The organism is Enterobacteriaceae bacterium ESL0689 (assembly GCA_029433525.1).
Taxonomy (GTDB): domain Bacteria; phylum Pseudomonadota; class Gammaproteobacteria; order Enterobacterales; family Enterobacteriaceae; genus JAQTIF01.
Genome location: JAQTIF010000002.1, coordinates 172,779 through 288,121, shown reverse-complemented (window position 1 = coordinate 288,121; position 115,343 = coordinate 172,779). Strand labels below are relative to the sequence as shown.

Here is a 115,343-nt window from a genome sequence, read left to right as displayed (position 1 = left end):
AATCGTAATATTATCGCGGTGGCAGACAGCCTGACCAGCCAGCTCCTGATCGCCTTAAAACCGTTGATTGAACAGGGCGGACTGACCCGGGTTGGCGTGACCTGCCTGATCTCCGCCTCGGTTCACGGTAAAAAAGCGGTGGATGCTCTGGCAAGGCAGAGCGCCCAGCTGCTGAATGGTATCCCGATCGATGACGACGACTTTTTTGGTCAGCAACTGGCATTTAATATGTTGCCATTACTGCCGGACAGCGAGGGATGTGTACGGGAAGAACGGCTTGTTGTCGATGAAGTGCGTAAAATCCTCGGCGATGACCAGCTGATGATTTCGGTCACCGTCCTGCAGTCGCCGGTATTCTATGGTCATGGTCAGATGGTGAGCTTTGAAGCGATGCGCCCGCTGGCAGCGGAAGAGGCGCGTGATGCGTTTGCCGCTGATCCCGATATCGAGCTGGCCGAAATGGATACCTTTCCGACTCAGGTGGGCGATGCCTCCGGCAGCGCGCAATTGTCGGTCGGTTGTGTGCGTAATGATTACGGCATCCCGGAACAGATCCAGTTCTGGTCAGTGGCCGATAACGTGCGTTTTGGTGGTGCGCTGATGGCGGTGAAAATTGCTGAAAAACTGGTGCAGGAGTATCTGTACTGATGTCTGATGTTGCACCACAGCCTGAATATAAAATCGCGCTCGGTATTGAGTATGATGGCAGCCAGTATTATGGCTGGCAGCGGCAAAACGAAGTCTGTAGCATCCAGGAGAAACTGGAGCAGGCGCTGGCACAGGTGGCCAATGAACCGGTGCAGGTTTTCTGCGCCGGGCGCACCGACGCCGGTGTGCATGGCACCGGCCAGGTGGTACATTTTACCACTCATGCGCAACGTCAAACGGTGGCCTGGACGCTGGGTGTCAACGCCCATTTACCCTGTGATATTGCGGTACGCTGGGCAAAACCGGTGGCTGATGATTTTCACGCCCGCTTCAGTGCCACGGCACGTCGTTACCGCTACATTATCTACAATCATCGCCTGCGCCCGGCGATATTAAGCCGGGGCGTCACCCATTATCACCTGCCGCTTGATTGCGACAAGATGCAACGTGCCGCCCGCTGCCTGATCGGCGAACATGATTTTAGCTCATTTCGTGCCGTACAGTGCCAGTCGCGCACGCCGTGGCGTCATGTCAGCCATATTGATATCACCCGTCATGGTCGGTATGTGGTTGTCGATATTAAAGCCAACGCCTTTGTCCATCATATGGTCAGGAATATTGTTGGCAGTCTGCTCGAAGTAGGCAACGGCAATCAGGCGGAGAGCTGGCTGGCGGAACTGCTGGCCGCGAAAGACCGAACCCTGGCCGCCGCGACGGCAAAAGCGGCAGGGCTATATCTGGTCGCGGTAGACTATCCGGAACATTACGCTATTCCGGTTATGCCGATGGGCCCGCTGTTTCTCACCGACGAGTAAAAATGGAGTGATAAAAAATGAGTCTGGTGATGCTGTTAATTGATTTTATTCTGCATATTGATGCCCATCTGGCACAACTGGTGGCTGATTATGGTATCTGGGTTTATGCGATTTTATTTTTGATCTTATTCTGTGAGACTGGCCTGGTGGTCACCCCTTTTCTGCCAGGAGACTCACTGCTTTTTGTCGCTGGCGCGTTGTCAGCACTGCCGGGCAATGATCTCAATGTGCATCTGATGGTTCTCCTGATGGTCAGCGCCGCGATAATCGGCGATACACTGAATTACAGCATCGGGCGACGGTTGGGTGACAAACTGTTTCGCCATCCGCAGTCAAAAATTTTCCGCCAAAGCTATCTGGATAAAACCCATGCTTTTTATGAGCGTCATGGCGGTAAAACGATTATTCTGGCGCGATTTGTGCCGATAATCCGAACTTTTGCGCCCTTTGTCGCTGGCATGGGGCATATGACCTGGCGCTATTTTGCGGCATATAATGTAGCGGGCGCGCTATTGTGGGTGGTATTGTTTACCTACGCGGGTTATTTATTTGGTGATTTAGCGGTGGTACAGGAAAACCTGAAGCTGCTGATTGTCGCTATTATTGTGTTGTCCGTACTGCCTGCAGGGGTTGAGATTGTGCGCCATAAGTACGCGGCGGGTCGGCGATAATATCGTGATTATTTGCCGGATAGTCTCGTCTGAAAGCGCAAATATGAGCAGATGTATCACTTTTTTATCCCATATTACGGGATGTTATGATTTAATGTGCAACAATCATGGTCTGTAGGGAGCAAAATAACGTGATATCGCTCCCGACGACAAAGCTGGTATCGACCAGGTTCAGGCAGAAAGGTTATCAATGAGCTGGATTGAACGAATTAAAAGCAATATTACTCCCACCCGTAAGGTCAGTATTCCTGAGGGGGTATGGACTAAGTGCGATAGCTGTGGTCAGGTCTTGTATCGTGCCGAGCTGGAGCGCAACCTGGAGGTTTGCCCGAAGTGCGATCATCATATGCGGATGACCGCGCGTAACCGCCTGCATAGTCTGCTGGATGAGGGTTCTCTGGCAGAGCTGGGCGGTGATCTTGAGCCAAAAGATGTTCTCAAATTCCGTGACTTAAAAAAGTATAAGGAACGTCTGGCAGCGGCACAAAAAGGGACCGGCGAAAAAGATGCGCTGGTGGTGATGAAAGGGACATTATATGAAATACCGGTCATTGCTGCGGCGTTCGAATTCTCTTTTATGGGCGGCTCAATGGGCTCGGTTGTCGGTGCGCGTTTTGTTCGTGCCGTAGAGCAGGCACTGGAAGATAACTGTCCTCTGATCTGCTTTTCTGCATCCGGTGGCGCGCGAATGCAGGAAGCATTGATGTCATTAATGCAGATGGCCAAAACCTCCGCCGCGCTGGCGAAAATGCAGCAACGTGGCTTGCCCTATATCTCGGTATTGACTGATCCGACAATGGGCGGTGTCTCTGCCAGTTTTGCGATGCTGGGTGATCTCAATATCGCGGAACCCAAAGCGCTCATTGGCTTTGCCGGGCCGCGTGTTATTGAGCAGACGGTGCGCGAAAAACTGCCTGCCGGGTTTCAGCGTAGTGAGTTTCTGCTGGAGAAAGGTGCGATTGATATGATCGTCCGTCGCCCGGAAATGCGTCTGAAACTGGCGACGATTCTGGCAAAACTAATGAATCTTCCGACCCCTGATCCCAATACGGTACATGATGACGAAGCGACAGCGATCATACCGGATCAGGAGCCAGGAGCCTGATAATCTGAAAGGGCGCGCTGAAGGTGTTGCCCTTTTTTATCGCATCATTACGGTTAATTTTCGCAGATATCATGGAAAAAGAACTGATACCTCAGGCCACGTCGCCACTGGCTGCGTGGCTTTGCTATCTTGAGCATCTGCATAATAAGACCATTGACCTCGGGCTGACCCGAGTCAGTGAAGTCGCCCGGCGGATGGCAATCAAGCAACCTGCTCCCTTTGTCTTTACCGTGGCCGGTACCAACGGTAAAGGGACTACCTGTCATATGCTGGAATCGATCCTGATGGCGGCCGGTTATCAGACGGGGGTTTACAGTTCACCACATCTGTTACGCTATACAGAACGCATCCGGGTGCAAAACAGCGAATTACCAGAGGCGGCACATACTGCCGCTTTTGCTGAAATTGAAGCCGCGCGTGGTGAGATCTCCCTGAGCTATTTTGAGTTCAGCACCCTGGCGGCCTTGTGGCTGTTTCAACAGACACAACGGGATGTGGTGATTCTGGAGGTCGGTCTCGGGGGGCGCCTGGACGCCACCAATATTGTCGATTCTGATGTGGCGGTCATCACCAGTATTGCGCTCGATCATACGCAGTGGCTGGGCACGGATCGTGATAGTATCGGACGCGAGAAGGCCGGTATTTTTCGTGCCGCTAAACCGGCGATCGTCGGTGAACCGGATATGCCATCTTCTATTGCTGAGGTGGCGCAACACACCGGTGCCCTGTTACAGCGGTGCGGGGTTGACTGGCATTATGACACGGGGGCGACCAGCTGGTCATTCTGTGATAAACAGGGCATGCTGACCGATTTGCCGTTGCCACAAATCCCGCTGCCGAACGCCGCTACCGCCCTGGCAGCCCTGCGAGCCAGTTCGCTGAAGGTCAGTGAGCAGGCGATCCGTGATGGTATTCGACAAGCCATGCTGCCGGGACGTTTTCAAATCATCAGTCAGGCACCGCGTGTGATCCTTGATGTAGCACACAACCCTCATGCAGCGGCTTACCTCGCTGGGAAAGTTAAAAAACTGCCCAAAACGGGGCGGGTGCTGGCGGTTATTGGTATGCTAAAGGATAAAGACATTGCCGCTACACTGGCAAATCTGATGAGCGAGGTGGATTGCTGGTATTGCGCATCGCTGGCAGAAGAGCGCGGCGCAACAGCGCAACAGTTGCTGGCGCATTTACCGGCAGGAAAGGCCTATGCCGATGTCGCTCAGGCGTGGTCTGCGGCGCTGGCTGAGGCCAGGGCGGAAGATACGGTGCTGGTGTGTGGATCATTCCATACAGTGGCACAGGTAATGGAAGAAATAGAGTCGGGGAAAATACGTGGCCAGTAAATTTCAGAACCGTTTAATGGGTACAATAGTACTGGTAGCCCTGGGCGTCATTATTTTGCCGGGGCTACTTGATGGTCAGAAAAAACATTATCAGGATGATTTTGCTGCTATTCCACTCGTACCTAAACCGGATGATCGCGATGAGCCTGATATGTTACCTGCGGCAACCCAGGCTTTACCGGCCCAACCCCCGGAAGGGGCGGCGGAAGAAGTCCGGGCTGGCAATGAAGCTGTCCCTTCACTGGACCCTTCGCAACTACCCGGTAACCAAAGAGATTTAGATAATATCCAGACCCAGGCGGCAGTGGTGCCACCAAAGCCGAAACCAGCGGCGGTTGATAATAAACCCGCGCCCGCGAAATCGCCTGCGCCTGATAAAACATCATCATCTGCTACTGCTACTGCTACTGCTACTGCTACTGCTACTGCTACTGCTACTGCTGCTTCGTCAGTCAATAAACCCGCGCCTCAGCCGAAGTCACTGGATAAAGTGGCACCGCCGCCACCGGTGACCGTGCCGCCATCACCGCCGAAACCACCGGTAACAGTACCGCCGAAACCAGCGGTGATCCCACAACCGACTGGCAGGGCGTGGGTTGTGCAGCTGGGGGCGCTGAAGAACGCCGATAAAGTGAATGAGATTGTCAGCCGCTTACGCGCCTCGGGATTTAAAGCTTACACTGTTCCGTCAACACCGGTGCAGGGACAGATCACCCGGATTATCATCGGGCCTGATGTGTCGAAAGATAAGCTGAAAGAACGACTCGGCGAGCTACATCAGCTTAGTGGATTAAATGGGGTGATTATGAGTTATAGCCCGAATTAATGTTATGTGGGGCGGCGGATGAGCCGATTAATCGCTCATTTAGCCGCCTGCAGGGAAGGGGATACCTGCCCTTATCAGCTTGTTTTTTCAACGTAATTTTTATTATCTGAAATAAATAAATCTCTGCGCAAACGTTTTCGTTTTCTGTTAGAATGCGTCCGAACCTGACGGTCGGGCGTCAATCATAGGATGATTATGGTCTGGATTGATTACGCCATTATTGCGGTAATAGCTTTTTCCTGTCTGGTAAGCCTGATCCGTGGTTTTGTCCGTGAGGCGTTATCGCTGGTGAGCTGGGGCTGTGCTTTTTTTATTGCCAGCCATTATTACAGTTATCTGGCGGTCTGGTTGACGGGCTTTGAAAATCAACTGGTGCGCAATGGCCTGGCTATCGCGATACTTTTTGTCATTACCCTGATTGTCGGTGCTGTCGTCAGTTATGTGATTGGCACATTGGTCAATAAAACCGGTCTTTCGGGTACAGACAGGGTATTAGGGATCTGTTTTGGTGCGCTACGCGGGGTGCTGATTGTCGCTGCCATTTTGTTCTTTCTCGATAGCTTTACCGGGATGGCCAAAAGTGAAGCGTGGCAAAAGTCGGTGCTTATCCCGGAATTCGGTTTCGTTATCCGATGGCTTTTTGACTATCTGCAAAGTTCGTCAGCTTTTCTACCCAAAGCATAAGTTGCGGGATGTCGCTTAACGAGGAAATTTCCTATGTGCGGTATTGTCGGTATTGTCGGTGTCATGCCGGTAAACCAGTCGATTTATGATGCGTTGACGGTGCTTCAGCATCGTGGTCAGGATGCAGCAGGTATTATCACTATTGATGACAGTAACTGTTTTCGTTTGCGTAAGGCCAACGGGCTGGTCAGCGATGTTTTTTCTGCACGCCATATGCGACGTTTACAGGGTAATATGGGCATTGGTCATGTCCGCTATCCGACGGCGGGCAGTGCCGGGCCATCGGAGGCGCAGCCTTTCTATGTTAACTCGCCCTATGGTATTACGCTGGCGCATAATGGCAACCTGACCAACGCCCATCCATTACGCAAAAAACTGTTTGAAGAAAAACGCCGTCATATCAATACTACCTCTGATTCTGAAGTGCTGCTGAATGTCTTTGCCAGCGAGCTGGATAATTACCATCACTATCCCCTGACGGCCGATAATATTTTTGCTGCGATCGCGGCCACTAATCGCCAGGTTCGTGGCGCTTATGCGTGTGTCGCCATGATTATCGGTCATGGTATGGTGGCTTTTCGTGATCCCCACGGTATTCGCCCGCTGGTGTTAGGTCAGCGTGAGACCGATGATGGCCGCCGTGAGTATATGGTCGCTTCTGAAAGCGTGGCGCTGGATACCCTCGATTTTAATTTTTTGCGTGACGTTGCGCCAGGTGAGGCGATATATATTAACGAATCAGGCCAGCTATTTAGCCGCCAGTGCGCGCAAAACCCGGTCAATAATCCCTGCCTGTTTGAATATGTCTATCTTGCACGCCCGGACTCGTTTATTGATAAGGTCTCGGTATATAGCGCGCGCGTCAATATGGGAACGCGACTGGGCGAGAAAATTGCCCGCGAATGGGAAGAGTATGACATCGACGTGGTGATCCCGATCCCGGAAACCTCCTGTGATATTGCGCTGGAAATTGCCCGTATCCTCAACAAGCCTTACCGCCAGGGACTGGTAAAAAATCGTTATGTCGGCCGCACATTTATCATGCCAGGTCAGCAACTGCGCCGCAAATCTGTGCGCCGTAAGCTGAATGCTAACCGGGCGGAATTCCGGGATAAAAATGTCCTGCTGGTGGATGATTCTGTCGTGCGCGGGAATACATCCGAACAGATTATCGATATTGCCCGTGAGGCGGGGGCGAAGAAAGTCTATCTGGCTTCCGCCGCCCCCGAAGTGCGTTTTCCCAATGTGTATGGCATCGATATGCCAAGCGCCAGTGAGCTGATTGCGCATGGTCGTGAAGTGGATGAAATCTGCCGGATTATTGGTGCGGATGGTTTGATTTTTCAGGATCTTGATGATCTCATCGCTGCAGTGAAGGCAGAAAATCCGGATATTCTGCAATTTGAGTGTTCGGTGTTTAATGGTGTCTATGTAACGCAGGATGTCGATCAGCAATATCTCGATTATCTCGATTCACTGCGCAAGGATGAAGCCAGAAGCGCGCAATGGCAAAATGAAGCGGAAAACCCTGAAATGTATAACGAAAGATAGTAGTCTCTGACTATCGCCTCCCCGCCCACTGCCTGATACAGTGGGCTTTTGTCTTTTTGCGCTATCGCGCTGATGGGCTTGCGTCAGTGATGATATTCCGGCAAAGTCTGCGCCATAAAACAGGAGGCTCAGGGTGAAACGACTGATCATTGGTATTTCTGGCGCCAGCGGCGCGATTTATGGCGTGCGATTGCTTGCGGTTTTGCGCGATATCACTGATGTGGAAACGCATCTGGTTATCAGCCAGGCGGCACGACAAACACTGGCGCTGGAAACGGATTATACTTTGCGCGAGGTGCAGGCGCTGGCCGATGTTGTCCATGATCCACGCGATATTGCCGCCACGATTTCATCCGGTTCGTTTAAAACTGCGGGGATGGTGATCGCGCCCTGCTCAATAAAAACGCTTTCCGGCATTGTCCATAGCTATACCGATGGGTTGCTGACGCGCGCAGCGGATGTGACACTGAAAGAGCGTCGCCCGCTGGTACTTTGCGTCAGGGAAACCCCCTTTCATCCCGGTCACTTGCGTCTGCTGTTGCAGGCAGCGGAGATGGGGGCGGTTATCATGCCGCCTGTGCCCGCTTTTTACCAGCGCCCACGCACGCTTGATGACATCATCAACCAGACCGTCAATCGGTTGATTGATCAGTTTGATATCACGCTGCCCCAGGATCTGTTCCTCCGCTGGCAGGGCGCCGTAGAGCGATCAGCATTTTGATTGCGCAAAAAACGGTTGTCAGAGAGAATGTCCGACCGCACGGGTGGAAATCATGGCACGATAGCCGGTTGTTAACAGAGCAAAAGTCATGCAGGTCGTGTCATAACGGCGTGTGATGAATCAACAGACAGATGGTCACCCGAGAATGAATCACGGAAAAGAGGTCATTTTGATAACGATCAGGCAACAAAAGGGAAAAACTGGGGCAAAATATGATGTTTTTTCTTCTAAAACCAACAGGATGAATTGCTCTTCCCTTTATTTTATACGTACACTGACGTTCGGTCATCGCAATTGATGGTAGATAAGGCAAACGGGATGCTGTACGGCTATTCACAAGTTATTTTTCATGGTGCATTGATTACGCTGGTGTTAGCGCTGAGTTCAGTGGTACTGGCAGTCCTTATTGGACTGATCGGTGCGGCGGCCAAACTCTCCGCTTATCGCCCGCTGACACTGATTTTCGAAGGATACACCACCTTAATTCGTGGTGTACCTGATCTGGTGCTGATGCTACTGATCTTCTATGGCTTGCAGGTCGCCCTCAACATGCTGACCGATGCGCTGGGGATCGCACAATGTGATATCGACCCGATGAGCGCCGGGATCATCACGCTCGGTTTTATCTATGGCGCTTACTTTACGGAAACGTTCCGTGGGGCTTTTCTTTCCGTGCCGAAAGGGCATATTGAAGCGGCAACGGCATTTGGTCTCAGTCACGGGCAGACTTTTCGCCGGATCCTCTTTCCGGCGATGATGCGCTATGCATTACCGGGTATTGGCAATAACTGGCTGGTGATCCTCAAGGCGACGGCGCTGGTTTCACTGCTGGGGCTGGATGATGTTGTTAAGACCACGCAACTGGCTGGCAAAAGCACCTGGCATTCGTTCTACTTTGCGGTGGTTTGTGGCGGGATTTATCTTATCTTTACTACGCTTTCCAATGGGGTCTTACTGTTACTGGAACGCCGTTACTCGGTGGGTGTCAGGAGAGCTGAATTGTGATTGAGATTATTCGCGAGTACTGGCAACCCCTGTTATGGAGTGACGGGTATCGTTTTACCGGTCTCGCGGTCACCTTATGGCTACTGATTTCTTCGGTGGTGATGGGGGGCGTGCTGGCCATATTCCTCGCTATCGGGCGGGTTTGTGACAATAAATATATTCGGTTTCCGATCTGGCTTTTTACTTATGTTTTCCGTGGTACACCGCTGTATGTACAACTGCTGATCTTTTATTCCGGCATGTATACGCTGGAAATAGTCAAAGGGAACGAGTTACTGAATGCCTTTTTTCGCAGTGGCCTCAACTGTACGATCCTGGCATTAACCCTGAACACCTGTGCCTATACGACCGAAATTTTTGCCGGTGCGATTCGTTCCGTTTCGCCTGGAGAAATAGAAGCCGCACGGGCGTATGGTTTCCCGGTTATCAAGCTGTATCGTTGTATTATTATGCCTGCGGCGCTGCGTATCGCATTACCGGCATACAGTAACGAAGTGATCCTGATGCTGCACTCCACGGCGCTGGCGTTTACCGCCACCGTGCCGGACTTACTGAAAATTGCCAGAGATATTAATTCAGAAACATTTCAGCCATTTACCGCTTTTGGGATCGCCGCAGTACTCTACTTAATGATTTCGTATGTGCTGATTAGCCTGTTTCGTAAAGCGGAAAAGCGCTGGTTACAGCATGTAAAACCTTCTTCGACACATTGAGAATGCTATGTCTGACAATAAACTAAATGTTATTGATCTCCATAAACGTTATGGTGAGCATGAAGTGTTAAAAGGGGTCTCGTTACGCGCACAGGCGGGTGACGTTATCAGCATCATTGGTTCATCCGGTTCCGGTAAAAGTACCTTATTACGCTGTATTAATTTTCTGGAAAAACCCAGTGCCGGAACACTGGCGGTCAATGGCCAGAATATCGAACTGGTGCGCGATGGTGATGGTCAGCTAAAAGTAGCGGATAAGAAACAGTTACAGTTACTGCGTACCCGACTGTCGATGGTATTCCAGCATTTCAACCTGTGGAGCCACATGACTGCGCTGGAAAATGTGATGGAAGCGCCGATACAGGTGCTGGGGCTCAAAAAACAGGTGGCCCGTGAGCGGGCAATAAAATATTTGCAAAAAGTCGGCATTGATGCGCAACAATACAATCAATATCCGGTACACCTCTCAGGTGGTCAGCAGCAGCGTGTTTCTATTGCCCGCGCCCTGGCGATGGAGCCGGATGTGCTGTTATTTGATGAGCCGACCTCAGCACTCGACCCTGAACGGGTGGGCGAAGTTCTGCGTATCATGCAGCAACTGGCAGAAGAGGGCAAAACGATGGTGGTGGTGACCCATGAAATGGAGTTTGCTCGCCATGTCTCAACACATGTCATCTTTTTGCACCAGGGCAAGATCGAAGAAGAGGGGCATCCGGATGTTCTTTTCAACCAGCCGAAAAGCCCACGTTTACAACAGTTCCTGAAAGGGGCGCTGAAGTGAAAGGACTCCCCTTATCTGCCAGAGCGCAACGGAAACGATCGAGATAGCCTGAGGAGGGGGAGATCGTTCGCCGGATAGCGCCTGACGAAGCGCTTAGCGCAAGAGATCCCGTAATGCCTCCTCGGGATTGCACCAGCGGAAAGCAAATCCGTCAGCGATCAGTCGCTCGGGTAATGCCTGTTGTCCCCCGAGCAACAGTATCGCCGACTCCCCCATCAGCATGCGCATGACGATAGCGGGAACACGCAGAAAGGCAGGGCGATTCAGCACATGGCCGAGCGCATTGATGAACTGCTGATGACGTACCGGATGTGACGAGACCAGATTAAAAGGGCCCTCTGAATGATGATTCAGCAGCCATAACAGGCCACTGACCATATCATCAATATGGATCCACGGCAGATATTGTCTGCCATCCCCCAGCGCAGCGCCAAAACCGAATCTGAAGAGCGGTGCCAGTTTAGTCACCATGCCGCCATCCGGTGCCAGCACAATGCCGGTACGCAGCAGACAGACGCGCGTGTGCTGACTCTGTGCTTCAAGTGCGAGCTGTTCCCAGCGTGCGCATAGCCTGTGAGGCAATGAATCATCTACCGGTGGCGTCGCTTCCGTCACCACCTTATCGCCGCTATCGCCATAGTAGCCGATAGCGGAGCCGCTAATCAGTATCGCGGGGGGCTGGGTGCTGGCCTGGAATAGCGCCACCAGCTGTTGTGTGATGTCCCAGCGACTATGACAAAGCCGCTGTTTTTGTTTTGTGGTCCAGCGTTTATCAACAATCGGTTCACCGGCGAGATTGATAACCGCATCGATGCCATTCAGATGAGACTGACCTTCGAACGCTCGCCACAACATCACCCGGTTATCGATGCGGCCACGTGCAATTTCGGGATCGCGTGTCGATACAGTGACCTGATGGCCGGAGGCCAGCAAACGGGGGATCAGATGCCGACCGATAAGCCCGGTCCCCCCTGTTATCAGTATTTTCATCGTTCCCTCCTGAGTGCGGATTTTATCGGCTATCTGCTTATGATAGCGCCAGAAGGCGATTCAGACGCGAAGATAACGCCACTATTTTATGATCGCGCCATTGTACCGCACCAGGGTTGCTGTTACCGTTTATTATCAATGCTTCCGAGCCAGAAAGATGGAGAAGAAAGAAAAGATGAAACTGATGTTTGCATCGGATATTCATGGTTCCCTGCCCGCAACGGAACGTATCCTTGAACGATTCGCGCAAAATGACGCGCAGTGGCTGGTTATTCTGGGCGATGTGCTTAATCATGGGCCACGTAATGCGCTGCCTGCCGGTTATGCTCCCGCTGATGTTGCCGACAGGCTCAACAGTCTGGCATCACGGATTATTGCGGTACGCGGTAATTGTGACAGCGAAGTTGACCAGATGCTGCTCCATTTTCCCATCACCGCTCCCTGGCAGCAGGTATTAAGTGAACACTATCGCCTGTTTCTGACTCACGGGCATCTGTATCATCCGCAAAAACTGCCGCCGCTGGCTGCCGGAGATGTGCTGATTTATGGCCATACGCATATTCCACAAGCCAGTAAAAAAGAAGATGTTTTTTTCTTTAATCCCGGCTCGGTCAGCATTCCTAAAGGCGGTTTTCCGGCCAGTTATGGTGTTCTGGAACGTGACCACCTGCAAGTTTTAGCACTGGATAGTAATCAACTTATTGCAGAGGTGACGATTAACTCGTAATTTAGAACCCGACAGACCAGAGCTATTTTACGGATTATTTTGATCAGACAGCGTCGGCACCCGATAGAGGAGCCCGCAACAGCGGATAAAGCAGACACAGATTGATATTCGTTAAATACCATCATAATAACACTCAGCGTCGATCCTGTCAGGCTATTGTACTTGCCATTCTGGCCCAGGACAGTGCCCGAAAACCTCACGTACTCCCGGTACGCTGGGGTTTGTCCGTACTGTCGCTATCCAGGCTGGCTGTACCGGAAGGACGCTAAGAACAGGGATCCCGGTTAATGGAACAGCAGGCTTTGCCAGATATTGAATGGATAGATATTGTTAATCAAGAGAATGAGGTGATTGCCCAGTGTAGCCGCAGGCAAATGCGTGCTCAGTGCCTGATCCATCGTGCCACCTATATCGTCGTGCATGATGGAATGGGGAAAATTCTTGTCCAGCGTCGCACGGAAACAAAAGATTATTTGCCGGGTATGCTGGATGCGACGGCAGGGGGGGTGGTATGGACAGCGGAATCACGACTGGATGCAGCGCGTCGGGAAGCAGAAGAAGAGCTGGGGATCGCCGATGTCCCCTTTGCCGATCATGGTCAGTTTTACTATGAAGATGCCCACTGCCGGGTCTGGGGAAGCCTGTTTAGTTGTGTTTCACATGGGCCGTTTGCTTTGCAGGAGGATGAAATCAGTGACGTATGCTGGCTGAGTGCGGAAGAGATCAACGCGCGTGGCGATGAATTTACCCCTGACTCTTTAAAAGCACTGAGTCTGTGGATGACCCGTAATGCCAGCAATGAAATACCAAAGGCAGATAACGTCAGTCCGGTAGAATAAAATTTCCCTCTGCCAGTTCCCGTTCCGCTGCGGCTGTAAACAGTATGGGTCATCGATTGACTGTTCACAGCCTGCTGCTTTTTGCCGAATACCCGCACAGTCATTTATTTATAGCGTTTTTCAGGCTTGATCAAGCGCGGATCAATAGCGCCATAACCGGTTTGAACTATTATCTTATGGTCGCGTTATCTTTGTGACTTTTATCGCAGTTAATCATCAGTACCTTGCCTAAAGTTTTTTCACTGATCGTAGGTGAAGAGGCGATAAGATGCTGGAAAAATGGATTTCTGATACCACTATTACGCTGCGGGATAGTGTTGACGACTGGCAACAGGCGCTGGCGATTTGTGCCCGACCGTTGTTACAGGCGGGACTGATTAAGCCTGAATATATGACGGCTATTATTCAGCAACATAAAAAGCTGGGGCCGTGGTATGTTCTGGCTCCAGGACTGGCAATGCCCCATGCACGGCCTGAAGAGGGGGTTAACGCTCCCAGGCTTTCTTTGCTCAAGCTACAACAAGGCGTCGCTTTTGGTAGTGAGGAGTGTGACCCTGTGGACGTTATTATCATGCTATGTGCTGTCGATAAGCATAGTCATATTACGATGCTGACTGCGCTCGCAGAACTTTTTTCCAGTGATCAAGCGCTGGAGAAACTCCACCAGGCTTCCACGCGGGAAGAAATAATAAACATAATCGCACAGTTCTGATTTATTTTATCTGTCTCTGTTGTCTGTCCATATAAGCTATTTAGTGACAGGCACTGACAATATTCGCGTATCCCGATGTCAATCAGGTAGCGGCAATGTACTGTCTGTGAATGAGGTACAGATGCCGGTAACTCAACAAGGTGATAATAATGAAAATTATGGCAATTTGTGGTTCGGGTCTGGGCAGTAGTTTTTTAATTGAAATGAATATTAAGAAAGTACTGAAAAAGCTCAATATTATAGCCGAAGTAGAACACGCCGATCTCTCATCCGCAACCCCCGAGGCGGCGGATCTGTTCGTCATGGCCAAAGATATTGCGGCCAGCGCTGGCGTGCCGGAAAAACAGCTTATCGTGATTAAGAATCTTATTGATATTAATGAACTTGAAGCACAATTACAGGCATGGTTCGATAAACAATAATATTAGCGCCTGGTGGACCAGGCGCTTAGCGATAGGTGAGGTGACTATGTTTATCCTGCAAGCGTTGAATTTTGTTGTTGATATTCTTAAGGTTCCTTCAATTCTGGTCGGTGTTATTGCCTTAACGGGGCTGCTGGCACAGAAAAAATCGTTTTCTGATGTGGTAAAAGGCACGATTAAAACTATTCTTGGATTTATTGTATTAGGCGGTGGGGCAACGGTACTGATCGGTGCATTAAATCCACTGGGCGATATGTTTGAACATGCGTTTAATATTCAGGGGATCATTCCTAATAATGAAGCGATTGTTTCGATTGCGCTGGAAAAATATGGATCGGCGACAGCATTGATTATGGCACTGGGTATGATGGTTAATCTCATCGTCGCGCGTTTTACCTGTCTGAAATATGTTTTTCTCACCGGACACCACACATTTTATATGGCTTGTATGATCAGTGTGATCCTGACGGTTGCCGGTTTTGATGGCATAGGACAGATATTCATCGGTGCGCTGATTCTGGGCATGATCATGGCTTTCTTTCCGGCGCTGGCTCAGCATTATATGAAACGTATCACCGGCAGTGATGATATTGCCTTAGGGCATTTCGGTACGCTCGGTTATATCCTCTCCGGCTGGCTGGGGAGCCTCTGCGGGAAAGGTTCTCGCTCTACGGAAGAACTCAACCTGCCGAAAAATTTAAGTTTTTTGCGTGACAGCGCGATTTCCATCTCGCTGACCATGATGATTATCTATCTGATTATGGTGATCAGTGCCGGGCGTGAATATGTCGAAACCCACTTTAGCCAGGGACAAAATTATCTGGTGTACGCCATTATTATGGCGATTACTTTTGCTGCCGGGGTGTTCATTATTTTACAAGGGGTGCGTTTAATCCTCGCAGAAATTGTTCCTGCATTTACCGGTTTTTCTGAAAAACTGGTGCCGAATGCCCGTCCGGCGCTGGACTGCCCGATCGTCTATCCCTATGCCGCCAATGCGGTATTGATCGGTTTTCTCTCCAGTTTCCTCGGTGGGCTGGCCGGATTGTTCGTGCTCGGAAAAATGCACGCGGTGCTGATTCTGCCTGGGGTCGTGCCACACTTTTTTACCGGTGCGACCGCTGGCGTATTTGGTAATGCGACAGGGGGACGACGTGGTGCCATTATCGGTGCATTCGCCAATGGTTTGCTGATAACTTTCCTGCCGGTTTTACTGTTACCGGTATTAGGTGCTATAGGTTTTAACAATACTACTTTTTCCGATGCCGATTTTGGCGCGGTGGGGATTGTGCTGGGTCATCTGGCGCACTACCTCTCGCCACTGGCGATTAGCGGGCTGGTGATCGCGATATTCGCCTTGCTGGTGGTCGGTAATCTGCTGGCTAAAAAACGCATCACCGAGTGAAACGTACAGGCAAACCATGATGACCGTGAAAAAAGTGACGCAACTGGCGCGTGATATTCGTGTGACAACACTCAAAATGTTAACCGAACGTGGTTCGGGTCACTATGGCGGTTGTATGTCGATCGTCGAAATACTCGCGGTACTCTACGGTGCTGTGATGGAAATCAACCCGGCACAACCGGACTGGCCGGAACGGGATTATTTTGTCCTGTCGAAAGGCCATGCCGGTCCAGCGCTCTACAGTACCCTGGCGCTCAAAGGCTACTTTCCGCTGACGGAACTCCGTACGCTAAATCGTGACGGAACAAATTTACCCGCTTATCCGGATCGTCTTAAAACCCGTGGTGTCGATGTCACCACCGGGTTACCGGGGCAGGGCATCTCAATTGCGGGTGGTATCGCCTTATCACATAAGCTGGCGCAACGGATCAATCGCGTGTTCTGTATTGTCGGTGATGGTGAGTTGAATGAAGGGCAGTGCTGGGAAGCCTTCCAGTTTATTGCCCATCATCGGTTAAATAATCTGATGATCTTCATTGACTGGAATAAACGGCAATGCAGTGGTGAACTGGAAGAAATTATCTACCCTTTTGATCTGGAGGGAAAGTTTCGGGCCTTTGGCTTTGATGTGATGACCGTCAAAGGTGACGATATCGTCGGGTTACTGGAAATTACCGCTCCGCCAGTGATTGCGGATGGTCGGCCACGGGTCGTTATCCTTGATACGATCCTCGGGCAGGGGGTGCCTTGTCTGGAACAATCTGCTAATGCCCACCATCTGTATCTGACGCGCGAAATGACACAAGCACTGAATGACGCCATCCGGCAACTGGAACTGGAGAATGAGGGATCATGATTAAGGTTGTAGCAGCAGGACAGAAAGACAGCATGGCAATGTACCAGGTCTATACCCATTTTATTTCGCAACAGATAGGGCCGGGATCGGCTGTTATCGCACTCGAAGCGGATCAGATGAGTGCGATGGAGATGAAAGATATCGCGCAGCAATATCCCCACCATATTATTAATTGCGGGATCATGGAGGCTAATATCATTGGCACCGCGGCCGGATTGTCGCTGACAGGCCGTAAGCCGTTCGTCCATCTCTTCACCGCATTCGCCAGTCGTCACTGTATCGACCAGCTGTTTATGTCGCTCGACTATCAACACAGCAACGTGAAAGTTATTGCTTCGGATGCCGGAGTGACAGCGGGTTATCATGGTGGTGCGCACATGTCGTTTGAAGATATGGGCATTGTCCGTGGGCTGGCTCACTCGGTGGTGCTGGAAGTGACCGATGCAGTCATGTTCGCTGATATCCTCTGCCAGCTGATTGCGCTGGATGGCTTCTATTGGGTCCGTACTATCCGCCAGCTCGCGTCATGCGTTTACGCTCCCGGTTCGACTTTTACGATTGGTGAAGGCAACGTACTACGGGATGGCGACGATATTACGTTGATTGCGAATGGTATTATGGTTGCAGAGGCGCGAGAAGCGGCTGAGCTGCTTGAGCAGGAAGGGGTGAGCGCCGCGGTTATCGATATGTTCACCCTGAAACCGATCGACCAGCTGCTGATACAACACTACGCGGAAAAAACCGGACGGATAGTGACTTGTGAAAATCACAGCATTCATAACGGACTGGGATCAGCGGTGGCAGAAGTGCTGGTGGAAAACTGTCCGGTGATCATGCGCCGGGTAGGCGTCAAAGGGCGTTATGGGCAGGTGGGAACACAAGACTTTTTGCAAAAAGAGTATGGGCTGACAGCGCATGACATTGTCTCTGCGGCTCATGAACTGTTGTTATGCTGATGGGTTTCGATAAAAACAGTGGCGGTAGATACGGTCATCCGCCACTGTTTTGATTGCCGTTATCGGGTCACGACCCGATAACAGACTTAGTGCTGCTGAGAAGCCTGGATTGCTGTCAATGCAATAGTATAGACGATATCATCAACCAGCGCGCCACGCGATAAATCATTCACCGGTTTACGCATCCCCTGCAACATCGGGCCGATAGAAATCAGATCGGCAGAACGCTGTACCGCTTTATAAGTCGTATTACCGGTATTCAGATCCGGGAAAATAAAGACGGTAGCGCGGCCAGCCACCGGTGAATTCGGTGCTTTGGACTTCGCGACATCTGCCATTACAGCGGCATCGTATTGCAGTGGGCCATCGATCATCAAATCGGGGCGTTTTTCCTGCGCCAGACGGGTGGCCTCACGCACTTTCTCGACATCACTGCCCGCACCCGAGTTACCGGTTGAGTAAGAGAGCATCGCAACACGCGGTTCGATACCGAACGCAATCGCGGACTCAGCAGACTGAATCGCAATTTCAGCCAGTTGTTCTGCGGTCGGATCAGGATTGATGGCGCAGTCACCATAAACGTAAACCTGCTCAGGCAACAGCATGAAGAACACAGAGGAAACCAGAGAGCTGCCGGGCGCGGTTTTAATCAGCTGTAACGGCGGACGAATGGTATTGGCGGTGGTGTGTACTGCACCAGACACCAGACCATCGACTTCGTTTTGCTCCAGCATCAGTGTACCGAGCACTACATTATCTTCCAGCTGCTCACGGGCTACGGTTTCGGTCATGCCTTTGTTCTTGCGTAGTTCGACCAGACGGCCAACATATTTCTCACGCTCCACCGCTGGATCGATAATTTCGATACCGCTGCCTAGCTCAATCCCCTGTGCCGCTGCGACACGCTGAATTTCATCGGGGTTGCCGAGCAATATACAGGTAGCAATCCCACGCTCGGCACAGATAGCGGCCGCTTTAACGGTACGGGGCTCGTCGCCTTCCGGCAAGACCACCCGTTTACCAGCTTTACGTGCCAGCTCGGTCAGCTGATAGCGGAAGGCCGGTGGTGAGAGACGGCGGCTACGTTCAGAGGTAGCCGTGAGCGACTCGATCCAGTCAGCATTAATGTAACCGGCGACGAACTCCTGAATTTTCTCAATACGTTCATGATCGTCCGACGGCACTTCCAGATTAACACGTTGCAGATTCAGTGAGGTTTGCCAGGTATTGGTTTTGACCATAAAGACCGGCAGACCGGTGGCGAATGCCCGCTCGCAGAGTTTGCTGATCCGTGGGTCCATTTCATAGCCGCCGGTCAGCAATACGCCGCCAATTTCAACGCCATTCATCGCTGCAAGACAAATGGCGACCAGCACATCAGGACGATCAGCCGAAGTGACCAGCAACGAACCGGCACGGAAGTGTTCCAGCATGTGCGGGATACTGCGTGCGCAGAAGGAGACGGATTTCAGGCGGCGAGTATCAATATCCCCTTGATTGATGATGGTGGCATCCAGGTGATGCGCCATATCAATCGCCCGGGTGGCGATCAAATCGATGTTCCACGGTATCGCGCCAAGAACAGGCAGCGTGCCATCAAGACCCAACTGATTCGGGTCGAGATGTACCGCATTGCTCTGGGAAGCTTCATCGAAGATTTCAGACAGATCCGGGCGCGGGCAGCCTTGCGGATCAACCGGGGCATTCAGGCGGTTAATAATAACCCCGATGATATTGCTGTTTCTGACACCACCGAAGCTATTACGGGTCAATGCGATACGTTCTTTCAGTTGCTCAGGAGTTTCAGAATCCTGTGACATAACAAAGACAATTTCTGCGTTCAGCGTTTTGGCAATATCATAATTTAACGCCTGGGCAAACTGATGATTCCGGGTGGGAACCAACCCCTCTACCAGCACCACTTCGGCATTCTGTGCCGTTTCATGGTAATTAGCCACGATCTCTTCCATCAGCACATCTTTCTGATTGCTGGAGAGCAGCGACTCAACATGGCTTATTTTCAGAGGCTCAGCCGCAGGAAGGTCGGAAGTGGCGCGGATAATGGTGGTGGTATGATCAGGCGCATCATCGCCAGCACGGGACTGTGCGATCGGTTTAAAAACGCTTAAACGAACACCTTTACGTTCCATAGCGCGGATAACACCGAGACTGACACTGGTCAGGCCAACGTTGGTTCCGGTTGGAATCAGCATAATGATACGGGACACGATATCTCCTTGTTGATAACCGCCAGCATTCGGCGGGAGATAAAACAGCACCGCCAGCTTACAGGCTGGCGGTGTGGGATCACGCGGTCAGACGATAAGCGTCTTGTGCGATAACCAGCTCTTCATTAGTCGGAATCACCAGCGCCGGGCGGGTGCCTTCTTTATTGATAAAGCCGGATTTGCCAAAACGTGCATCCAGGTTGCGCTGATGGTCGATTTCAAAACCCAGCAGCTTCAGTTTATTCAGTGACAACTCACGCACCATAGCGGCGTTTTCACCGATCCCACCGGTAAAGATAACCGCATCCAGACGGCCATCCATCAGGGAGGTATACGCGCCGATATATTTTGCCAGACGGTGGCAATAAACATTCATGGCCCGTTTGGCGTCATCTTTTTGCTGATAGTTGTCTTCAACATAGCGGCAATCACTGGTCACTTCAGTCAGCCCCAGCAGCCCCGACTCTTTAGTAAGCATTTTGTTGATATCATCAACGCTCATGCCCAGCGCATCATGCAGATAGAAGACGATCGCCGGATCGATATCACCGCAACGTGTCCCCATCACCAGGCCTTCCAGTGGAGTCAGCCCCATTGAGGTATCAACACATTCGCCATTACGGATAGCGGCGACAGAGCCACCGTTGCCGAGATGGCAGGTGATGATATTGAGATCCTCAACCGGTTTGTTAAGGGCCTTAGCCGCTTGCTGAGTGACGTAATAGTGGCTGGTGCCATGTGCGCCATAGCGGCGAACACTGTGATCCTTATAGAGTTTATAAGGTAAAGCGTACAGATAGGACTCTTCCGGCATCGTCTGGTGGAATGCGGTATCAAACACCACCACGTTTTTATCTTTCAGCCGTGGGAAGGATTTTAATGCTTCGGCGATACCGATCAGATGGGCGGGATTATGTAAAGGCGCGAAACAAGAGGCATCTTTTATTCCCTGAACCACCGTATCGTCAACCACGACCGAGTGGGTGTATTTTTCGCCGCCGTGAACAATACGATGACCGATGGCCACCAGCTGTTCAGACAGTTCAGGTTTTTGTACCAGAATCGTGTTAACGATAAAGTTAAGTGCTTCGCTATGAGCGGCACCCGCACCTAACGGAGCTTCATGTTTGCCACCCTCTATCTTCCATTTAATCCGTGCTTCAGGAAGGTGGAAGCATTCGGCCAGACCTGACAAATATTCATCGCCGGTCAGGGCATCGATAATCGCGAATTTCAGTGAGGAGCTACCGCAGTTTAGAACCAGTACTAACTTACTCGACATGGCAGTACCTTATTTATGGTATATGGCTAAAAAAGTCAAAGAGCCGCCTATGATAATACAGTAAGGCAACAACATTTTATGATGCGTATCATGCCTTATTCTGCTTCTGGGCACGATGAAAAGACGCCTCTCATTTTCCGTCATTCCGGGTGATGTTAAAACGATGGTAAACTGTGCGATAATAACGGAATCTGAGTGCGCTTTCAGGTGCTAACAGGATACCTGATCGCGATTATGGCTGACAAATATTTTTGATATTGTTATCTGTCGTGATAATTTTTGTGTGAATAGTTTAATTTTTGTATTTAAAGTTGAGAGGTAATCATGTCAGGCTTTGATAATCACGCCACGGGTTTTTTTAGCCTGTTTCGCCGTGGTCAGCACTATGCAAAGAGCTGGCCGCTGGATAAACGCCTTGCTCCGGTATTTGCTGAAAATCGAATTATTCGTGCTACCGTTTATGCCACTCGCTTCATGCCACCGCTGGCGGTTTTTACATTATGCTGGCAAATCGCCCTCGGTGGGTCGCTCGCCCTGGCGGTAACCACCGCACTGTTTGCGCTCAGTCTCCCCTTGCAGGGGCTATGGTGGCTGGGTAAACGGTCAGTAACACCATTACCCCCCTCGCTGCTGAACTGGTTTTATCAGGTACGTGATAAATTACAGCTGGCAGGCCAGGCGCTGGCACCGGTAGAGAGAACCCCCGATTACCAGGCATTAGCAGACACCCTGAAACGCGCCTGCGGACAACTGGATAAAACCTTTCTTGATGAGCTGTAATCCACAGAAAGGTGCCACGATAACTGTAAAACATGTTCATCACGCTGTTTCAGCAGAGCCCTGTCTTCACCACGATGCCGTTCTGCTGGCGTGACATAGCGTATTCCACTGTGACGGTGCTCTTCGTTATACCACCGGGTAAATTTCTCCACCCAGGTACGGGCATCCTCCAGCGTCCTGAACCCCGATGATGGCCACTGCGGCACATACTTCAGCGTCCTGAACCCCGATGATGGCCACTGCGGCACATACTTCAGCGTCCGGAACCCCGATGATGGCCACTGCGGCACATACTTCAGCGTCCGGAACAGCGATTCCACATACGCATTATCATTACTCACCCGTGGCCGGCTGTGGGATGGTGTGATATTCAGCTCATGCAGTTTCACCTGCAGCGTCTGCGATTTCATCGCCGGACCGTTATCGGCGTGCAGGACCAGTGGCTGTCGCCAGCAGCCTTCCCGCATCACACTGCGCTGCATCAGGGCGGCTGCCTGTTCACCGCTTTCTGTCTCATGCACTTCGTAACCCGTGATTTTCCGGCTGTACAGGTCGGTTATCAGATACAGATAATACCAGCGGCCACTCACCACAGAGGGCAGCCAGGTGATGTTCCATGTCCACACCTGGCAGGGCCCTGTCGCCGTAAAGGTCGTCGGGGCGGCCACCTTCTGCCGCCGGGCCTGACGTCCCCGCCGGTGAACCTCGCCGGAACGACGCAGTATGCGGTAAAAGGTCGATTCACTCGCCAGATAAATGCCTTTGTCTGCCAGACGCGGCACGATTTGCGACGGCGGCAGACTGGCATATTCAGGCTGATGACATATCTCCCGTATCTGCTGCTCTTCCTCAGCGCTCAGGCGGTTAACCGGTACCGGTCTGACGGCCATCTTCCGGACTTTTTTGCCATCTTCTCCATGTCCGCAGACTCAGACTGACCTCCCGGCAGGCAACCCTGCGCCGGACTCCTGCGGCGACAGCCTCATTAATCCACCGGATGAACAGCTGACGCTCATGTGCAGGTGTCAGTCGTCCCCGTCCGTTTCCCCGTAGTAATCCCTGAGCTTTTTTCGCAGTACCAGTATCGCTGCCGCCTCCGCCAGAGAAGAGTCTTTGCTTCCCGTCGAAGCGGTAAGCCATTTGCCAGTATTTGGAACCCCTCGGGGTAACGCGAAGGAACATACCAAAGCCATCAGTAAGTTTGTATTCCTTCTCAAGGGGTTTGGCATTTTTTGCTTTAATATCAGTCAGTGACATGAAAACATCCCCTCGATTGTTGGTAAAAGGCTAATCGAACCAGCATTACCAGCATTTTTACCATCAAAATGATATGGCTTCGAGTGGTTTTTAGTGAACGAGGGTGAACGACTGAAGGGGGATAACCAATTGATAGAAATGCAGAAAGCAGACGTCAGTGAACGTCTGCTTTCCTTAAATTGGCTCCTCTGACTGGACTCGAACCAGTGACATACGGATTAACAGTCCGCCGTTCTACCGACTGAACTACAGAGGAATCGTTTGAACGAGGCGCATAGTAACGGGGGGGAGCACGCTTGTCAAAGGTAGAATTAACTCATTGCGTCTGACTGCTGACAATTTCAGCGTCGACCCCCTGTTTTGCTTTTTTTCTTCTGATACGTCATAAATAGTACGTCTAAGTTGCTGAGGTATCTGACAGCAAGGAAGGGAAGACGACCTCATGTATTTCCGCAGGATAGGGGATTTAATGGTGAACGGTCATCATAATGAAGCAATGATACGCCTGGCAACATCCTGTTTCTATGGTGCCTGGTTGCAGAATGATGTTGATTTCTCGTGATTAATAAGCCATTTCTTAGTTTCTGTTCCGCCGGTGTACCCAGTCAGTTTCCCGTTGCTACTTATTATGCGATGACATGGCACGATAATCGATATTCTGTTTTGTGAACAGGCATGACCAACAGCGCGTGATTTCTTTTCTGAACCCAGTGCGATGGCAATTTCTTTATATGTTTTAGTCGAGCCATACTCGGTGCGGATTAACTCGTTATAGACTGACGATGCGAACAGAGAGCCCTGTGATATGATCGGTAAACAAAATGAGGTTAATTGTTTAAAGAAATATTGCATTAATTGCTCTTTGCATTGCTGGGTCAGCTCGTTAGGGTTGCATTGCTGTGCTGTATCAGAAAACATGACTTCAATAATATGGCTATGACTGGCAATGATATTGACAAATCGCCACGGGAAAGAAGCAGGGCATATTAACTGATCATGATACATGGCAAATGACTCCATAAGTGAATTGTTTTATAACTTTTGCGGCTGGTGCGGCATCAATGGCTGAAACGTTTTTTTCGGCCCTGCACACGATTCTGTGTCAATGCCTTTTCTCAGAAGTGACCGTCCGGACGGTGACCGAACTCGATAATAAAGCGACTCATCGCCATACGCCAGTCCCTCAGCGACACTGTCCATGCCCGGATTGCCAGCCATACGACCTCAGGAGTATTTCCTGGAAATTTTCCCCACCTTTTTAAATATCAGAAAATAGCATTATTTTCCTCTCATTCCCCTACGAAGCCTGTCCTGGTAGGACAATCAATTGATCATGATTTAAATCAATTTAATTTCATCTACGAAATATTTAGCTATCCGTTTATTTCATTATAGTTAAAAGTTCTGGTTAAACATTAATAATTAGATTAATCGCACTATCAATGGCATGTTTTTCGTTAAAATTTAGGTGATTATTATAATAATTTCTAATGAAAAATTATGATTTATCAATTTGATCTCAATAATAGTTTTGCTCTATCATGCTTTTGTAAACAAGTGCGGTGAGATCTGTCATAATCGTTAAGCATTAAAGGAATGAAATGGCTGAATCGACCTTCCAAAGCGAGATACCGAAGGCTCGCGTTAACACCATTAATAAATTAAATTTTGATAAACTACTTTCTGAGTGGAAGCCTGAAATCAGCTACTCAGTTCTTAACATGCTAACAGGTGACGGTTCAGAAGAAAATATACGCCTCATTTTCTTTGGAATTAAAGACGGCGAACCTGAAGCGATAGCGAAACAGATCCCACCATTACGCGCCATGCTGGCAATGAGAAATCTGCTGCGTGATTTAAAATCCCATCTGATGGACAACACCGGGTTTCGAAAATTGTTTGAGTCCGTTTTAAAAGCCCCTGCCCTGAGAAAAGGGTTAAAAGCAGCACTGAATGCCCTTGTTTCTGCGGAGTGAAACAGAGCGCTTATTTTAGTGGATTAACAGAGAGAATGCCGATGTCTGTAAATAATGAAACACAATCAGCGCATGGGACTGCGACGGTACTTAAAACGGCGCCTTCGGATGGCGTTTATGCGTCATTGTTTGAAAAGATCAATTTAACGCCGGTGACGAAACTGGGTGCTATCACTCAATTCCAGGATAATAACGCACTGGCTGATGTCTCCGCCGATGAACGCATCACAGCGGCAATGCAGGTTTTCATGCAGGTGATGACGAAATCAGGTCAGAAAGTTGAAAGGCTTGATAAGAACCTTTTAGATCAGCAGATTGCCGGGCTTGATCACCAGATTAGCCGTCAACTTGATGAAGTTATGCATCATCCGGAATTTCAGCAGGTCGAGTCACTGTGGCGCGGACTGCGTCATACGGTTGACCGCACTGATTTCCGTCAGAAGGTAAAAATCGAGTTGCTGGATGTTTCCAGAATTCCAGGTCGAGGGTATGGACATCAATCTGTCACTGGTATCTCAGATGCCAAAAGCCAAAGTCTAAGGCAGGAGCTGGAATGAAAATTTATCGTCCACTGTGGAACGAAGGGGCTTTACTCTCCCCTCAGCAGTTTCAGCAGCAGGCTGAATGGGAGTCTTTTCGCTGTGCCGGTGCATCAGCACTGGCGTCCCCGTTCCCCTGGGGGGTGGAAAAAGTTGAGTTTAATGACAGCCTTCTTTCGTCTGGTGTGATCCAGATTACGCAGTTACGCCTCTGGCTGGAAGATGGCTCGCTGATAGATGCGCAAAGGAGTGATCTGCCACCGGCACCACGTGAGTTAGTTGCCAGCCAGCTGACCGGTCTCGATGCCGTAACCGTTGTTATTGCTCTGCCTCACATGCAGCCGGGTGTGATCAACGTAGAGCAGGAAGGTGTCATCGCAGACCGGCCGCTTCGTTATCGTGAAGAGTGGGTGACGGTGCAGGATGCCTTCGGATCTGAAGAAGAGTCCATTGCCGTTGCCCGGTATAATTTCACCATCCGGTTTGCCCATGAAAGCAATGATTCCTGGAAAGTTTGCCCGGTGGCCAGACTGATCCGTGATGGACAAAATGCATGGCGACTGGACCCGTCCTTTATTCCGCCTGTTGCGTCATTTGCGGCAAGCCCGGTGCTTTGCGAACGTCTGGTGCTGCTCAACCGCCAGTTACGCTCCCGGCGTCAGCATCTGATGACCATGCGCCGTGAAAGCAATGAAAGACTGGCTGATTTCGCCGTTGCCGATGTTTCCCTTTTCTGGCTGCTGAATGCGCTCAATTCCCACGCCAGGGTGCTGACGGAATTTGAACGCTTTCCGTCCCGTCCGCCTGAACAGGTATGGGCTGAGCTGGCACGTCTGGCCGGGAGCATGCTGACCTTTTCCCTTGACCATGATCTTGACGCCATACCGGATTATGACCACGAGGAACCGGCCAATGCCTTTCCTCCGCTGTTTGACCTGATAACTAGTTTACTGGAAGCCAGTCTGCCATCCCGGGTCATCGCGCTGGAAATGTCCCGCCCTGACGGGCAGACCTGGAAGGCTAACCTGCACGATATTCGTCTGCGTGAAGAGGCCGACCTCTGGCTCTCCGTGCGTTCAGATATCCCTGCCTGGCAGCTTGCCGATAAATTCCCTGCACTCTGTCAGGCGGGTTCGCCTGATGACGTCAATGAGATCTATGGTGCTGCCCTTAAGGGCATTCCTTTGATCCCGGTGAGCCGGGTGCCGGCAGCGTTGCCTGTACGCATGGAAAACCAGTACTTCGCGCTTGATATGGAAAGCCCCGCGGCACATGAAATGCAGGAGCAGGGCGTGTGTCTGTTCTATGTACCGGAGTTGCTTGGTGCGCTTGAACTTGAACTGTTTGCGGTGTTGCGCTCATGAGACAGGATATCGATATCGACCAGCTGATGACGGAGACCTGGCTCACGGTCACCATGCTGAAGAAAGGTGCTGTCACCCATAATGGTAGTGCGCTTTACGACCAGTGCGTTAAACAGGTTGAAAACGTGCGGGAAGCACTGGCGCGTGCGGGTTATGACGAGGCCAGTATCGAACATATTTCCTATGCACAATGTGCTTTGCTGGATGAGACGGTGATGAGCCGTAAGCCTGAAAAAAGTGAGGAAGGAGAGGAGCCGAAAATTGATGCGGGTCAGCTCGCCTGGCGTAAAGCGCCGCTCCAGGCGCGATTTTTTGGCTCACTGCGCGCAGGGGAGGCACTGTGGGACCGCATTGCCGAGGCCTTGCGTCAGCCCTCACCGAATATGGCTGTTCTGACGTGCTATCACCGGGTGATCGCCCTCGGTTTCCAGGGACTGTACAGCCTGAAAACGGTCAGCCAGTCGCAGCGGGATGAGGTGGTCAAAGCTCTGTCTGAACGGGTATCTCCGCCTGATGCAGGCCTCTCTCTGGTTGTTCACCGGATGGGGAAACCACGCTGGAGTCTGATGCGCTCAGTCTGGTTCTGGATAGCGCTCGCCATCATCCTGACCGGCGTCATCTGGTGGGGGGGCCATCTGTGGCTCCAGGCACTGTTGGCAGCACAGATACCGGAACTGCGTGGCTAATGCGTAGATCAGCCATTATTTCGCTTGCCCTGCACGCCGTTGTCGCCGTTGCTACGTTGCTGTGGCTGCTCTGGTATTTCATCCCGACAGGAAACGTATTTAAAGGGCTGACCACGCTGCTGATCCTGCTGCTGGCAGGCTGGATAGTCTTTAAAAACGGTCGGCGTGACGAGCCCGCATCCCCTGCCACCGTCACCGCCGATGCGCTGCCACTACTCGACACAGAAGGTCCCGTTGTGCTGGTGTGTGGTGATATGCTGGATACCCTGTTCCCGGAAAGCCCCTGGCGTAAAACAGCCCAGGGAGGGTGGCTTCGGGCCGATGATGTCAGCCGCTTAACTGACGTTGTCCGCAGCATACAGAAACAGTTCCCACGCCAGGTAGGTCAGCTTTCAGTAATGTACCGCTGCCTGCCAGATCAACACCAGGATGAAGCGGTTCTGCGTGCCACACTGAAAACCCTCCGCCAGCAGAGTAAACAGATCAAATCCCTGACCGGTTTTACCCTGCCGGTGATGGTGAGTGGTGAATTTTCCGGTCCTGAAACGCCGTGGATCATCGTTCGTGGTGACAAGCCGATTGTCTGTCCGGTTAATGATTCGCCTCAGGCATTCATTGACTGGCAACAGGCGGATGACAATATCATGGCGCTGCCCGCCGTCGAACAGGCCTTTTCCTTCATCCGCAATACCCTGACCGATGAGCTGGATAAACCGGATCGACTCACGCCGCCTGTGCATCTGTTTTCCGTGGCGATGCGCCTCGGCGTGGTCAATCCAGAGGCTCAGTCATTCTGGTCTGCCTGGCTCTGTTCGCGCACCTGTTTGCAGTTTACCCGCAAGCCTGATGCGTCAGTCCCGACAAACCGGTTCCCGGATGCTGTTTTGCCACTTCTTGCCCCCTTTGCCTCTATTGTACAGGGGGGCCAGTGTACCCGCCGACTGGTGCTATTGATGTGGTTGTGTGCCCTGACCGCACTGGGTATTTCTGCACTCAACAATCGTGATCTTATCCGTCATATCAGTGCCGATTTACAGCGCTGGAACGCGATCCCGATGAATCACTACCGCCCTAAAGCAGAAGCACTGGCCGCTCTGAAACAGGATGCGCTCCTGCTGGAACGCTGGCAGCGGCAGGGAGAGCCTTTACGTTACAGCCTCGGCTATTACCCGGGACAACGCCTGTGGCTGGCCTTACAGCAGGCTATCGATACCTGGACGCCGCCCCCCGCCCCTGAACCGAAACCGGTGCCGAAAATTGTCCGTCTCAACAGCATGTCGCTGTTCGATTCCGGCAAATCGACGCTCAAAGTGGGCTCAACCAAAATACTCGTCAATGCACTGGTGGGGATCAAAGCCAAACCCGGCTGGCTGATTGTGGTCAGCGGCCACACCGATAACACCGGCAGCGTACAGCTCAATCAGACTCTGTCTTTGCAACGCGCGGAGTCGGTCCGTAACTGGATGCGTGATACCGGGGACGTACCGGAGAGTTGTTTTGCCGTGCAGGGCTACGGCGACAGCCGACCGATTGCATCAAACGACACGCCTGATGGTCGTGCGCTTAACCGGCGTGTCGAGATCAGTCTGGTGCCGCAGGCGGATGTCTGTCGTCTGCCAGGCGCAAAACTTGTATCCCAGGATGTGGATGACGTTTCAACTCAGGAAAGGGAGCAGTAACCATGGCAATTCCGGTTTATCTGTGGCTGAAAGACGATGGCGGCGCTGACATCAGGCAGGCCGCCTGCGGGAAGCATCACCATCTTGAGCAGATCGCGCGGTGTTACGAAAAAATCACCCGGGTCGACAAAGAGTACAACATTATGCATTTCGATTGCTGGAACCAACGCACCAGCGACCAACGCACCAGCGCGTAAACCCCTGGCGAACAGAAGCGCGCTGTTCGCTTGTTTACTTCTGTTCTGCACAGCGCCTGTCAGGCGGACGCTGTGCAGAACAGCCTCACAATTTATTGGCATCAATCTTATGGGCATTGGTTAACGGCCATGGGCGGTAGCGTGCCTGAACAAGAGAGAACGACATGGAACATCATTCAGCAGTCCTGCTAAGACGACTTAATCATTACTGCGCCAGAGCGCTGGAAGGTGCAGCTTCGTTATGCCAGACTCGTGCGCATGCAGAAATCACGCCGGAGCATTGGCTGTTAAAATTGCTGGAGCAGGGGGAAGGTGACCTGACCGTACTTGCCCGTCGCTATGAATGGGATATGGACGCCATCTGGCAGTCACTCCTGAGCTGGCTGGATGCACAGCCACGTTTAGTACGCAGCCGACCGGAGCTCTCGGCTGCTCTCCAGACTCTGCTGAAACAGGCCTGGTTTGCTGCCACGCTTGCCGGAGATGAGCAGATCCGCAGCATACATTTGCTCACGGCCATGATTGATACCCCAGGGCTGACGCGCTGTGAGGGCCTCTGGCCTTTAATGACGCTGACCACCAGCCAGCTGGAGAGATTGCGCCCCTTGCTGGAAACCCAGTCAGATGAGCGGCGTGACGCAGTCCTCAGCGAATCAGCAGGCAATCGCACCATGATGAGCAGCCCAGCGCCATTGACGCAGGAAGGGCAAAACCCGCCTGACAGCGAAAGCGCACTTCCCGCCGTTTCACAGCAAGAGGCTGTGCTCAATCGCTTTACGGTCGATGTAACCGCCCGTGCCCGGGAAGGAAAAATTGACCCGGTCTTTGGGCGTGATAACGAAATCCGTCAGATGGTGGACATTCTCTCCAGACGCCGTAAAAACAACCCGATTCTGGTCGGCGAACCCGGCGTGGGTAAAACGGCCCTTGTTGAAGGACTGGCGCTGCGCATCGCGGAAGGCAATGTGCCCGAAAGTCTCAAGCCGGTCATCGTCAGAACACTGGACCTGGGGTTACTTCAGGCCGGTGCGGGTGTCAAGGGCGAATTTGAACAGCGCCTGAAGAATATCATCGACGCCGTCCAGCACTCCCCAGTGCCGGTGCTACTTTTTATCGATGAAGCCCACACCATCATCGGAGCCGGTAATCAGGCGGGCGGAGCCGATGCCGCCAATCTGCTGAAACCAGCACTGGCGCGCGGTGAACTGCGAACCATTGCGGCCACGACCTGGAGCGAATATAAACAATATTTTGAGCGTGATGCAGCCCTGGAGCGCCGCTTCCAGATGGTCAAGGTTGATGAGCCCGATGATGACACCGCCTGTCTGATGCTGCGTGGGCTGAAATCCCGCTATGCCGAACACCACGGTGTGCATATCACTGACGATGCGGTTACAGCCGCGGTGACGCTTTCCCGCCGCTACCTGACGGGTCGCCAGCTGCCGGACAAAGCCGTAGACCTGCTCGACACGGCATCCGCCCGCGTGCGCATGAACCTCGACACCGTGCCGGAAGCGCTGACACAGTACCGCGCGACACTCAGCGCCCTGGATATTGAAAAACAGGCGCTGCTGGAAGATATTGCGCTGGGCAATCAGTCGCACGGCGAACGCCTGGCAGCGATTGAACAACAGCATAATGACCTGATGGCCGAACTCGACGCGCTGGAAGCGCAGTACAGTCGCGAGCTGAGTCTGACGGAACAACTGCTGGAAGTGCGCCAGGATATCAGCCGTCAGAGCGATATTGCCGCGCTGCAACAGGCGCTTTCTGCCGCGCAGAGCAGCACGCCGCTGCTGTCACTGGATGTGGACACTCGCACCGTCGCGACCGTGGTCGCTGACTGGACCGGCGTCCCCCTCTCCTCACTGATGAAAGATGAACAAACCGAACTCCTGACCCTGGAAGAACAGCTGGCCACCCGTGTTGTTGGCCAGAACCCCGCCCTGAATGCCATTGCCCAACGCCTGAGGGCGTCCAAAACCGGCCTGACGCCAGAAAACGGGTCCCAGGGAGTCTTCCTGCTGGTTGGCCCGAGTGGCGTGGGTAAAACCGAAACCGCGCTGGCGCTGGCTGACGTTATGTATGGCGGTGAAAAGTCGCTTATCACGATTAACCTGTCGGAATACCAGGAGCCTCACACGGTCTCGCAGCTGAAGGGTTCCCCTCCGGGCTACGTCGGCTACGGTCAGGGCGGTATTCTCACCGAGGCCGTGCGTAAACGTCCCTACAGCGTGGTGCTGCTGGATGAAGTGGAGAAAGCGCACCGGGATGTGATGAACCTGTTTTATCAGGTCTTTGACCGGGGCTTTATGCGCGACGGGGAAGGGCGTGAAATTGATTTCCGCAACACGGTCATTCTGATGACCTCGAACCTCGGCAGTGACCCATTGATGCAGTTGCTGGAAGAGCAACCAGAAGCCACCGATGGCGATCTGCATGAACTGCTGCGCCCGATCCTGCGCGATCACTTCCAGCCTGCGCTGCTGGCCCGTTTCCAGACGGTGATATACCGCCCGCTGGCAACGGATGCTATGCGTACCATCGTCGGCATGAAGCTGGCACAGGTGAGCAGGCGCCTGCAGCGTCACTACGGCATTGCCACGCACATCGGCGCAAGCCTCACCGACATGCTGGCAGGCGCCTGTCTGCTGCCGGATACCGGGGCCCGTAACGTGGACAGTCTGCTTAACCAGCAGATCCTGCCGGTTCTGAGCCAGCAGTTATTAAGCTATATGGCGGCAAAACAGAAGCCGTCCTCGCTACAGCTGAGCTGGGATGATGATGAAGGCATAGTGCTGGCGTTTGATGAACCGGCAGAGGGAGAGGCGTCATGAGCGATGCCCTGATAAGTGAAGTAACCCGCGTGGTGCAGCCGCTGTCAGGTCAGTCACGCTACCGGGTAGAGGTGCATGAATGCCGCGAGTTTCTGGACGTGCTGCACTACAGCGCGGAGGAATCCCTCAGTCAGCCCTGGCGCTATGAGGTGACGGTCACCAGCGCCTCAGCGGATATTGCCTGCGACACATTACTGCTGAAACCGGCATCATTCACTTTCCAGACCCCGGTGTATGACGGCACACCGGCGCTGTCGGTGCGGACGGTATTCGGTGTGATTGAGTCATTTCGCCGGATATCCAGCTCGAAAGATGAAACCTGTTACGCGCTGAGGATTGTGCCGCGCATCGCTCTTCTGAACTATACGAAAGGCAGCGAAATCTACCTTAATCAGTCGGTGACTGAAGTGGCCGAACAGGTGCTGCGTAAACACGGTCTGGAAGGACCGGATTTTGAGTTCCGGCTTTCGCGGGAATATCCCTGCCGGGAGCTGATTACCCAGTGGCGTGAAACTGACCTTGAGTTTATTCAGCGCCTGCTGGCAGAAGTGGGGATTTACTGGCGCTATGAAATGGACAGCCGTCGTGAGCAGGAGGTGGTGATATTTCAGGACAGTCAGCAGCAGTATCAGTATGGGGTCACTCTGCCATTACGCAGCCAGGCGGGGATGAGTGACAGTGGTCAGGAGAGTATCTGGAATATCCAGACGGCCAGCCATGTGGTGAGCGGGAGCGTGTCCACCCGTGACTACAACTACCGTGAGGCGCTGAACCCCCAGGACAGCACTGAAAGCATTTTCAGCCGGGAAGGGATAACCAGCGGGGAAATCTATCATTATGCGGAACCCTTCCTGACGGAAGGTGATACAGAAACCCCGGAGACGGGGGCATTCTTTGCCCGGCTGCGTCATGAACGTATCCTGAAAGCGCAGTATCGGGTCAGCGGGCACGCCTCCAGCCCGCATCTGGTGCCGGGTCAGGTGCTGGAAACGGACGGCCAGTTACCTGATGTTGTCCGGGAAGGTATTGTCATCACCACGGTACGCACCCGAGGTTCACGCCAGAGCTGCTTTACGCTGGCGTTTGAGGGTATCCCTTACCGTGAAACGGTCTGCTACCGTCCGCCCCTGCGCCGTCGTCCGGTGATATCCGGTTCACTGCCGGCGCGGGTGGAAAGCGCACAGAAAGACGACATTTATGCCTGGCTCGATGCAGACGGGCGCTACCGGGTGAAACTGGACTTCGACCGCAACGACTGCGAGCGGGGTTATGCGTATCTGTGGCTGCGGCTGGCAAAACCCTTTGCCGGAGATACTTACGGATTTCACGCACCGCTTATTGACGGTACGGAAGTGGCGGTGGTCTTTGACGGCGGAGACCCGGACAGGCCGTATATCGCGTATGCCCTGCATGACTCAGAACATCCGGACCCTGTGACGCGAGACAATCATACGCGGAATGTGTGGCGCACACCGGCGAACAATAAGCTGCGGATGGAGGATAAGCGTCAGGAAGAGCATATCAAGCTCGCGACGGAATACGGCAAAACGCAGCTGAACATGGGGCATCTGGTTGACAGTCAGCGGGAAAAACGCGGAGCGGGTTTTGAACTGCGGACGGATGAGCATGGTGCCGTCCGTGCGGCCCGGGGGCTGTTCCTGACGGCGGATGCGCAGGCGAAAGCGCAGGGCGCGGTGCTGGAAATGACGCCTGCCATTAAGCGGATAAATCAGGCTAACAGCCAGATGCAGGCGCTGAACAATGCCGCAGACGCGGCCGGTGCGCTGTTATCCGATATTAACACCCAGCTCAGCCTTGTGACCGACAGACTCCAGGACCTTCAGTCTGCGGTACTGCTGTGCAGTGCGCCCCGGGGTGTGGCGTTGACTTCAGGTGAACATCTCCAGCTGTGCAGCAGCGGTAATATGATGATTAATGCCGGGCAGCATCTTGATATTGGTGCGACGGGAAATCTGTCGGTGGCGGTGGAAAAAGCGCTGGGGATGTTTGTCCATAAAGGTGGGGCAAAGCTTGTTGCCAGCCAGGGAGACATCGAAATCCAGGCGCAGCACAACACGATAGCGCTGTTTGCAGAACAGCAGCTGACGGTGAGCAGCGGTGAGGATGAAATCATTATCAGCACGCCGGAAACGCTGACGCTGAATGGTGGCGGGTCATATCTGCGGCTGAGCAGGAACGGGATAGAGCACGGCTCCGCGGGTGATTTCATCATGAAGACATCCGGCTATCTGGTGCCGGGTGCGGGTGCCAGTCAGCAGATGGAAACACCGGACTTTAAAACGACGAACGAGACGGTCACAGGAAAAAACGCTGCCAGATGGAGCAGTGAATAAAAGGGAGGGTCCATTATGACTGCCAGGATACCCGGAATCAGCTTTCCCGTCCCCGCGAATAAAAACGGCCATCCCTTTTCCTCAGCGGAAGAGCTGCTGGCGGTACTCGCCGGGGAAAGCTCAGGCCTGTATCTGGTGGGCTGTCAGGGGATGTGGCACGGGGGTATTCACATCACCAATGCGACGGTGCCCTGGTGTGCCCTGAGCACGGACAGCGAAGAGGAGCGTAAATACTGCCGTGAGCTTTATAAGGGCGAGCAGTTTATTCGCTGTATGGCGGATGGTGAGATTGTTGCCTGGCGGATATGTGAGAGCTATGAACGTGCCGGGATTGACTGGCGTAATGAAAAACTGCTGCTTTCAGACTCCTTTGTGCTGATAAAACACTATCTCCAGCCGGGAGAGAGTACAGCAAGCGGGCTGACGTTTTACACGCTGTATATGCACCTGGCACCGTACAGTGCTTATAAACAGCCGGGCGGCAGTTCAGACAGAAAGGTGGCGGGAGTCCAGCGTTATTACCTCAGTGCGGATGATGTGCAGGCAAAGCGGGTGGCGGGAAAACTGGAACAGGATACCCCTGTCACGCTGGGTGACAATACAGTGAGCCGCAGCAGGGACCAGCGCCAGTTTAGCGAAGTGACGCTGAAAGCCGCGGTGAGAAATGCAGAAGGAGAGGAACTCCCGGCGGGAACCAGAGTCTGGACGGTGTCAGACCGGGGAAGTCTGAAAGCAATGGATTCTGTTCCTGTTCCGTCATGGTGGGCAAAATGCGCACCTGCCTGTACCGCTCAGCCGGAAGGTGTGGTGAACTGTACCTCACGGACGGACTGGGCATACTATCTGAGCCGTGATGATGTACTGCAGAATAACAAAGCGGGCAAACTGGCGGCAGGTTTTCCGCTCTCTTACGAACCTGGCAATACTGCACAGCAGGTTACCCGTCCGGGAAAAACAGCGAATGAAATGGCGCGGACATTCAGTCTGGTGACTCTCGGTCGCGATAAGGACAAACTGAAAAAGGGCGACCGGGTGTGGGTGGTATCAGACGGCGACAGCCTGACCCCGGTTGTGCCAGCGGCATCGGGTGGTGAACAGGGATTTAATACCGTGTGTGTACCACCGCAACCTGTCCCGGTCAGTGCCGGAGACGGTCTCGGGCATATGGGCTTTTATCAGCTTCCGGAAGAAAACGGCAAACTTTCGCGCTACCAGGTGCATATCGAGTGCCTGAGCATGGATGATATGGAAAAGTTCCTCACTAACCCCGGCGGAGTGGGGGTGGATACGCCGGTGTATCTGACCTGGCAAAGAGAAGCGCCGCTGTATGAAAAGGGCGAGCAGGGAATGGCTGCGGGCAGCCGGAAAACCCGGACATCGGGCGTGGTGACTCTGACAAAAGTGCCGGGTGCGGATGTGCAGGGAAAGATACTGCCGGATAACCATGATGCGGCTTATTTTCAGATACGTCAGGAAGGGGGCTGGTTAGCGGCGGCCAGTGTACAGAAAGTGGCGCAGTATGCGCCGGGCGAACTGGGATTTGTGACGCTGGATCAGGTGCCGGAGAACTTTGACCTGATTGATGGCTTCAGGCAGCCGGATAATATGGTAAGGGGGATACTGGAGCATTTATATAAAGCGGCACAGGAGGAAACGCGCATCACACACATCCTGAACAAGTACAACTACCAGTGGCTGCTGGAAAGGATTGACAGTAACCGTGACGGTTATTATTCGGAGCAGGAGTACCTTCAGGCGATACATAATATTTCCTACCGCGACCATCTGTACCGTATCATCGTCAGGCATGCCAGTGAATGGTATTACGACAAGGGTGATGCGCTGCGGAAAAATTATCTGGATACCTTAACCCGGGACGCCCCGTTGTGGAAAAAATATCTGGAAACGTTTCTGGGCAGGATGACGTGGATGAAAGCGGTAATCAGAAAGGGAGTGGCCCTGGGGCCGGAAGTCTGGCATATGCATCCGGTGGTGTTTCTGGAGGCGCTTAATATTAAAATTAAAGTGTTAAAAGGAAAATTGACATATAATGCAGAGGGAAATGATATTCCATCATCGATTTACTATAGCAGGATTATTCACTGGCCTGGAAATGAGCTATCAGGTGTAACAATTGGTCGTGGTTATGATATGGGTGATCGTACTGAAAGTGAAGTATACAATGACCTGATTGCATCAGGTGTCTCTAATGATCAGGCTATTAAAATATCTAAAGGTGCAAAATTGAAAGGTAACATGGCTCGTGATTTTGTAGCCTTAAATAAAGAGAATATAGGCGAAATAACATTACAGCAGCAAGAGTCTCTTTTTGCAATTACTTATCCTAAGTATGTTGATAAAGCTATTCTTAACTATAATAAATGAACCAAAGATGTCTCTGGGGTAAAATCGTGGGATTCATTAGATGTTGTTATTCAAGAAGTACTCGTGGATTTCGTTTACCAGGGATTCACTAAAGGGCCTAAACCTATGCTCTCAGGTTCAAAAAATAATAAACAAGAGTTGATTGATTATATAAAAAATACACCGGCGATTTTTCAGTATGAACCCGGTAGGCATAGGGCTGAATATTTAGAAGGTGCTAAATAATGAAATATATTTTTTTATTTTTTTATTTTCCTCCTTTTTTTTTACATGGAGAGGATATTTGCCATGATGTTGAAAGCTCAGATCAGGTTTTTTTATGCTCTGAAAAGAAGAAGGCCATTGCCGATAAATATTTAAATGAGCAGTATTTATCTCTGCTATCAAAAGTAAATGCTGAGTATGCAAATGACAGGGTTTTAAAAGAAAGTTTTTTGAATAATATAAAAGTAGCGCAACGAGATTGGATAAAGTTTAGAGATTCTAATTGTAAGCTATATTCTTTTCAGATCGATAGTAAAAGCCAGGCTTACCAGATAACTTTTAATGAATGTGTGGTGAAAATGTCAGTATCCAGAGGTAAAGAGTTGGAGGGTATTTCTAATGACATGTAGTATATCACTAATATCTTGAAAGAACTGGGATATTTATCTGAGCCTGTAATTTAAATTGTGTATCTGCCTGTTTTTGATATCTTCACTGCAACAACAGAGGCAGGTAAATTATGGACGAAAAAAAACTCAGGGCACTGGCAACTGAACTGGCCAAAAACCTGAAAACTAAAGCTGACTTCAGTCAGTTTACCCGGATGCTAACGAAGCTGACCGTCGAAACAGCGCTCAATGCAATGCGGAGTTAACTGAGCACCCCGGGTATGATAAAAACACCAGAAAATCAGGCACAAATACCCGCAATGGCTACTCGTCTAAAACCCTGCTTTGCGACGATGGCCAGATTGAAATCAGTACGCCACGTGACCGCGAAAATACCTTTGAACCTCAGCTTATTAAGAAGAACCAGACCCGTATCACACAGATGGACAGCCAGATTTTGTCCCTGTATGCCAGAGGCATGACCACACGTGAAATCGTTGATACATTTAAGGAAATGTATGATGCGGATGTGTCACCCACTCTGATATCTAAAGTCACTGATGCGGTGAAAGAACAGGTTATCGAATGGCAAAACCGCCCGCTGGATGCCCTGTATCCCATTGTTTACCTTGACTGTATTTTCATAAAAGTCCGTCATAATGGCTGCGTGATTAACAAAGCCGTGTTCCTCGCGCTGGATATTAATACCTCAGGTCATAAGGAACTGCCGGGTATGTGGCTGGCCGAAAACGAAAGGGCAAAATTCTGGCTCAGTGTCCTGACAGAGTTGAAAAACCGGGGACTTCAGGATATCCTGATTGCCTGTGTGGACGGCCTGAAGGGCTTTCCGGATGCCATCAACAGTGTTTACCCGCAGACCCATGTCCAGTTGTGCATCATTCACATGGTACGCAACAGTCTGAAATACGTATCGTGGAAGGACTACAAAGCCGTTACCGGTGGCCTGAAAGCGGTGTATCAGGCCGCACAGAGGAAGCGGCACTGATGGCACTGGATAAGTTTGCCAGCGAATGGGATGAGAAATACCCACAAATCAGTAAGAGCTGGCGTGCGCACTGGGAAAATCTCAATACGTTCTTCGGTTATCCGCCCGATATCCGCAAAGTCATCTACACGACCAATGCCATTGAATCGCTGAACAGTGTGATCCGTCAGGCGATAAAGAAACGAAAGATGTTCCCGACAGACGACTCGGTACGGAAAGTGATTTACCTGGCAATCCAGTCAGCCTCAAAAAAATGGAGTATGCCGATCCAGAACTGGCGACTGGCAATGAGTCGTTTTATTATTGAGTTTGGTGATCGCCTGAGCGGGCACCTTTAATACGGTAATATGGTGGCAGTTACACAGAATGATTTACAGGGTCGCAAATTCATCTCTTCGGCGGCCAGTGTACAGAAAGTGGCGCAGTATGCGCCGGGAGAACTGGGATTTGTGACGCTGGATCAGGCGCCGGAGAACTTTGACCTGATTGATGGCTTCAGGCGGCCGGATAATATGGTAAGGAGGATACTGGAGCATTTATATCAGGCAGCACAGGAGGAAACCCGCATCACACACATCCTGAACAAGTACAACTACCGGCGGCTGCTGGAGATGACTGACAGTAACCGGGATGGCTATTATTCGGAGCAGGAGTACCTTCAGGCGATACATAATATTTCCTACCGCGACCATCTGTACCGTATCATCGTCAGGCATGCCAGTGAATGGTATTACGACAAGGGTGACGCGCTGCGGAAAAATTATCTGGATACGTTAACCCGGGACGCCCCGTTGTGGAAAAAATATCTGGAAACGTTTCTGGACAGGATGATGTGGATGAAGGCTTTGTCTGGCAAGGGAGTGAGCCTGGGGCCGGAAGTCTGGCATATGCATCCGGTGGTGTTTTTAAATGCCATAAGGAAAGGGAAATCAAAAATTACGCGAGAAATGCTCAGAAAGATTTGGAATAATCCAGGTAAGGTTTCTGACTCTGTTCTTGATATTGTTGCTGAAGAATTTTCGAATAAGTTTGAAATATGTAATATTAATACAAAAAATAGACTTTATCATTTTTTTGCGCAAATATTTCAAGAGGTGGGGGCTGAGTTTAATTTAAATGAAAATCTTAGCTATAGACCAAGTGTGCTTGTAGATAAATTTTCATACTATACTATTCATCCTCAGGAAGCGCAAACGGATGGTTATATCCCGGAAAGGCAAACTGCGAATAAACAAAATATTGCTAACAAGGCCTATGGTGGACGAGAGGGAAATAATGATATTGCAAGTGGAGATGGATGGAGATATCGTGGTAGAGGAATGAAACAGTTGACATTCAGAAATAACTACAGATCTTTTACAGACTATCATGAAAGGGTTTGGGGAGAACGTATTGATTTTGAATCGAATCCAGACCTTTTACTTGATACGGTTTATGCAGCAAGATCTGCTTTGTATTTTTGGGATCAAAATAACCTCTACATAAAAGCTGATAATGGAATCAGCAGGGATGTATCAGACTCGATTACACGCATTATTAATCTTCATGACGATCACTATACAGAAAGACATAATAATTTAATAAGATTCCTGCAAGGAGGAATTTTCGATGAGATATTTTAAAATAATAACACTGGCATCTGTCTTTTTTTCAATGCCATTATCGTCAATGGATTTTGAGATATCACCTCCTGATGAGGTTGATGGTATCAGGTATTTTTTATTAAAAGTAAAAGATGACAATCGAGTCAGGGATATTGATGTGATGCTTGAGGGTAATTTACGTGCTCCTCTAATCCGGCATCATTATACTTTTTCCTGCCAATGGGGGGATGCTTCTGGGGTCAGATTAAGCATGGATTCATCTTCTAACGATGGGCCATTGGTATTTGATAATATCTATGTACTGGATAACAAACTGGATATAGTTTTTGCAAAATCCTATGCTCGCATGAATAATAAATGGATTGAACCCCTCAGCCTGACTAATGCTGTTTGTAAACGTTCAGGTGGCGGTGTGAAAATTGATACAATAACTAATAAAGACTTTATTATAGATTTTGAGTTTATACACCAAGGGCCATTTTTTTTAAAAGGATTTAAAGATAAAGCTATTAAGTACGTTAGAAATGAATCTTTAAACCTTGATCTTGTTTATGAGGATGCGAATGGTGAGGTTGTTATCGATACGATAAAAAATCATGATAACAAGGCGCCTTTAGTTCGTACTGTCTTCTTTATGAATATTAATTCGGAAATGAAAATCATTAGTCTGGTCTCATGGGGGGCAGGTGATGAAGGGTATCATAAAGTATATGGATATACATATGATAAAAAAGGGCGTATATATTCCGATAAATCTTTTGATAAAGATGTTAATTTATCAGGTTATAATACAAAAGAACATCCATTTAAATATAAAGATGCGAGCTCTATAAAAGAATATTTGCATAAAAAATTTAATTCCTGATAACTGAATCCGTACTCGTCAGAGCCGTAGAGAGTTCCGGGCATATGGATTTTTATCAGCTTCCGGAAGAAAACGGCAAACTTTCGCGCTACCAGGTGCATAAGAGTGCCTGAGCATGGATGATATGGAAAAGTTCCTCACTAACCCCGGCGGGGTGGGCGTGAATACGCCGGTATACCTGACCTGGCAAAGAGAAGCGCCGCTGTATGAAAAGGGCGAGCAGGGAATGGCTGCGGGCAGCCGGAAAACCCGGACATCGGGCGTGCTGACACTGACAGGCGCTGATACGCAGCGGCAGGGTGTGTCAGCACTTGAGCAGTCAGGTGGACAGCTTGTGCGCGTAGGTCGAGAGTTTGAGCAGGAACATCAACCGGTTGATGCGTTGATTGCGCAGCATGACCGTGCCCATGTGGAGAAGCTGTGAAAGCAGCAGAAAAAGCCGACCCGTTACTATGGATCTTTGATGTAACCACTTTTCCGAAATCAGATGATGGTGTACTATGTACCTCATTAAAAACCGGAGACAACCGTGAGTCACTCGATTGAGTTTATCAAGACCCCGATGTTTAGCCGTCAGATAAAACAGATCGCTACGGATGAAGAGCTCAGGGAGCTACAAAAGACGCTGATTGAGTCGCCGGACAAAGGCGATCTCATCCAGAAAACCGGCGGGCTGCGAAAAGTCAGAATGGCGACGGGCAACCAGGGAAAAAGTAGCAGCGTGAGGGTGATTTACTTCCAGGCTACCGCCGAGGTGATTTATCTGGTAATGGCGTACCAGAAAAGCACGAAAGACAGCCTGACGGACGCGGAGAAAGCCGCACTAAAGACGCTGACCCAAAAACTGAAAGACGAGGTATAACATGAGTTTTTTTGATGAGCTGAAAGCATCGCTGGAAGAAGCCGTAGAAATCAAAAATGGTGTCAGAGCGCCAGCTCGCGTTACCCGTTACGAGCTGACAGACGTGAAGGCTATCAGAACGCAGCTGAACGTTTCACAGAGCGAAATGGCGAAAGCACTGGGAACCAGCCTCGACACCATCAAGAGCTGGGAGACCGGGCGCCGTAACCCGACTGGCCTGGCGGCAAAAGTGCTGGCAACCATTCAGGCAAACCCAAAATTCTTCCAGGAGCTGGCTATACACTAAATCTACTGTGACAGAAGGATTCGACAGGATAGGCTGTTCGCGCCCAGACTGGCTGCGTTAATAACGTCTGGTGGGCCAGACTCTACGTAGTCGTTCAATTATATGAATAAAATGGGAAATAAAAAATGGACGCAAACACCATAGTTATTCAGGAATCCAGACTGCCTGTGGTGCTTTATTATGCAATATCCATGTTTATTTTCGCTGTATTATATTACGGAAAAATAAAAGTAACGCGAAAGAAGAATTATTTCATTTTTATTCTCTACTCTTTATGGGTAATTTTTTGTACCTCACTTCAGTTTGGTTTATTCACTAATGGAACAAGCTTTGCTCAGGGATTTTTACATCTCAATTTAAATGTTGATCTTTATGACTCAATACATTGGGGCGCTTTGTTTTACAGTTTGTTATATTTGTTAGCTGCCCCGAAAAATATCTTTATCAAGTATATGTGATCACCTTCCTGATACGGGAAGATCCCGAATCGGGAGGAACGTAAACCCGTCAGCAACCAGTAACAGCTATCAGTGCTCCCCCTGGGCGAAGTAGCTTTCCAGTATGATCACCGCCGAGGTGGAGTCAATACGGCCTTTATTCAGTGCGCGGAAGCCACCGGATTCGAATAATCCGCTTCTGGCTTCAACCGTGCTCAGGCGCTCATCATGAAGGATAATTTTTACGCCAAAGCGACCATGAATTCTGTTAGCAAACTTGCGGGCACGCGCAGTCAGTGGCTGCTCTGTGCCATCCATATTAAGCGGTAAACCGACAATAACGGCTTCTGGCTGCCACTCGGCCAGGAGTTTGTCGATAATCAGCCAGTCAGGTTTACCATCCTGCGCTTTCAACGCTGACAGGGGATGCGCTGTGCCAGTGATCCGTTGGCCAACCGCCACCCCGATACTGTGGGTGCCGAAATCAAAACCGAGCAGTGTGCCGTTCATTATGCATGTCCCGCGATATCTGGCATCGTCATAATATCGATGCCAATCAGTTTTGCCGCATCACGCCAGCGATCGGCAACCGGAGTTTTAAATAAAATATTTTGATCGGCTGGCATAATCAGCCAGTCGTTATCCAGAATTTCCTGTTCCAGCTGTCCCTGTTCCCAGGCGGCATAACCCAGCGCAACAAGTACGTTTTGCGGTTGTCGGTCGGTTCCCAGTGTTTCGAGGATATCGCGCGATGTCGTAATAAGCGTATTATCGGAAATACGAATACTGGAGGAAAAACCACCGGGCGGAGAGTGCAGAATAAAACCCCGATCATCAGCCAGTGGCCCGCCAAGCATAACGGGGATATTGCGCAGGCTATCTGAATTGTGGCTATCTATCGTGATGTCCAGTTTCTGCAAGATATCGGTAACATTCAGATTTTCAATCGGTTTGTTGATAATAATTCCCATGACTCCATCATCGTTATACTCACAGATATAGATGACCGAACGACGAAATAACGGGTCCCGCATCGCAGGCATGGCAATCAGAAAATGATGCTGTAAATTCATGAGCAGAGGTTTAATTCCTGGTTAAAAAATTGGCGCCTAGTGTACAGATAATGGATCAGTTTATCTGACTTTATCCTGAGATGGCAGGCAACAGACCTGTTACCCGCAGCGGGAAACAGGTCGTGCCATCAGTTTTTGCTGTTGACTGAGCCCTGTCAGCGCTTGAGACGTTGCTCAATGGCATTCATTAGCATACCGGTGATCGACACCGGAAAAGCCGCTTCGATTTCGCGTGCGCAGGTCGGGCTGGTGACGTTAATTTCAGTCAGACGATCACCAATAATATCCAGGCCAACGAAAATGAGCCCTTTGCTTTTTAATACCGGCCCGATACGGCGGGCGATGGCCCAGTCGCTGTCGCTCAGCGGACGTGCCTCACCACGGCCTCCGGCAGCAAGATTACCACGGGTTTCGCCCCCTTGTGGAATACGGGCAAGGCAATAGGGCACCGGTTCACCGTCAATCACCAGGACTCGCTTATCACCGTCTTTAATGGCTGGCAGGTAGTTTTGTGCCATGCAATAGCGATTTCCCATCATGGTGAGTGTTTCGGCGATCACTGAAAAGTTAGGGTCATCCGCTTTTACCCGGAAAACAGAGGCACCGCCCATGCCATCCAGCGGCTTGAGGATAATATCGCCATGTTTTTCGCGGAAGGATTTTAATAAGGCTTTACTACGGGTCACCAGCGTATCCGGCGTCAGATCAGCAAACCAGGCAGTGAACAGTTTTTCGTTACAATCACGCAGACTTTGTGGCTTGTTGACAATCAGGGTGCCTTTATCTTCCGCCCGTTCCAGAATGTAGGTGGCGTAGATAAATTCAGTATCAAAGGGCGGATCTTTACGCATCAGGATCACATCGAGATCGGCCAGCGGCTGATCCTGTTCGCCAGTGAAGGTATACCATCCGGCCGCATTGTTCTCGACATGCAGTGTGCGTGTGCGGGCGCGCGCCTCGCCATGACTTAAATATAAGTCGCCCATTTCCATATAATGGAGTTGATAACCACGACGTTGCGCTTCCAGTAACATCGCAAAACTGGTGTCTTTTTTGATATTGATGGTAGCGATAGGGTCCATCACGATGCCAAGTTTAATCATTATTTTCTCCGTTAATGCTTCAGCCTAAGTCGCCAAAACGCACCTGTAAGGCAGTTATGGCGGTAAGCGCCGTTGTCTCTGTCCGTAGCACCCGTGGCCCTAACAGAATATCGGTAAACTGATAACGCGCGGTCATCGCAATCTCCTCCTCCGATAATCCACCCTCAGGCCCGGTCAGCAGGCGCACGCGGGTAACCGGTTGCGGCAGGCTATTAATGCTCGCGCTGGCGCGGGGATGCAGATTGAGTTTCAGACAATCATCCGGCTCAGCACACCACGCGGCGAGTGACATGGCAGGGCGGATCTCCGGCACCACATTACGGCCACATTGCTCGCAGGCAGCAATGGCGATTTTTTGCCATTGCTGGATCTTCTTCTGTAATCGCTCACCTTCCAGTCTGACGCCACAGCGCCCGGAAAACAGTGGCGTAATCAGACTGACACCGAGCTCTATCGATTTCTGGATGGTAAATTCCATTTTTTCGCCGCGCGGGATGACCTGCCCGAGATGAATATGCAGCGGCGATTCACGGTTCTCTGTTTCGCCGCTTATCACCTCCACGGTGACATGCTTTTTGCTGACAGCGCGGATAACGGCACTAAAGACCTGATTCGTGCCATTGAACAGCTGAATCAGCTGTCCTGGGTTCATGCGCAGCACGCGGCCAACATGGCTGGCGGCGTCGTCAGAAAGCGCGATTTGGCAACCGGGGGTAAGGGCATCCGGGTGATAGATTCGCGGGATACGCATAGGCGATATTCCATTTTTTTGCAGAAGCCTCCATCGTGACGGTTAATGGAAACAGCCTCTGCCAGTTAAAAGTTATTGTGGCTGCTAGTGTAGGTTAGCGCTGTCAGGCCTGGCAAGCACGCTGAACATAGGGATTATGATTGCCCTGGATTTTAGCGATGCGTCCATCACGTTCACACTCCCATGCGCTGACAGGATACATTTTATCCCAGGCAGTAAAAAGCTGTGTTTGCTGGCGGGAGAGGGTGAGCTGATAAGTATCACGCATATAGAAGTAGATACGGGCAATTTCACCGCGTGCGCGTGCTGGCGGTTCAGCAACCTTAGCTTTGAAATCGACCTTCATGGCACACTGACCATACTGACCCTCACCTCCCAGCCACTGGCTGTACATAAAGTTGCCACGATCGCCATTCACTTCGCCAACTGCAGGTTGCAGATTGTGTAAATCATTTTCCATCTTCCGATAGATTGGATCGCCGACGCAGTTTTTACGTCCCCCTTGCTGCCAGCATTGTCGCTGATGGCCAAATTGCCATGCTGGCACCACATGCTCCCACTCCACCCGACTGGCACGGTTTTGATTTTTGCGCACTTTATAACCGCAGGATTGCAGATCGATAATGCCTTTCTTGCCCTGCCAGTGAATCTTACAACCGCAGTAAAAATCACCCGCAATATCGTGGTTGATTTTTATTCCTGCGATTTTTGCCTGAGAAAAGCTGTTGATCCCTTCGGCGGCTAGCGGACGGCTGATGGCGATACTTAAGAGCGCCATGATGAAAATTTGCCCGTATGACATGGTGAACTCCGTATTAAAACGCAGTTCACAACGTAGCGAACAGGGTTTTCAGATGCAACCAGTTAATTCCAAAAATTGTCAGTTATTGTCAGTTATGGCTCATCCGCGACCAGCAAATCACCACAGCGGAGGCAGCGATAGGTTGCTTTGCCGCGCATCACACGGTAATGGCGACGAACAGTGAGCTGATGTTGCTGGCACCGACAGTGGTAGGGAAAGGTGTTAGTACGAACCGAATCAAGCGCAAAAGAGTGAGTCCGGCGAGCGGTGACCGTCAGTACGCTTTCCATCATCCACTTCCACTCTTTACCGTGCGGTGGGACACGGCCAAAGTGTTGCCATACCAGCAAATGCGCCAGTTCGTGCGGAATGACGTGCTCAATAAAGGCCTGCTGGTTTTCCATTAACAGCACCGGATTGAGGCGAATTTCGTTTTTTTGCAGCCATGCGGTACCGGCAGTGGTGCCGCGCTGTCGGTAAACCAGGGGGGGTAGTGGGTAGTGTCGTCCGAGAGCGTGATTGGCCTGGTCAAGCTTCTGTTGCAGGCAGTCGCCCATAGCTTGTTGCAGGTCGGCAGGAATGATCAGTGTTTTCATGCGCTAAGGATAGAGAGGTCGATAAGGAAGGGCAAGCTGGAAATGATGTTTTATGGCAGGCCAGCGCAGGACTGGCCTTTTTGATCTTCGCTGATCCGCGAGGGTTTATTTCAGTCCGGCGGCTTCACGTAGCTGCGCGGCTTTGTCGGTCTTCTCCCAGGGAAAAGATTCGCGCCCAAAGTGCCCGTATACCGCCGTCTCTTTATAGATGGGGTGGAGCAGATCCAGCATCTGGATAAGACCATATGGCCGTAAATCGAAAAATTCGCCAATCAATTGGGTCAGTTTCTCGTTGGCAATTTTTCCCGTGCCGAACGTTTCGACCATGACCGAAGTCGGTTTAGCCACGCCAATAGCGTAGGAAACCTGAATTTCACAACGATCCGCGAGACCTGCGGCGACAATATTCTTGGCGACGTAACGTGCTGCATAAGCGGCAGAACGGTCAACTTTAGAGGGATCTTTCCCGGAGAACGCCCCACCACCATGACGCGCCATCCCGCCGTAGGTATCAACGATGATTTTACGCCCCGTCAGACCACAGTCGCCCATCGGGCCACCAATCACAAAGCGTCCTGTCGGGTTGATGAAGAACTTCGTCGCCGAACTGAGCCACTCAGCGGGCAGAACAGGTTTGATAATCTCCTCCATCACCGCTTCGTGCAGTGATGGCTGATCGATATCTTCCGCATGCTGGGTTGACAGCACAACGGTGTCGATGCCGACAATTTTATCGTCTTCATACTGGAAGGTGACCTGGCTTTTGGCGTCCGGACGCAGCCACGGCAGGGTGCCGCTTTTACGGACTTCGGATTGGCGCTGCACCAAACGGTGAGCATAGGTAACCGGAGCGGGCATCAGCACATCGGTTTCATTGGTGGCGTAACCAAACATCAGCCCCTGGTCACCGGCACCTTGTTCAAGCGGGTCCGCGCGGTCAACCCCTTGATTGATATCCGGTGACTGTTTACCAATCGCACTGAGAACAGCACAGGAGTTAGCATCAAATCCCATATCAGAATTGACATAACCAATATCACGAACGGTATTACGGGCAATCTCTTCGATATCGACCCATGCGCTGGTGGTGATTTCGCCACCGACTAATACCATGCCGGTTTTGACATAGGTTTCACATGCGACACGCGCTTTAGGATCTTGTTGCAGGATGGCGTCCAGCACGGCATCGGAGATTTGATCAGCAATTTTATCCGGATGTCCTTCTGATACGGATTCTGACGTAAAGAGATGTTTTGCCATGTTTTTATTTACCTGTGAATATTTGTATCGTTCAAACTGCGGGATAGACTGGTGTGGAGCGATGATGCTATCCCATCTTACCGGTAGCGATACGAGTAGGCGGTGTGTTAATCAGTATAGATGGATTAACTTCTGGATGGCTATTCTAGGTCAAATCTTAACCCTGGTGCTACTCTTTTTTGTTATCTGTTACCCTGGCAGTCTGTCAGGTGGCGGAATTTTCTCTGTTTTCCGTCGCGGAATGCGTTACAAAATATCAGATATACCGCCATATATCGGCAGATATTATGCGATGACAGTCGTTTATTAAAAAAACGTCAGCGTGCGTCATGGCCCCCCGTCTGAGGGCAAAAGTGACTCACTGTGCCGCCAGGGTGGCTAAAAGGGGAGCGCTGTGATGTCGGATAACGGTTTTTTATTTCACTTTTTTGTCAGAAAGCGTATACGTTATTTTTCGTTTTATGCAGGAGGTGGCTGATGAGTTCCTGGCAAGTCAGTAAAATGCTACGTACTTATAATATTGCCTGGTGGGGAAATAATTACTATGACGTTAACGCACTGGGACATATCAGTGTTTGCCCGGACCCGGATGTTCCCCAGGCACGGGTTGATCTGGCTGAACTGGTAAAAAAACGGGAAGCTCAGGGGCAGCGCCTGCCTTCGCTGTTCTGTTTTCCGCAAATCCTGCAACATCGCCTGCGTTCAATTAATGCCGCGTTTAAACGAGCGCGTGACTCTTATGGTTATCATGGCGACTATTTTCTGGTCTATCCGATCAAAGTTAACCAGCATCGCCGTGTGATTGAGACCTTAATTCATTCGGGTGAGCCCCTCGGACTGGAAGCGGGATCGAAAGCCGAACTGATGGCGGTGCTGGCTCATGCCGGAATGACCCATAGTGTGATTGTCTGCAACGGCTATAAAGATCGTGAATATATTCGTCTGGCGCTGATTGGCGAAAAGATGGGCCATAAGGTCTATCTGGTGATCGAAAAAATGTCAGAAATTGCGCTGGTGCTGGAAGAAGCCCGGCGGCTGAATGTGGTGCCGCGTCTTGGTGTGCGTGCCCGACTGGCTTCCCAGGGGTCAGGGAAATGGCAATCTTCTGGCGGTGAAAAATCGAAGTTTGGTCTCGCGGCCACTCAGGTTCTGCAACTGGTGGAGACGCTGCGAACAGCCGGATATCTCGATAGCCTGCAACTGCTGCACTTCCATTTAGGATCACAGATGGCCAATATCCGCGATATTGCCACCGGTGTCCGTGAATCAGCCCGTTTTTACGTCGAATTACATAAGCTGGGGGTGAATATTCAGTGCTTTGATGTCGGCGGTGGGCTGGGCGTTGACTATGAAGGCACCCGTTCGCAGTCCGACTGTTCGGTGAATTATGGCCTCAATGAATATGCCAATAATATCATCTGGGCGATTGGCGACGCCTGTAAAGAGTATGGCCTGCCGCATCCTACGGTGATCACCGAATCGGGGCGGGCGGTGACCGCCCATCATACGGTACTGGTTTCCAATATTATCGGTGTTGAGCGGAGTGAATACAGCGAGGTGACGCCCCCCGCGCCCGACGCCGCACGGCCGTTGCAAAGTATGTGGGGAACCTGGCAGGCGATGCACGAGGTGAATAACCATCGCTCACTACGGGAATGGTTGCATGATAGCCAGATGGATCTGCATGATATTCATGTTGGCTACTCGTCGGGTGTGTTTACCTTACAGGAGCGCGCCTGGGCCGAGCAGCTCTACCTCAATATCTGTCATGAAGTACAGAAACAGCTCGATCCCAGTAACCGTGCCCATCGGCCGATCATCGACGAACTGCAGGAGCGCATGGCAGATAAAATATATGTCAACTTCTCCCTGTTCCAGTCGATGCCGGATGCGTGGGGGATCGATCAGCTCTTTCCGGTGATGCCGCTGGAAGGACTGAACCGGCAGCCTGAGCGTCGTGCGGTATTGCTGGATATTACCTGTGATTCCGATGGCGCTATCGATCACTATATCGATGGTGACGGTATCGCCACCACGATGCCAATGCCGGAATATAATCCTGAAAATCCGCCAGTGCTGGGTTTCTTTATGGTCGGCGCTTATCAGGAAATTCTCGGCAATATGCATAACCTGTTTGGCGATACCGAAGCGGTTGATGTCTTTGTCGCTGCTGATGGTTGTGTCACCGTAGAAGTCTCTGATGAAGGGGATACGGTTGCCGATATGCTGCGCTATGTGCAGCTGGACCCTGATACTTTACTGACCCAGTTCCGTGATCAGGTGAAAAATTCCCCCCTTGATCCGACATTACAGCGGCAGTTTATCGACGAGTTTGCCGCCGGACTGTACGGTTATACTTATCTTGAAGATGAGTGACTGTATTATCTGATGCACAGAAGCCGCAATCAGCGTATTGATAATCAAGACACGGTTATCACGCTGTGCCCGCCTGACCCTTCCGTGCCGGATTTGCCGACGCGGAAGGGTTTTTTATCGTGATTAACAAGAGGTTTTGCCATGAGCAGTTTAGGCTATCAATATGATAATTCTCTGGTATCTAACGCATTTGGTTTTCTGCGCCTGCCACTCAACTTTCAGCCCTATGACAGCGAAGCGGAATGGGTGATTACCGGGGTGCCTTTTGATATGGCGACCTCCGGGCGTGCGGGCAGCCGTCATGGACCCGGCGCCATCCGTCAGATATCGACCCATCTGGCATGGGAACATCACCGCTTTCCGTGGCATTTCGACATGCGTGAACGTCTGAATGTGGTTGACTGTGGCGATCTGGTTTACGCTTTCGGCGATGCGCGTGAAATGAGTGAAAAACTGCAGGCCCACGGTGAAAAGTTACTGGCTGGTGGAAAGAAGATGTTGTGCTTTGGCGGCGATCATTTCATTACCCTGCCATTACTGCGCGCACATGCGAAGCATTTTGGCAAAATGGCGCTGGTACACTTTGACGCCCATACCGATACCTACTCTAACGGCTGTGAGTTTGATCACGGGACGATGTTCTATACCGCGCCCAAAGAGGGGTTGATCGATCCCTGTCACTCGGTTCAGATCGGTATTCGCACTGAGTACGAGAAAGATAATGGTTTTACGGTGCTGGATGCCTGCGAGGTGAATGATCGCCCGCTGGAGCAGATCATCGCCCAGGTGAAGCAGGTGGTGGGGGATATGCCGGTTTACCTGACGTTTGATATTGATGTTTTAGATCCCGCTTTTGCCCCCGGAACCGGGACACCGGTACTGGGTGGGCTGAGCTCCGATCGTGCCCTGAAAATATTGCGCGGTTTACAGGATCTGAATATTGTCGGTATGGATGTCGTGGAGGTCTGCCCCCCTTACGATCACGCCGGGATCACCGCGCTGGCTGCGGCGACTATCGCGCTGGAGATGTTATACCTCCAGGCGGTGAAAAAGGGATAATCATTCAGAAATGCTGACGGCATAACATTTTACGGCGCTTTCTCCGCTCATGCTCCATGTACATGCTTTGTCTCTTGGGGTACATTGTTGACACTTTTTCTGGCGTAGCCCAAAACGTGCATTCGTCAAGGCGTTACGGGTATGGCCTTCTACAATCTGAACTGGAGTCAAAATGTCCTCACGTAAAGAGCTTGCTAATGCGATTCGTGCGCTGAGTATGGACGCTGTACAGAAAGCCAATTCGGGCCACCCTGGCGCCCCGATGGGTATGGCTGACATTGCTGAAGTCCTGTGGCGTGATTTCCTCAATCATAATCCGGCCAATCCGCTATGGGCAGATCGTGATCGTTTTGTGCTGTCCAATGGTCACGGTTCGATGCTGATCTATAGCCTGCTGCACCTGACCGGTTATGAACTGTCGATCGATGATCTGAAAGCCTTTCGCCAGTTGCATTCAAAAACACCCGGCCACCCGGAAGTGGGCTATACCCCAGGGGTGGAAACCACCACCGGGCCACTGGGGCAGGGCATTGCAAATGCCGTGGGGATGGCGATCGCTGAAAAAACCCTCGCCGCCCAGTTTAACCGTCCCGGTCATCAGATCGTTAATCATTATACCTATACCTTTATGGGGGATGGTTGCATGATGGAAGGGATCTCCCATGAAGCCTGTTCGCTGGCGGGTACGCTGAAGCTGGGCAAGCTGGTGGCGTTCTATGATGATAATGGTATCTCTATCGATGGTCATGTCGAGGGCTGGTTTACCGATAATACCGTAGAGCGTTTCGAGGCTTATGGCTGGCATGTGGTGCGTGGCATTGATGGTCATGATGCCGCTGCGATTAAACGCGCTATCGAAGCGGCGCGGGCGGTGACAGATAAGCCTTCTTTGCTGATGTGCAAAACGATTATTGGTTTCGGTGCCCCCAATAAAGCCGGTACACATGATGCCCACGGTGCACCATTAGGCGACGCTGAAATCGCTCTGACCCGCCAGCGGCTGGGCTGGGATTACCCGCCGTTTGAGATCCCGTCTGATATTTACAGCCAGTGGGATGCCAGAGAAGCCGGGCGGACCAAAGAGTCAGCCTGGAACGAGAAGTTTGCCGCTTATGCTAACGCTTTCCCCCAGGAGGCGGCAGAGTTTACCCGTCGTCTGCGTGGCGAACTACCAGCGGATTTTGACGCCAAAGCCACTCAATTTATCGCTAAATTGCAGGCTAATCCGGCGAAGATCGCCAGCCGTAAAGCATCACAGAATGCCATCGAAGCCTTTGGGCCATTATTGCCGGAGTTTCTCGGTGGTTCGGCCGATCTCGCCCCCAGCAATCTGACCTTGTGGTCAGGATCGAAACCGCTTAATAAAGATGCGGCAGGCAATTATATCCACTACGGGGTGCGGGAGTTTGGCATGACTGCGATCGCCAATGGTCTCTCGCTGCATGGTGGTTTCCTGCCATACACCTCCACCTTCCTGATATTTGTCGAATATGCGCGTAACGCGGTGCGTATGGCGGCGCTGATGAAACAGCGCCAGATCATGGTCTATACCCACGACTCGATTGGCCTTGGCGAAGATGGCCCGACACACCAGCCGGTGGAGCAGGTGGCCTCCCTGCGCCTGACGCCCAATATGAGCGTATGGCGTCCCTGCGACCAGGTGGAATCCGCTGTCGCCTGGAAGCACGGGGTTGAGCGTCAGGATGGCCCGACAGCACTGATTTTGTCACGGCAAAATCTGGCACAACAGGAACGTAGCCCGCAACAACTGGCTAGTATTGCCCGTGGTGGTTATGTGCTGAAAGGTGAGTCGGATCAGCCCGAACTGATCCTGATTGCCACCGGTTCGGAAGTGGAACTGGCGGTGGCGGCATACGAAAAACTGACCGCAGATGGCGTAAAAGCGCGTGTGGTTTCGATGCCTTCGACGGACCAGTTTGATAAACAGGATGCGGCTTACCGCGAATCAGTGTTGCCGGCAGCGGTCACTGCGCGTGTGGCGATTGAGGCCGGAATTGCCGATTACTGGTATAAATATGTCGGGCTGAACGGCGCGATTATCGCGATGACCTCTTTTGGTGAGTCCGCACCGGCCGATCTGTTATACAACGAATTTGGTTTTACCGTTGATAACATCATCGCCAAAGCGAAAGCGTTGTTGTAACGATTAATTGTTGTCAAGGTTAAACGCCCCAGCCTTGCACTCAGCCGGGGAAAATCCCCGGCTTTTTTATCCGCCAGTGCTTGTGCCAGCCTGATTTTTCATCGCTAGTGATGTGATTTATATCAGATAAATCACATCTTTCAGTGGCCAGCGATTCCTTTTCCTCGCTAATTGCATTATGCTCGCTGAAGCGTTTCAGTCGATGAAACAGGTAATAATTAATCGGTCACAGTTGTGACAGGTAAGGTTTTTCTCCCGCCGTGACCAGGTTAGGCTGTCAGTCGGTTGATATCGGGATAACCTTGCAGGAGTTCTATGACTATACGCATTGCGATTAATGGGTTTGGTCGCATAGGCCGTAATGTGGTTCGTGCGTTGTATGAATCCGGGCGCTGTGCGCAAATAACCGTCGTGGCGATCAACGAACTGGCAGATGCCGTCAGTATGGCGCATTTGCTGAAATATGATACCAGTCACGGCCATTTTGCCTGGGATGTGCGTCAGGCGGGAGAGCGGCTGTATGTCGGCAATGATGCTATCTGTGTGCTGCATGAGCCTTCACCAGAGAAGCTGCCCTGGCAGGCGCTGGGGGTCGATATTGTGCTCGATTGTACCGGTGTTTTCGGTAGTCGTGCCGATGGCGAAGCCCATCGGCAGGCGGGGGCAAAAAAAGTGCTCTTTTCTCACCCCGGCGATCCTGATCTCGATACCACCGTGGTTTTTGGCGTCAATCATCACCAGTTACGTAAAGCGCATCGTCTGGTCTCGAATGCTTCCTGTACCACCAACTGCATTATTCCGGTGATTAAGCTGATAAATGATGCTTATGAAATACAATCAGGAACGGTGACCACCATCCACTCGGCGATGCATGATCAGCAGGTTATCGACGCCTATCATCCGGATCTGCGTCGAGCCCGTGCGGCCGGTCAGTCAATCATCCCGGTTGATACCCGGCTTGCGGCGGGTATTACGCGCTTTTTCCCTCAGTTTAAGGATCGTTTTGAGGCGATTGCCGTTCGTGTGCCGACACTCAACGTTACCGCGATTGATCTGAGTGTCAGCGTAAAAAAACCGGTCACTGTCGATGAAGTGAACCATCTTTTGCGAAAAGCAGCACAAGATACGTTTCATGGTATAGTTGACTATACGGAACTAGCGTTAGTTTCGACCGATTTTAATCACGACCCGCACAGTGCGATTGTCGATGGCACGCAAACCCGGGTCAGCGGTGCGCAGCTGATCAAGACGCTGGTCTGGTGTGATAATGAATGGGGCTTTGCTAACCGGATGCTCGATACCACGTTAGCGATGGCTAGCTGCGGTTTCGGGTGAAATATCCCTGTGTAATAGCATGAAATATATACGTATAACATCTGAAAAATTTTAAGGATTATCAAGAGGGTTCACTATGTCAATAATTAATATGACCGATCTGGATCTGGCCGGAAAACGTGTTTTTATCCGCGCCGATCTCAACGTCCCGGTGAAAGACGGTAAAGTTACCAGCGATGCCCGTATCCGTGCCTCCCTGCCAACCATCGAACTGGCGTTAAAGCAGGGCGCTAAAGTCATGGTAACTTCTCACCTCGGCCGCCCGACAGAAGGTGAATACAACGAAGAATTTTCCCTGCTGCCGGTGGTCAATTATCTGAAAGAGAAACTGCCTGGGCATCAGGTTTGTTTAGTGAAAGATTATCTTGATGGGGTTGATGTTGCCCCCGGTGAGCTGGTAGTGCTGGAAAATGTCCGCTTTAATAAAGGCGAGAAGAAAGACGATGAAGCACTGTCGAAAAAATACGCGGCACTCTGTGATGTGTATGTGATGGATGCTTTCGGAACTGCTCACCGTGCGCAGGCATCGACTCACGGTGTTGCTAAGTACGCGAAAGTAGCCTGTGCAGGCCCACTTCTGGCGGCAGAACTGGATGCATTGGGTAAAGCGCTGAAAGAGCCTGCACGCCCGATGGTGGCGATCGTCGGCGGGTCGAAAGTTTCTACTAAACTGACCGTGCTTGACTCACTCTCTAAAATTGCCGATCAGCTGATTGTTGGCGGCGGGATCGCCAATACTTTCGTGGCCGCCCAGGGGCACAATGTTGGCAAATCGCTGTATGAGGCTGATCTGATCGATGAAGCGAAACGTCTGCTGACGACCTGTGATATTCCGGTGCCGACAGATGTGCGTGTTGCGACAGAGTTCTCTGAAACCGCGCCAGCGACGCAAAAATCAGTCAACGATATCAAAGATGATGAACAGATCCTCGATTTGGGTGACGTTTCAGCACAGAAACTGGCTGATATTCTCAAAAACGCCAAAACGATCCTCTGGAATGGGCCGGTAGGGGTATTTGAATTCCCGAACTTCCGCAAAGGCACTGAGATTGTGGCGAAAGCGATCGCCGATAGCGATGCTTTCTCGATTGCCGGGGGCGGCGATACGCTGGCAGCGATTGATTTGTTCGGTATTGCTGACAAAATTTCTTATATTTCCACCGGGGGCGGCGCTTTCCTCGAGTTCGTCGAGGGTAAAGAACTGCCTGCGGTTGCCATACTGGAAGAGCGTGGTAAGCAGTAAACCGGTCAATCAGGCGGCGCGATAAGCCCGCCTGATTTTTTATGTTCGCTCCTTTCTTCATTGAGTCCCGACGATACAGATACAGGATTTCGCAAACATGTCTAAAATTTTTGATTTTGTAAAACCAGGCGTTATTACTGGCGATGACGTACAGAAAGTTTTCCAGGTAGCAAAAGAGAATCACTTTGCGCTGCCTGCGGTTAACTGTGTGGGTACTGACTCTATTAATGCCGTTCTGGAAGCGGCCGCAAAAGCGAAAGCACCGGTCATTGTCCAGTTTTCTAATGGTGGTGCTGCCTTTATCGCAGGTAAAGGGCTGAAAACGGATGTTCCTCAGCAGGCCGCTATCCTCGGTGCCATCTCTGGCGCACACCACGTTCACCAGATGGCCGAACACTACGGTGTTCCGGTGATCCTGCATACTGACCACTGTGCGAAAAAACTGCTGCCGTGGATTGATGGTCTGCTGGATGCCGGTGAAAAATATTATGCGGCCACCGGAAAGCCGTTGTTCTCTTCACATATGATCGATCTTTCAGAAGAGTCGCTGCACGATAATATCGCTATTTGTTCTAAATACCTGGCACGAATGGCGAAAATGGGCATGACGCTGGAAATCGAACTGGGTTGCACCGGGGGAGAAGAAGATGGGGTCGATAACAGCCATATGGACTCCTCCGCCTTGTATACTCAGCCAGAAGATGTTGATTACGCCTACACCGAACTGAGTAAAATCAGCCCACGCTTTACCATTGCCGCCTCTTTTGGCAATGTTCATGGGGTTTATAAACCCGGCAATGTGGTTCTGACGCCGACTATCTTGCGCGACTCCCAGGAGTATGTTTCTAAGAAACATAACCTGCCACACAATAGCCTGAATTTTGTGTTTCATGGTGGCTCCGGCTCTTCTGCCCAGGAGATTAAAGACTCCGTCAGCTACGGGGTGGTCAAAATGAATATTGATACCGACACCCAGTGGGCTACCTGGGAAGGGGTGCTGGATTACTATAAAGCCCATGAGGCGTATCTGCAGAGCCAGCTTGGTAATCCGAAGGGTGCTGACCAGCCGAATAAAAAATTCTACGATCCACGTGTCTGGCTGCGTGCCGGGCAGGTATCGATGATCGCTCGTCTGGAACAGGCGTTTAAGGAATTGAACGCGATCGATGTTCTGTAAGCCAAATCATCACCTGTCAGCCTGCTAAATCATTAGCAGGCTTTTTTATGCGCTCAAATATTTTCGCTCTTGTTCTGGTGCGCGATTTGCTAAAACAGCAAGCTATTGCTTACCTTTATGGTATCGAGTGATGAGCCAGCCTGATCGCTCTGTCCTCTGTCGCTATACCTAAGGAAAGTGAAATGGAAGATTTGAAGGTCGCTGAGAATATCACCCACTTCGGCTCATGGCTGGTGCATCATCAGGAGTGGCTGTTGAATTATATGGTTAATCTGGCTGCGGCGATCGCCATCGTTATTGTCGGCATCATTATTGCTCGCGTCGTCTCTCATATGATTAATCGCCTGATGCTCACCCGTGAGATCGATGAAACCATCGCTGACTTTATCTCTGCGCTGGTGCGCTATGCGGTGATTGCTTTTGCGGTGATTGCGGCTCTGAGTTGTATCGGGGTACAGACAGCATCGGTCATCGCAGTGCTGGGTGCGGCGGGATTAGCGGTCGGTCTGGCATTACAGGGCTCGTTGTCTAATCTGGCTGCAGGCGTGTTACTGGTGATGTTTCGTCCGCTGCGTTCGGGGGAATATGTTGATCTTGGGGGTGTTTCCGGTATGGTATTAAGTGTGCAAATTTTTTCTACTACCTTGTATACCGAGGACGGTAAAATTGCCGTGGTGCCGAATGGCAAAATTATTGCTGGCAATATCATTAATCATTCTCGTGAACCGATACGTCGCAATCAGTTTATTATCGCGGTTTCCTATGATGCGGATATCGATAAAGTGAAAAAGTTGCTGACAAATATTATCGATAGCGATAACCGTATTCTTAAAGATCGTGAGAGAATTGTACGTCTTAATGAACTGGCACCTTCATCGGTGAATTATATTATTCAGGTCTGGAGCCTGCACCGTGATCTGCAGGACGTTTACTGGGATGTACTGGAGCGCATTAAGCGTGATTTTGATGCCAATGGTATCAGTTTCCCGTATCCGCAGCTGGATGTGCATGTCACTCGACCATCCAATGACACTCAGTGATCAGAACCCGGAGAGATAGCCGTGAAATTAATATTAATAGCGTTAGCCGTAATGACCACATTGGGTCTGGCTCAGGCCAGTGAAATTCCCGATGGTCCACATATTATCACTTCCGGTAGCGCCAGGATTGAGGCGGTGCCGGATATCGCAGAACTGACTATTGAGGTAAATATCATCGCCAAAGAAGCCACGACCGCCAAGAAACAGGTTGATGATCGGGTGGCGCAGTATCTGGCTTTTCTGGAAAAGAGTGGTATCACCCGAAAAGATATTCGTTCAGCGAATCTGCGTACCCAGCCGGAGTATAGTTATCAGAACGGGAAAAGCATCTTTAAAGGCTATCGTGCCTCGCGCGTTGTTGAAGTGACCTTGCGTCAGTTAGATAAACTGAATAGTTTGCTGGATGGGGCGTTAAAATCGGGGCTAAATGAAATTAGTTCGGTCAGGTTGGATGTCGCGCAGCCCGAAATATATAAAGATAAAGCACGCCAGGCGGCGATTGATGATGCACTGCATAAAGCACAGGCGCTGGCATCTGGCTTTCACAGCAATCTGGGCACGGTTTATCGCATACAATATCAGGCCTCCGCTGTTCCGAAACCCCGGATGATGCGTGCGTCGGGGGCAATCAGCGATGAGGCCGTTTCCGCACAGCAAACTTACCAGCAGGAAACCATTCCGTTTAATGACCAGGTGGATGTGGTCTTTGAATTACAGCCAGCGCCAGTCAGTCAATAATATCTGTGTTTCTGTCGTCACATACAGGCATGGATAATGATGAACGCTGTTTTTGGCGCCAGTGACTTTTATTGCTGGCGCAGGACTTTATGCCCATAGTTGATTAACGCATCGGTGACCTGACGCATCATTCGGCTTTCAGGGGCAAAACGGTGCCAGTAAAGCATCCGGCGCTGAAACAATCCGGGGGTTAAATCGATAAGTTCACCGCTGTTAAGCTCTTTTTCTATCTGCAGATGGGGGATCATGCAGCAAGTAGTTCCCTGACGCGCGAGCTGGACAAACGCCTCGGATGAATTAACGATATGACAAGGGACACTGCCGGGGGGCAAAGAGAAATTTTGCTGCAAAAACGCCTGATGCATATCATCAAGATGATCGAAAGCAACAACCGGGGCTTTAAGCAGTGCCGAACGGGTTACCCCAGCAGGGAAATAGCGTTGTGCAAACGCTTTTGACGCGACAAACAGATAGTCGAGTGCGCCCAGCTGATCCACCAGGCAACTGGGTAACGCCTGAGGCTGGATACTGACTGCGCCGACCACTTCGCCCCGCCGTAAACGCTCCTGAGTGCGGGTTTCATCTTCTACCTGTAACTTCAGACGGACAGAAGCACTGGACAGCACCGGAGAGAGTGCCGGGAGCAGCCAGGTGGCGAGACTGTCGGCATTGACGGCCAGCGAGAGCAATAACGGTGTAGAGCCGGTCTGTCCATCGCTCAGCCACTCCTCCTCCAGCAACTCCACCTGGCGTAACAGAGCTAACAGTTTTTGTCCCTGCTCTGTCGGGCGTGGTGGGACGGTACGAACCAGCAGGGGCTGCCCGAACATATTTTCCAGTTGTTTAATACGCTGTGAGACGGCGGACTGAGTAATACAGAGTTTTTGTGCCGCGCGCTCAAAGCCACGCTCTCTGACTACGGCGTCCAGTGCTTGCAGTGTTTTATAGTCCGGCCGTTTCATTATTCTGCGATATCTCCATAACGTTGTAATAATTTTCACTATGACATAAATTTGCTTTTGATAAAGTTAAAAATGATTTGTTGAGTGATGATAATTCTGCTACAGCGGACAATTCTCATTGCCATACACTATAATAAGCGCCTGACCCATCAGGCTATTTGACTCGCCACTCTGGCTTCCGGCAGTGCCCGAAAACCGCACGTACTCCCGGTACGCTGCGGTTTCGGCGCGCTCTCGGTGTCGCCTGGTAGGATGGGCTCTCAGTTATCAATAATCACATTCTGGATCAGGGCCATGACACAAGATGAGCTAAAAAAAACAGTCGGTTGGGCAGCATTACGGTATGTACAACCAGGGACTATTGTGGGAGTGGGGACGGGCTCCACTGCCAGCCATTTTATTGATGCGCTGGGTACGATGAAAATGCAGATTGAAGGTGCGGTTTCCAGCTCAGATGCCTCTACCGAAAAGCTAAAAAGTCTGGGAATACCGGTTTTTGATCTCAACAATATCGATTCCCTAAGTGTTTATGTCGACGGAGCTGACGAAATTAATGATCAGATGCAAATGATTAAAGGCGGCGGGGCGGCATTAACACGTGAAAAAGTGATTGCTTCAGTGGCAGATAAATTTATCTGTATCGTTGATGCCTCTAAACAGGTGCCCATTCTGGGGACGTTTCCTCTGCCGGTCGAAGTGATCCCGATGGCACGGAGTGCGGTAGCGCGTAGCCTGGTAAAATTGGGCGGACGCCCGGAATATCGCCAGGGAGTGATTACCGATAATGGCAACGTGATCCTCGATGTTTATGGCCTCGAAATTCTTGATGCTATCGCGCTGGAAAACGCCATTAACGATATTCCTGGGGTTGTCACCGTTGGCTTATTTGCTAATCGTGGGGCGGACGTGGCACTGATTGGTACCAGGGAAGGGGTGAAGACGGTTATCAAATAGCCGCTATCAGGGAGAGGGAGACTCCCCGATAAAAAATTTTTCCTGCACAATGTCGGTTTTTTCTACTGTATTTTTATAATTCATATAAATATGATATTAAAAATTTCTATTTCCTGATGTTTTATTCTGTTATTCCCTGTTGTGTGAAAATTATTCCTTTGGTCAGGATAAACGCTCATATTGCTGTGCGCATTTTTTTGATATGTTGCAGGCAGGGCTGACATTTCACAGACACAGAAAGTCTGACTCACCAGGGTTCATTGACGGGCTATTTTGCTTTCAGGCAGGGTCTGAACTCGTTAAGTATTCGTGTACGTTGTGGTTTCTGCGCACTGTCCGGGTCAATAACGCCTGGTGAGATAGACGCTCAATCAAAAACAGGACGGGGAAATGGCTAAAGTATCACTGGAAAAAGATAAGATTAAATTTCTGCTGGTTGAAGGTGTACATCAGAAAGCGCTGGAGAGTCTCCGTGCTGCTGGCTATACCAATATTGAGTACCATAAGGGCGCGCTGGACAGCGAAGCGCTGAAAGCATCGATCCGTGATGCGCATTTTATTGGCCTGCGTTCGCGCACCCATCTGACAGAAGAGATCTTTGCGGCCGCAGAAAAACTGGTCGCCGTCGGCTGCTTCTGTATTGGCACCAACCAGGTCGATTTAGATGCCGCAATGAAGCGCGGTATTCCGGTGTTTAACGCCCCTTTCTCCAATACACGCTCGGTAGCGGAATTGGTTATTGGTGAACTGTTGCTGATGTTACGTGGCGTTCCAGCGGCCAACGCCAAAGCGCATCGTGGGGTATGGAACAAACTGGCGGCGGGCAGTTTCGAAGCGCGTGGAAAAATACTGGGTATTATTGGTTATGGTCACATCGGAACACAACTCAGCATTCTGGCGGAATCGCTGGGGATGCGGGTCTGTTTTTATGATATTGAAAGCAAGTTAACCCTCGGTAATGCGACCCAGGTAGCGCAGCTCTCCGATCTCCTGCAAATGAGTGATGTGGTCAGCCTGCATGTACCCGAAAATGCCTCGACGAAAAATATGATCGGCGCAGCAGAGCTGGCGCAGATGAAACCCGGAGCACTACTGATTAATGCGTCCCGTGGCACCGTGGTCGATATTCCGGCGTTATGTGATGCGCTGAAGCGTCAACACCTGGCCGGGGCCGCCATTGATGTATTTCCTGCTGAACCGGCAAGTAACAGCGACCCGTTTGATTCCCCATTATGTGAATTCGACAATGTATTGCTGACGCCACATATTGGCGGTTCTACCCAGGAAGCACAGCAGAATATTGGTCTGGAAGTAGCCGGGAAACTGGTAAAGTATTCTGATAATGGTTCGACACTCTCGGCAGTGAACTTCCCGGAAGTCTCCCTGCCGGTACTGGGTGGGCGTCGTTTACTGCATATTCATGAGAATCGCCCTGGGATACTCACCGCCATTAACCAGATTTTTGCCACTCAGGGGATTAACATTACGGCGCAATATTTGCAAACCTCACCTCAGATAGGTTATGTGGTGGTCGATATTGAAGCGCAGGATGATGTGGCACACCAGGCACTTCAGGCGATGAAAGCGATCCCCGGCACGATCCGTGCGCGATTGCTGTTCTGAAACAGCACGCCAGGCGTTGGGAAAATATCTGTCCGTCTGGCGTCTGAAAAAACAGATGGATTATCACCACTGCCATCGTTTTGTCGGCGTGATCACTGCCGGTAGCGGAACATCCCATTGTGCGGCAGGCAGTGTCGCTACATGCTGACAATCATGAGCATAGCCGACAGGTTGCAGACGATGCTGCTGCCAGTTTTGCAATGTGCGATCATAATAACCGCCCCCCATCCCGAGACGTTGCCCAGCGGCATCAAAAGCGACCAGTGGCACGACGAGCACATCAATGTGACTGAGCGGCACCACATCACGCACGTCCAGTCGTGGTTCGGCAATGGCGAACCGGTTTCTGATCAGTGTGCTGCCGGGATGGTAGCGTAAAAACAACAGCTGTCCCCGGCTGCAGGGATGTAACCGCGGAAGACACACCTGCTTGCCCGCTTGCCAGAGTCGATCGATTAACGGGCTGGTATCCAGCTCACCATCAAAGGAGAGAAACAGCGCGACCGTTTGCGCGGCAACCACCGGCGGATAGGTCATCATACGATCTGCCGCCTGGCGGGAAAATTGTCTCTGCTGTTCTGCTGTTAAAGCGCGCCGACGCTGGCGAATCAGCCGACGAAGTTGCTGGCGTAAAGAGGCGTGAGAGATATCGATGATCATCTGTTTCGCTATCTGGCTGGTCAGCGATAAGAATAAACAGCAGGGATCTCCGGGATGCCGTCGCAGGCTGTAACCCTTGAACCCTTGGTTCAAGGTGAATGAGTCGTCACAGTTTTAAGGCTTCCCGGATAAACCGGGTATGCTCACCAACTGTGTAACGCCCCATTCTGGTGGTATGAAATATCGGCTCAGGGGACTCGCCCGCAAACGAACATCTCAGAGAAATACTGTTATTAAAACAACTTTAACACAATTAAGTAAAAAATGTTATTCAAACTTCGGCTCGGGTCTTTCACTGATCCGGCCTTGTTCCAGTAACGCTTGTTCGATGGTTTGCTGAAGTATCCGGATCCGCTGTTCCATATTGGAAGCGTAATCATCGGTTCTGGCCTTTTCCTGAGCCAGCTCGTAGCTGATATTGAGGGCAGCAATAAAGATCAACTGCTCTGTATTGCTGACGCGGGTACGTTCCTTTAAATCCTGTAACCGTTGATTCAGGTCAGCGGCGGCCTGATTCAGGGCCTCTCTTTGTTCCGGTGGACAATTCACACGCAATGAACGACCAAAAATCTGGAGATCGACGGGTTGTGCAGACATGACACCTTCCTGCTGATTGACTGCGCGGCCTTTACACCAGCCAGAAGGGCTGAATTATGCCACACAATAGTGCTTCCCTGGTGTGCTGTTCTGGTTCACCAGAGCCCAAAGTGATAGCATACCATGAATATTCCTCCTTATGATGATGAATGCGCATGTCTATACAGAATGAAATGCCGGATTACCATGCTGTAGAACAGTTACTCAACCAACAGAACGTCGGATTAACCCCTGCCGAAATGCACGGACTGATAAGCGGAATTTTGTGCGGTGGTAATACAGGCCCTGGCTGGCAATCGCTGGTCTATGATCTGACCAACGAGGGCCTCGCTTTTGGTCATGATCTGGCCGAAGCGCTGCGTCAGATGCATGCCGTCATCAGCAACGAGCTGGAAGATGATGGTTTTTTATTTCAGCTTTATCTGCCGCAGGGGGATAACGTCAGTGTATTTGACCGTGCTGATGCCCTGTCAGGCTGGGTGAATCATTTCCTGCTCGGACTGGGTGTCGTTCAGCCAACCCTCGATAAAGTCAGAGGTGAAGCCGGAGAAGCTATCGCCGACCTGCGCAATATCGCACGCTTAGGTTATGACGAAGATGAAGATCAGGAAGAGCTGGAAATGTCACTGGAAGAGATTATCGAATATGTGCGTGTCGCTGCACTGTTATGCCATGATACCTTTTCACACCAGCCGCCAGCGGTAACGGAAGTTCACAAACCAACATTACATTAAGGATAACCGGGGGCGTCATGATACAACAGGAGTTTCTTTCTCGTCGCCAGGCACTGTTAGCGCAAATGCAGCCTGCCAGTGCCGCGCTGATTTTTGCCGCGCCGGAAGTGGTTCGGAGTGCTGATACCGAATACCCTTACCGGCAAAATAGTGATTTCTGGTACTTCACCGGGTTTAATGAACCGGAAGCCGTACTGGTGTTGATTAAAAGTGATGACAGCCATCATCATAGTGTCCTGTTTAATCGTGTTCGTGACCTGTCATCAGAAATCTGGTTTGGTCGTCGTCTTGGACAGGAGGCGGCTCCGGCAAAGCTGGCCGTCGATCGCGCGCTGGCATTCAGTGAAATTAATCAGCAACTGTTCCAGCTATTGAATGGTCTTGATGCGATTTATTTTGCCCAGGGGCAATACGCCTGGGCGGATGAGATTGTTTTTCAGGCGCTGGAGCGTTTACGTAAAGGCGAACGCCAGAATATGCAGCCCCCTGGGGCGGTGATTGACTGGCGACCCATCGTCCATGAAATGCGGCTGTTTAAATCGCAGGAAGAGTTAAAAGCAATGCGTCGCGCCGGTGAAATCTCTGCGCTGGCTCACACCCGCGCCATGCAAAAATGCCGTCCAGGGATGTTTGAATATCAACTGGAGGGCGAGATCCTCCATGAATTTAACCGCCACGGTGCCCGATTCCCCTCCTATAATACTATCGTCGGTGGTGGCGAAAACGGCTGTATCCTGCATTACACTGAAAATGAGGCCGCATTGCGTGATGGCGATCTGGTGCTGATTGACGCAGGCTGTGAATATGATGGCTACGCGGGTGATATTACCCGCACTTTTCCGGTGAACGGTAAATTCACCCCGGCACAGCGCGAGATTTACGATATTGTGCTGGCGTCGCTGGAAACGGCGCTGGCGCTTTATCGTCCCGGTACCTCGATTCAACAGGTTAATCAGCAGGTGGTGCGTGTTATGGTAAGTGGTCTGGTGCGTCTGGGGATTTTACAGGGCGAAGTTGATGCGCTGATCCAGAACAATGCCCATCGCCCCTATTTTATGCATGGCCTGAGCCACTGGCTGGGGCTCGATGTTCATGATGTCGGTCACTATGAGCGCGAGCGCTCGCGCCTGCTCGCGCCGGGCATGGTGCTGACGGTCGAACCGGGATTATACATCGCCGCCGATGCCGATGTGCCGCCACAATACCGGGGTATTGGTATTCGGATCGAAGATGATATTGTCATCACCGCCGATGGCAACGAAAATCTGACCGCCGGTGTCGTCAAGACGGCGGATGAGATCGAAGCATTAATGGCAGCGGCACAGCGTCCATGAGCGTGCTGATTGTCGGGGGAGGCATGACGGGGGCGACGCTGGCGCTGGCGATTTCTCGCCTGACCGCAGGTCAGTTGCCGGTTCATCTGATTGAAACCGTCTCCCCAGGTGCTGCGCGGCATCCTGGGTTTGACGCCAGAGCCATCGCTCTCGCCAGCGGCACCTGTCAGCAGCTGGCACGGATTGGCCTGTGGCAGGAGCTAGCCGACTGTGCGACGCCGATCGACACCGTCCGGGTCAGTGATCGCGGATATCCCGGTTTTGTGACCCTGCGGGCGCAGGATTACGCCCTGCCCGCGCTCGGGCAGGTGGTTGAGCTCCATGAAGTAGGGCGACGTCTGTTTGCGCAACTGGATGGGGCACCGGGTGTCACGTTGCACTGCCCGGCGACGGTCACGCACGTCAACCGCCGTCCCCAGGATGTCGGGCTGACACTGGATAACGGCGAAACCCTGAGCGGGCAGTTGCTGGTCGCGGCGGATGGATCACAGTCAGCACTGGGTGCGCGCTGTGGTATCAACTGGCAACAGCAGGAATATGAGCAACTGGCGATCATTGCCAATATCAGCACCGCCTTGCCGCACCAGGGCGCGGCGTTTGAGCGTTTTACTGAACAGGGGCCCCTGGCGATGTTGCCGATGTCACAAGGCCGTTGTTCACTGGTATGGTGTCACTCCCGCTCACACTATGATGAGGTACAGAGCTGGTCGGATAACCAGTTCTGCCATCAACTGCAACGCGCCTTCGGCTGGCGGCTGGGGCGTATCACACATGCTGGAAAACGCAGCGTATATCCTCTTGCGCTCACCCGCGCTGAACGGATCATCTCACATCGTCTGGTGCTGGTGGGCAATGCGGCACAGACCCTGCATCCTGTCGCCGGTCAGGGTTTTAATCTTGGCTTGCGGGATGTGATGAGCCTGGCGGAAACCCTGGCGGCCGCACATGTCGAAGGCCATGATCCCGGTGATCATGCGCTGCTTTGTCGCTATCAGGCACGACGGGCGGCGGATAAAACCGCCACGATAGCGATGACCGATGGTCTGGTGCATCTCTTTGCCAATTACTGGCTGCCGCTGGTCGCGGGACGTAATCTTGCGATGATGGCGATGAGCTTGTTTCCCCCGGCGCGCCATGCGCTGGCCCGGCGTGCGCTCGGCTGGGTATCACGTTAAGGAGTATTCAGGATGCAAAGTGTTGATGTCGCGATTGTCGGCGGCGGTATGACCGGGCTGGCCATTGCCTGTGGACTGCAGGGGAGTGGCTTAAACGTTGCGCTTATCGAACAGACGCCCCCACCGCCTTGCGATATGGCGTCGCCCCCGGCATTGCGTGTCTCGGCGATCAATGCCGCCAGCGAGAAATTACTGGCTAAACTGGAGGTCTGGCACGACATTATCACCCAGCGAGCGAGCTGCTATCACGGCATCGAAGTATGGGATAAAGACAGTTTTGGCCGGATAAGTTTTGATGCCCAGAGTATCGGCCTTAGTCACCTCGGCTATATTATTGAAAATAATATTATTACTGCGGCGTTATGGCAAAAAGCACAACACTGTCGCGATATCACTTTACTGGCACCGGCACAACTGAAACAGGTGATCTGGGGAGAAAACGACGTTTTTCTCACCCTGGAGGATGGCACCATGCTGACAGCGAGGCTGGTGATTGGTACTGACGGCGCTCACTCCTGGTTACGTGATAAAGCCGATATTCCGCTGATATTCTGGAATTATCGCCATCATGCCCTGGTCGCTACGGTGCGTAGTGAAGAAGCCCATCAGGCGATTGCCCGTCAGGTGTTCCACGGTGATGGCATTCTGGCGTTGCTGCCGTTGAGTGATCCCCATCTGTGTTCTGTGGTCTGGTCATTACCCCCCCAGCAGGCGCAGCGGCTGCAACAGGTGACGGAAAGTGACTTTAACCGCGCATTGAGCCTGGCGTTCGATAACCGCTATGGTGCCTGTCAGGTGATCAGTGAACGCCAGGCCTTCCCGTTGATTGGCCGCTATGCCCGCCAGTTTGCGGCTCATCGTCTGGCACTGGCAGGTGATGCGGCGCACACCATCCACCCACTGGCTGGTCAGGGAGTTAATCTCGGTTTTATGGATGCCGCAGAACTGATTGCCGAATTAAAACGTCTGCATCGCCAGGGGAAAGATATTGGTCAGTATTTGTATCTGCGTCGTTATGAACGGCGTCGCAAACACAGTGCTGCCTTGATGCTGGCCGGGATGCAGGGTTTTCAGGATCTGTTTTCTGGTGTGCATCCAGTGAAGAAATTAATCCGTGATGTCGGACTGGCGCTGACGGACAAAATTCCGGCTGCTAAATCACAACTCATTCGCCAGGCGATGGGACTCAACACGCTTCCTGACTGGTTGCGCTAAATATAGCGTCATCTTACCCGGCTTTTTGCCGGGCTTAACGTCTGATGAGCCAGGTAGTTATTCTTTCACTGGCAATAAATTGATTGCTATTATTTTCTCATATTAGTTTTATTTATCTTTTTCTTATTTTAGTGACCGGAACGGCTTTTTTGTGGGCTAACGAAATAATAAACTATTTATTTAATGTATATTGTTTTTTTATAAAGTAACACGTTAATTTAATAGCATATTTATCTGAATAAGTATTGTTTGTTTTAATGATTGCGCAGGATAATACCCTGGTCCTGTTGATGGTCTGGTCACCGATTCAATGGTAAGTTCAGCAGGAAGACGATGAGGGTATACAGTGCGTCTGGTCATGCCAGAAAGCGCCTGTCGCATCGTTCGCCACGGTAGATATCTATTTCATTCGTGATTTGATGAGGTAAAGATGGCTCAACAGACTCCGCTTTATCAACAACACCAGCTATGCGGGGCTCGCATGGTCGATTTTCATGGCTGGATGATGCCCCTCCATTATGGTTCCCAGATAGATGAGCACCATGCCGTGCGGCGCGATGCTGGCATGTTTGATGTTTCGCACATGACGATCATTGATTTTCATGGCTGTCGTAGCCGTGATTTCCTGCGCTATTTGCTGGCGAATGATGCTGCGAAACTGACGGTGCCCGGCAAAGCACTCTATAGCGCGATGCTGAACGCTTCTGCCAACGTCATTGATGATCTCATTGTCTACTACCTGACGGAAGACGATTTCCGGATGGTGGTGAACTCGGCGACACGAGAAAAAGATCTGAGCTGGATCCGTCAGCAGGCGCAGCCTTATGGCCTTGAGATAACGGTTCGTGATGATCTTGCTCTTATCGCCGTACAGGGGCCGCAGGCAAAAGAAAAAACCGCCACTCTGCTGAGCGCCGCACAGCGCCAGGCGGTCGCGGAAATGAAACCGTTTTTTGGCCAGCAGTGTGGTGATCTCTTTATTGCCACCACTGGCTATACCGGTGAAAGCGGATATGAAATTGCCCTGCCGAACGATCAGGCGGTCGCTTTGTGGCAGGGTTTGCAGGCCGCAGGGGTCAAACCGTGTGGCCTGGCTGCCCGCGATACCCTGCGGCTGGAAGCCGGGATGAATCTGTATGGCCAGGAGATGGACGAAAGCATCTCGCCGCTGGCCGCCAATATGGGCTGGACAATCGCCTGGCAACCGGAAGACCGCTCGTTTATCGGTCGTAACGCACTGGAGTTAGAGCGTGAAAAAGGCACTGAAAAACTGGTCGGACTGATCATGACCGCAAAGGGTGTATTACGCAGCGGGCAGGTGGTACGTTTTACCACCGCCGCCGGTGAGCAAAAAACTGGCGTCATTACCAGTGGTACATTCTCTCCCACGCTCGGTTACGGTATTGCCCTTGCACGGGTGCCTGACGATATCGGTGACCACGCGGTTGTACAGATACGTAACCGCGAAGTGCCGGTAAAAGTGACAAAACCTGTTTTTGTACGCAACGGTAAAGCCGTTGTGTCATTTTCCCCTCTGACTGGAGATTAATCGATGAACAACATCCCTGCGGAACTGAAATACAGCAAAGAACATGAATGGCTACGTAAAGAGGCGGACGGGACCTACACCGTTGGGATCACCGATCATGCTCAGGCGTTGCTTGGGGATATGGTTTTCGTCGAATTACCGGCGGTTGGAACCGTGGTGGCCATCGGTGATGACTGCGCGGTGGCCGAATCGGTCAAAGCGGCTTCTGATATTTATGCGCCGATCAGTGGCGAGATTATCGCCATTAATGAAGCGTTAAATGATGCACCGGAGCAGGTCAACGACAACCCTTACAGCGAAGGATGGATTTTTAAAATCAAAGCCAGTGATGAAGCGCAGGTGGCCACATTGCTGGATGCGCATGCCTATGCAAGCCTGGTGGAAGAAGAGTAGGCGTGACTTGCCATCCCTCCGCTGCCAGTCGGTTATCCGCTGAATGGCAGTCAGTACGTTGACGATATTCAGGAGTACTCGCGTATGACATCAACATTAGGCCAGCTGGAAAACCATGACGCTTTTATTGACCGTCATATTGGCCCGACGCCCCGGCAGCAACAGACGATGCTGGATGTGGTGGGGGCGGATTCACTGGATACACTGACGCAGCAGATTGTGCCGCAGGATATTCAACTGCCGGCACTGCCGAATATACCGCAAGCGATAAGTGAATTTGCCGCTCTGGCTGAGTTACGCGCTATCGCGAAGCGTAATCAGTGTTTTAAATCATACATCGGCATGGGCTACAGCGCGGTACAGCTACCGCCGGTGATCCAGCGTAATTTGCTGGAAAATCCGGGCTGGTATACCGCCTATACCCCTTATCAGGCAGAAGTTTCCCAGGGGCGCCTGGAAGCGCTGCTCAATTTCCAGCAGCTGACTATCGATCTGACAGGACAGGATATTGCCTCCGCCTCCTTGCTGGATGAGGCGACGGCCGCCGCGGAAGCGATGGCGATGGCGAAACGGATCAGCAAACTGAAAAACGCCAGCCATTTCTTTGTGGCGGCGGATGTGCATCCGCAGGTACTGGATGTGGTACGTACCCGTGCACGCACCTATGGTTTCGGGCTGATCGTTGATGAAGCGCATAAAGCGCTGGATCATGAGGATATCTTCGGGGTGCTGCTACAACAGGTGGGGACGACCGGTGAACTCCGTGATGACACCGATCTTATCGGCGCACTCAAGGCACGGCAGATTATTGTCACGGTCGCCGCCGATATCATGGCGCTGGTGTTATTAACCGCCCCAGGCAAGCAGGGCGCGGATATTGTCTTCGGCTCGGCACAGCGTTTCGGTGTCCCGATGGGTTACGGTGGGCCACATGCCGCGTTCTTTGCCACCAAAGATGAATTTAAACGTGCCATGCCGGGGCGTATTATCGGTGTGTCGCGGGATGCGGCAGGAAACAGCGCGTTGCGCATGGCGATGCAGACGCGCGAACAGCATATCCGCCGCGAAAAAGCAAATTCCAATATCTGTACCTCACAGGTATTACTGGCCATGATCGCCAGTTTTTATGCGGTATATCACGGGCCTGATGGCCTGAGAGATATCGCCAGTCGCATCCATCGACTGTGCGATATCCTCGCCGCCTCTGTGCAGCAAAAAGGGCTGAAGTTACGCTATACACACTATTTCGACACCCTGTGTGTCGAAGTCGCCGATAAACCCGCTGTGCTGGCGCGGGCCGCGGCGCGAAAGATCAATCTGCGCAGTGATATCGATAACGCGGTCGGTATCACACTGGATGAAACCACGACCCGTGACGATATTCAGACCCTGTGGTATGTCATCACCGGTGACGATCAGTCGCTGGCGATCGATACACTGGATAAAGCGGTGATGGAGGATAGCGCATCGATCCCGCCCGCCATGTGGCGCGACTCGCCGATCCTCGAACATCCGGTATTCCATCGCTATCATAGTGAAACCGCCATGATGCGCTATATGCACACCCTGGAGCGTAAAGATCTGGCACTCAATCAGGCGATGATCCCGCTGGGCTCCTGCACCATGAAGCTCAATGCGGCGGCAGAAATGATCCCCATCACCTGGCCTGAATTTGCCGATCTGCACCCGTTCTGTCCGCCGGAGCAGGCGGAGGGTTATCAGCAGATGCTCAGCCAGCTGGCAACGTGGCTGAGCAGATTAACCGGCTATGATGCCGTGAGTATGCAGCCAAATTCCGGCGCCCAGGGGGAGTATGCTGGTCTGCTGGCGATCCGTCGTTACCATGAGAGCCGCCAGCAGGCACAACGCGATATCTGTCTGATCCCGGCCTCGGCGCACGGCACGAATCCGGCCTCGGCATATATGGCGGGAATGCAGGTAGTGGTGGTAGCGTGTGATAAAAATGGCAATATTGATCTCGCCGATCTGCAGCTGAAAGCGGAACAGGCCGCAGAGCGCCTCGCCTGTATTATAGTGACCTATCCGTCAACCCATGGGGTATATGAAGAGGCTATCCGCGATGTCTGCGCGGTGATACATCAGGCGGGAGGGCAGGTCTATCTTGATGGTGCCAATATGAATGCCCAGGTCGGTATGACCTCACCAGGATTTATTGGCGCTGATGTCTCGCATTTTAATCTGCATAAAACCTTCAGCATCCCACATGGCGGTGGTGGCCCAGGGGTCGGGCCGGTGGCGGTCAAAGCGCATCTGGCTCCATTCCTGCCAGGCCATAGCGTGGTACAAATCGACAACATGCTCACCCGCCAGGGTGCCGTTTCAGCCGCCCCTTTCGGCAGCGCTTCGATTTTGCCGATTAGCTGGATGTATATCCGGATGATGGGCGCACAGGGGCTGAAACGCGCCAGTCAGGTGGCTATCCTGAATGCCAATTATATCGCCACACGCTTACAGGCGGCTTATCCGGTGCTCTACAGCGGGCGCGGGGGGCGTGTGGCGCACGAATGTATTCTTGATATCCGTCCGTTAAAAGCGCAGAGTGGCATCAGTGAGCTGGATATTGCCAAACGGCTGATTGACTTTGGTTTTCATGCCCCCACCATGTCCTTCCCGGTGGCCGGAACCCTGATGGTGGAGCCCACTGAATCAGAAGATAAAACCGAACTGGATCGTTTTATCAACGCCATGTTGATGATCCGTGATGAAATTTCGCGTGTGGAAGCAGGGGAGTGGCCGCAGGATGATAATCCGCTGGTGAATGCGCCACATACTCAATGGGAACTGGCGGCAGCATGGCATCATCCCTACTCCCGTGAACAGGCGGCATTCCCGGCAGGAAGCGTCAATAAATACTGGTCGACGGTGAAACGGGTGGATGATGTTTATGGCGATCGCCATCTGTTTTGCCGCTGTGTACCAGAGAGTGAAGATTCCTGACGGCAGGTCGGGCCTGAGGTTAAAATCTTAACCCAGGCCCTGATGTGGTGATTGACGGGCGGACGGGGGGTATTCAGGAGAATAACGCGGTACTGACACGATCCTCCGTTACGTTCAATAAGCGCATGGGCAGCATGATTTATTTGCGGAGATAAATATGGTTCACCAGCCGTTAATCAGCCACAGCTATTCGCTGGCAGAAGAGATCGCGAACAGCGTCACTCATGGCATTGGCCTGTTATTGAGCATTGTCGGCCTGGTTCTCCTGCTGACACAGGCGACGAATCATCACGCCAGTGTGGCGGCCATCACAAGTTATGCCCTGTATGGTAGCAGCATGATTGCGCTGTTTCTGGCTTCCACGCTCTACCATGCAATTCCCTCCCCAAAAGCCAAACAGTGGCTGAAGAAATGTGACCATTGTGCTATCTATCTGTTGATTGCTGGCACCTATACCCCTTTTTTGCTGGTGGGACTCAATTCAACCCTGGCGCGGGTGCTGCTGATTATCATCTGGAGTCTGGCGCTGGCCGGTATTTTATTTAAGCTGACCATTGGCCATCGTTTTAAAACCCTCTCTCTGGCGACCTATCTTCTGATGGGCTGGCTGTCGTTGATTGTTATCTATCAGCTGACGATAAAGCTGGCAAGCGGTGGGGTGATCTTACTGGCGGCAGGTGGGGTGATTTATTCACTGGGGGTTATTTTTTATGTCTGCAAGCGGATCCCTTACAACCATGCCATCTGGCATGGTTTTGTGCTGGGGGGAAGCATCTGCCATTTTCTGGCAATCTATCTGTATGTCGGGCCGCTTTAAGCGTTTTGCCGTGTACACTGAGGCCAGACTCTTAATCTGTCGGCAGGGAGTAGGACAGCGGGGTGATACGCAATTCACCGGCATCATCACAGACACGAAACTGGCTCTCCGGTGCGATATCACGGCTCATAACAGCCTGCAGAATCAGATGTCCGTCATCCCGTTGTACCGCTGCCAGTACGGTGCCGGTACGACGCCAGTTCTCTCCGGTTTTTAACTCCAGCGCTTCTCCGGGGGCGGGAAGACGATCAGCATGACCGATCAGCGACCATAACGCCCGCTTATTGGCACCGCGAAATTTCGCGCGGGCAACCATCTCTTGTCCGGTATAGCAGCCCTTTTTAAAACTGATCCCACCCAGTGCCTGCAAATTAGTAGCTTGTGGGAGAAATTGCCCACTATTGACATCATCGATGATCGGCAACCCCGCTTCGATATCTAACGCCAGCCACTGGGCACTGGTTTTTATCTGCGCCTGGCCATGTAACGCGCTGTGTACCCGCTCAGCGGTTGGCGCATCGGTGACCAGCAGAAAACGCTCCTGCGGTGCGTCGAACCATAACAAACTGGTGGCTCCGTCAGTGACCAGCGGTTTATCAGAGTCTGGAAGCTGGCGAAACAACGGCGCGAGGGCATTCCGCGCCTGCAGACCCGCTACGCCGAGCAGGATATGTTCATCATCAGCGGCAATCGTGACCTTAGAAAAGACAGCATATTTTTTGAGTTCGGCTAACTGTATTTCCCGCAGATTGCGGCGCTCCAGCCAGGCGAATCCTCCCTGACGACGGAACAGCCGCAGATTGCTCCACATTTTTCCTTTGGCGTCACAGTGCGCGGCGAGCAGGTGCTGATCCTCGCTCAGGGCAGGAATATCGGCAGTCACTTGTCCCTGTAAATATTTTTCATCATCCGGGCCGCTTATGGTCGCCAGTGCCCAGTCATCCAGGCGCATTAAGGTGAGAGGCAGATGGGCCGAAGGCGAGGGCTGAGACGAGGAAAAAGAGGTAAAAGCCATAATCATATCCTGAAGCGTTGAGCGCAAAGTGTGCCTAATGGTAAAAGAGCCTGAAGGTAATGCAAGTGCTTTTCATTAATGCGACAAGCAATAGCAGAAAGTACATCAACGGCATACAACACATTTTTGACTCTGTAAATCATTCTGTGTAACTGCCACCGTATTAAAGGTGCCCGCTCAGGCGATCACCAAACTCAATAATAAAACGACTCATTGCCAGTCGCCAGTTCTGGATCGGCATACTCCATTTTTTTGAGGCTGACTGGATTGCCAGATAAATCACTTTCCGTACCGAGTCGTCTGTCGGGAACATCTTTCGTTTCTTTATCGCCTGACGGATCACACTGTTCAGCGATTCAATGGCATTGGTGGTGTAGATGACTTTGCGGATATCGGGCGGATAACCGAAGAACGTATTGAGATTTTCCCAGTGCGCACGCCAGCTCTTACTGATTTGTGGGTATTTCTCATCCCATTCGCTGGCAAACTTATCCAGTGCCATCAGTGCCGCTTCCTCTGTGGCGGCCTGATACACCGCTTTCAGCCCGCCAGTAACGGCTTTGTAGTCCTTCCACGATACGTATTTCAGACTGTTGCGTACCATGTGAATGATGCACAACTGGACATGGGTCTGCGGGTAAACACTGTTGATGGCATCCGGAAAGCCCTTCAGGCCGTCCACACAGGCAATCAGGACCCCGGTTTTTCAGCTCTGTCAGGACACTGAGCCAGAATTTTGCCCCTTCGTTTTCGGCCAGCCACATACCCGGCAGTTCCTTATGACCTGAGGTATTAATACCCAGCGCGAGGAACACGGCTTTGTTAATCACGCTGCCATTATGACGGACTTTTATGAAAATACAGTCAAGGTAAACAATGGGATACAGGGCATCCAGCGGGCGATTTTGCCATTCGATAACCTGTTCTTTTACCGCATCAGTGACTTTAGATATCAGAGTGGGTGATACATCCGCATCATACATTTCCTTAAATGTATCAACGATTTCACGTATGGTCATGCCTCTGGCATACAGGGACAAAATCTGGCTGTCCATCTGTGTGATACGGGTCTGGTTCTTCTTAATAAGCTGAGGTTCAAAGGTATTTTCGCGGTCACGTGGCGTACTGATTTCAATCTGGCCATCGTCGCAAAGCAGGGTTTTAGACGAGTAGCCATTGCGGGTATTTGTGCCTGATTTTCTGGTGTTTTTATCATACCCGAGGTGCTCAGTTAACTCCGCATTGCATTGAGCGCTGTTTCGACGGTCAGCTTCGTTAGCATCCGGGTAAACTGACTGAGGTCAGCTTCAGTTTTCAGGTTTTTGGCCAGTTCAGTTGCCAGTGTTCTGAGTTTTTTTTCGTCCATAATTTACCTGCCTCTGTTGTTGCAGTGAAGATATCAAAAACAGGCAGATACACAATTTAAATTACAGGCTCCCCCGTCCGTTTCCCCGTAGTAATCCCTGAGCTTTTTTCGCAGTACCAGTATCGCTGCCGCCTCCGCCAGAGCTTTCTCCTTACGCACCAGCTCTCTCTTCAGTTGTTTAATCTCTTTCTGGCTCTGCTTCAGGGCTGCTTTATCTTCCGGTGCGGAAGTCTGTAAAAAAGCCTGCTTCCACTGAATAATCTGTTCCGGATAAAGGCCTTTTTTACGGCAGTATTCTGCCACTTCAGCCTCACTGAGTGTGGCGGTTTCGACTATCACGGCAAAGCGTGCTTCTGCTGACCACTGGTCGGTTGTTTTCTCTGCGCCGGGCACGGGCTTCCCCTCTGATTTGGCCTGATTACGCCAGTTACAGAGGGTAGCTTCGGATATTCCTTCCATTTGTGCAACAGTGGAAACCGACATGTTGTAGGGGGGCAATAATTTAGCCAGTATCGCTGCTTTACGTTCAGGGGAAATACGTTTCATTTGTCACTCCATGCCCTCAGACTGATTTTTCAGAGGGGGTGACAACTATCCTGACACTGAGGGCTCTGAAATTTCCTTGTGTGTATAGCTTTAGAGTGTATAAGAAATTCTTTACACATTTCTATACAACATCATAGATTGATTTGGGGTAATCCGGGTTGAGTTCAGTTGACAAATAAATGCAAAAAAAACCGTTAAATCATGAGATAGTTGAATTATGTGGAGTTCTGGAGAGTTGAAAATGGAGCGGGCGAAGGGAATCGAACCCTCGTATAGAGCTTGGGAAGCTCTCGTTCTACCATTGAACTACGCCCGCTTTAAGATGCGCAGAGATTATAAACCTTGCGCATCGTCTTACAAGGGGGGAGGATGCTAATTGCTGATAAAATAAACCGTTAGCTGATCGTCATCCTCCGTTGTGACGGTAATTATTTTACCGGACGCATCACCGGGAACAGGATAACATCACGAATAGTATGGCTGTTAGTAAACAACATCACCATCCGGTCAATACCAACACCTAAACCTGCGGTGGGTGGCAGGCCGTGTTCCAGTGCCGTCACGTAGTCTTCGTCATAGAACATCGCTTCATCATCACCGGCCGCTTTCGCGTTCACCTGTTGCTGGAAACGCTGAGCCTGATCTTCCGCATCATTCAGTTCGCTGAAACCATTACCAATTTCACGGCCACCGATAAAGAATTCAAAGCGATCCGTAATTTCCGGGTTTTGATCATTACGACGCGCCAGTGGCGAGACTTCCGCAGGATATTCGGTGATAAACGTCGGCTGAATCAGATGCGCTTCTGCCACTTCCTCAAATATTTCAGTTACGATACGGCCCAATCCCCAGCTTTTTTCTACTTTAATGCCGATCTCGTCAGCAATCGCTTTTGCGGCATTAAAGTTATCCAGATCAACCATATTGGTTTGCGGACGATATTTTTTGATCGCCTCGCGCATCGTCAGCTTTTCAAATGGCTGACCAAAATCAAAGACCGCATCACCATAAGGCACTTCTGTTTTGCCCAGAACTTCCTGTGCAATTGTCCGGAATAATGATTCTGTCAGTTCGATTAAATCCTTATAGTCTGCATATGCCATATACAGTTCCATCATGGTAAATTCAGGATTATGGCGGACAGAGATCCCTTCATTACGGAAGTTACGATTGATCTCAAACACCCGTTCAAATCCCCCGACCACCAGCCGCTTGAGATAAAGCTCCGGCGCGATACGCAGATACATATCCAGATCCAGCGCATTATGATGGGTGATAAACGGACGCGCAGAGGCCCCTCCTGGGATAACCTGCATCATCGGGGTTTCCACTTCCATAAAATCACGATCCACCATGAATTTACGGATAGCGGCCAGAATGCGCGAGCGTACTTTAAAAGTGTGGCGCGACTCGTCATTGGCAATCAGATCGAGGTAACGCTGACGATAGCGCGCTTCCTGATCCTGCAAACCATGAAATTTATCCGGCAGGGGACGCAGTGCTTTGGTCAGCAGGCGCAGTTCGCTGCAGTGAATAGTCAGTTCGCCAGTTTTGGTTTTGAAGAGTTTCCCTTTGGCGCCAATGATGTCGCCAAGATCCCACTTTTTAAACTGATCCTGATAAACACCTTGCGCTAAATCGTCACGGGCAACATATAGCTGAATACGTCCGCCAACATCCTGTAGTGTTACGAATGAGGCTTTTCCCATAATACGGCGCGTCATCATGCGACCGGCCACGGAAACCTCAATATTCAGCGCCTCAAGTTGCGCACTGTCTTTGTCGTCAAAATCGGTGTGCAGCTGGTCAGAGGTATGATCACGGCGAAAATCGTTCGGAAACGGAATACCTTGTTCACGTAACTGTGCCAGCTTTTCACGCCGGTTTTGTAGTTCATTATTCAGGTCAATTGCTGTGTCATCGCCCTGCCGGTGTTGTTCAGACATGTTTGCTCCTCATAACCCTGCTTTTAAACTTGCTTCGATAAATTGATCCAGACTGCCGTCCAGCACTGCCTGAGTGTTGCGGGTTTCCACCCCGGTACGCAGATCTTTGATACGGGAATCATCCAGGACATAAGAACGGATCTGACTGCCCCAGCCAATATCAGATTTATTCTCTTCTACCGCTTGCTTTTCGGCATTTTTTTTCTGCATTTCCAGTTCATACAGTTTCGCTTTCAACTGCTTCATGGCCTGGTCTTTATTTTTGTGCTGCGAGCGATCATTCTGACACTGAGTCACTATCCCGGTGGGAACGTGGGTAATACGTACCGCAGACTCGGTACGGTTAACGTGCTGTCCCCCGGCACCCGAGGCACGGTAAACGTCAATCCGCAAATCCGCTGGGTTGATCTCAATATCAATGTCGTCGTCCACTTCGGGATAGACAAATGCAGAACTAAAGGATGTGTGACGGCGACCACCGGAGTCAAAGGGGCTCTTGCGTACCAGGCGATGAACGCCAGTTTCGGTACGTAACCAGCCATAGGCGTAATCTCCGGTGATTTTAATGGTCACCGATTTAATGCCTGCCACTTCACCTTCGGATTCTTCGATAATTTCAGTTTTGAAACCGCGACCCTCTGCCCAGCGAAGATACATGCGCTCCAGCATACTGGCCCAGTCCTGCGCTTCAGTTCCCCCCGAACCGGCCTGAATATCGAGATAACAATCGGCACTGTCATATTCACCGGAGAACATGCGGCGAAATTCAAGTTGCGCCAGTTTCTCTTCCAGGCTATCCAGTTCAGCAATAGCTTCGTTGAAAGTTTCTTCGTCGTCGGCTTCGATAGCCAGCTCCAGTAATCCGGAAACATCTTCCAGCCCCTGAGCAAGATGATCAAAAGTAGTGACGATAGTCTCCAGGGAAGCGCGCTCTTTGCCGAGCGCTTGTGCCCGCTCAGGGCTGTTCCAGACATCGGGCTGCTCCAGTTCGGCGCTGACCTCTTCTAAACGTTCTTTCTTCGCATCGTAGTCAAAGATACCCCCTGAGAACAGCAGCGCGTTCAGTGAGATCCTCAATACGGTTTTTTACCGGATTTATTTCAAACATGATCGGTTTCTTTTAATGGATTAGTCAAAAAACGGAAATAAGAGTGAAATTCTACCGGATCTGCACCCTTATTTATACAAAGTTGTTAATCTGGCCACAGATGGTCGATGATCAATTGCAGCGCACATTGTCCACGAAACTCATTGATATCGAGTTTATACACCAGCGTGACTTCGCGCACGCTCTGATCAGGCCAGAGCGTGGTATCGACATTAAACGCGATGCCATCCAGTAACGGCCCGCCCTCCACCGGTTCGACCAGCACCTTGAGATGACGTTCCCCCACCAGGCGTTGCTGCAACAGGCGAAAACGGCCATCAAACAGCGGCTCCGGGAACATTTGTCCCCACGGCCCCGCTTCCCGTAGCATATGAGCCACTTCGATGTTCAGATCCGCCGCTTGCAGTGAGCCATCAGACACCACTTCCCCTTTCAGCAACGCCGGGTCCAGCCACTCGCTGACCAGCGCGGCAAAACAGTGCTGAAATTGATCAAAGCGCGCCTCTTCCAGCGATAATCCCGCCGCCATCGCATGGCCGCCAAATTTTATTATTAACCCCGGATTGAGCGTATCAAGGCGTTCGAGGAGATCGCGCATATGCAGCCCAGGAACAGAGCGCCCGGATCCTTTTAACAGCCCGTCGCCAGAAGGGGCAAAGGCAATCACCGGGCGATGAAAACGCTCTTTGATCCGCGAGGCCAGAATACCGACCACCCCCTGATGCCACTGAGCATGATAGATAGCCAACCCTGCTGGCAGGGTGTTTTCGCGGCGTTCAAGCTGCTGACATAGTGATAACGCCTCAGCCTGCATGCCCTGTTCTATCTCTTTGCGGGTCTGATTGAGGGCATCCAGTTCGTTCGCCAGCATGCGCGCTTCACCAATGTTATCGCACAGCAGCAACGCCACACCGACAGACATATCATCCAGCCTGCCCGCCGCATTCAGCCGGGGCCCCAGCGCGAAGCCCAGATCGCTGGCTACCAGTCTATGCGGATCTCGTCTGGCGACTTCCAGCAACGCCTTAATCCCCGGGCGGCACTTTTCCGCTCTGATCCGACTTAATCCCTGCCAGGTGAGGATCCGGTTATTGGTATCCAGCGGCACTACATCGGCAACGGTTCCCAGTGCGACCAGATCGAGAAATTCAGCCAGATTAGGTTCCGTGATCCCCTGGCTGGCAAACCAGTTTTTATCACGCAGGAAAGCACGCAGCGCCAGCATCAGATAGAATGCCACGCCGACACCGGCGAGCGATTTTGACGGAAAATCACAATCACGCAGATTCGGATTGATGATTGCCGCTGCCGCGGGCACTGTTTCGCCCGGTAAATGATGATCGGTAATCAGTACCGGAATCGATAGCTCACTGGCCCGCTCAACACCGGCATGTGATGAGATGCCATTATCGACGGTCATAATCATCTGTGCGCCACGGTTATGGGCCTGGTCGACCACTTCAGGGCTCAAACCATAACCATCGTCAAAACGGTTCGGTACCAGATAAGAGACATTTTTGTAGCCCAGCGCCTGCAATGCCAGTACGCTCAGGGCGGTGCTGGTGGCACCATCGGCATCAAAATCACCGACGATAACAATATGCCATTGTTGCTGAAAAGCGTCATACAGTAATGCCAGTGCTTTTTCGATGCCCGTCAGCTGTGTCCACGACAACATGCCCTTAACACTACGTTCCAGTTCTTGTGCACTCTTCACCCCACGACTGGCATACAGACGTCGCAATAACGGTGGCAGGCTGTCGGGCAGAGACACCTCTGCCATCACCTCACGGCGGCGTAGTTTTCTCTGTGATTTCACGCGCTTTACTGGCCTGTTGTCTGTTTCTGATACGCATCAAGCATCGCTTTCAGTGCTTTCGGTGGCTGATAGCCAGGCAGCATCGTACCATTACTGAGCACTATCGCTGGCGTACCATTGATACCAAACTGGACGCCAAAGGCATAATGTTTACCGATATCAATATCGCAGCTGGCCGCCGGAACACTTTTACCGGCCATCGCGTCATTGAAGGCTTTATGACGATCACTGGCACACCAGATAGCGTTCATCTCCTGTTTAGCCTGACTTTGCAGTCCCTGGCGCGGAAAAGCCAGATAGCGCACCGTGATACCAAGGGCGTTGTAGTCATTCATCTCTTCATGCAGCTTGCGACAATACCCACAGGTGATATCGGTAAATACCGTGACGACATAGCGCTCTTGTGGCGCTTTATAGATAATCATCTCGGTTTCCAGCGCATTGAGCTTAGTCATTAATAATGCGTTGGTAATATTGATCGGCTGTTTACCACTGACATCATACAGCGGCCCATGAATAATATACTGGCCATCATCGGTGACATACATCACACCATCATCGGTGAATACCGTCTTGACGCCAGCGATCGGCGAAGGGGCAATATCGGTACTTTTTAAGTCAAGTCGGGAGAGTGACTGCTGGATTGCGGCATCGTCAGCAGACACTACGCCCGATAACGTCGTGGTCAGTAACATGGAGATCAATAAAATTTTTTTCATTCTTATTCCTTGTATTCCGCACTCAGGCGCGCGGATGATGCTGTTGATGAAGCTGTCTCAGACGCTCTGTCGCCACATGGGTGTAAATCTGCGTCGTTGAAAGATCACTATGCCCTAAAAGCATTTGTACCACACGTAAGTCGGCGCCGTGGTTCAGCAAATGGGTGGCAAACGCATGACGTAAGACATGCGGAGATAGCTTCGCACTGTCGATACCCGCCAGTGTCGCATAGTGCTTAATGCGGTGCCAGAATGTCTGACGGGTCATTTGCTGCGCGCGCAGGCTGGGAAAGAGCACATCTGACGCCACCCCATTGAGTAGCCAGGGACGACCATGCTGGAGATAGTTTTCCACCCACAGCACCGCCTCTTCCCCCAGTGGCACCAGTCGCTCTTTGTTGCCTTTTCCTGTTACCCGTACCACCCCCTGGCGCAGGTTGATATCACTTATCAGCAAGCCAACCAGTTCTGATACGCGCAAGCCGGTCGCGTAGAGCACCTCTAACATCGCCTTATCGCGCAACTCCAGCGGCTGTTCTGCTGAAGGTGCCTGTAACAGGCGAAATACCTGCTCTTCACTCAAATCTTTGGGCAGCCGTTGTGGTAGTTTTGGCGCGGCCAGCCGTGCGCAGGGATCATCAGAACGTATTTTTTCCCGATACAGATACTGACAGAAACGATGCACCGCACTTAGCAACCGGGCATTACTGGCCGCTTTGTAGCCCCCCTCCTGCCGTTCGGCTAACAGCGACTGGAGATCTTCTTCCCCCATACTGAGCAGTGTCAATCCCCGATGATGCAGCCAGGCCACCACCATCATGAGATCCTGACGATAGGCAGTCAGGGTATTTTCTGCCAGGTTACGCTCCAGCCACAAGGCATCAAGAAACTGTTCAATTCGTGCGATATCCTCTTCCACATCTTTCTCTTTTTTGTTAGAACTGCGCCAGTATACTCTAAATGAAATGTTGTTCATTTACCTCTAATGCCACAATACAGAATGGGGATCAATAATCTGCTTTGCTGTTGCTTACCCACTTCTGATAAATATCTGCTGGAGTTTTAACCTCATGAATATTGGTCTTTTCTACGGCTCCAGTACCTGTTATACCGAAATGGCGGCGGAAAAAATCCGCGATGCTATCGGCTCGCAATATGTCACATTACATAATCTGAAAGAGGACGCTCCCCAGCGGATGGAGGATTATGATGTGCTGATCCTCGGCATTCCCACATGGGATTTTGGTGAAATTCAGGAAGACTGGGAAGCTATCTGGCAACAGCTGGATACCCTGGATCTCGCGGGCAAAATTGTCGCCCTATACGGCCTGGGGGATCAGTTAGGTTACGGTGAATGGTTTCTCGACGCGCTGGGCCTGTTGCACGCAAAGCTACTGAGCAAAGAGGTTAAATTTGTAGGCTACTGGCCGACGACAGGCTATGAGTTCATCAGCCAGAAAGCGGTTATTGCGGATGGCCAACGGTTTGCTGGCCTGGCACTGGATGAAACCAATCAATATGATTTGAGCGATAAACGCATTGATGCCTGGTGTCAACAGATCCTCAGCGAAATCGCTGCGCTCTCGGCCTGATTCAGCTAAGTGGAGGGCTTGTTGCCTGGCCTATCAAGCGTCGGAGATCACGCCACTCTTTGATACTCATGCTATCTGCGGCAATCCATAGCCGCCTTCGGGTTTGGGTTTGCGGGTCCCGAAGATGAAATAATATGCCACTCTTTATCATCCACGGCGTGCCGATAATTTGCCACTCCATGGTCTTCCAGTACAGGCATGAGTTAGCCAGCAATTTGATGGCGCCCTGACAGGCGCGGATCCGCCGCTGGCTACGCACACAATCAAATACTACCAGTGTTAATAATAGCAACCATAATGGGGTGTAACGCAGCGGCCAGGGCATCAGTAATATCATCGCCGCCACAACACCATGCAGTAACAGCGAGATCCACTGCGCACGCCAGGATATGCGTAAATCAGATTGCCACAGAACCACGTTGCTGATTCCATCGCTGAATTAAATTGATTATCCGTTGCAGTCGTGCATCAGCGGGCTCACTACGATTCATCAGCCAGCTGAACAGATCGGGATCGTCATTTTTCAACAGACAGATAAATAACTGCTGGTCTTCATCGCTTAAGGTATCGTATTGCTGCTCAAAAAATGGCATGAGCAAAACATCCAGTTCACGCATTCCCCGTCGGCAGGCCCAGTGAATATGGGCTTTGTCAGATATTTCCATGTTGTTCCTGTTGCATAAAAAGAGTGTCTGTTATCCTTCAGGTTCAGGCTGTTTTTTTACTGGCTCTGCGTCAGGATGCGTAAAAACGCCGGTCATCGCGTTATCCGCCCGCCTGGAATTTGTTCAGCTGTCATTTCCCGTTAGCCTGAGCCATTGGCCCATAACCGACACATCACCTGAAAGATAGTGTGATTAGATTAGTTTAACCTGTTTTTTAGCTACAGCCTCACTGCAATATCGTAAATTACGTGCTGGATTCCATAAAAAAATTGGAGCCTGTAATTTAAATTGTGTATCTGCCTGTTTTTGATATCTTCACTGCAACAACAGAGGCAGGTAAATTATGGACGAAAAAACTCAGAACACTGGCAACTGAACTGGCCAAAAACCTGAAAACTGAAGCTGACCTCAGTCAGTTTACCCGGATGCTAACGAAGCTGACCGTCGAAACAGCGCTCAATGCAATGCGGAGTTAACTGAGCACCTCGGGTATGATAAAAACACCAGAAAATCAGGCACAAATACCCGCAATGGCTACTCGTCTAAAACCCTGCTTTGCGACGATGGCCAGATTGAAATCAGTACGCCACGTGACCGCGAAAATACCTTTGAACCTCAGCTTATTAAGAAGAACCAGACCCGTATCACACAGATGGACAGCCAGATTTTGTCCCTGTATGCCAGAGGCATGACCATACGTGAAATCGTTGATACATTTAAGGAAATGTATGATGCGGATGTATCACCCACTCTGATATCTAAAGTCACTGATGCGGTGAAAGAACAGGTTATCGAATGGCAAAACCGCCCGCTGGATGCCCTGTATCCCATTGTTTACCTTGACTGTATTTTCATAAAAGTCCGTCATAATGGCAGCGTGATTAACAAAGCCGTGTTCCTCGCGCTGGGTATTAATACCTCAGGTCATAAGGAACTGCCGGGTATGTGGCTGGCCGAAAACGAAGGGGCAAAATTCTGGCTCAGTGTCCTGACAGAGCTGAAAAACCGGGGTCCTGATTGCCTGTGTGGACGGCCTGAAGGGCTTTCCGGATGCCATCAACAGTGTTTACCCGCAGACCCATGTCCAGTTGTGCATCATTCACATGGTACGCAATAGTCTGAAATACGTATCGTGGAAGGACTACAAAGCCGTTACTGGCGGGCTGAAAGCGGTGTATCAGGCCGCCACAGAGGAAGCGGCACTGATGGCACTGGATAAGTTTGCCAGCGAATGGGATGAGAAATACCCACAAATCAGTAAGAGCTGGCGTGCGCACTGGGAAAATCTCAATACGTTCTTCGGTTATCCGCCCGATATCCGCAAAGTCATCTACACCACCAATGCCATTGAATCGCTGAACAGTGTGATCCGTCAGGCGATAAAGAAACGAAAGATGTTCCCGACAGACGACTCGGTACGGAAAGTGATTTATCTGGCAATCCAGTCAGCCTCAAAAAAATGGAGTATGCCGATCCAGAACTGGCGACTGGCAATGAGTCGGATCTTGTAAATCATTCTGTGTAACTATAATCGTCTCCAGGTCAACATCACTGCAAAGCAACACCGCACGATGCCTATGACGTCTTTGGCCGCCGGACGTGGAAACAGGACGCCAGCGGGGTAACCATTTTCATCTGGGACGGTGACCGGCTGCTGAACGAAATCAGCGACCAGCGCAGCCATCTGTGGATTTATGAAGACGAGCACGGCTTCGCCCCGCTGGCCCAGGTCACCCACCGGACAGGCGAGGACAAAAAAGAGGCACGGATATACTGGTATCACAACGACGCCTCCGGCCTGCCAGGCCACTTATCGTGTACTGACCAAATATGTCGTTTTGATAAAAAATTCAGCGTGAACCGGCGGTATTCAAACAGCGATTCAGCCGGACTGGTGCCAGCGTCTGTTTGATAATCAGAAAAATCCATTGCGCTTACCGGCCTTTGGTGCCAGTAGCGCTTATTATCACCAGAGAGAGATATATATGTTTTTTACTCAAGCGATTGTTCGTCTGCCAGCGGCTACCTGTGGCGCGGGCCAGACCACTGCGCAGCTCGGCGCACCGGATATAGCAGGGACGACCCGGCAATTTTATGCTTATCTGGAAACATTGTTACATCTCGGACTGCAAGTCACCGCACTGCCTGCAATAACGGATTATCCGGATGCCCACTTTGTGGAAGACACCGCCATTGTGATGCCTGAACTGGCGGTGATCACCCATCCAGGAGCCGCGAGCCGTCAGGGAGAAGAGGCGACGATTGCGCCGGTGCTGGCGCGTTTCCGCCCGCTGGTCACGATGAGCGCAAACGGTCATATGGATGGGGGCGATGTTCTGCGGATAGGTAAACAGTTTTTTGTCGGACAGACGGCGCGCACGGATGAACGGGGAATCAGTGAATTTGCCGCTGCGGTTGAAAAATATGGCTATCAGGTCACGGCTATCGAGGTCAACGCCGGGCTGCATTTGAAATCGATCGTCAATTATGTCGGGCGTCATACCCTGTTGTTGACAGAAAACTATATCAGCCATCCGGCTTTTCGTGATTTTAATACCCTGGTGATCCCGGAGGAAGAGTCCTATGCCGGAAATACATTATGGATCAATGATACGTTAATCACTCCCCAGGGATATCCCCGCGTGCTGGCGGCCATCAGTCGCCTGGGAATGCCAGTGATTCAGCTTGATACCAGCGAATTTAAGAAGATGGATGGCGGTCTGACCTGCCTTTCATTGCGTTTTTAATCCATCAGGGATAAGCCGTATGAAAAACCGTATGATTGTTTTTCTGACCAGTATGATGCTCAGTGTATCACTGGCCGCTCAGTCGTTTGATACCATCCGTTTTGGGGTGGATGGGGGCTATCCCCCTTTTGATGTCCTTGCACCGGGGGGCGAGATCACCGGCTTTGATATCGATATCGCCAGTGCGTTATGTCGTCAGTTAAATGCACGCTGCGTCTTCGTCAAACAGCCATTTGAAAGCATGATTGCCGCGCTGAACGCCGATAAATTCGACGCGATTATCGCCTCACTCAATATGACCGATGAGCGCAAAAAAGAGGTCGATTTTACCGAGCGTTATTATCGTAGCGCGGCACAGCTAGTGGCCCGTAAAGGAAGTCCGCTGTTACCTGATGCGGCTAGCCTCAAAGGTAAAAAGGTTGGGGTGCAAACCGGCTCTACCCATGAAGCTTACGCACGGAGCCACTGGGCTAATCAGGGGGTGAAAGTGGTCAGTTATGCCAATCAGGATAACGTCTATCTCGATTTGCTCTCCGGGCGTATTGACGCCTCTTTGCAGGACAATATTCAGGCCACTATCGGTTTTCTCAATACCCCCAGGGGGCAGAATTTTGCTTTTGCCGGCCCGGTTATCAGCGATAACACGATCTCTTCTGATGTTGGTATTGCTGTTAATAAGGACAATCCCGCATTGCGTGATGCGCTGAATAGTGCGATTCAAGCGATCCGCGCTGATGGCACCTACACCCAGATTAATGAAAAGTATTTCCATTTCGATATTTACGGTAATTAATAACGTTGTCTGGCCACAGTCATTATCCGCATAGCAAAAAGGGAGAGTAATAGCGTTCTTATTGATCCGTGATCAAGTCGAACAGAGGCATTAAACGATTTTTCTTTTCAGTTCAGATGGGAAACAGAATATGGTTACCGATTATTTGCCGTTATTGTTACGTGGTGCCGGGCTATCGTTATGCGTCATGCTGTTTTCATTACTGGTGGCGCTTGTGCTGGGATTGATCAATGCGCTGATTAAGCTATTTGGCCCACGCTGGTTATGCTGGCTGTCTGGCACCTATACCACCCTGGTACGTGGTATTCCGGAGCTGGTCATTATGCTGCTGCTATTTTTTGGTGGTGAAATGCTGGTTAATACGTTGTTGCTTTTGGTGGGACTGAAGCCGGTTCATTTTAATACCTTTATTTCTGGCGTGCTGGCGATTGGTTTCGTGTTTGGTGCCTATTATTGTGAAACTTTTCGCGGTGCTTTTTTGACCGTCCCGTCAGGGCAGACGGAAGCCGCTGTGGCTTACGGGATGTCATCATGGCAGGTTTTCCGGCGGATTATGCTACCGCAAATGCTGAGTTTTGCGATTCCTGGTGTCAATAATAACTGGCTGGGATTAATGAAATCTTCGGCGCTGGTTTCGATTCTGGGGCTCGAAGATATGGTGTGGCTGGCGGAGCAGGCGGGTCGTGCTACGCAAAAACCTTTTTTATTCTATTCGCTGATTGCCTTGATTTATATGCTGATTACAGCGTTATCTGGCTGGTTTTTTAGCCATCTTGCGCAGCGTTACGCGCTGCACTCCTCTACCGCCAGGGCCGTATTATGAATTTACAGACGGTGATCGATGTCATACCCGACTATTTATGGCGTGATGGTAATGACAATATCAGTGGGCTGGCCGTCACGGCAGAGCTTTTTTTGCTCTCGCTTATTCCGGGTATGATCCTGGCGATAGTGATGGCCATCGTACAGGTCTATGGCCCGCGTTATCTGGCGTGGCCAATCCGTAGCGTGAGCTGGTTTTTTCGCAGTACGCCGCTCTATTTGCAACTGATGTTGATTTACTATGGACTTTCACAGTTTGAAATAGTGCAGTCAGGCTGGCAACACGAACGGCCATTCTGGTTGTTATTTCGTGATGCCACCTTTTGTGCAATCTTAGCGTTTGTCCTCAATACCTCCGCCTATGTGGCTGAATTGCTGGCGGGCATGATGATAACCTTTCCACATCAGGAGTGGCTGGCGGGAGAGGCTTATGGCATGAGCAAAGGGCAAATCATAGGTCGACTGGTTCTGCCGGCGACCTTGCGGCGTGGAATACCGGCGCTGAATAATGAAATGGTGTTTTTACTTCATGCCACGTCGCTGGCCAGTACGGTAACATTATTCGATATCACCGGGGTTGCGCGAATGTTTTACGCGATGACCTATTCCCCCTTTATCCCGTTTCTGATCGCTGCCGCGCTTTATTTATTCTGTACTTTTTTACTGATTTTTATCTTTCACCGTGCCGAGAGACACTGGCTGGGATTTATTCGTCGTGCTTAGCGCCTGGTCGGCCAGGGCTTCATCGATAGGGTGTGTTTTCACTGGGTTTGTGGCCAAACAGTGTCATCAGGGTTGCTTGAGTGATCGCAATTCTGTCAGGGTGACTATCTTATCGATATGAAATTTTTTGCTGTTTAGCCAGCGATCAGCCAGTTGACAGTATTGCGTCATCGTGTGGCAGCCAATGCGCAGTAAAAAATCAAAACTGCCGCTGACCAGCCAGCCGTTGAGCACTTCCGGTGTTTGCTGTATTTCCTGTTCAAACATCAATTGTGACTGGCCGTGATCCGCGAGGGTAACTTGTGCCTGAATCACAAATGCATGTTCTGTATCGGGAAGTGCGATCACAGCGCGGTAACCACGGATAACGCCAGCCTGTTCCAGTCTGCGTACCCGTTCCAGACAGGGACGGGCGGTAAGGTTAACCTGTTCTGACAGCTTTTGATAAGAGATGCGTCCATCATGGTGCAAAATCTCAAGGATCTTACGGTCAATGCGGTCAAGATGCGCTTTTTTTTTCACAGTGATCGGGTTCCATGAAAACCAAACAGATACTCTAACCGAACCGTGCTTAAACAGGTGAGAAGAAAGTGAATTATTTTGTGGTCAGCAAAACCCGCACAGAGCAGAAATCGTTGGTTAACATTCCGGCTGGCCTGCGCATATTTTTTGTCATCTGAATCTGTGTTGCTGGTTAACCGTGAGGCAGCAAAATAACCGCTTACTGTGACCGTCGGTTTTTCAGATTGTGCATTTATTATTCCCTGGTTCAATGGAGGGTGATGAAATAGCGTGATGATGCGTATATTACTGGTATCGTCGTACTTAAGCCCCTATAATTGCAGCGTTTGACGGTTAAATGTCACTCATCCTACCTATCCAGATTAATCAGGTCGCAAAAGTTATGACTGATACGTCTCGTCAGTGCGTCATTATCGGTATCGCTGGCGCATCAGCTTCCGGAAAAAGCCTTATTGCCAGCACCTTGTATCGCGAGTTGCGCGAACAGGTTGGCGATGAACATATTGGGGTGATCCCGGAAGACAGTTACTATAAAGATCAAAGTCATCTGTCAATGGCCGAGCGGGTAAAAACGAACTATGACCATCCGAGTTCGATGGATCACAGCTTACTTCTCCAGCATTTGCAAATGCTGAAAAGCGGCCAGCCGATCGAGTTACCTGTCTACAGTTATGTTGAACATACCCGGATGCCGGAAACGGTTCATATTTCACCGAAAAAAGTGATTATTGTCGAAGGCATTCTTTTGCTGACCGATATTCGCCTGCGCAATGAGCTTAATTTCTCTATTTTTGTCGATACGCCGCTGGATATCTGTCTGATGCGGCGTATAAAGCGTGATGTTAATGAACGCGGACGCTCAATGGATTCGGTGATGGCGCAATATCAGCAAACAGTGCGCCCGATGTTTTTACAGTTTATCGATCCTTCTAAACAATATGCCGATATTATCGTGCCACGCGGGGGCAAAAATCGTATTGCGATTGATATTCTGAAAGCAAAAATCAGTCAGTTCTTTGAATAACGTGAATGAATTGTGTAACGTGCATAAGCAACGTCCATTGTCCCGTGTGATAAAAGGTGCAAAAAATGCTGTTTTACAAGGAGAAAACTTATGCGTCTGTGCGATCAGGATATAGAAAACTGGCTGGATGAGGGGCGGTTATCCATCACGCCGCGTCCACCGGTGGAGCGTATCAATGGTGCGACTGTTGATGTCCGGCTGGGAAATAAATTTCGTACCTTTTGCGGCCATACCGCGCCTTTTATCGATCTCAGTGGGCCAAAAGCGGAAGTGAGCGCGGCGCTGGAGCGCGTGATGAGTGAAGAGATTGTGCTGTCGTCTGATGAGGCTTTTTATCTGCATCCCGGCGAGCTGGCCCTGGCGGTGACCCTTGAGTCGGTGACGCTGCCCGCTGATCTCGTCGGCTGGCTGGATGGGCGCTCCTCACTGGCCCGCCTCGGGCTCATGGTGCATGTCACCGCGCATCGTATTGATCCTGGCTGGTCTGGTTGCATCGTACTTGAATTTTATAATTCCGGTAAATTGCCGTTAGCCCTGCGTCCCGGCATGTTGATTGGCGCGTTGAGCTTTGAGCCACTTTCCGCCCCTGCGATACGGCCTTACAACCGCCGTGAAGATGCGAAATATCGCGATCAGCAGGGTGTCGTGGCAAGTCGTATTGATAAAGATTGATAACGCAGGTGTTGTACCGAGGTGCCATGAGACGAATTCTGACGACACTGATGATTTTACTGCTCGTGATAGTCGCCGGGCTGGCTGCATTAATCGTGCTGGTCGATCCCAATGATTTTCGCACTTATATGGTGCATAAGGTGGCGGAGCGGAGCGGCTATCAGCTTGAACTCGATGGCCCGTTGCGCTGGCATGTCTGGCCGCAACTGAGCATTCTCTCTGGTCGCATGACTTTGACTGCTCCAGGGGCAGCAAAACCCATCATCCGTGCTGATAATATGCGTCTGGATGTCGCCCTGATCCCGCTTATTTCTCATCAATTACAAATCCGCCAGATCATGCTGAAAGGTGCTGTTATCCAGCTGACGCCGGAGAGTCGCGCCAGCGTTCAGCAGAAAGTGCCCGTCGTGCCGCATGATAGGCTGTTACCACAGATATTTGACGGCAGCCGCTGGTCTTATGATGTGCAGCGTTTACAACTGGTCGATAGTATTCTTTTTGTCCAGCTGCAGGAAGATAAACAGTTGACCGTTCGTCATATTGATCTCCAGATGGAGCAGGATGAGAAACACCATGCCAGCGTTGATTTTTCCGGACAAATCAATCGTGATCAGCGTGATTTAACCCTTGCGTTCTCGGCGCAAATCGAGGGCGAGGATTATCCCCGTTCATTCAAGGCCGATATTTCCCGCTTAAGCTGGCAGTTAACCGCGGCGGGATTGCCCGACAAAGGCATCCGTGGCGAAGGGAATGCCCGGATGAGCTGGCAAGGCGATAAGAAAAGTTTGCGTGTTGATGATTTTAATTTAACCGCGAACGACAGTGCGATGGCCGGAAAATTCACGGTAATGCTGGCGGCGTATCCCGATTGGCAGCTTGATTTACACGCGGAAAAACTCAATTTCGACAATCTGTTACTCCAGAATGATATTCCGGCAGGCGCTTCATCTGCCCCATCAGCGCCAGGCAATCTGTTATCGGGACAATCGCGCCCTGTGATTGCCCATCGTGATGATGACAATGATAATCTATGGCGTGAATTTAACGGCCATATGAGATTGACGGCTGATCAACTGCAGTGGCGTGGAATGACACTGAGCCAGGTGAAAAGTGATCTCAGTAATCAGCAAGGATTAGTCACCGTTAATCAGTTGCAGGGTGAGTTGTCGGGCGGACAATTATCATTACCTGGCATACTGGATCTCCGTGGCGATACGCCACAGGCTGTTTTTCAGCCAGAGCTGAAGCGTGTTGAGATCGCGACTTTGTTGAAAGCATTTAATTATGCGCTGAGCGTGAGTGGTAAACTTTCATTAAGCGGAAAATTTTCGGGTGAAAACATCGATGCCGATACATTCCGTCGTCACTGGCAGGGAGACGCGCAGATCCAGCTACAGGACACGCGCGTGGAAGGGCTGAATATCCAGCAACTGGTACAGCAAGCGATGATGCGCAGCAATAACCACCTTCAGGCTGAGGAAAATGATGACAACGCGACGCAACTGAATGCGCTGAGTGGTCGGTTACAGCTCGCGGCTGGCAAAGTCACGCTGGATAATTTGCAGGGACACTCTGCGCTGCTGACCCTGAGCGGGCAGGGCGATGTGAATTTGCAGCAGCAAGTCTGTGATATGCACTTTGATCTGCAGATCCTGGATGGCTGGAAAGGGGATAGTAAACTTATCGCCGCACTGAAACAGACCACTATCCCGTTACGTATTTATGGTAAATGGCATCAACTCAGTTATCATCTGCAGGTTGATCAGTTACTGCGTAAACAATTACAGAACGAAGTCCGGCAACGGGTTAATGACTGGATGACACGCAATAAGCGTCTCCAGCAGAGCACCGAAGTGCATTAGTCACCGGATTGCAGTAAACCTTATGCCCGCATAACCTGAAGTATAATGGGCATAATCAAGACGTTACGTTTATCAGAACGTACATTAAAGACACCATGTAATCACATACGATGGACAAAAGAATGACCAATTTGAAAGCAGTAATTCCGGTGGCGGGGCTGGGGATGTGTCTGTTACCTGCCACCAAAGCAATTCCAAAAGAGATGCTGCCGATCGTCGATAAACCGATGATTCAGTATATTGTTGATGAAGTTGTTGCGGCGGGCATCAAAGAAATTGTCCTGGTGACGCACTCTTCCAAGAATGCGGTAGAAAATCACTTTGATACCTCTTATGAACTGGAAGCCCTGCTTGAGCAACGTGTGAAACGCCAGTTGCTGGCGGAGGTGCAGTCTATTTGTCCACCGGGTGTCACAATAATGAACGTTCGTCAGGCGCAACCCCTGGGACTGGGACACTCTATTCTCTGCGCTCATCCGATCATCGGCGATAATCCCTTTGTTGTGGTTCTGCCCGATATCGTATTAGACGATGCCAGCGCGGATCCGCTACGTTACAACCTTGCTGCGATGGTTGCGCGTTTCAATGAAACGGGGCGCAGCCAGGTACTGGCAAAAAGAATGGCGGGTGACTTATCTGAATATTCGGTTATTCAGACTAAAGATCCCTTGACGGTAGAAGGCAAAATAAGCCGTATTATTGAATTTATTGAAAAACCCGATCAACCACAAAGCCTGGATTCCGATCTGATGGCTGTCGGTCGTTATGTGCTTTCTGCCGATATCTGGCCTGAACTGGCGCAAACGAAACCGGGCGCATGGGGTCGCATTCAGCTAACGGATGCAATTGCCGAGCTGGCTAAAAAACAGTCTGTTGACGCGATGCTGATGACAGGCGAAAGCTATGATTGTGGTAAGAAAATGGGGTATATGCAGGCTTTTGTGAATTATGGATTGCGTAACCGGAAAGAGGGCGCGAAATTCCGTGAAAGCATTAAGAAGCTACTGGCATAACCCTTTATCAGCACTGGTTCAGACGCCTGTACAGCGGACAGGCGTCTGGTCTCTTTTCCGTTAACATGACGGTATATCAGGACTGCGAACCTATCGCAGTGACGACAATAAACAGGAGTATGTAATGTCCAGGCAACAGATCGGGGTTATCGGTATGGCAGTGATGGGGCGTAATCTGGCGCTCAATATCGAGAGCCGTGGTTATACCGTCTCTGTGTTCAATCGTTCCCGTGAAAAAACCGAAGAGGTCATTGCGGAAAATCCTGGCAGGAAGCTGGTTCCCTACTATAGCGTGAAAGAGTTTGTCGAATCGCTCGAAACGCCACGGCGTATTTTGTTGATGGTCAAAGCCGGGGCGGGGACCGACAGCACCATTGATATGTTAAAACCTTATCTCGATAAAGGTGACATCATTATTGATGGTGGTAACACCTTCTTCGAGGATACTATCCGCCGTAATCGTGAACTGTCAGCGGAAGGATTTAACTTCATTGGTACGGGCGTATCGGGGGGGGAAGAAGGAGCGCTGAAAGGTCCTTCTATTATGCCTGGTGGTCAGAAAGAGGCTTATGAACTGGTCGCCCCGATCCTGAAACAGATTGCGGCGGTAGCTGAAGATGGTGAGCCTTGTGTGACGTATATTGGCGCTGATGGCGCAGGTCATTATGTCAAAATGGTACATAACGGTATCGAATACGGCGATATGCAGCTGATTGCCGAAGCGTATGCGTTACTGAAACAGGGCCTTGCACTCTCTAATGAGCAACTTGCCCAGATCTTTAGTGAATGGAATAAAGGTGAACTGAGTAGCTATCTTATCGATATCACTAAAGATATCTTCACCAAAAAAGATGCAGAAGGCCATGATCTGATTGATGTGATCCTTGATGAGGCGGCGAATAAAGGCACCGGAAAATGGACCAGCCAAAGCGCCCTCGATCTGGGGGAACCGTTATCCCTGATTACTGAATCAGTCTTTGCGCGTTATATCTCGTCGCTGAAAGAGCAGCGTGTTGCGGCAGCAAAAGTGCTGACTGGCCCACAGCCACAACCGGTTGCAGAGAAAAGCGCATTTATCGAGAAAGTTCGTCGTGCGCTCTATCTGGGGAAAATCGTCTCTTATGCCCAGGGTTTCTCACAGTTACGTGCCGCTTCGGATCAATATCACTGGCATCTTAACTACGGTGAGATTGCCCGCATTTTCCGGGCAGGTTGTATCATCAGAGCGCAATTCCTGCAAAAGATTACCGATGCGTATGCGCAAAATGCTGATCTTGCCAATTTGTTGCTGGCACCCTACTTTAAGCAGATTGCCGATGAGTATCAGCAGGCATTGCGTGATGTGGTGGCCTATGCGGTGCAAAACGGTATTCCGGTGCCGACTTTCTCGGCGGCGATTGCCTATTATGATAGTTACCGCGCAGCCGTCCTTCCTGCCAATCTGATTCAGGCGCAACGTGATTATTTTGGCGCGCATACATACAAACGCACTGATAAAGCGGGTGTGTTTCATACTGAGTGGTTAGATTAATATCTGTCGCTAAAAACCGGCGAAATGTTTTCGTCGGTTTTTAGCCAGATAGCAAGATGTTAAAGACTATCTTCTTTTTCTGGAATAAATTTTATTATCGGTCGTTGGTTAAATCGTCCTGTATCCATGTTGAGGTCACCTGGCATTTTGTTCTTTTCTGCCATCAGGCGCAAAGTTGTACAGCAAGAGGGCGGCTCAAAGGTAAGTGAAATATGAAAATCCTTGTTACAGGTGGTGCGGGTTTTATTGGCTCAGCCGTTGTCCGCTATATTATTGACAATACACAAGATGACGTCCGCGTGGTTGACAGCCTGACTTATGCCGGTAACCTTCAGTCACTGACTGCAGTGGCAGATAACCCGCGTTACTCTTTTTCGCAAACGGATATTACCCATGCCCGGGCGATCACGGAACAATTCTGCGATTTTCAGCCTGATATTGTGATGCATCTGGCGGCAGAAAGTCATGTCGATCGCTCTATTGATGGTCCGGCCGCTTTTATTCAGACTAATCTGATAGGGACATTCACTTTACTGGAAGCCGCCCGTCACTACTATTCGACATGTGATGAGATACAGAAAAAACGCTTTCGTTTTCATCATATTTCCACTGATGAAGTGTATGGTGATCTGAAGGAAACAGAAGCGCGCTTTAGCGAACACACGCCGTATGCTCCAAGTAGCCCCTACTCGGCATCGAAAGCGGGTAGTGACCATCTTGTTCGTGCCTGGCATCGTACTTATGGTCTGCCCGTTGTCGTCACCCACTGCTCAAATAACTATGGGCCCTATCATTTCCCGGAAAAACTTATCCCACTCATTATTCTTAATGCGCTGGCTGGTAAACCTCTACCGGTCTATGGTGACGGGCAGCAAGTACGCGACTGGTTATATGTTGAGGATCATGCCAGGGCATTGTACACAGTGGCGACAGCAGGAAAAAATGGCGAAACTTATAATATCGGCGGTGATACTGAGCGTAAAAATATCGAGGTGGTGCGTACTATTTGTGCCATTCTTGATAAAAAGGTGATACAGAAACCAGATAATATCCACCATTTTGCCGATCTGATCACTTTTGTTGCCGACCGTCCCGGCCATGATCGACGTTATGCGATTGATGCGACTAAAATTCAGCGTGATGTTGGCTGGACACCGCAGGAAACCTTCGAAAGTGGTATAGAGAAAACCATTGACTGGTATCTGAACAATCAGTACTGGTGGCAGGCCATTCTAGATGGGTCATACATGCGCGAACGCGCGGGTCGGAATCAGGCTAAGGATACGGAAAAATGAAAGGTATTGTTCTGGCGGGTGGTGCCGGCACGCGTTTGTACCCCATTACTCAGGGGGTATCCAAACAATTATTGCCGGTATACGATAAACCGATGATTTATTATCCCTTGTCAGTATTGATGCTGGCAGGTATCCGGGATATTTTGGTTATTACCACTCAGGCAGATATATCAGCATTCCAGCGTTTGCTGGGGGATGGCTCACAGTTTGGCGTCAATTTTTCTTATACCATCCAGCCATCACCCGATGGTCTGGCTCATGCTTTTATTCTTGGCGAGAAATTCATTGGCAACGACACCTGTGCATTAGTGCTGGGCGATAATATCTATTTCGGCCCGGGTTTTAGTAAAAAGCTGCAAGCGGCGGCAGCGAAAACAACAGGCGCCACCGTATTCGCTTATCAGGTGCTTGATCCCGGTCGCTTTGGGGTAGTCAAGTTTGATAATAATTTCAATGCGTTGTCAATCGAAGAGAAACCGCTGAAACCGGAGTCAGACTGGGCCGTCACCGGCCTCTATTTTTATGATAATAACGTGATTGAAATGGCCAAAGAGGTAAAACCCTCTCTGCGTGGTGAGCTGGAAATTACGACACTGAATCAGATGTATCTCAATCGCGGAGAGTTACGGGTTGAATTGCTGGGGCGCGGATTCGCCTGGCTGGATACGGGCACCCATGATAGTTTGATTGAAGCTTCTCAGTTCATCCATACGATTGAGAAACGGCAGGGATTAAAAGTGGCTTGCCTGGAAGAGATCGCCTGGCGTAATCAGTGGCTTTCGGTGGAAGATGTGCTGAAACAAGCGGAACGACTGAAAAAAACAGAATATGGTGCTTATCTGAAACGCCTGCCTGGGGAGCGTTAATGACCGCTGCCAACAGCGTGAATGCCCAATTTTGGTGCGTGAATATGTAAAAAGCGGCAGGAATAATCCAGCTTCTTATTGCAGATACGCTTACAGGCAGCAAAAAACTGCCAACAACATTAGTTTATTGTGGCTATTGGCTGCATTTCTATCAACGGATTAAAGTGTGAACGAATGAAAATTACTATCTCTGGTATTGGCTATGTTGGCTTGTCGAATGGTATTTTGATTGCGCAGCACCATGAAGTGGTGGCGCTGGATATTGTTCAATCTAAAGTCGATATGATTAACCAGAAAATCTCGCCGATTGTTGATAAAGAGATTCAGGAGTATCTGGCAGAAAAGTCGCTTAATTTTCGTGCGACGACAGATAAGCAAGAGGCTTATCGCGATGCGGATTATGTCATTATTGCTACGCCGACGGATTATGACCCGAAAACGAATTATTTCAACACCTCGACTGTTGAAATGGTTATCCGTGATGTGACTGAAATTAATCCCGATGCCATTATGATAATTAAATCAACGATCCCGGTTGGTTTTACCCGCGATATTAAGGCACGTCTGGGTATTGATAATGTTATCTTTTCACCGGAGTTTCTGCGTGAAGGGCGTGCCTTGTATGATAACCTTTATCCCTCCCGTATCGTTATTGGTGAGCGTTCTGCGCGCGCGGAGCGTTTCGCTGATTTATTGAAACAGGGGGCGATCAAGCAGGATATCCCGACATTATTTACCGATTCGACAGAAGCGGAAGCGATAAAATTATTTGCCAATACCTATCTCGCGCTACGGGTTGCCTATTTTAACGAACTGGATAGCTATGCAGAAAATCAGGCACTGAATAGCCAGCAAATCATTGAAGGCGTGTGCCTCGACCCGCGTATCGGTAATCATTATAACAATCCGTCATTTGGCTATGGTGGCTACTGTTTACCGAAAGATACTAAGCAGTTGCTGGCAAACTACAAATCTGTACCCAATAATATTATTGGCGCGATTGTTGATGCTAATCGTACCCGTAAAGATTTTATTGCCGATTCTATCCTTGCGCGTAAGCCAAAAACAGTAGGGGTATATCGTCTGATCATGAAAAGTGGTTCGGACAATTTCCGTGCCTCATCTATCCAGGGGATCATGAAACGGATCAAAGCGAAGGGCATCCCGGTTATTATCTATGAGCCTGTTATGCAGCAAGATGAGTTCTTTCATTCACGGGTGATTCGTGATCTCACTACATTCAAGCAACAATCGGATATCATCATATCTAACCGTATGGCGGAAGAACTGGCTGATGTTGCCGATAAGGTATATACCCGCGATCTATTCGGTAATGATTAATTAACTGTTTGTGCTGGTTATTTAAACAACCTCACTAAGAGCCTATCCCATTAGGCTATTTTACTTGCCATTTTGTCCCTGGGCAGTGCTCGAAATCCTCACGTACTCCGTGTACGCTGCGGTTTCTGCGCGCTGTCCGTGTCCAAGCTGGCTGTGCCAATAACGCCTAATGGGATAGGCTCTAAACCGGGGCGTTATAACAGGATACGGTTGAGTGATAAAAAGCCTGCGTAATGCAGGCTTTTTAGTATCCAGACGCTGCTCAGGAAAGGATTTTACACTTTATAATAGGTTTTATACCAGTCAACGAATTGTTTCACCCCCTCTCTGACGGGAGTCTGTGGCTTAAAACCAATAAGATCATAAAGTGGCTGTGTATCTGCGCTGGTTTCCAGCACATCACCCGGCTGGAGTGGCATCATATTTTTCCTGGCTTCTATCCCCATCGCCTCTTCCAGTGCCTGGATATAGTCCATTAACGCGACGGGCGTACTGTTACCGATATTATAAATTTGATAAGGGGCAGAGCTGGTTGCTGGTGAGCCATCCTCGACGTGCCATTGCGGCCTGGGCTGTGGAATAACATCCTGAACGCGAATAACCGCTTCTACGATATCATCAATATAGGTGAAATCGCGCTTCATTTTGCCATAGTTATACACATCGATACTTTTGCCCGCCAGCATGGCTTGCGTGAATTTGAATAATGCCATGTCCGGGCGTCCCCAGGGGCCGTAGACAGTGAAGAAACGTAATCCAGTCACCGGAATGTGATAAAGATGCGAGTACGAATGCGCCATGAGTTCATTGGCTTTTTTCGTGGCGGCATAGAGAGAGACCGGGTGATCGACGGGGTCTTTTGTTGAAAAAGGTAACTTGTGGCTTAATCCATAAACAGAGCTGGAGGAGGCATATACCAGATGTTTTATCTGATGATACCGACAACCTTCCAGAATATTCAGATAACCGACCAGGTTAGCATCTGCATAAGCGTAAGGATTTTCCAGTGAGTAGCGCACGCCTGCCTGCGCAGCCAGGTGGATCACACGATCAAAGAATTCATCAGCAAAAAGCTGCGCAATACCCTGGCGATCAGCAATATCCATTTTATGAAAGCGGAATCGGGGGAATTGCAGTAAATCGAGGCGGCATTGTTTTAGATTGACATCATAGTAATCGTTCATATTGTCGATGCCAACGACATCATGGCCTGCTTCCAGAAGACGTTTGCTGATATGAAAACCGATGAACCCTGCGGCACCAGTGACTAAAAACTTCATTTTTACCCTCCGGGTTTGTTGCGTCCGCGATAAATAAGGGGTGATTCTACACTGGGTTTTACTGGGGGTCATCTGCTTTACAGTGGCTGAAAATAGCCTGGGGCGATAAAGTCAAGGAGGGGCAGTATGATTATTATTGTGTCAGACAGCGATAGCCGGGTGATTGCATGCTTTTTATCCAGAACTGGTTTATATTTTTTTATTCATTTTTATTCTGATTAAGCAGCGCTATACTAAGAAGGCCTTTAAGTTATACAGTATATGCATTGTCTGAAGATGGATTATTTTTTGCGGTGTCTGAAAGAGAGTAAATTCTGTACGAAAAATGACAATCAGAGGGGCATTTTCCTGCTGAACTCTCCTTACGGTCAGCAATGTAAAAAGCACTCTCCAGGGAGGGCTAAGCAAAGAGTGTACCCATTTTTCATTTAGTGCGTTGATTTTAGCCTTATTGAACAGATGGATATTACAGAGATGATGATGCACGACGTACTTTGGTTACGATAGCCAATGGCGGTAGCGTGCCTGAAGAGATGCGTATTAGTTAACATGTAACCTGAAGAAATATTAACAATAATTGTGATTTAAATCACATTATAGTGATACTTTTACATATCATTAGAAAACGTTATCAAAGAGCATATACTTTGATAGCTAATAATATCGTCATTTACTGATCCACATGAAACGCCTGCCAGGGAAAATAAGTTGCTTTTCCTGTTAGTTCGGACTACATCAAGAAGTTATCAGTATTTATATTGAAAAAATCATTACAATATATCTGGGTTATGATCTTTTTTATTATATAAAATTTAAGGAATGAAAATGCTACTTCCAGTGATTATGGCCGGTGGTACCGGTAGTCGTTTATGGCCGATGTCACGTGAACTGTATCCAAAGCAATTTTTACGTTTATATGGTAAACAGTCTATGCTTCAGGAGACAGTATTACGTCTGGATGGTATTAATGTACGCGAACCAGTAGTAATTTGTAATCAAGACCATCGATTTCTTGTTGCAGAACAATTAAGACAAATTAATAAACTTTCACATAATATTATTCTTGAGCCAGTAGGACGTAATACTGCACCTGCTATTGCATTGGCAGCATTGAATGCGATTAAAAATGGTGATAATCCTATCCTTTTAGTTTTAGCGGCTGATCATATTATTAATAATAAGCCTGAATTTCAGAAAGCAGTAAAATCAGCATTAAAATTTGCTGAACATGGTCAACTGGTGACATTTGGTATCGTTCCGACTGTTGCTGAAACAGGCTACGGTTATATACATCGTGGCCAGCAAGAAACTATCAATAATAATGTCGCATATAAAGTAAATCGTTTTGTCGAAAAACCAAATAAAGAAACTGCTCAATCTTATGTAGCTTCTGGCGAGTATTATTGGAATAGTGGTATGTTCATGTTTTGTGCAAAACGTTATCTTGAAGAACTGGAAAAATTTCGCCCTGATATTCTTGATGCTTGTAAAGCTGCTATCTGTGGTTACAAAGATGGCGAGGATTTTATCAATATTGATCATGATATTTTTATCACTTGTCCAGATGAATCGGTAGATTATGCCGTAATGGAAAAAACAACAGATGCAGTGGTTGTAGGGCTCAATGCAGATTGGAGTGATGTTGGATCATGGTCTGCATTATGGGAAGTTAGTGTTAAAGATAAAAATAATAATGTACTTACCGGTGACACGTTTCTTTATGATTCTAGCGACTGCTATATTAATACTGATGAAAAATTGGTAGCAGCGATTGGAATTAATAATCTTGTTATTATTAATACTAAAGATGCCGTATTAGTTGTGAATAAAGATCAAGTCCAGGATGTTAAAAAAGTTGTGGAGTATCTGAAAACTAATCACCGAAGTGAATATAAACGACATCGAGAGATCTATCGTCCGTGGGGACATTGTGATGTCATTGTGCAGGCTGAACGTTTTAATGTTAATCGTATTACTGTCAAACCCGGTGCTGCGTTTTCAATGCAAATGCATTATCATCGTACTGAACACTGGATTATTCTCTCAGGAACATGTGAAGTAACAATTAAAGACCAAACATTCTTGTTGACTGAGAATCAATCAACATTTATTCCTATCGGAGCTCAACATCGACTTGAAAATCCCGGTAAAATTCCATTAGAACTCCTTGAGATTCAGTCAGGATCTTATTTGGGTGATGATGATATTATTAGAATTAAAGATCAATATGGTCGCTGCTAGTATTAAAAGAGAATAAATATATGTCTACATTATCTTGTTTTAAAGCTTATGATATACGTGGGAAATTAGGTTCAGAACTAAATGAAGATATAGCATATCGTATTGGACGAGCATTTGGTGAATTTTTAAAGCCTAAAACAGTTGTTGTTGGTGGTGATGTGCGTTTTACCAGTGAAAGCTTAAAATCTGCACTGGCCAATGGTTTGATGGATGCCGGTACTGATGTTTTTGATATAGGCCTTAGTGGAACAGAAGAAATCTATTTTGCGACCTTTTATCTTGGCCTTGATGGTGGGATTGAGATTACTGCAAGCCACAATCCAATAGACTATAACGGAATGAAATTGGTGCGTGAGAATGCAAAACCAATCAGCGGTGATACTGGGTTACGCGATATACAACGCTTAGCAGAAGCTAATAATTTTGCTCCAGTCGATCAACAACAGCGTGGTAATTATAAAAAAATATCAGTATTGGATGCTTACATTGATCACTTAATGAGTTATATTGACTTTTCCAGCTTTACTACACCAATGAAATTAGTCATTAACTCCGGAAATGGTGCAGCTGGTCACGTTATTGATGAAATAGAAAAACGGTTTAATAAAGCTAATGTTCCTGTGAATTTTATTAAGATACACCATCAGCCAGATGGTGCTTTTCCGAATGGTATTCCTAATCCACTATTACCTGAATGTCGCAAAGATACATCTGATGCTGTAATAAAACAACAAGCTGACTTAGGAATTGCTTTTGATGGCGATTTTGATCGTTGTTTTTTATTTGACGATCAAGGTCAATTTATTGAAGGATATTATATAGTTGGCCTCCTTGCCGAAGCATTTTTACAAAAAGAACCTGGCGCTAAAATTATCCATGATCCACGCTTAACATGGAATACTATCGACATTGTTACGGAAGCTGGTGGTGTACCTGTTATGAGTAAAACAGGACATGCTTTCATTAAGGAACGCATGCGTAAAGAGAATGCTATTTATGGTGGTGAGATGAGTGCACATCACTATTTTCGCGAATTTGCCTATTGCGATAGTGGTATGATTCCATGGTTATTAATTGTCGCTTTACTTTCATATAACAAAAGCACATTAAGTGAGCTTGTCAGCAAACGAATGAATAAATTTCCATGTAGTGGAGAAATAAATTATAAAATTAAAGATCTTTATAAGGTACTCAATAGTATTGAAAACTCATATAGAGATAATATTAATATTAATAAAATAGATGGTATTTCTATTGAATTCAATGACTGGCGATTTAATATTCGTGGTTCTAATACAGAACCGTTATTAAGATTAAATCTTGAAACTAAAAATAATAAACTTATGATGTTTGAAAAAATAAAAGAAATAGAAAATATTATAATGGGAATTAATAAATAATGTTTAATATTATTAGAGGATTATGGTCTTATCGAAATTTTGTATTTGGTAGTATCAAACGTGATTTTCAAACAAAATATAGAAACTCCTTATTAGGCGGAGTATGGAATATTATTAATCCGCTTGCGATGATAGTTATTTATACTGTAATCTTTTCACAAGTTATGCGTGCAAAGTTACCAGGCGTAGATAATTCATTTGCATATAGCATTTATTTATGTGCTGGCATTTTGAGTTGGGGGCTTTTTGCTGAAATAGTTTCCCGTTCTCAAGTTATGTTTTTAGATAATAGAAATTTATTAAAAAAGATTAATTTTCCAAAAGTTTGTATTCCAGCTATCATTATTGGTAGTGCTTTATTAAATTTTTTTATCATATTTACTATTTTTTGTTTATTTTTAGTGGTTAGTGGTTACTTTCCGGGTATTGTAATTCTCTCACTTATTCCAGTTATTACAGTCTTGATCGTTTTCGCTATTGGTTTAGGAATGATAATTGGTGTGCTTAATGTGTTTTTTAGTGATGTGGGCCAGTTTTTTGGAATATTTTTACAGTTTTGGTTTTGGCTAACACCGATTGTTTATTCTGCCACTATTTTACCTGAAAATTTACAAGAATATGTATCTTATAATCCTTTGGCCGGAGTTATTATGGCTTGTCAAACAGTTTTAGTTAAAGGTGAGTGGCCTAACTGGTATGGACTCATGCCAGCAATAATTATTGGTCTTTTATTATGTTTTCTTGGCATGCACTTATTTCAAAAACATGCAGCAGAAATGGTGGATGAACTTTAATGAGTACAATTAGCGTAAGTAATGTTGGAAAAGCATTTAAACTATATCCTAATCGCTGGGCACGTTTTATGGAATGGTTTCTTCCGAAACATATAATAAAACATCAATTAAAATGGGTTTTACAAGATATCAACTTTACTATTAGCTCAGGTGAGGCTGTTGGCATAATTGGGATTAATGGTGCAGGTAAAAGTACATTATTAAAAATGATTACGGGTACTAGTCAACCCACAAAAGGAAATATTTATCTATCAGGAAGAGTTGCTGCTTTATTAGAGTTGGGTATGGGGTTTCATCCCGATTTTACTGGTCGTCAAAATGTTTACATGGCAGCTCAGTTAATGGGATTGTGCATTAATGACATAAAAAACTTGATGCCGCAAATAGAAGCATTTGCGGAAATTGGTGATTATATTGATAGCCCTATTAGGATTTATTCTAGCGGAATGCAAATGCGTTTAGCATTTAGTGTTGCGACAGCAATTAGGCCTGATATTCTTATTGTTGATGAAGCGTTATCTGTTGGCGATGATTATTTTCAACATAAATGTTTTGACAGAATTCGTGATTTTCGTCAACAGGGAACAACATTACTAATAGTATCTCATGACAAACAAGCAATTCAGAGTATTTGTGATAGAGCTATTTTACTCAATGCGGGTCATATTGAGATGGAGGGCAAACCCGAAGCTGTTATGGACTATTATAATGCTTTGCTTGCTGACAAGCAGAATCAGAAATTAGAGCAAAAAGTTACCAGCGAAGGAAAAATACAAACAATCTCGGGAACCGGAGAAGCTGAAGTTATTGAGCTAGGTCTATTTGATAAAAATAATAAACTTGTTGAAATTGTCAATGTTGGTCAGCCTATAATATTGCGTATTAAAGTAAAAGTTAATGATGATATACCACGTTTAGTATTTGGTTATGGGATCAAAGATCGTTTGGGGCAGGTATTATACGGTACAAATACCGATCTTAAGAAGAATGTAATTAAAAATGTAAAAGCCGGTACAATATTAATTTATGAGTTTAGCTTTGATATTAATCTTGGCCCGGGCAGTTATTCTATACAGACAGCGCTTGTTAGTACCGATACTCATCTGGTTAATAACTATGAATGGCGAGATTTAGCTTTACTTTTTAATGTGGTTAATATGGATAAAGCAAACTTTATTGGTTTGACATGGTTAGATCCTAAAATAGGAATATATTCAGAATGAGTTTTATTTCATATGCCCAGAATTTAGAAGATGTTGTTCTTTGGAAAGCCTTGAAAAATATAAAAAATGGTTTTTATATTGATGTCGGTGCTAATGATCCTATTACTGATTCAGTAACACGTTCATTTTACGAACGAGGCTGGCATGGGATAAATATAGAACCCATTTTAGAACATTTTAATGATTTAAACACTGATAGACCCCGGGATATTAATTTGAATTGTGCACTAAATGAATGTGCAGGAGAATTAGATATATGGGAATGCGATGTTCGTGGTTGGGCAACATTAGATAAGAAAGTTGCTCAAGCTCATGAAGATGAAGGACATCATGGACGATGGCATAAAGTAAAAATAAGGACTTTATCTGATATTTGTGATGAGATTCAACCAGCTGTTATTCATTTTCTTAAGATTGATGTTGAAGGTTTTGAATTATCAGTACTTAAGGGAAATAACTGGAGCAAATATCGTCCATGGATTATAGTTGTAGAATCAACTTTTCCTAATACAAAAATAGAAACATTCTCTGAAACTGATGACTTATTAATAAATAATAATTATTTATTTGTGTATGCTGATGGTATAAATCGCTTTTATGTTTCAGATGAACATAAAGAATTATTGGCTGCACTTAAATACCCGCCAAATATTTTTGATGATTATCAGACTTATGCTGAATTTAATGCTCTGAAAAATGCTGATAATATATCAAAAGAGTTTGATACTTATAAGTCTAGAATGATTGAGGATTTAACTCAAAAAAATAGTGAATGTAATAAATTGCTTTCTACTTTAGAAGTTGTGCAAAAAAAAGAAAGAAATATTGATGTATTAATATCCAATATTGACAAGCTACTTTTCCAATTAAATCAGAAAAAACAACATGATGATATACTCAAGAGTATCTCTTATTTGACATCAGAGAATAAAAAAATTCATGCTGCATATGATATGTTATCTAAAGAGCATAGCGCTTCACTAAAGCAGGAACAAAAAATTGAGCGTGATAATTTTATTAAAAATATATCATATTTATCATTAGAAAATGAGCGAATCAATATTGCATACGATGCTTTATCTAAATCTTATAAAGAGTATCAGCAACATGCCAGAAATCTTGAACATGAAGTTTATTTATTGAAAACAAATATCGAAACTATATATAATAGTACATCCTGGCGTTTAAGTTTCCCTATCCGGTTTTTAGGTAGAATAAAAAATAGTAAAGTTAAAGTATTAAAATCTCAAGGATTGTTGAATTATTGCAGTCGTCAATTGATCAAAAAAATAAATAATTGCCCTAAAGTAAGACATATTATAGTTTTTATAACTAAAAAAACTGGTATGTATTCAATATGTCGTAATATTTATTTGCAATTATTACTTAATAATACTCAGATGAATATTACTGAGGTTGAAAAAACGTCAGTTATGAAAAAAAATATTATAACTCCCGTGGTTAATTCACATTCCCAGTTAAGTGTTGATGAATTGTACGAGAGAATAAAAAATGAACTTAATTCTTCTGAGGATAAAAGGATGCATCTATGAATTATCATAATAAATATATTTGTCTAGAAAAATTTAAAGGATTGCGTGTTGCTTTATTAACTACTGCATCTGCTCAGGGGGAAGTCGGCGGTGCTGAACGTTTTTATAAAGGCTTATTTGCAGGGTTAATTGAAATTGGTTGTGATGTCGAAATTATTTCAGTTATTGCTGATGAGTCTTCTTTTGCTCAAATTGAAAAAAATTATCAATATTGTAGCCAGCTAGATTTAAGTAATTTTGATGTAGTTATTTCGACAAAAACACCTACATACGCTGTTAATCATCCTAATCATGTAATGTATTTGGTGCATACAGTACGTGTTTTTGATGATATGTTTGATAATATATTTTCTGCTCGTGATTCTATACACTTGGCAGAACGCGCAATGTTACACCAGTGGGATTTTAAAGCTATTTCATCAGTTAAAGCCAGATTCTCTATTGGTCATGAGGTTGCTAATCGCCTTTATCGTTGGCGAGGTATTCATTCTGATGTAATACATCCCCCATTAAGTATTAGTGGTTTTTGTTTAGGAAAAACTGGGGACTATTTTTTCTTACCGGGGCGTTTACATCCATGGAAACGTGTAGATTTAGCAATAAAGGCTATTAAAGCTTCATCACTATCGCTAAAATTAATTATCGCAGGGACTGGAGAAGCGGAAAAAGAACTAAAACAACTAGCTGCTGGAGATCCTAGAATCGAATTTGTCGGTCGTTTAACTGATGAAAAATTGTTAGAATATTATGCTAATGCTTTAGCAATAGTTTTTGTACCGAAAAAAGAAGATTATGGATATATCACTCTGGAAGGTTTTGCTAGCGGTAAACCTGTTATTACATGTGTTGATTCTGGCGAACCGACTTATTTTGTGAAACATCAGGAAAATGGTTTGGTTTGTGCCCCTACGCCAGAAGCACTGTGTGATGGATTTGAGTGGTTATTCAATCATATATCTGCTGCAAAGAGCATGGGAGAGTCAGGATATAAATTAATCCAGGGGATGTCTTGGGCAGCAGTTAGCAAAAAATTAGTGTCTGCGGCTATGGCATCTCAAGTAATAATAAATCAAGAACCAATCAATGTTGTAATTACCGATATGCAACCAATTGATCCCCCAGTTGGTGGTGGGCGGCTAAGATTGCTAGGACTTTATCATAATTTAGGAAAAAAAATAAAAGCAACATATGTTGGTTCTTATGACTGGCCTGGAGAAAAATATCGTCGACATCAGCTTAGTCCATGTTTAGAAGAAATAGATGTTCCATTAACGCAGGAACATCACCTTGCTGCGCAGCAATGGGCTGCTAAAGCAAATGGGAAAACAGTTATTGATATCGTATTTAGTCAACAAGGGCATTTATCGCCAGCATATTTATCGGAAGTTATTGAAAATATAAAAAAATCTGATGTGGTCGTTTTTTCACATCCATGGGTATATCCGTTGATTGAGCCTAGTTTATTGCAAGGAAAGATTGTTATATATGACTCACAAAATGTTGAGGGATATTTACGTGCACAGTTATTAGATGATACTAATAATGCAGAACTAATAGCCATTCGCCAGGTAATTAATGACGAGTATTTATTGGGGCAACGGGCTGATCTTATTCTGACATGTTCACAGGAAGATTTACTTCGTTTTAATAGAATTTATGAATTTTCGCCTGAAAAAATGCGGGTTGTTCCTAATGGTGTAATGGCATTCAAACATCCAGTCCCTGGGCATAAAGAGCGTATAGCAGCAAAAATCACACTAAAATTCTCTGCTAAAGATAAGTTGGCTATTTTTATTGGCAGTGCATATGGCCCCAATATTGAAGCTGCGCAATTTATTATTGAAAAATTAGCACCTGTTTTGCCTGAAGTGCATTTTATTCTTGCAGGTGGAATAGGAAATGCTGTAGACAATATGAAACATAAAAATATTCATATTACGGGAGCATTAACTGAAGAAGATAAAATTTTATGGTTATCTGCAGCAGATATAGCGCTGAATCCAATGTTTTCTGGTTCTGGGACTAATATCAAAATGTTTGACTTTATGTCCCTTGCTATACCAACAGTAACAACTGAAATAGGTGCTCGTGGTATTGATACAGCAGGCCTGGAAGCAATATTAGTGGTGCCTCCAACAGTAGAATCCTTTATTATAGCTATTCACTCTCTGTTTAACGATGACTATCGTGATAAAATTGGGTCGGCTGCCAGGACATGCGTTGAAAATAGTTATGCCTGGGAAAATATATCTAAAACTGTCGGTAAAATGTTTGAGTCGCGCGCTAAATTATCAAATCAGCCACAGCCATATTTTTCAGTAGTTATACCTAGTTATGAACGACCAGAGCAACTCCTGGATTTAATTCATGCTTTACAAAAGCAAATCGAGCGCGATTTTGAAGTTATTATTATTGATCAAAGTGAGAAAGCATGGTCTGAATCTGAATCAGATTTTGGTTTTCCTCTCTGTTATTATCATACATCAGTTAAAGGTGCTGTTAGAGCAAGAAATACTGGAGCAATGTTAGCGCAAGGAAAGATCATTGCTTTTACTGATGATGACTGCCAGCCTGGCCTAAATTGGTTAGCCAACGCACGTAAGTATTTTGATAAAAAGAATATCGTTGGTTTAGAAGGCATTATTATATCAGATCATCATGATGATAAAAACTGGCGGCCAGTTACAAATGTTGGTTTTGAAGGTATTGGTTTTATGACTGCTAATTTGATGGTTAGAAGTGAGATATTTCATTATTTAGGGGGATTTGATTTACAGTTTGATCATCCACATTTTCGTGAAGATACAGATTTTGGCTGGCGAATGCAGCAATTTGGTGATGTTCCTTATGCAAATGATGTTGATGTATTTCATCCTGCACAACCACGTTATAAAGAGCGTGAATCACTGGAGAGTCGTACACGTTTTTTCCAGAAAGATGTTTTACTTTATCGTAAACATCCAGAAAAATATTATGAATTATTTTTAAAAGAAAATCATTACAGAATGACACCTGGATTTAAGGATAACTTACTGTTGGGTTTTAAAAAGGAAAATGAAGTTGTACCACAATGGATGCGTGAATTATTGAATAGTTAATTATGTTTTTGAACAACACAGGAAACTCTCCATGCAAAAAATTGCATTAATTACTGGTATTACGGGTCAGGATGGGGCTTACCTTGCTGAGCTTTTATTAGAAAAAGGTTATTTGGTTTATGGTACTTATCGCCGGACTAGCTCAGTTAATTTCTGGCGTATTGAAGAACTCGGTATTGATAAACATCCATGCTTCAAGTTAGTTGAATACGATTTGACTGATTTATCTTCTAGTATTCGTCTATTACAGCAAGCTAAAGCAACAGAAGTTTATAATCTGGCCGCACAAAGTTTCGTTGGTGTATCCTTTGATCAACCAATAACTACTGCTGAAATCACAGGTATTGGTCCGGTTAATTTGCTGGAAGCAATTCGTATTGTTAATCCCAATATTCGTTTTTACCAGGCATCAACATCTGAAATGTTTGGCTTAGTACAGGCTGTTCCACAACAAGAAGATACGCCATTTTATCCACGTAGTCCTTATGGTGTAGCAAAATTATATGCACACTGGATGACAATTAATTATCGTGAGAGTTATAATATTTTTGCTTCTAGTGGTATTCTTTTTAATCATGAGTCTCCGCTACGCGGAAAAGAGTTTGTTACTCGTAAGATTACAGATGCTGTTGCTAAAATTAAACTTGGAAAACAGGATGTCCTGGAATTAGGCAATATGAATGCTAAACGTGATTGGGGTTATGCTAAAGAATATGTTGAAGGAATGTGGCGTATTTTACAGGCAGAAAAACCTGATACTTTTGTTCTTGCTACTAATCGTACAGAAACAGTACGTGATTTTGTCAGTATGGCGTTTAAAGCCGTAGGCTATACACTTCGTTTTGAAGGTCAAGATGCGCAGGAAATTGGCATTGATGTTGCTACAGGAAAAACATTAGTTCGCGTAAATCCGAAATTTTTCCGTCCGGCAGAAGTTGAACTATTAATTGGCAATCCTGCGCGAGCAAAAGAAATTCTTGGCTGGCAGCCAAAAACCACACTGGAAAAGTTATGTCAGATGATGGTTGAGGCTGATTTACGTCGTAATCAACAAGGGTCTTCCTTCTAATGTTTGATACCGGAAAACGTGCTTTGATTACTGGGCTCAATGGATTTACCGGTCGTTATGTGGCAGCGGAGCTATCCGCTGCTGGATATCGAATCTTTGGCCTTGGCAGTACTCCATCTGATGATCCAGATTACTACCAGATCGATCTTATGGATGCCTCTGGACTAATTGATGTAGTCAATACTATAAAACCAAATATTGTTATTCATCTTGCCGCAATTGCCTATGTTGGCCATGGTGATGTTGATGCCTTTTATCATGTTAATCTATTGGGAACACGTAATTTACTGCAAGCTTTAAGCTGTTGCGATATTTCTTTAGATAGAGTCCTTTTAGTGAGTAGTGCTAATGTTTATGGTAATAGCATATCTGGCCCTTTAACTGAAATAACGCCCGTCAATCCTGCAAATGATTATGCTGTTAGCAAATTAGCTATGGAATATATGGCTCATCTATGGATGGACAAATTGCCGATTTTTATTACCAGACCTTTTAATTATACGGGTGTTGGTCAATCTGATAAATTTCTACTTCCTAAAATAGTCAGGCATTTTAAAGAGAGATTACCGGTAATTGAATTGGGTAATATTGATGTCTGGCGGGATGTTACAGATGTTCGTGATTTGAGTAATGCCTATATGAAATTATTACATGCTAATTTACATGGTGAGATTATTAATATCTGTTCTGGTCATACATATTCATTAAGAGAAATTATTGCACTATGTCAGGAGATTACTGGGCATCATATTGAAATTAAAGTAAACCCTGCATTCGTTCGTGAAAATGAAGTTAAAATCCTTAGTGGTGACCCTGCTAAACTTCGCTCATTTATTCCTGACTGGCAAGTGTTTCCTATTGAAGAAACATTATCCTGGATGTTAGGTAGTAAGTAATGAAAGTAATATTTGGGACCGATCCTGTTAAATATCCATTGACAGGTATTGGACGCTATTCATTTGAGTTAGCTAATGCATTAGCTAAAAGAGCAGAAATAACTAATTTGCTTTTCTTAAATGGTTATAAAATAAGCAAAGAAATTCCTGTTGCTAAAGAGTGCAGATCATCTTTTGAGGGAATGAAAAGTTATCTAAAAAAAAATAAGGTGCTATCGGAACTATACAGATATGGTGCCTCTTTGCGAAAGGCTAATGTATTAAGAAAATATCCAGATACAATTTATCATGGCCCCAATTTTTATATGCCACCAGGTGTAAAACGCAGCGTTGTGACTTTTCATGATCTTTCTGTATTTACTTTATCATATTGCCATCCGACTGAACGGGTGCGATATATGCGAAAGGAGCTTTTAAATACTGTAAAACGCGCAGATGTTTTTATTACCGATTCTGAATTTACACGTTTAGAGTTAATCGATTATTTTAATCTTCCTGAATCACGGGTTTTTTCTGCCAGGTTAGCATGTAGTGAAGATTTTAAGCCATATAGTGAATCCAGAGTTACACCTGTTCTGGAAAAATATCGCTTATCTTTCAAACAATATACATTTTTTCTTGGCTCTATTGAGCCAAGAAAAAATATTTCCACATTACTGGATGCTTATGAGCGCTTGCCATTGAGTCTTCGTCAATCTATTCCACTTGTGATTAGTGGTTTTGAAGGATGGAATAGCGATAAGATCCATCAGCGTTTTGATAAAGGAAAGCGTGAAGGATGGCTGCGTTATCTCGGATTTACATCATCAGTAGATGTGCCTGCTTTATATGCAGGAGCGATAAGTTTTCTTTTTCCTTCTATTTATGAAGGTTTTGGTCTACCAGTATTAGAGGCAATGGCATCAGGAACACCAGTAGTATGTTCAAATAGTTCATCTCTTCCTGAAGTAGTTGGTGAGTGTGCATTAATGTGTGATGCAATGGATGTTGAAACGTTGACGACTCTCATTATGAAGAGCTTTGATGATAAGATCTGGCAATCTTTTGCCAGACAAAGTGGATTAGTGCGGGCAAAACAGTTTTCATGGGAAAGATGCGCGAGCGAAACAATAATAGCATATGAACAGGTA

The 115,343-nt window shown here is 49.0% G+C and carries 96 protein-coding genes, 2 tRNA genes, 1 other RNA gene and 9 pseudogenes (2 of these 108 cut by a window edge); 77 read left to right on the top strand and 31 right to left on the bottom strand.

Annotated elements, in window-relative coordinates; translation table 11 throughout:
* The 12 genes from PT300_13080 to hisP all read left to right on the top strand — a co-directional run.
* On the top strand, positions 1–648 hold the 3' portion of the coding sequence (locus PT300_13080; protein ID MDF7681468.1) for an aspartate-semialdehyde dehydrogenase. The gene continues 366 nt to the left of window position 1, outside the view; only the last 648 of its 1,014 coding nucleotides appear in the window; its start codon lies off the left edge, out of view; it ends in the stop codon at positions 646–648.
* Positions 648–1,463, top strand: a complete 816-nt coding sequence (gene truA, locus PT300_13075; protein MDF7681467.1) for a tRNA pseudouridine(38-40) synthase TruA — start codon at positions 648–650, stop codon at positions 1,461–1,463. The genes PT300_13080 and truA overlap by 1 nt, the downstream gene beginning before the upstream one ends.
* 17 nt (positions 1,464–1,480) lie before the next feature.
* Positions 1,481–2,134 (top strand): DedA family protein, encoded by a 654-nt coding sequence (locus PT300_13070; protein MDF7681466.1) that lies wholly within the window; start codon positions 1,481–1,483, stop codon positions 2,132–2,134.
* Positions 2,135–2,324: 190 nt separating this feature from the next.
* Positions 2,325–3,239 (top strand): acetyl-CoA carboxylase, carboxyltransferase subunit beta, encoded by a 915-nt coding sequence (gene accD / locus PT300_13065; GenBank protein MDF7681465.1) that lies wholly within the window; start codon positions 2,325–2,327, stop codon positions 3,237–3,239.
* A gap of 71 nt (positions 3,240–3,310) precedes the next feature.
* Positions 3,311–4,579 carry a bifunctional tetrahydrofolate synthase/dihydrofolate synthase gene (gene folC / locus PT300_13060; GenBank protein ID MDF7681464.1) on the top strand — a complete coding sequence of 423 codons (1,269 nt, stop codon included), beginning with the start codon at positions 3,311–3,313 and terminating at the stop codon, positions 4,577–4,579.
* Positions 4,569–5,405 (top strand): cell division protein DedD, encoded by an 837-nt coding sequence (dedD, locus tag PT300_13055; protein ID MDF7681463.1) that lies wholly within the window; start codon positions 4,569–4,571, stop codon positions 5,403–5,405. Before folC ends, dedD begins: the two co-directional genes overlap by 11 nt.
* 195 nt (positions 5,406–5,600) lie before the next feature.
* Entirely contained in the window at positions 5,601–6,089 is a 489-nt protein-coding gene (gene cvpA, locus PT300_13050; GenBank protein MDF7681462.1) for a colicin V production protein, read from the top strand.
* Between the two features lie 33 nt (positions 6,090–6,122).
* A complete protein-coding gene (gene purF, locus PT300_13045) occupies positions 6,123–7,640 on the top strand; it encodes an amidophosphoribosyltransferase (protein MDF7681461.1) in 1,518 nt (505 codons plus the stop codon).
* A gap of 133 nt (positions 7,641–7,773) precedes the next feature.
* A complete protein-coding gene (locus PT300_13040) occupies positions 7,774–8,361 on the top strand; it encodes a UbiX family flavin prenyltransferase (protein ID MDF7681460.1) in 588 nt (195 codons plus the stop codon).
* A 318-nt stretch (positions 8,362–8,679) separates the two neighbouring features.
* The gene (locus tag PT300_13035) at positions 8,680–9,366 is read left to right on the top strand and encodes a histidine ABC transporter permease HisQ (protein MDF7681459.1); all 687 of its coding nucleotides are present in this window, start codon (positions 8,680–8,682) and stop codon (positions 9,364–9,366) included.
* Positions 9,363–10,079 (top strand): ABC transporter permease, encoded by a 717-nt coding sequence (locus PT300_13030; protein ID MDF7681458.1) that lies wholly within the window; start codon positions 9,363–9,365, stop codon positions 10,077–10,079. The genes PT300_13035 and PT300_13030 overlap by 4 nt, the downstream gene beginning before the upstream one ends.
* 7 nt (positions 10,080–10,086) lie before the next feature.
* Positions 10,087–10,860 carry a histidine ABC transporter ATP-binding protein HisP gene (hisP, locus tag PT300_13025; protein ID MDF7681457.1) on the top strand — a complete coding sequence of 258 codons (774 nt, stop codon included), beginning with the start codon at positions 10,087–10,089 and terminating at the stop codon, positions 10,858–10,860.
* 93 nt (positions 10,861–10,953) lie between these two features.
* Here hisP and PT300_13020 read toward each other — a convergent pair whose 3' ends face one another.
* Positions 10,954–11,850, bottom strand: a complete 897-nt coding sequence (locus PT300_13020; GenBank protein ID MDF7681456.1) for a TIGR01777 family oxidoreductase — start codon at positions 11,848–11,850, stop codon at positions 10,954–10,956.
* Between the two features lie 175 nt (positions 11,851–12,025).
* Between PT300_13020 and yfcE the strand changes: the two genes are divergently transcribed.
* The 7 genes from yfcE (at position 12,026) to PT300_12985 (ending at position 17,767) form a co-directional block, all read left to right on the top strand.
* Entirely contained in the window at positions 12,026–12,577 is a 552-nt protein-coding gene (yfcE, locus tag PT300_13015; GenBank protein MDF7681455.1) for a phosphodiesterase, read from the top strand.
* 287 nt (positions 12,578–12,864) lie between these two features.
* Positions 12,865–13,416 carry an NUDIX hydrolase YfcD gene (yfcD, locus tag PT300_13010; GenBank protein ID MDF7681454.1) on the top strand — a complete coding sequence of 184 codons (552 nt, stop codon included), beginning with the start codon at positions 12,865–12,867 and terminating at the stop codon, positions 13,414–13,416.
* 268 nt (positions 13,417–13,684) lie between these two features.
* A complete protein-coding gene (locus PT300_13005) occupies positions 13,685–14,128 on the top strand; it encodes a PTS sugar transporter subunit IIA (GenBank protein MDF7681453.1) in 444 nt (147 codons plus the stop codon).
* 149 nt (positions 14,129–14,277) lie between these two features.
* Positions 14,278–14,550 carry a PTS sugar transporter subunit IIB gene (locus PT300_13000; protein MDF7681452.1) on the top strand — a complete coding sequence of 91 codons (273 nt, stop codon included), beginning with the start codon at positions 14,278–14,280 and terminating at the stop codon, positions 14,548–14,550.
* Positions 14,551–14,596: 46 nt separating this feature from the next.
* On the top strand, positions 14,597–15,955 hold the full coding sequence (locus tag PT300_12995; protein ID MDF7681451.1) for a PTS ascorbate transporter subunit IIC: 1,359 nt from the start codon (positions 14,597–14,599) through the stop codon (positions 15,953–15,955).
* 19 nt (positions 15,956–15,974) lie between these two features.
* Positions 15,975–16,811, top strand: a complete 837-nt coding sequence (locus PT300_12990) for a transketolase (protein ID MDF7681450.1) — start codon at positions 15,975–15,977, stop codon at positions 16,809–16,811.
* Entirely contained in the window at positions 16,808–17,767 is a 960-nt protein-coding gene (locus PT300_12985) for a transketolase family protein (GenBank protein MDF7681449.1), read from the top strand. Before PT300_12990 ends, PT300_12985 begins: the two co-directional genes overlap by 4 nt.
* Positions 17,768–17,853: 86 nt before the next feature.
* Here the strand turns inward: PT300_12985 and pta are convergent, their stop codons facing one another.
* Both pta and ackA read right to left on the bottom strand, forming a co-directional pair.
* Entirely contained in the window at positions 17,854–19,995 is a 2,142-nt protein-coding gene (pta, locus tag PT300_12980) for a phosphate acetyltransferase (GenBank protein ID MDF7681448.1), read from the bottom strand.
* A 79-nt stretch (positions 19,996–20,074) separates the two neighbouring features.
* Positions 20,075–21,277 (bottom strand): acetate kinase, encoded by a 1,203-nt coding sequence (gene ackA / locus PT300_12975; protein ID MDF7681447.1) that lies wholly within the window; start codon positions 21,275–21,277, stop codon positions 20,075–20,077.
* A 324-nt stretch (positions 21,278–21,601) separates the two neighbouring features.
* Between ackA and yfbV the strand changes: the two genes are divergently transcribed.
* Positions 21,602–22,057: a terminus macrodomain insulation protein YfbV gene (gene yfbV / locus PT300_12970; protein ID MDF7681446.1), complete on the top strand. Its 456-nt coding sequence runs from the start codon at positions 21,602–21,604 to the stop codon at positions 22,055–22,057.
* 41 nt (positions 22,058–22,098) lie between these two features.
* Here yfbV and PT300_12965 read toward each other — a convergent pair.
* The 4 genes and pseudogenes from PT300_12965 to PT300_12950 all read right to left on the bottom strand — a co-directional run bounded on the left by PT300_12965 (position 22,099) and on the right by PT300_12950 (position 24,319).
* Positions 22,099–23,172 (bottom strand): annotated as a pseudogene (locus PT300_12965) (IS3 family transposase).
* Positions 23,159–23,314, bottom strand: a pseudogene (locus tag PT300_12960) (Arm DNA-binding domain-containing protein). The pseudogenes PT300_12965 and PT300_12960 overlap by 14 nt, the downstream one beginning before the upstream one ends.
* 180 nt (positions 23,315–23,494) lie before the next feature.
* Positions 23,495–23,570: transfer RNA gene (locus PT300_12955), tRNA-Asn, on the bottom strand.
* Positions 23,571–23,836: 266 nt separating this feature from the next.
* Positions 23,837–24,319 (bottom strand): methylated-DNA--[protein]-cysteine S-methyltransferase, encoded by a 483-nt coding sequence (locus tag PT300_12950; protein MDF7681445.1) that lies wholly within the window; start codon positions 24,317–24,319, stop codon positions 23,837–23,839.
* A 596-nt stretch (positions 24,320–24,915) separates the two neighbouring features.
* On the opposite strand from PT300_12950, the gene PT300_12945 reads away from it, so the two are divergent.
* The 16 genes and pseudogenes from PT300_12945 to nadS all read left to right on the top strand — a co-directional run bounded on the left by PT300_12945 (position 24,916) and on the right by nadS (position 42,547).
* Entirely contained in the window at positions 24,916–25,290 is a 375-nt protein-coding gene (locus PT300_12945; GenBank protein ID MDF7681444.1) for a type VI secretion system contractile sheath small subunit, read from the top strand.
* A 35-nt stretch (positions 25,291–25,325) separates the two neighbouring features.
* Positions 25,326–25,763 (top strand): annotated as a pseudogene (locus PT300_12940) (type VI secretion system contractile sheath large subunit).
* A gap of 80 nt (positions 25,764–25,843) precedes the next feature.
* The gene (gene tssK, locus PT300_12935; GenBank protein ID MDF7681443.1) at positions 25,844–27,193 is read left to right on the top strand and encodes a type VI secretion system baseplate subunit TssK; all 1,350 of its coding nucleotides are present in this window, start codon (positions 25,844–25,846) and stop codon (positions 27,191–27,193) included.
* Positions 27,190–27,879: a type VI secretion system protein TssL, short form gene (gene tssL / locus PT300_12930; GenBank protein MDF7681442.1), complete on the top strand. Its 690-nt coding sequence runs from the start codon at positions 27,190–27,192 to the stop codon at positions 27,877–27,879. Before tssK ends, tssL begins: the two co-directional genes overlap by 4 nt.
* Positions 27,879–29,558 (top strand): OmpA family protein, encoded by a 1,680-nt coding sequence (locus PT300_12925; GenBank protein ID MDF7681441.1) that lies wholly within the window; start codon positions 27,879–27,881, stop codon positions 29,556–29,558. The genes tssL and PT300_12925 overlap by 1 nt, the downstream gene beginning before the upstream one ends.
* 2 nt (positions 29,559–29,560) lie before the next feature.
* A complete protein-coding gene (locus PT300_12920; GenBank protein MDF7681440.1) occupies positions 29,561–29,755 on the top strand; it encodes a hypothetical protein in 195 nt (64 codons plus the stop codon).
* Between the two features lie 164 nt (positions 29,756–29,919).
* Positions 29,920–32,592, top strand: coding sequence for a type VI secretion system ATPase TssH (gene tssH, locus PT300_12915; protein ID MDF7681439.1), 2,673 nt, complete (start codon positions 29,920–29,922; stop codon positions 32,590–32,592).
* Entirely contained in the window at positions 32,589–34,946 is a 2,358-nt protein-coding gene (vgrG, locus tag PT300_12910; GenBank protein ID MDF7681438.1) for a type VI secretion system tip protein VgrG, read from the top strand. The genes tssH and vgrG overlap by 4 nt, the downstream gene beginning before the upstream one ends.
* 15 nt (positions 34,947–34,961) lie before the next feature.
* A complete protein-coding gene (locus PT300_12905; GenBank protein ID MDF7681437.1) occupies positions 34,962–37,331 on the top strand; it encodes a hypothetical protein in 2,370 nt (789 codons plus the stop codon).
* Positions 37,332–37,555: 224 nt separating this feature from the next.
* Positions 37,556–37,945 (top strand): DUF1311 domain-containing protein, encoded by a 390-nt coding sequence (locus PT300_12900; GenBank protein ID MDF7681436.1) that lies wholly within the window; start codon positions 37,556–37,558, stop codon positions 37,943–37,945.
* A gap of 110 nt (positions 37,946–38,055) precedes the next feature.
* Positions 38,056–39,268: pseudogene (locus PT300_12895) on the top strand (IS256 family transposase).
* Positions 39,269–39,277: 9 nt separating this feature from the next.
* On the top strand, positions 39,278–40,552 hold the full coding sequence (locus PT300_12890) for a hypothetical protein (GenBank protein MDF7681435.1): 1,275 nt from the start codon (positions 39,278–39,280) through the stop codon (positions 40,550–40,552).
* Entirely contained in the window at positions 40,539–41,399 is an 861-nt protein-coding gene (locus tag PT300_12885; GenBank protein MDF7681434.1) for a hypothetical protein, read from the top strand. Before PT300_12890 ends, PT300_12885 begins: the two co-directional genes overlap by 14 nt.
* Positions 41,400–41,437: 38 nt before the next feature.
* Positions 41,438–41,823: pseudogene (locus tag PT300_12880) on the top strand (hypothetical protein).
* A gap of 105 nt (positions 41,824–41,928) precedes the next feature.
* Entirely contained in the window at positions 41,929–42,261 is a 333-nt protein-coding gene (locus PT300_12875; GenBank protein ID MDF7681433.1) for a type II toxin-antitoxin system RelE/ParE family toxin, read from the top strand.
* A 1-nt stretch (position 42,262) separates the two neighbouring features.
* Positions 42,263–42,547 carry a NadS family protein gene (gene nadS, locus PT300_12870; GenBank protein MDF7681432.1) on the top strand — a complete coding sequence of 95 codons (285 nt, stop codon included), beginning with the start codon at positions 42,263–42,265 and terminating at the stop codon, positions 42,545–42,547.
* A 527-nt stretch (positions 42,548–43,074) separates the two neighbouring features.
* Here the strand turns inward: nadS and ruvX are convergent.
* The 7 genes from ruvX to metK all read right to left on the bottom strand — a co-directional run bounded on the left by ruvX (position 43,075) and on the right by metK (position 48,569).
* The gene (ruvX, locus tag PT300_12865; protein MDF7681431.1) at positions 43,075–43,494 is read right to left on the bottom strand and encodes a Holliday junction resolvase RuvX; all 420 of its coding nucleotides are present in this window, start codon (positions 43,492–43,494) and stop codon (positions 43,075–43,077) included.
* A complete protein-coding gene (locus PT300_12860) occupies positions 43,494–44,057 on the bottom strand; it encodes a YqgE/AlgH family protein (protein ID MDF7681430.1) in 564 nt (187 codons plus the stop codon). Before PT300_12860 ends, ruvX begins: the two co-directional genes overlap by 1 nt.
* A gap of 155 nt (positions 44,058–44,212) precedes the next feature.
* Positions 44,213–45,160, bottom strand: a complete 948-nt coding sequence (gene gshB / locus PT300_12855; GenBank protein ID MDF7681429.1) for a glutathione synthase — start codon at positions 45,158–45,160, stop codon at positions 44,213–44,215.
* A 19-nt stretch (positions 45,161–45,179) separates the two neighbouring features.
* Positions 45,180–45,911 carry a 16S rRNA (uracil(1498)-N(3))-methyltransferase gene (gene rsmE / locus PT300_12850; GenBank protein MDF7681428.1) on the bottom strand — a complete coding sequence of 244 codons (732 nt, stop codon included), beginning with the start codon at positions 45,909–45,911 and terminating at the stop codon, positions 45,180–45,182.
* 103 nt (positions 45,912–46,014) lie between these two features.
* The gene (gene endA, locus PT300_12845) at positions 46,015–46,689 is read right to left on the bottom strand and encodes a deoxyribonuclease I (protein ID MDF7681427.1); all 675 of its coding nucleotides are present in this window, start codon (positions 46,687–46,689) and stop codon (positions 46,015–46,017) included.
* A 116-nt stretch (positions 46,690–46,805) separates the two neighbouring features.
* The gene (locus PT300_12840) at positions 46,806–47,309 is read right to left on the bottom strand and encodes a SprT family zinc-dependent metalloprotease (GenBank protein ID MDF7681426.1); all 504 of its coding nucleotides are present in this window, start codon (positions 47,307–47,309) and stop codon (positions 46,806–46,808) included.
* A 105-nt stretch (positions 47,310–47,414) separates the two neighbouring features.
* On the bottom strand, positions 47,415–48,569 hold the full coding sequence (metK, locus tag PT300_12835; GenBank protein MDF7681425.1) for a methionine adenosyltransferase: 1,155 nt from the start codon (positions 48,567–48,569) through the stop codon (positions 47,415–47,417).
* Between the two features lie 461 nt (positions 48,570–49,030).
* On the opposite strand from metK, the pseudogene speA reads away from it, so the two are divergent.
* The 8 genes and pseudogenes from speA to PT300_12795 all read left to right on the top strand — a co-directional run bounded on the left by speA (position 49,031) and on the right by PT300_12795 (position 59,701).
* A pseudogene (gene speA, locus PT300_12830) lies at positions 49,031–50,945 on the top strand (biosynthetic arginine decarboxylase).
* A gap of 141 nt (positions 50,946–51,086) precedes the next feature.
* Complete coding sequence (speB, locus tag PT300_12825; protein MDF7681424.1) at positions 51,087–52,004, top strand: agmatinase; 918 nt, start codon at positions 51,087–51,089, stop codon at positions 52,002–52,004.
* A 172-nt stretch (positions 52,005–52,176) separates the two neighbouring features.
* Positions 52,177–54,168 carry a transketolase gene (tkt, locus tag PT300_12820; protein MDF7681423.1) on the top strand — a complete coding sequence of 664 codons (1,992 nt, stop codon included), beginning with the start codon at positions 52,177–52,179 and terminating at the stop codon, positions 54,166–54,168.
* A gap of 315 nt (positions 54,169–54,483) precedes the next feature.
* Positions 54,484–55,503, top strand: a complete 1,020-nt coding sequence (gene epd / locus PT300_12815; protein ID MDF7681422.1) for an erythrose-4-phosphate dehydrogenase — start codon at positions 54,484–54,486, stop codon at positions 55,501–55,503.
* A gap of 76 nt (positions 55,504–55,579) precedes the next feature.
* Positions 55,580–56,746, top strand: coding sequence for a phosphoglycerate kinase (gene pgk / locus PT300_12810; protein MDF7681421.1), 1,167 nt, complete (start codon positions 55,580–55,582; stop codon positions 56,744–56,746).
* A gap of 97 nt (positions 56,747–56,843) precedes the next feature.
* A complete protein-coding gene (gene fbaA / locus PT300_12805; GenBank protein ID MDF7681420.1) occupies positions 56,844–57,923 on the top strand; it encodes a class II fructose-bisphosphate aldolase in 1,080 nt (359 codons plus the stop codon).
* A 182-nt stretch (positions 57,924–58,105) separates the two neighbouring features.
* Positions 58,106–58,963 carry a small-conductance mechanosensitive channel MscS gene (gene mscS, locus PT300_12800; GenBank protein MDF7681419.1) on the top strand — a complete coding sequence of 286 codons (858 nt, stop codon included), beginning with the start codon at positions 58,106–58,108 and terminating at the stop codon, positions 58,961–58,963.
* A 21-nt stretch (positions 58,964–58,984) separates the two neighbouring features.
* Positions 58,985–59,701, top strand: coding sequence for an oxidative stress defense protein (locus PT300_12795; protein ID MDF7681418.1), 717 nt, complete (start codon positions 58,985–58,987; stop codon positions 59,699–59,701).
* A gap of 68 nt (positions 59,702–59,769) precedes the next feature.
* Here the strand turns inward: PT300_12795 and PT300_12790 are convergent, their stop codons facing one another.
* Positions 59,770–60,663: a LysR family transcriptional regulator ArgP gene (locus PT300_12790; GenBank protein ID MDF7681417.1), complete on the bottom strand. Its 894-nt coding sequence runs from the start codon at positions 60,661–60,663 to the stop codon at positions 59,770–59,772.
* 294 nt (positions 60,664–60,957) lie between these two features.
* Between PT300_12790 and rpiA the strand changes: the two genes are divergently transcribed.
* Both rpiA and serA read left to right on the top strand, forming a co-directional pair.
* Positions 60,958–61,617, top strand: coding sequence for a ribose-5-phosphate isomerase RpiA (gene rpiA / locus PT300_12785; GenBank protein ID MDF7681416.1), 660 nt, complete (start codon positions 60,958–60,960; stop codon positions 61,615–61,617).
* 390 nt (positions 61,618–62,007) lie between these two features.
* On the top strand, positions 62,008–63,240 hold the full coding sequence (serA, locus tag PT300_12780; protein ID MDF7681415.1) for a phosphoglycerate dehydrogenase: 1,233 nt from the start codon (positions 62,008–62,010) through the stop codon (positions 63,238–63,240).
* 63 nt (positions 63,241–63,303) lie between these two features.
* Here the strand turns inward: serA and PT300_12775 are convergent, their stop codons facing one another.
* The 3 genes from PT300_12775 to zapA all read right to left on the bottom strand — a co-directional run bounded on the left by PT300_12775 (position 63,304) and on the right by zapA (position 64,497).
* On the bottom strand, positions 63,304–63,900 hold the full coding sequence (locus PT300_12775; protein MDF7681414.1) for a 5-formyltetrahydrofolate cyclo-ligase: 597 nt from the start codon (positions 63,898–63,900) through the stop codon (positions 63,304–63,306).
* 42 nt (positions 63,901–63,942) lie between these two features.
* A non-coding RNA gene (ssrS, locus tag PT300_12770) (6S RNA) lies at positions 63,943–64,126 on the bottom strand.
* A 41-nt stretch (positions 64,127–64,167) separates the two neighbouring features.
* Positions 64,168–64,497: a cell division protein ZapA gene (gene zapA, locus PT300_12765; protein ID MDF7681413.1), complete on the bottom strand. Its 330-nt coding sequence runs from the start codon at positions 64,495–64,497 to the stop codon at positions 64,168–64,170.
* Between the two features lie 155 nt (positions 64,498–64,652).
* Between zapA and PT300_12760 the strand changes: the two genes are divergently transcribed.
* The 8 genes from PT300_12760 to PT300_12725 all read left to right on the top strand — a co-directional run bounded on the left by PT300_12760 (position 64,653) and on the right by PT300_12725 (position 74,672).
* Positions 64,653–65,231, top strand: coding sequence for a YecA family protein (locus PT300_12760; protein MDF7681412.1), 579 nt, complete (start codon positions 64,653–64,655; stop codon positions 65,229–65,231).
* Between the two features lie 17 nt (positions 65,232–65,248).
* A complete protein-coding gene (gene pepP / locus PT300_12755) occupies positions 65,249–66,565 on the top strand; it encodes a Xaa-Pro aminopeptidase (GenBank protein MDF7681411.1) in 1,317 nt (438 codons plus the stop codon).
* Positions 66,562–67,740, top strand: coding sequence for a 2-octaprenyl-6-methoxyphenyl hydroxylase (gene ubiH / locus PT300_12750; GenBank protein ID MDF7681410.1), 1,179 nt, complete (start codon positions 66,562–66,564; stop codon positions 67,738–67,740). The genes pepP and ubiH overlap by 4 nt, the downstream gene beginning before the upstream one ends.
* Before the next feature lie 12 nt (positions 67,741–67,752).
* A complete protein-coding gene (ubiI, locus tag PT300_12745; GenBank protein MDF7681409.1) occupies positions 67,753–68,955 on the top strand; it encodes an FAD-dependent 2-octaprenylphenol hydroxylase in 1,203 nt (400 codons plus the stop codon).
* A gap of 430 nt (positions 68,956–69,385) precedes the next feature.
* Entirely contained in the window at positions 69,386–70,504 is a 1,119-nt protein-coding gene (gcvT, locus tag PT300_12740) for a glycine cleavage system aminomethyltransferase GcvT (protein ID MDF7681408.1), read from the top strand.
* 3 nt (positions 70,505–70,507) lie between these two features.
* Positions 70,508–70,897: a glycine cleavage system protein GcvH gene (gene gcvH / locus PT300_12735; protein MDF7681407.1), complete on the top strand. Its 390-nt coding sequence runs from the start codon at positions 70,508–70,510 to the stop codon at positions 70,895–70,897.
* Positions 70,898–70,981: 84 nt separating this feature from the next.
* Positions 70,982–73,855 carry an aminomethyl-transferring glycine dehydrogenase gene (gcvP, locus tag PT300_12730; GenBank protein ID MDF7681406.1) on the top strand — a complete coding sequence of 958 codons (2,874 nt, stop codon included), beginning with the start codon at positions 70,982–70,984 and terminating at the stop codon, positions 73,853–73,855.
* Positions 73,856–74,012: 157 nt separating this feature from the next.
* Positions 74,013–74,672: a hemolysin III family protein gene (locus PT300_12725; protein ID MDF7681405.1), complete on the top strand. Its 660-nt coding sequence runs from the start codon at positions 74,013–74,015 to the stop codon at positions 74,670–74,672.
* Between the two features lie 31 nt (positions 74,673–74,703).
* Here the strand turns inward: PT300_12725 and ygfZ are convergent, their stop codons facing one another.
* From ygfZ to xerD, 9 genes and pseudogenes are all read right to left on the bottom strand, one after another.
* On the bottom strand, positions 74,704–75,687 hold the full coding sequence (gene ygfZ / locus PT300_12720; protein ID MDF7681404.1) for a tRNA-modifying protein YgfZ: 984 nt from the start codon (positions 75,685–75,687) through the stop codon (positions 74,704–74,706).
* Positions 75,688–75,850: 163 nt separating this feature from the next.
* A pseudogene (locus PT300_12715) lies at positions 75,851–77,053 on the bottom strand (IS256 family transposase).
* A gap of 102 nt (positions 77,054–77,155) precedes the next feature.
* Positions 77,156–77,599, bottom strand: a pseudogene (locus tag PT300_12710) (transposase).
* 242 nt (positions 77,600–77,841) lie between these two features.
* Positions 77,842–77,915: transfer RNA gene (locus tag PT300_12705), tRNA-Gly, on the bottom strand.
* A 112-nt stretch (positions 77,916–78,027) separates the two neighbouring features.
* Positions 78,028–79,545 carry a lysine--tRNA ligase gene (gene lysS / locus PT300_12700; protein ID MDF7681403.1) on the bottom strand — a complete coding sequence of 506 codons (1,518 nt, stop codon included), beginning with the start codon at positions 79,543–79,545 and terminating at the stop codon, positions 78,028–78,030.
* Positions 79,546–79,554: 9 nt separating this feature from the next.
* Positions 79,555–80,653, bottom strand: a protein-coding gene (prfB, locus tag PT300_12695; GenBank protein ID MDF7681402.1) for a peptide chain release factor 2 whose coding sequence is annotated in 2 segments (ribosomal slippage) — positions 79,555–80,577 and positions 80,579–80,653 — 1,098 coding nt in all. Because the reading frame shifts where the segments join, the coding sequence is not laid out codon by codon here.
* Between the two features lie 85 nt (positions 80,654–80,738).
* On the bottom strand, positions 80,739–82,472 hold the full coding sequence (gene recJ / locus PT300_12690) for a single-stranded-DNA-specific exonuclease RecJ (protein ID MDF7681401.1): 1,734 nt from the start codon (positions 82,470–82,472) through the stop codon (positions 80,739–80,741).
* Positions 82,473–82,477: 5 nt separating this feature from the next.
* Positions 82,478–83,191 (bottom strand): bifunctional protein-disulfide isomerase/oxidoreductase DsbC, encoded by a 714-nt coding sequence (dsbC, locus tag PT300_12685; protein MDF7681400.1) that lies wholly within the window; start codon positions 83,189–83,191, stop codon positions 82,478–82,480.
* Positions 83,192–83,213: 22 nt separating this feature from the next.
* Complete coding sequence (gene xerD / locus PT300_12680) at positions 83,214–84,110, bottom strand: site-specific tyrosine recombinase XerD (GenBank protein ID MDF7681399.1); 897 nt, start codon at positions 84,108–84,110, stop codon at positions 83,214–83,216.
* 151 nt (positions 84,111–84,261) lie between these two features.
* On the opposite strand from xerD, the gene fldB reads away from it, so the two are divergent.
* Positions 84,262–84,783: a flavodoxin FldB gene (gene fldB, locus PT300_12675; protein ID MDF7681398.1), complete on the top strand. Its 522-nt coding sequence runs from the start codon at positions 84,262–84,264 to the stop codon at positions 84,781–84,783.
* A 1-nt stretch (position 84,784) separates the two neighbouring features.
* Here the strand turns inward: fldB and PT300_12670 are convergent, their stop codons facing one another.
* Together PT300_12670 and sdhE are read right to left on the bottom strand one after the other, a co-directional pair.
* The gene (locus PT300_12670) at positions 84,785–85,201 is read right to left on the bottom strand and encodes a protein YgfX (protein ID MDF7681397.1); all 417 of its coding nucleotides are present in this window, start codon (positions 85,199–85,201) and stop codon (positions 84,785–84,787) included.
* Entirely contained in the window at positions 85,182–85,448 is a 267-nt protein-coding gene (gene sdhE / locus PT300_12665; protein MDF7681396.1) for an FAD assembly factor SdhE, read from the bottom strand. The genes PT300_12670 and sdhE overlap by 20 nt, the downstream gene beginning before the upstream one ends.
* A 311-nt stretch (positions 85,449–85,759) precedes the next feature.
* Between sdhE and PT300_12660 the strand changes: the two are divergent.
* The 5 genes and pseudogenes from PT300_12660 (at position 85,760) to PT300_12640 (ending at position 90,533) form a co-directional block, all read left to right on the top strand.
* Positions 85,760–86,959, top strand: a pseudogene (locus PT300_12660) (IS256 family transposase).
* Between the two features lie 474 nt (positions 86,960–87,433).
* Positions 87,434–88,195, top strand: a complete 762-nt coding sequence (locus tag PT300_12655) for an amidinotransferase (protein MDF7681395.1) — start codon at positions 87,434–87,436, stop codon at positions 88,193–88,195.
* Positions 88,196–88,214: 19 nt separating this feature from the next.
* Complete coding sequence (locus PT300_12650) at positions 88,215–88,988, top strand: ABC transporter substrate-binding protein (GenBank protein ID MDF7681394.1); 774 nt, start codon at positions 88,215–88,217, stop codon at positions 88,986–88,988.
* A 130-nt stretch (positions 88,989–89,118) separates the two neighbouring features.
* Entirely contained in the window at positions 89,119–89,811 is a 693-nt protein-coding gene (locus PT300_12645; protein MDF7681393.1) for an ABC transporter permease subunit, read from the top strand.
* Positions 89,808–90,533 carry an ABC transporter permease subunit gene (locus PT300_12640; GenBank protein ID MDF7681392.1) on the top strand — a complete coding sequence of 242 codons (726 nt, stop codon included), beginning with the start codon at positions 89,808–89,810 and terminating at the stop codon, positions 90,531–90,533. Before PT300_12645 ends, PT300_12640 begins: the two co-directional genes overlap by 4 nt.
* A 66-nt stretch (positions 90,534–90,599) precedes the next feature.
* On the opposite strand, the gene PT300_12635 is transcribed toward PT300_12640, so the two are convergent.
* Positions 90,600–91,055: an Lrp/AsnC family transcriptional regulator gene (locus PT300_12635; protein MDF7681391.1), complete on the bottom strand. Its 456-nt coding sequence runs from the start codon at positions 91,053–91,055 to the stop codon at positions 90,600–90,602.
* 382 nt (positions 91,056–91,437) lie between these two features.
* Here PT300_12635 and udk point away from each other — a divergent pair, with 382 nt between their 5' ends.
* The 8 genes from udk (at position 91,438) to ugd (ending at position 100,659) form a co-directional block, all read left to right on the top strand.
* Entirely contained in the window at positions 91,438–92,079 is a 642-nt protein-coding gene (udk, locus tag PT300_12630) for a uridine kinase (protein MDF7681390.1), read from the top strand.
* A 90-nt stretch (positions 92,080–92,169) separates the two neighbouring features.
* Positions 92,170–92,751, top strand: coding sequence for a dCTP deaminase (gene dcd / locus PT300_12625; GenBank protein MDF7681389.1), 582 nt, complete (start codon positions 92,170–92,172; stop codon positions 92,749–92,751).
* A gap of 26 nt (positions 92,752–92,777) precedes the next feature.
* A complete protein-coding gene (gene asmA / locus PT300_12620; GenBank protein MDF7681388.1) occupies positions 92,778–94,613 on the top strand; it encodes an outer membrane assembly protein AsmA in 1,836 nt (611 codons plus the stop codon).
* A 122-nt stretch (positions 94,614–94,735) separates the two neighbouring features.
* On the top strand, positions 94,736–95,626 hold the full coding sequence (galF, locus tag PT300_12615) for a UTP--glucose-1-phosphate uridylyltransferase GalF (GenBank protein MDF7681387.1): 891 nt from the start codon (positions 94,736–94,738) through the stop codon (positions 95,624–95,626).
* A gap of 124 nt (positions 95,627–95,750) precedes the next feature.
* The gene (gene gndA, locus PT300_12610; protein ID MDF7681386.1) at positions 95,751–97,157 is read left to right on the top strand and encodes an NADP-dependent phosphogluconate dehydrogenase; all 1,407 of its coding nucleotides are present in this window, start codon (positions 95,751–95,753) and stop codon (positions 97,155–97,157) included.
* A 212-nt stretch (positions 97,158–97,369) separates the two neighbouring features.
* On the top strand, positions 97,370–98,452 hold the full coding sequence (gene rfbB / locus PT300_12605; protein ID MDF7681385.1) for a dTDP-glucose 4,6-dehydratase: 1,083 nt from the start codon (positions 97,370–97,372) through the stop codon (positions 98,450–98,452).
* Positions 98,449–99,318 carry a glucose-1-phosphate thymidylyltransferase RfbA gene (gene rfbA, locus PT300_12600; GenBank protein MDF7681384.1) on the top strand — a complete coding sequence of 290 codons (870 nt, stop codon included), beginning with the start codon at positions 98,449–98,451 and terminating at the stop codon, positions 99,316–99,318. Before rfbB ends, rfbA begins: the two co-directional genes overlap by 4 nt.
* A 174-nt stretch (positions 99,319–99,492) precedes the next feature.
* The gene (gene ugd / locus PT300_12595; protein MDF7681383.1) at positions 99,493–100,659 is read left to right on the top strand and encodes a UDP-glucose 6-dehydrogenase; all 1,167 of its coding nucleotides are present in this window, start codon (positions 99,493–99,495) and stop codon (positions 100,657–100,659) included.
* A gap of 275 nt (positions 100,660–100,934) precedes the next feature.
* Here ugd and PT300_12590 read toward each other — a convergent pair whose 3' ends face one another.
* Complete coding sequence (locus tag PT300_12590; protein MDF7681382.1) at positions 100,935–101,939, bottom strand: NAD-dependent epimerase; 1,005 nt, start codon at positions 101,937–101,939, stop codon at positions 100,935–100,937.
* A gap of 825 nt (positions 101,940–102,764) precedes the next feature.
* Here PT300_12590 and PT300_12585 point away from each other — a divergent pair.
* The 9 genes in view from PT300_12585 to PT300_12545 are tightly spaced (at most 31 nt apart) and all read left to right on the top strand, a layout consistent with a single transcriptional unit that may run on beyond the window.
* Complete coding sequence (locus PT300_12585; protein MDF7681381.1) at positions 102,765–104,180, top strand: mannose-1-phosphate guanylyltransferase/mannose-6-phosphate isomerase; 1,416 nt, start codon at positions 102,765–102,767, stop codon at positions 104,178–104,180.
* A 20-nt stretch (positions 104,181–104,200) separates the two neighbouring features.
* Positions 104,201–105,580: a phosphomannomutase CpsG gene (locus tag PT300_12580; protein ID MDF7681380.1), complete on the top strand. Its 1,380-nt coding sequence runs from the start codon at positions 104,201–104,203 to the stop codon at positions 105,578–105,580.
* On the top strand, positions 105,580–106,374 hold the full coding sequence (locus PT300_12575; GenBank protein MDF7681379.1) for an ABC transporter permease: 795 nt from the start codon (positions 105,580–105,582) through the stop codon (positions 106,372–106,374). The genes PT300_12580 and PT300_12575 overlap by 1 nt, the downstream gene beginning before the upstream one ends.
* Positions 106,374–107,597, top strand: a complete 1,224-nt coding sequence (locus PT300_12570; GenBank protein MDF7681378.1) for an ABC transporter ATP-binding protein — start codon at positions 106,374–106,376, stop codon at positions 107,595–107,597. The genes PT300_12575 and PT300_12570 overlap by 1 nt, the downstream gene beginning before the upstream one ends.
* A complete protein-coding gene (locus tag PT300_12565; protein MDF7681377.1) occupies positions 107,594–109,150 on the top strand; it encodes an FkbM family methyltransferase in 1,557 nt (518 codons plus the stop codon). The genes PT300_12570 and PT300_12565 overlap by 4 nt, the downstream gene beginning before the upstream one ends.
* Positions 109,147–112,248, top strand: coding sequence for a glycosyltransferase (locus PT300_12560; protein ID MDF7681376.1), 3,102 nt, complete (start codon positions 109,147–109,149; stop codon positions 112,246–112,248). Before PT300_12565 ends, PT300_12560 begins: the two co-directional genes overlap by 4 nt.
* 31 nt (positions 112,249–112,279) lie before the next feature.
* Positions 112,280–113,317, top strand: a complete 1,038-nt coding sequence (gene gmd / locus PT300_12555) for a GDP-mannose 4,6-dehydratase (GenBank protein ID MDF7681375.1) — start codon at positions 112,280–112,282, stop codon at positions 113,315–113,317.
* On the top strand, positions 113,317–114,213 hold the full coding sequence (locus PT300_12550) for a GDP-mannose 4,6-dehydratase (protein MDF7681374.1): 897 nt from the start codon (positions 113,317–113,319) through the stop codon (positions 114,211–114,213). The genes gmd and PT300_12550 overlap by 1 nt, the downstream gene beginning before the upstream one ends.
* Positions 114,213–115,343, top strand: the 5' portion of a protein-coding gene (locus PT300_12545; GenBank protein MDF7681373.1) for a glycosyltransferase family 1 protein. Its footprint extends 6 nt past the window's final position; 1,131 of the gene's 1,137 nt are visible here — the first part of the coding sequence; the start codon lies at positions 114,213–114,215; the stop codon falls past the right edge of the window. Before PT300_12550 ends, PT300_12545 begins: the two co-directional genes overlap by 1 nt.

Excerpts from the sequence above, each read along its gene's own strand:
- PT300_12580 (MDF7681380.1), top strand. The coding sequence starts at position 104,201 with ATGTCTACATTATCTTGTTTTAAAGCTTATGATATACGTGGGAAATTA.
- sdhE (MDF7681396.1), bottom strand. The coding sequence starts at position 85,448 with ATGGAAATATCTGACAAAGCCCATATTCACTGGGCCTGCCGACGGGGA.
- serA (MDF7681415.1), top strand. The coding sequence starts at position 62,008 with ATGGCTAAAGTATCACTGGAAAAAGATAAGATTAAATTTCTGCTGGTT.
- purF (MDF7681461.1), top strand. The coding sequence starts at position 6,123 with ATGTGCGGTATTGTCGGTATTGTCGGTGTCATGCCGGTAAACCAGTCG.
- truA (MDF7681467.1), top strand. The coding sequence starts at position 648 with ATGTCTGATGTTGCACCACAGCCTGAATATAAAATCGCGCTCGGTATT.
- endA (MDF7681427.1), bottom strand. The coding sequence starts at position 46,689 with ATGGCGCTCTTAAGTATCGCCATCAGCCGTCCGCTAGCCGCCGAAGGG.
- rfbA (MDF7681384.1), top strand. The coding sequence starts at position 98,449 with ATGAAAGGTATTGTTCTGGCGGGTGGTGCCGGCACGCGTTTGTACCCC.
- PT300_13020 (MDF7681456.1), bottom strand. The coding sequence starts at position 11,850 with ATGAAAATACTGATAACAGGGGGGACCGGGCTTATCGGTCGGCATCTG.
- gshB (MDF7681429.1), bottom strand. The coding sequence starts at position 45,160 with ATGATTAAACTTGGCATCGTGATGGACCCTATCGCTACCATCAATATC.
- PT300_12950 (MDF7681445.1), bottom strand. The coding sequence starts at position 24,319 with ATGTATCATGATCAGTTAATATGCCCTGCTTCTTTCCCGTGGCGATTT.
- PT300_12890 (MDF7681435.1), top strand. The coding sequence starts at position 39,278 with ATGGTGGCAGTTACACAGAATGATTTACAGGGTCGCAAATTCATCTCT.
- cvpA (MDF7681462.1), top strand. The coding sequence starts at position 5,601 with ATGGTCTGGATTGATTACGCCATTATTGCGGTAATAGCTTTTTCCTGT.
- speB (MDF7681424.1), top strand. The coding sequence starts at position 51,087 with ATGAGCAGTTTAGGCTATCAATATGATAATTCTCTGGTATCTAACGCA.
- PT300_12760 (MDF7681412.1), top strand. The coding sequence starts at position 64,653 with ATGTCTATACAGAATGAAATGCCGGATTACCATGCTGTAGAACAGTTA.
- nadS (MDF7681432.1), top strand. The coding sequence starts at position 42,263 with ATGAGTTTTTTTGATGAGCTGAAAGCATCGCTGGAAGAAGCCGTAGAA.
- PT300_12790 (MDF7681417.1), bottom strand. The coding sequence starts at position 60,663 with ATGAAACGGCCGGACTATAAAACACTGCAAGCACTGGACGCCGTAGTC.
- gcvP (MDF7681406.1), top strand. The coding sequence starts at position 70,982 with ATGACATCAACATTAGGCCAGCTGGAAAACCATGACGCTTTTATTGAC.
- rfbB (MDF7681385.1), top strand. The coding sequence starts at position 97,370 with ATGAAAATCCTTGTTACAGGTGGTGCGGGTTTTATTGGCTCAGCCGTT.
- zapA (MDF7681413.1), bottom strand. The coding sequence starts at position 64,497 with ATGTCTGCACAACCCGTCGATCTCCAGATTTTTGGTCGTTCATTGCGT.
- PT300_12920 (MDF7681440.1), top strand. The coding sequence starts at position 29,561 with ATGGCAATTCCGGTTTATCTGTGGCTGAAAGACGATGGCGGCGCTGAC.
- PT300_12775 (MDF7681414.1), bottom strand. The coding sequence starts at position 63,900 with ATGATCATCGATATCTCTCACGCCTCTTTACGCCAGCAACTTCGTCGG.
- ygfZ (MDF7681404.1), bottom strand. The coding sequence starts at position 75,687 with ATGGCTTTTACCTCTTTTTCCTCGTCTCAGCCCTCGCCTTCGGCCCAT.
- PT300_12840 (MDF7681426.1), bottom strand. The coding sequence starts at position 47,309 with ATGAAAACACTGATCATTCCTGCCGACCTGCAACAAGCTATGGGCGAC.
- PT300_13005 (MDF7681453.1), top strand. The coding sequence starts at position 13,685 with ATGCTGGAAAAATGGATTTCTGATACCACTATTACGCTGCGGGATAGT.
- ubiH (MDF7681410.1), top strand. The coding sequence starts at position 66,562 with ATGAGCGTGCTGATTGTCGGGGGAGGCATGACGGGGGCGACGCTGGCG.
- PT300_12575 (MDF7681379.1), top strand. The coding sequence starts at position 105,580 with ATGTTTAATATTATTAGAGGATTATGGTCTTATCGAAATTTTGTATTT.
- asmA (MDF7681388.1), top strand. The coding sequence starts at position 92,778 with ATGAGACGAATTCTGACGACACTGATGATTTTACTGCTCGTGATAGTC.
- dsbC (MDF7681400.1), bottom strand. The coding sequence starts at position 83,191 with ATGAAAAAAATTTTATTGATCTCCATGTTACTGACCACGACGTTATCG.
- PT300_13070 (MDF7681466.1), top strand. The coding sequence starts at position 1,481 with ATGAGTCTGGTGATGCTGTTAATTGATTTTATTCTGCATATTGATGCC.
- rsmE (MDF7681428.1), bottom strand. The coding sequence starts at position 45,911 with ATGCGTATCCCGCGAATCTATCACCCGGATGCCCTTACCCCCGGTTGC.
- ubiI (MDF7681409.1), top strand. The coding sequence starts at position 67,753 with ATGCAAAGTGTTGATGTCGCGATTGTCGGCGGCGGTATGACCGGGCTG.
- PT300_12905 (MDF7681437.1), top strand. The coding sequence starts at position 34,962 with ATGACTGCCAGGATACCCGGAATCAGCTTTCCCGTCCCCGCGAATAAA.
- PT300_12885 (MDF7681434.1), top strand. The coding sequence starts at position 40,539 with ATGAGATATTTTAAAATAATAACACTGGCATCTGTCTTTTTTTCAATG.
- tssK (MDF7681443.1), top strand. The coding sequence starts at position 25,844 with ATGAAAATTTATCGTCCACTGTGGAACGAAGGGGCTTTACTCTCCCCT.
- fldB (MDF7681398.1), top strand. The coding sequence starts at position 84,262 with ATGAATATTGGTCTTTTCTACGGCTCCAGTACCTGTTATACCGAAATG.
- pepP (MDF7681411.1), top strand. The coding sequence starts at position 65,249 with ATGATACAACAGGAGTTTCTTTCTCGTCGCCAGGCACTGTTAGCGCAA.
- tssH (MDF7681439.1), top strand. The coding sequence starts at position 29,920 with ATGGAACATCATTCAGCAGTCCTGCTAAGACGACTTAATCATTACTGC.
- PT300_12585 (MDF7681381.1), top strand. The coding sequence starts at position 102,765 with ATGCTACTTCCAGTGATTATGGCCGGTGGTACCGGTAGTCGTTTATGG.
- PT300_12655 (MDF7681395.1), top strand. The coding sequence starts at position 87,434 with ATGTTTTTTACTCAAGCGATTGTTCGTCTGCCAGCGGCTACCTGTGGC.
- accD (MDF7681465.1), top strand. The coding sequence starts at position 2,325 with ATGAGCTGGATTGAACGAATTAAAAGCAATATTACTCCCACCCGTAAG.
- ruvX (MDF7681431.1), bottom strand. The coding sequence starts at position 43,494 with ATGAACGGCACACTGCTCGGTTTTGATTTCGGCACCCACAGTATCGGG.
- PT300_12925 (MDF7681441.1), top strand. The coding sequence starts at position 27,879 with ATGCGTAGATCAGCCATTATTTCGCTTGCCCTGCACGCCGTTGTCGCC.
- rpiA (MDF7681416.1), top strand. The coding sequence starts at position 60,958 with ATGACACAAGATGAGCTAAAAAAAACAGTCGGTTGGGCAGCATTACGG.
- folC (MDF7681464.1), top strand. The coding sequence starts at position 3,311 with ATGGAAAAAGAACTGATACCTCAGGCCACGTCGCCACTGGCTGCGTGG.
- PT300_12860 (MDF7681430.1), bottom strand. The coding sequence starts at position 44,057 with ATGAATTTACAGCATCATTTTCTGATTGCCATGCCTGCGATGCGGGAC.
- yfbV (MDF7681446.1), top strand. The coding sequence starts at position 21,602 with ATGTCAGGCTTTGATAATCACGCCACGGGTTTTTTTAGCCTGTTTCGC.
- tkt (MDF7681423.1), top strand. The coding sequence starts at position 52,177 with ATGTCCTCACGTAAAGAGCTTGCTAATGCGATTCGTGCGCTGAGTATG.
- PT300_12945 (MDF7681444.1), top strand. The coding sequence starts at position 24,916 with ATGGCTGAATCGACCTTCCAAAGCGAGATACCGAAGGCTCGCGTTAAC.
- yfcE (MDF7681455.1), top strand. The coding sequence starts at position 12,026 with ATGAAACTGATGTTTGCATCGGATATTCATGGTTCCCTGCCCGCAACG.
- PT300_12985 (MDF7681449.1), top strand. The coding sequence starts at position 16,808 with ATGATTAAGGTTGTAGCAGCAGGACAGAAAGACAGCATGGCAATGTAC.
- gmd (MDF7681375.1), top strand. The coding sequence starts at position 112,280 with ATGCAAAAAATTGCATTAATTACTGGTATTACGGGTCAGGATGGGGCT.
- PT300_12900 (MDF7681436.1), top strand. The coding sequence starts at position 37,556 with ATGAAATATATTTTTTTATTTTTTTATTTTCCTCCTTTTTTTTTACAT.
- hisP (MDF7681457.1), top strand. The coding sequence starts at position 10,087 with ATGTCTGACAATAAACTAAATGTTATTGATCTCCATAAACGTTATGGT.
- tssL (MDF7681442.1), top strand. The coding sequence starts at position 27,190 with ATGAGACAGGATATCGATATCGACCAGCTGATGACGGAGACCTGGCTC.
- PT300_12590 (MDF7681382.1), bottom strand. The coding sequence starts at position 101,939 with ATGAAGTTTTTAGTCACTGGTGCCGCAGGGTTCATCGGTTTTCATATC.
- gcvH (MDF7681407.1), top strand. The coding sequence starts at position 70,508 with ATGAACAACATCCCTGCGGAACTGAAATACAGCAAAGAACATGAATGG.
- PT300_13035 (MDF7681459.1), top strand. The coding sequence starts at position 8,680 with ATGCTGTACGGCTATTCACAAGTTATTTTTCATGGTGCATTGATTACG.
- gcvT (MDF7681408.1), top strand. The coding sequence starts at position 69,386 with ATGGCTCAACAGACTCCGCTTTATCAACAACACCAGCTATGCGGGGCT.
- ugd (MDF7681383.1), top strand. The coding sequence starts at position 99,493 with ATGAAAATTACTATCTCTGGTATTGGCTATGTTGGCTTGTCGAATGGT.
- PT300_12650 (MDF7681394.1), top strand. The coding sequence starts at position 88,215 with ATGAAAAACCGTATGATTGTTTTTCTGACCAGTATGATGCTCAGTGTA.
- PT300_12990 (MDF7681450.1), top strand. The coding sequence starts at position 15,975 with ATGACCGTGAAAAAAGTGACGCAACTGGCGCGTGATATTCGTGTGACA.
- PT300_12640 (MDF7681392.1), top strand. The coding sequence starts at position 89,808 with ATGAATTTACAGACGGTGATCGATGTCATACCCGACTATTTATGGCGT.
- PT300_12725 (MDF7681405.1), top strand. The coding sequence starts at position 74,013 with ATGGTTCACCAGCCGTTAATCAGCCACAGCTATTCGCTGGCAGAAGAG.
- dcd (MDF7681389.1), top strand. The coding sequence starts at position 92,170 with ATGCGTCTGTGCGATCAGGATATAGAAAACTGGCTGGATGAGGGGCGG.
- gndA (MDF7681386.1), top strand. The coding sequence starts at position 95,751 with ATGTCCAGGCAACAGATCGGGGTTATCGGTATGGCAGTGATGGGGCGT.
- PT300_13000 (MDF7681452.1), top strand. The coding sequence starts at position 14,278 with ATGAAAATTATGGCAATTTGTGGTTCGGGTCTGGGCAGTAGTTTTTTA.
- yfcD (MDF7681454.1), top strand. The coding sequence starts at position 12,865 with ATGGAACAGCAGGCTTTGCCAGATATTGAATGGATAGATATTGTTAAT.
- metK (MDF7681425.1), bottom strand. The coding sequence starts at position 48,569 with ATGGCAAAACATCTCTTTACGTCAGAATCCGTATCAGAAGGACATCCG.
- PT300_12995 (MDF7681451.1), top strand. The coding sequence starts at position 14,597 with ATGTTTATCCTGCAAGCGTTGAATTTTGTTGTTGATATTCTTAAGGTT.
- pgk (MDF7681421.1), top strand. The coding sequence starts at position 55,580 with ATGTCAATAATTAATATGACCGATCTGGATCTGGCCGGAAAACGTGTT.
- vgrG (MDF7681438.1), top strand. The coding sequence starts at position 32,589 with ATGAGCGATGCCCTGATAAGTGAAGTAACCCGCGTGGTGCAGCCGCTG.
- galF (MDF7681387.1), top strand. The coding sequence starts at position 94,736 with ATGACCAATTTGAAAGCAGTAATTCCGGTGGCGGGGCTGGGGATGTGT.
- ackA (MDF7681447.1), bottom strand. The coding sequence starts at position 21,277 with ATGTCGAGTAAGTTAGTACTGGTTCTAAACTGCGGTAGCTCCTCACTG.
- PT300_12565 (MDF7681377.1), top strand. The coding sequence starts at position 107,594 with ATGAGTTTTATTTCATATGCCCAGAATTTAGAAGATGTTGTTCTTTGG.
- lysS (MDF7681403.1), bottom strand. The coding sequence starts at position 79,545 with ATGTCTGAACAACACCGGCAGGGCGATGACACAGCAATTGACCTGAAT.
- epd (MDF7681422.1), top strand. The coding sequence starts at position 54,484 with ATGACTATACGCATTGCGATTAATGGGTTTGGTCGCATAGGCCGTAAT.
- PT300_12570 (MDF7681378.1), top strand. The coding sequence starts at position 106,374 with ATGAGTACAATTAGCGTAAGTAATGTTGGAAAAGCATTTAAACTATAT.
- PT300_12550 (MDF7681374.1), top strand. The coding sequence starts at position 113,317 with ATGTTTGATACCGGAAAACGTGCTTTGATTACTGGGCTCAATGGATTT.
- PT300_12560 (MDF7681376.1), top strand. The coding sequence starts at position 109,147 with ATGAATTATCATAATAAATATATTTGTCTAGAAAAATTTAAAGGATTG.
- PT300_12645 (MDF7681393.1), top strand. The coding sequence starts at position 89,119 with ATGGTTACCGATTATTTGCCGTTATTGTTACGTGGTGCCGGGCTATCG.
- udk (MDF7681390.1), top strand. The coding sequence starts at position 91,438 with ATGACTGATACGTCTCGTCAGTGCGTCATTATCGGTATCGCTGGCGCA.
- fbaA (MDF7681420.1), top strand. The coding sequence starts at position 56,844 with ATGTCTAAAATTTTTGATTTTGTAAAACCAGGCGTTATTACTGGCGAT.
- mscS (MDF7681419.1), top strand. The coding sequence starts at position 58,106 with ATGGAAGATTTGAAGGTCGCTGAGAATATCACCCACTTCGGCTCATGG.